The following is a 113065-nucleotide window of genomic DNA, read 5'->3' as shown; positions in this document are numbered from 1 at the left end:
TTCGGTCAGGTAATGAGGCAGCAGCAGCACACCTGCTGCGCCTTGACGCTCGGCTTCTTGAGCGTACGCAATGGCTTGGCGGGTTGAACCCCCGGTGCCGGCCAGAATCGGGACTTCGCCACGGCAGGTGTCGACCGCAACCTTGATGATTTCCGAATATTCACGTGCTTCGAGCGAGAAGAATTCACCCGTGCCACCCGCGGCGAACAGGGCACTGGCGCCATAGGGTGCGAGCCATTCAAGGCGTTTGGCATAGGTGTCTGCACGGAAGTCGCCGGCCGCGTCAAAGTCGGTCAACGGAAAAGACAAAAGGCCTTCAGAGAGGATCGACTTGAGTTCTTGAGGATTCATGTGATTCGCCTGCATCGCTGGTTTTTATTGAGATGTCATGGGGGAGGTGACTTGTTGATAGACATCATACAAGTGGTTTTTCGGGTTCGCAATGCTGCGCACAATGGTTTCTGTTCATAAGGAGGGCCGAATCGGCGCTAATATGGTTATTAAAAGCCTATTTATTGGGTGGGTTGTGCGGATTTCTTGTATTTACTGCCGTTTTAGGGTGTTGGGTGGTGAGGCCGAAATCATCTAAAATCATGAGAAAATCGTGTGTTGTCATACAAGATGAGCGGCTTAATGCGTTGGGATTCGCGCGTGCTTTTCGCCAGTCAATGTGCGGTGGGTGATAAGCTCTTGAAAGCGAAACTCCTGGACTCAAACTCATGCAAATTGATAGCGACGTACCCGTTCGAAGAAGATCCAACAATCTGGCCCAGGGGGTGGTTGAGGCGCTGACGCAGCGCATATTGCTGGGGCAACTCAAGCCGGGCGAAAAACTGCCTTCGGAATCCACCATCGTGCGTGAGCATGGCGTCAGTCGAACGGTCGTCAGGGAGGCTATCTCTAAGTTGCAGGCATCTGGGTTGGTGGAAACGCGCCACGGCATCGGGACGTTTGTGCTTGAGCGCCAGGCACCCCCTGGGCTTCGCCTTCACATGGACACCGTAACAAGTGTCAGAAACATGCTTGAGTTGCGTTTGGGCCTCGAAGTGCAAGCTGTTGCATTGGCCGCCGTTCGCAGGTCTGACGATCAACTGGCTCGCATGCGTCAGGTGCTAACCGACTATCAAGCGTCGCTGGCCAACAACGATAGTTGTGTCGATGAAGACAAGCGCTTCCATCAATTGATCGCTGAAGCTACCGGCAATACGTTTTTCACGGAGATCATGCAGCACTTGGGCAGTGCGATGATTCCGCGTACGCAAGTGAAGGTCGATGAGCGCGGCGGTGCCGATTTTTCTCAGCTTGGCCATTTGGCGAGTTTGGAGCATGAAGCGATTTTCAACGCGATCAACCGGCAAGACCCGGACGCTGCACGCGCAGCGATGGTGCTGCACTTGACCAACAGTCGAGACCGATTTTCGGGGAGTTGAGGGGCTGATCGTTCAGTCGTGAGGGCGGAGCCTCATCGCTTGCTTGCCTGAACTGATCTTTCTCTATTTGCAGTTAGCCTCAATCTTGTCTAAATGTGTTGGGGCTATGCACGTTATTGCGGCGTTGTCCCCTGCTTGTCGCGATGACGTTGCAGCGCCGAATGCCTGAAACTCAAGCGAGTTCATTCCAAGGAAGGATGAAGAGATGAAAGCGTTTTTTGCAGTGCTGATCGTAGGATTATTGGCTTGGAAACTTTCCCCTGATTTTCAGTCCTGGGTCGGCGCCACGTTGTCCCAGGCGAAGGCCTCCTTGCCAATCGGGGCCTCGCGAGCCGCTGCGCCGCCAGGCTTCAGGTGCGATGGGCGCAAGTACTGCTCGCAAATGACGTCCTGTGCCGAGGCCACGACCTTCCTGAACCATTGCCCGGGCATGCACATGGACGGAGACAATGATGGTGTGCCTTGCGAGCGGCAGTGGTGTGAATGACGGCCAGCGCGTAGCCCACGTCCATCCCTGAACGTGGGCCAGCCCGCCTTCGTTAGAAGTCGTACCGCGCCGTAAGCTTCATGTTGCGCGGATCGCCGTAGATGTCGTATGGGCGGTACGAGCCATCAGCGACGCTGGTGTAGTAGGTACGGTCGAACAGGTTGTTGACGTTCAACTGCAGGTCCAGGTGCTCGGTGGCTTTGTAGCCTGCCACCAGGCCGACCACGGTGTACGAGCCCTGCTGGTTCTTCCAGGCGGAGGTGCCGCTGCCGCCGGAGGTGCGGATGCGACTTTGCTGGTAGATGTCACCCCCTACGCGCCAGCGCTCGAAGCCGGGCAGGGTGTAGATAGTGGCCAGTTTGAACAGCTGGCGCGGTTTTTTGCGGTCAAAGTCCTCGCCCTCCAGGGAGGAATTGGCGTTTTTGACGTTTTTGGTCTGGGTGTAGGTGTAGCCGGCCGATAGTTGCAGGTTGTCGGTTACGGCGCCCTGGATTTCCAGGTCGATACCGCGGCTGCGCACCAGGCCAGAAGCTTCGTAGCAGTCACTGGCGGGGGTTGCCCCGCAACCTTTGTCATCCGTTATTTGGGCAAGGTTGGTCTGGTCGATCTGGAACACCGCCATGCTGGCGTTCAGCGCACCGTCGAAGTATTCGCCTTTGATACCTACTTCGTAGTTCTCACCGACGACAGGCTCGACCACTTTACCGCCCAGGCCTTTTTCACTCTGCGGCTTGAAGATGTCGGTGTAGCTGACGTAGACCGAGTGGTTGGCATCGAGGTCGTAGATCAGGCCGGCATAGCGGGTCAGGTTGCGGGTAACCTTGTAGCTGTTTTCGGTGTTTTCGCGGGACTCGTATTCGTACCAGTCCAGGCGTCCACCCAGGATCAGCGAGAGGGGCTCGGTCAGGCGCAGGCGGGTACTGGTATAGAAGCTGTCCTGCGTCGTGGTCTCTGGCAGGCCATTCGGACCCCGGGTGTAATTTGGCTTGTCATGATCGCGCGGGTCCCACTCGAACGGGTTGCTGCTCGGGCTCATAGGGCCTTCCCACAGTTTGCCGCTACGGTAATCCAGGTCGCGCCGGCTGACGCCCACGGTCAGGTCATGTTCCTGGCCGAGCAACTTGAAGGGGCCGCTGAGCGCCAGGTCGTAGCCCTTTTCCTTCTGCTCCGAGGCTTGCGTCCAGAGAGAGTTGCGGTCGTAGGCCCACACGGAAGAGGCCAGCACGTCGGTGGTGGTTTTCGCCTGCATGGCGGCCAGGCGCAGTGTCCAGTCGTTGGCCAGGCCCTGTTCAAGGGTGGCGAAATAGCCGGTGGTGCGGTTGTCCGAATATTCCCAGTCATGCCCCAGGTAGGTATCGCGTGGCAGCCCCAGGTGGCCGCCGCCGCGGGCCATCGGCAGGCCGCCCCAAATGTAGTTGGTGTAGCTCTTTTGGCGGTAGGCGCCGACGGTCAGGGTGGTGCTGTCGGTCAGGTCGGCGTCGACGACACCGTAGAACAGGTCGGCGTCGCTTTTGACCGAGTCGCGGAAGCTTTTGGAGTCCTGCTTCGAGATCACGGTGCGGGCGCGCAGGGTGCCGTTGTCGTTGAGCGGGCCGCCGACGTCGAGCGTGCTGCTGTAATCGTCCCAACTGCCGGCGCTGCCGGTGATCGACGCCTGGAACTTCTGGGTCGGGCGCTTGCGAATCAGGTTGATGGCGCCACCCGGGTTGCCGGCACCCTGGGCCAGCCCGGTGGCACCGCGAACGATCTCGACCCGGTCATACATGGCCAGGTTGGCTTCGCCGGTGGGTATGTAGCTCTGGAAACTGGTGGGGAAGCCATCGTACATGATGTTGTCGATGTCGAAGCCGCGTGCGCTGAACGTCGGACGCCCGGCACCGCCGGCGTTGTTCAGGAAAATGCCGGGGGTATTTTTGGCGACATCGCTGATGGTGGTCATGGCCTTGTCATCCATGCGCTTGCGCGTGACCACGCTTACCGACTGCGGCGTTTCACGCAGCGTCAGGGGCAACTTGGTGGCGGTCTGCATGGCGCCGGTGGTGTAGGAGCCGGTGTTCTCGGTGGTTTGCGTGAGGTTCTGGCCGGTAATGCTCGTAGCGCCGAGTTCCAGGCTAGTGCCTGCGGTTTGCCGCGTCAGCAAGTACAGGCCATTACCTTGCGGCGCCGCCTGCAGGCCGGTGCCTTGCAACAGTTGCTGCAGGCCGCCCTCTACACTGGTCGCCGCATTCAGGCCGGGGCTGCGCAGGCCTTCGACCAGGGCCGGTTCGATGGGCAGGGTGATGTCCGCTTGGCTGGCGAATTCGGAAAGGGAGTTGCTCAGGCTGCCGGCGGGCACATGGTAGGTGCGGTTTTGCTGCGCGCCGGCTTCGGCGGCCTGTAGTGATAGGGCCGTGAGGCTGCCGCCCGCGATGATCAGACCCAGAGCGGCCGCGTGTATTGCCCGCGCCAAAGGTTGCATGCCCAACTTCGTTGCCATGTGTACGTCCCTGCCCTGTGAAAATGATGTTGTTACAGGAGGGACACGCAACCCCGGGAAAACACGACAATGATTCTTATTAAGAGTTCGCGAGGGTCGTGACAGTCACCCAGTAGGGCGTACGGTAGTGAACGCTCACCGGCAGCGTCTGGCTGACAGCCCGCAGAATCTGGTCGGTATCGCGCAACTGAAAGGCACCGGAGATCAACAGCCCGGCCACGGCGGGATCGCAACGCAACAGGCCCGTTCGATAGCGCCCCAGCTCTGCGACGAAGTCATCGAGTCGCATCTTCTCCACGCGCAGCACGCCGCTGAGCCAGTCGAGACGGTTGCGCGCCAGTGCCATGGCCGGCTCCGCCGCCTCAGACGTGACCCGGGTCTGCTGGCCGGCCGCCAGCCGCAACAGGCCGTCATCACCGCGAGACAGGCGCGGGCGCACTTCGGCAATGCCATCCAGGGCGGCAAGGTAAGTGCTGTGGGGGTATTGCCGCACCATGAAGCGGCTGCCGAGCAGGGTGATCCGGGCCTCGGCGGTATCGACGATAAACGGTCGCCGGGTTCTCTCGCGAGGCACCTCGACGAACATCTCGCCAGCGATCAGGCGGACGCGCCGCACGTTGTCATCGTAGGCGATATCGATGGCGCTGCCGGTGTTCAGGCGAATCTGGCCGCCGTCGGGCAGTTGCAGCGTCCGTTGCTCGCCCAGGGCGGTGCGTTGATCGGCCTGCCACTCGCGCCATGGCAAGCCCCGGTAGGCGGCGACGCCCAAGGGCGCGGCGACGATCAGCAGGGCAAGGGTCTTGAGGGTCTGGCGTCGGTCCAGGCTGCGCGGGCGATCGAGCGCTGCTCTGCCGGCACCGCCGCCAAGCTGCTGGGTGCGATTGCTGAAGCGCTCGGCCAGTTGCCATGCGCGTTCGTGATCGGCGTGGCGTGCGCGCCATTCGGCGCCGGCAGCGTGTTCGGCGGCGCCGGCACTGCTGTTTTGCAAACGCACGAACCAGCCGGCGGCTTCCCGGGCGATGCGCCGGTCGATGGGGGCTTCAGTCATGCAGTGCGCCCTGGCACGCGAGCATGATGCATTCTTCGAACGCGCGCGCCAGGTAGCGTTGCACTGAACGCACGCTGATATTGAGGCGGCTGGCGATCTCTTCCTGGGTGTAACCCTCCAGCTGCGCCATCAGGAACGCTTGCCGGTTTTTGTCCGGCAACAGCGCCAATACCTGGTCGATTTCGTCGAGGGCCTCGAGCACCAGTGCCTGGTGTTCCAGCGACGGTGCCAACGCTTCCGGCGTTTGCGCCAGCGCCTCCAGGTAGGCCTGCTCCAGCGAGCGGCGGCGATAAAGGTTGATGCTCAAGCGGTTGGCGATAGTGGCCAGGTAGGCGCGTGGCGAAGTGAAGTCCAGCGGTTCTCCTGGCGCGGTGCTGAGCAGCCGCACGAACGTGTCCTGGGCCAGGTCCGCCGCATCGGCGGCATTGCCCAGGCGTTTGCGCAGCCAGCCCTGCAGCCAGCCGTGGTGATGGCCGTAGAGCTGATCGATGGACTGATGGCGGTTTGCCGATGGGGTAGGCTGCACAGGAGTTCGTAGATATGAATGAGAATTCGTCGCATTCTATCAGTGTGGATTCAGGTTAGTACACGTAAAAGGTGTGCGTCTCGCTGAATAGTCTCGGGTTACTGGCGTTTTGATGTCGTGCTTGAGTGCAACTGCCAGCTCGTGGGGATGCGGAGCCAGGGCAAAAAGAAGCGGCCGCTCCAAACGGCGCTGTTTCAAGACGCTGCAGGCAATACCTCCCGTCGCCGCATAAGCAGCTGAATGTGAAAGCCGTGACTCATCGATCAGCAGAAAAGCTGAGCCACCGAAAGCAGGCAAATAAACTGGACCACTATTTGCGCTCGAATCGGATGTTTCATTGCCGTCATCCTCGTTGCAGCGGGCAGAAAGAGTGCCGTTAGCGACTTCAAGCGTCGCAATCCCCCGCAACACACGCCGCTGCTCACATCAGTATAGGCACTGGAACGATTTCTTCACGGCGCCCCCTGTTCAAGGGGACCAAAGGCGTGTTTTGCAATAATCTGCCCAGCTCCGTTGCACTTTTTCTGATTTACCCTATCTATCACTGTCGCAGCCACGCCGATTCCACGCGTGGGCAGAACAACCAGATCGGGTGCCGATGGACCGCACGTTACCGCTATTCAACACGCGACAGATGCCCTGGCCATGGCTGCTAGGGGCGATGTTCATGCTCTGTGCCAGTGGCTGCACACAGCAGCAGGGCCGGGACATTGCCAAGCAGTTCAGCAACGGCAAACCCGATGAATTCTTTCAGACCAGCGTGGATCGCATGGCCACGCTGGGCATGCAGGACAACCTGCAAAGCCTGTACCTGCTGATGAACAAACTCTATCTGCGCAACCCCAGCCAGTGGCGCCAGTCGGGGGCGCCCGACGCGGTCACCGCCGCGCGGCAGATCCGCCAGGCCATCGAGCAGCGCCAGGCACTGCCTGCCCTCGGCGAGCGGCGCGACCTGGCGGCGCTGAGTTATTCCTTGAGCCCGGAGTTTCAGGGGGACCGAGTGGGGGCGTTCATCTACGCCATCGGCAGTATGCTGGTGACCGCCCACGGTGGGCGTACCCAGTTCTACATGACTGACGCGATCAACCCGCAGTTCGTCAGCAATGCCGCGCGTAACATCGAGAAAGCCACCTGGTTGCTCAGCAAGCGCCAGGATGCCAATGGCGTACTGCTGTTGTTTTCCAACGAGATTTCGGAGGAGGGCAGCAACCTCAGTTTTGCGGTGGAGTTCGGCAAGATCGTGGCGCGTCTCGACCTGCTGACCCAGATGCTCGATGAACGCTATCGCCGTATCGGCCTCAATTACGCGCAAAGCCTGTTGCTGATGAATTTCCTGCCGGTGCAATAAACACGGCGATCATCACCATACGATTGCCCGTGTCGTCACCCTGTAGGCAAGGCCGCACACGCCCATTTCGGGGGTTTCGGTGCGCAATTTCGGTTTTCTTTGTAGGACGCGGCCGATCTTGCGCTCCTATGCTTGAAACGTCCTCTGACCGGCAATAGCCTCGGATTTTTCCGAAATGACGAGGCCTTCACCTTGGGTATGCGAAAAACGGTTTGGCCCACTGATCGCGAAATACGCCTGCGCTTTATTCTTTTTGCCGTGATCGACGCTGCGAGTGTGCAAGGCGTTGCGGCCGACCTGTTGCTGGCGGCACACAAACTGCTGCGAGACTCACCGACAGAATCGCAACTGCTCGCTGCGCTCGGCGACATTCTTGCCACTCAAGAGATGTCTGGGTTCCGGCTGTCGCCAGGGTCGGAAGCCGATGACCTGATGCGCACATTGGACCTGCCTTGCGCCTAGATTCATCCTTCCTTTCAATCTGTCTCGCGCCTCCTGCGTGAGGTTGCCACTTAGCCGTCCGCCGTGCAGTCGATCCACGGCGGCTGGTCTTGCCATCATTTCCTGCAACCAAGCATCCCAAAAACGACGCGATACGTTTCTATAACCGACGTGTCGTTTTTACATCGCTGCGATACAAGCCAATGATTTCAAAAGAAAAAATATTATATCAATTGTGTTTTTTAAGAATTCTATATGTATACAGAGAAAATACATCCTATTGACCGGCACTTTTGACCATGCGAGTCTGGATTCGACTTCCCGCTGGCCAGGCCGGATTTTTTCACGCTGTACCCCTTGTTGTCGCTTTGCACCAGCCTCTGCAGTGGGAGGCTCGAAATATAACTACAACGTAGATCGAGGCACGCCATGAAGACATTTTGGAAGACCGTTTGTGCGGTTGCGTTAGTGGGTATGGTGATTCTCCCGGTCCAGGCCGAAGAAAAAACCATCACCGTCGGCACCATGTCCTGGGAAGACTTGACCCCCATCACCGGCATTACCAGGAAAGTGTTGGAGAACGCCGGTTACACCGTAAAAGTGGTGGAATTCTCTGAAATCGGTATTGCGTATGCCGCGTTGACCAAAGGCGATGTGCAAGTGCTGGCGTCGCAGACCGATTACGCCACTCAGGATTACTGGAACAAGAACAAGAACCGCCTGGAGAAACTGTCCCCGGTGTCCTATGGCTTGTACCAGGCCATTGCCGTTCCCAAATACGTCGATATTGATTCGCTGGAACAACTCAACGACAACGCCGACAAGTTTGGCGGCAAGATCATCGGCATCGAGCCCGGCTCAGGCCTGATGAGCGACGCCAACAAAGCCGTGAAGGATTACGGGTTCAAGCTGCAATTGCTTGAAGGCAGTACCGCTGCCATGACCGCCGCGCTCAAGTCCGCCGTCGACCGCAAAGAGTGGGTGGCCGTGACGATCTGGGAACCGTCGTGGATGGCCCAGAAATTCGATCTCAAATTCCTCAAGGACCCAAAAGGCTCCTTCGCCCCGCCGCAAGCCTACTACTGGATCGGCCATAAAGGCTTCACCGCCGACTACCCTCACGCCCGCGAAGTCATCGCCAGCGTCTATGTGCCATTGGCCGATATCACCGCCATCAACGGTGTGGTCAAGGACGGCAAGACCATGGACCAGGCCGTTGCCGACTGGACGGCCAACCACGCTGACCTGATGAAGCGCTGGGCCAATATCAAACAATAAACATCGCTCTTTCATTGCCACTGCCGGGTACAGACAACGCGTTCTGATCAATTAGAAAAACCAGTCGAACTGGTTCATAGGCTCAAACATGACAACGGTCAAAATAGACACTAACGAAGTGCTGGTAGATTGCCAGTCAGTCTGGAAAATCTTCGGTCAGAATGCCAAGGCGGCGATGGAAGCGGTGGTCCGGCAGGGTCTTGGCAAAACCCAGGTCCTGCAGGATTACAGCTGCGTGGTCGGGGTGTCGGATGTGAGCCTGCAGGTTCGCCGCGGTGAAATCTTTTGCATCATGGGTTTGTCCGGCAGTGGCAAATCAACCTTGATCAGGCTGCTCAACAAATTGATCACCCCCAGCGCCGGCAAGGTGCTGGTCAAGGGCAAGGACTTGTCTACCCTGTCGCCCGCGCAACTACGGGACGTGCGGGCCAAACACATCGGCATGGTGTTTCAGAGCGTGGCGTTGTTACCCAACCGCACCGTGCTGGAAAACACGGCCTTCGGCCTGGAAGTGCAGGGCGTCGGCAAGGCCGAGCGCTATAAAGTGGCGGAGCGTGCATTGGCCAAGGTCGGCCTGACCGACTGGGCCGCGCGCTATCCCGGCGAGCTGTCTGGCGGCATGCAACAGCGCGTGGGGCTGGCACGGGCACTCACGGCCGACCCTGAAATTATCCTGATGGACGAACCGTTCAGCGCGCTCGACCCGCTGATCCGTCGTCAATTGCAGGACGAATTTCGCCAGCTCACCAAAGAGCTGGGCAAGTCCGCCGTGTTCATCACCCACGACCTGGAAGAAGCGATCCGCATCGGTGATCGCATCGCCATCATGAAGGATGGCGTGATTATCCAGGTCGGCACCGCGGAAGACATCGTGTTGAATCCGGCTGATGACTATGTGGCCGAATTCGTCGCGGGTATCTCGCGCTTGCATCTGGTCAAGGCCCACTCGGTCATGACTCCGGTCGCGGTCTATGCCCAGGCCTTCCCGCTGTGTGATTTCACCCGTCTCACCCAAACGTCCCCCGACACGGACATCGACGCCCTGATCGGCCTGACCATGGGCAACGACCTTGAACCGCTGGCGGTGGTTGAACACGGCGCAGTCGTCGGCATCATCACGCCCAAGGACCTGCTGCGCGGCGTGCAAGGCATCCCCAACGCGGCCCACGCCGTGGCGCCGGTGCTGGAGACCTCGCCATGAGCACTCCGGACTTCTCGGTACAGTTCGACGCTGCCGTGGATTCTGGCCTGATGTGGCTGCAGGACAACGGCGAGTTCTTCTTCGACGCGGCCAACACCGGGTTGACGTCAGTGTTCAAGGGCGTGCAGTGGTGCATTGCATCACCGCCGTTCTACGTGATTGCCATCCTTATCGGCCTGTTGGGCTGGCGCATGGTGGGCGCGCGCTTCGCCGTGCTGTCGGCGTTGGCCTTGCTGATGTGCCACTTCATCGGCCTGTGGCCGGAGACCGTCAGCACCCTGGCGCTGGTGCTCACCGCCACGTTGCTGGCCCTGCTGGTGGCGGTGCCGTTGGGCGTGTTGGCGGGTCTCACGCCAGCGCTCGACCGCGTGGTTGAGCCATGCCTGGACCTGGTGCAAACCCTGCCGCCCTACATTTACCTGCTGCCGGCGATTGCCTTGCTGGGCTACGGCCCGGCCACCGCGCTGCTGGCCACTTTCATTGTGGCCGTGCCGCCGGCGCTGCGCCTCACGTCCCTGGGCATCCGCATGACGCCCAAGGAATTCGTCGAGCTTGGGGATGCCAGCGGCGTCACCGGCTTGCAGATGTTCTTCAAGATCCGTCTGCCATTCGCCATGCCAAGCATCATGGCGGGAGTGAACCAGAGCCTGATGATGGCCTTCGGCATGGTGGTCATCGCCGGCATCGTCGGCTCCGGCGGCCTGGGCGAATCGATCTACGGTGCAGTGCGCACGCTGGATATCGCCAAGTCGATCAACGCGGCACTGGCCATCGTCATCCTCACCATGATCCTCGACCGCCTCGCGCAAACCGCCGCGCAGTCGCGCAAGGGAGCAAGCTAATGAACCTGACCGACTTCCGTTTTTCCCCAGGCGCGTTCCTGGCGCCAGCGATCGACTGGCTCAACGCCAACTTCCACGGCCTGTTCGTGGTGATCAGCAAGGTCATCGGGGCTGTCCTCGGTGCCATCGAAACCGCGTTGCTCGCGCCGCACGCCTACGTATTGATCGCCGTCGTGGTGCTGCTGGCCTGGGTCCTGGCCACCTGGCGCGTGGCGTTGTTTGCCGGCCTGATGTTGGCGTTCTGCCTGTTCGCCGGGCTGTGGGTGGCGTCGATGCAAACCATCGCGCTGGTCTCGGTGGCGGTGCTGATCTCGGTCAGCGTGGCATTCCCGCTGGGGATCCTGGCGGCACGGGTCAAGCGGGTGGACGCGGCGTTGCTGCCGATCCTCAACATCATGCAGACCGTGCCACCGTGGGTATACCTGATTCCGGCGGTGATGCTGTTCAGCCTGGGTCGCGTGCCAGCGATCATTGCCACCATCGTATACGGCATCCCGCCGATGCTGCGTCTCACCACGCTGGCGTTCAAGCAACTGCCCAAGGACTTGCTGGAACTGGGCCAGGCCATGGGGGCTTCGCCACGTCACATCCTGTTCAAGATCGAGTTGCCGACCGCCGCGCCGACGCTGCTGGTGGGGCTGAACCAATGCATCCTGTTGTCCCTGGCCATGGTGGTGCTCGCCGGGCTGGTAGGGGCTGGGGGCCTGGGTGCGGAAGTCACGCGCGGGCTGACCCGCATGGAAATGGGCCTCGGCCTGCGCGCCGGCCTGGCGATCGTGGCGGTTGCGCTGTTGCTCGATCGATTGTCACGCGGCGCCTTGCAGCGCCAGGCACGGCGCATTTGACGTGGTAGAACGACGTCAATTCAGCGGTGCGATGCAAGGCAAGAACCTGCGCTACCTCAATGATCACCATGGCCAGGAGGTGCGCAGGGCGCGGGCGGGGTTTGTGCTGCTGGAGCATTTTTCGCTGCCGGCCTTCACCCAGGCACTCGACACCATTGTCACCGCCAACCTGCTGCGTGCGGACCTGTTCGCCACCCGGACCTTTGGCCTGGCCACGGATGAGATCACCAGTGACCTTGGCCTGGTGATCCGCCCGGACGAACGCCTGTCCCTTGAGGCCGTGTGCGCGCTGGACCTGCTGGTGATCTGCGGCGGCTACCGCACGCCGCTGCGCTACAACGACGAACTGGCGCTGCTGCTCAGTGCGGCGGCGGAGCAGGGCGTGGCGCTGGCGGGGGTGTGGAACGGTGCCTGGTTCCTGGGGCGCTCGGGGTTGCTGGACGGTTATCGCTGTGCGATTCACCCGGAACACCGGCCCGCGCTGGCCGAGATTGCGCGGCTCAGCCATGTCACCAGCGAGGCCTACGTGGTGGACCGTAATCGTCTGACGGCGTCGAGTCCTACCGGCACCTTCTACATGGCACTGGAGTGGATCCGCAGCCTGCACGGTAAGAGCCTGACCGATGGCATTGAAGACATCCTCGCGTTCGAGGCGTCGCGCTTTCGACGGGTCAAGCCAATGCTGAACGTGTCGGTCAGCGGGCCGTTGCGCGAGGTCATCAACCTGATGGACGTCAACCTTGAAGAACCGCTGCAAATGCACGACCTGTGCCTGTACGCCGGGCGTTCGAGGCGACAGATCGAGCGGCTGTTCAAGGAGCAACTCGGCACCTCGCCGCAACGCTACTACATGGACCTGCGCATCACCGAAGCGCGGCGGTTGTTGCAACACACCTCACTGACCATCGTCGAGGTGTCAGTGGCCTGCGGCTTCGTCTCGCCGAGTCATTTCAGCAAGTGCTACAGCGCCTATTTCGGGCACCGTCCGTCCAAGGAAATCCGCTTGGTCAAATAGCTGCAACGCCCGTGGGCATAGGGCTATCACTGATGTTTTTGCTCTGTATATTAATTGTAGACAATAAGAATATTGTTGTTTTATAGTGCGAATACAGGTAGTAGACCGTGTTCACTTACTACTAGGAAGGTTTCACGATGGCTACCAAAGAACTCAATTCCCAGGCGCCTGCCGAGCCCACGCTCGATCGCAAGGCTGTATTGGGTGAGGCGCTGCGGCGTCGCATCCTCAGCATGGAGCTGGCCCCGGGCGCTGTGGTGGATGAGTTGGCATTGTGTGATGAGTTCGGTTTGTCGCGCCCACCTGTGCGCGAACTGATGCGGCAGATGGCGGCGGAAGGGTACATCGACCTCGAAGCCAACCGCGCTGCTCGGGTCTCGGCCATGAGTTACCAGTCGCTGCGCAGTTTTTTCCTGGCGGCGCCGTTGATTTACATCGCTACGACGCAGTTGGCCTGCTCACACGCAACGCCTGCAGAGATCGTGGAGTTGAAGCGGATCCAGGTGCTGTTCCGCAGTGCAATCGTCGAAAAGGATGTCGAGAAGCGGGTGTTGTACAACGACGAGTTTCACCTGCAGATCGGCAAGATGGCGCACAACGCCTACCTGATGCCGAGCTTGCAGCGCTTGCTGATCGACCATGCCCGTCTGGGCAAGATCTTCTACCGCCATCCGACCACGGTCGATATGCAGGAAGACCTGGAAGTGGCCGCCCAGCAGCATGACGACATGATCAGCGCAATTGAACACCACGATCCGGTCTTGGCCGGGGAAATCGTGAGGGCCCATCTCGAACTGTCCCGTCGGCGGATGTCCGAGTACGCGGCGCCCGAAGGCCTGGAAGTGGCACTGACCTACTGATCCGTTACTGACGGCCAGTGTGAGAGGTGCTGCGAAAGGGCTGCTTTTAGAACTAACAACTATAAAAGAACCCAGGTCGCGAACATGGCACTAATCAGAAACACACCGGCAGATGATTCCACCTGTGGCTGGTTTCATCTCAGCCCTGCGCGTGTGGCGCGAGCGCCTCATAGCGGTACCCGCACGGCACGCTGGGCAGTCGTGGGGGCAGGGTTTACCGGCCTCGCGGCGGCACGCCAGTTGGCGCTGAATTTTCCGGATGACGAGATTGTGCTGATCGAAGCGCAGGAAGTGGGCTACGGCGCTTCCGGACGCAACGCCGGCTTCGCCATCGACCTGCCGCACGACATTGGCGCCGAGGACTACATCGGCGACATCGCCACTGCCAGGATCAGCATGGAGCTCAACCTCGCCGGGCAATCCATGCTCCGCGCCCTGGTCGAGCAACACGGCATCGACTGCCAGTGGCGCGATTGCGGCAAGTACCAGGCCGCCATCGAAACCCGTGGCATTGCGGTACTCGACGCCTATCGCCGCGGCCTCGACAAGCTCGGCCAGGCCTACCAGGTGATCGAGGCCAACGAGCTGCCAAACCACATCGGCACCGACTTCTACCGCAAGGCACTGTTCACCCCCGGCACCGCGCTGGTGCAACCGGCGGCGCTGGTCAAGGGCCTGGCAGACACGCTGCCGTCCAATGTGACCCTGTACGAAAACACCCCGATTACCGAAGTGGAGTACGGCGACAAAACCGTGCTGATCCACAAGGGCGGGCGCATCATCGCCGACAAACTGGTGCTGACCAACAACGCGTTCGCCATGAGCTTTGGCTTCCTCAAGAGCCGCATGTTGCCGATCTTCACCTACGCCAGCCTGACCCGGCCGCTGACCGAAGAAGAACAGGCACGCCTGGGCGGTAATCCGTATTGGGGCGTGATCCCCGCCGACCCGTTCGGCACCACCTTGCGGCGCACCGTCGACAACCGCCTGCTGGTGCGCAACAGCTTCAGCTACAACGCTGACGGGCGCAGCAACCCCAAATACCTGCAGCGCTTCGTGAAGCGCCACAAAGAGTCTTTCGACCGGCGCTTTCCGCTGCACCGCGAGGTCAATTTCGACTACACCTGGGGCGGCTCCCTCAGCCTGTCGCGCAACCACATGGCGCACTTCGGCGAGCTGGCCAAAAACGTCTACGGCGCCCTGTGCTGCAACGGCCTGGGCGTTACCCGCGGCACCGTCACGGGGACCTTGCTGGCCGAGTGGCTGGCGGGCAAAAGCAATCACCTGGTGGACTTCCTGCTGACGTCCCCGGGCCCGAGCAGAAACCCACCGGAGCCGCTGTTGTCAGCGGGTGTAAACATGAACTTGCTATGGGGACAAAGTCGCGCCGGCCAGGAAAGCTGATTCGCACCACCTTCAATAAGTAATACCGAACTTAATCTATCGATTGGCAAACAGCAGGCGTATTCGCGACTGCGGTTTCTGATTGAGACGGCTTTCATTCGCCCGGATTTCAAGTGTGCGTTGTACCCGGCGAATGAACGAAGCGAAGTAGGAGATAATAATGACAAGTCCGAATGCCTCAGTTGAGGATGTACCGCTCAATAACTTTCACCGCTTGCTCACGGCCCGTTCGGGCGGTGGTTCATTCGTCGATGGTTATGTATTGAGCATTATTGGCATCGCGATGATGCAAGTGACTGGCGCACTTGAACTGACTGAGTTCTGGCAGGGCCTTATTGCAGCCTCTGCCTTGATCGGCGTGTTCTTCGGCGGTTTTATCGGCGGTTGGTTGACCGATAAGCTGGGGCGCAAGAAAGTCTATTTCATTGGCCCTTCGTTATTCATTGTGTGTTCCCTCGCGCAGTTCTGGGTGGAGTCCGCCTGGGCGTTGTTCCTGTTCCGTTTCATCATTGGCCTGGCCGTGGGGATTGAATACCCGGTGGCCACGTCGTTGTTGGTGGAGTTCTTGCCGAAGAAACAACGTGGCCCACGCCTTGCGGCGCTGACCATCCTGTGGTTCGCCGGCGCAGCGTTCGCCTACGTGGTCGGCAACGCCATCATCAACACCGGTGCCGATGACGCCTGGCGCTATGCCCTGGCCAGTGCCGCGGTGATTGGGCTGGTGCTGTTCGTGCTGCGCATGGGCACCCCGGAGTCCGCACGCTGGTTGCTGAGCAAAGGCCGTGACGCTGAAGCCGACGCGGTGATCAAGGGTGTGTACGGGCCGCACTACTCGCTGCGCGACCTGCCGGAGCAACCGGACGAACGCAAGATGACCTTCCGCGACCTGCTGCGTTCGGGCTACGGCAAGCGCCTGTTCTTTGTCTCGGTGTTCTGGTCCTGCTCGATCATCCCGGTGTTCGCCGTGTACGCCTTCGCCCCCAAGGTGCTGCAAGCCCTTAACCTGAAAGGCGAGTGGGCCTCCTACGGCTCGATGTTCATCACCTTGCTGTTCGTGGTCGGCTGCGTCCTCGCCACCCGCCTGATCAACACCATCGGCCGGCGCAGCATGCTGATCCACAGCTTCCTGTGGTCGGGCCTGGCATTGCTGCTACTGGCGGCCTTCTCCAACAGCCACGAACTGCTGGTGCTGTGCCTGTTTGGTGCCTACGCCGTGTTCATCGGTGGCGCCCAGGTGTTGCAACTGGTGTACCCGAACGAACTGTTCCCCACTGAAATCCGTGCCTTCGCCGTCGGCATCGGCACCTCGCTGTCGCGCGTCGGCGCCGCCGTGGGCACGTACCTGGTGCCGCTGTCGCTGACCTCCATCGGCATCGGCAACACCATGTACGTCGCGGCCGGCGTGACCTTCATCGGCCTGGCGGCCGCCTGGGCCATGGCCCCGGAAACACGATCACTGAACTTGCGGGACGCAGCGGCGCTGAGCAGCTGAGCGGAATAACCATAACCTTTACTGTTGGAGAGACACTCATGAAGTTCGAAGGCATCTACACCCCGGCAATCACCCCGTTGACCGCTACCGGCCAGATCGACAACGCAGCCTTCGCAGAAGTGCTGGAATACCTGATCGAGTCCAAGGTACACGGCATCATCATCGGCGGTTCCACCGGCGAGTACTACGCCCATACCGCCCAGGAGCGCATTGAGCTGGCCGCCCACGCCAAGGAAGTCATCGGCAACCGTGTGGCCCTGATCGTCGGCACCGGTGCCATCCGCACCGAAGACTCGGTGGAATACGCCAAGGCCGCGCGTGCCATCAAGGCCGACGCGATCCTGGTCGGTTCGCCGCCGTACGCGCTGCCGACCGAAGAAGAAAACGCCATCCACGCCCTGACCGTGGACAAGGCCGCCGACCTGCCGATCATGCTCTACAACTACCCGGGCCGCATGAGCGTGAGCATGGGCGACGACTACTTCAAGGCCGTCTCCGCCTCCAGGAACGTCGTGGCCATCAAGGAAAGCTCGGGGGACATGGGCCAGGTGCATCGCCTGGCGACCCAATTCCCGAACATCGCGCTGTCCTGCGGCTGGGACGACCAGGCCCTGGAATTCTTCGCCTGGGGCGCCCGCAGCTGGGTGTGTGCCGGTTCCAACTTCGTACCGCGTGAACACGTAGCCTTGTACGAAGCCTGCGTGATCGAAAAAGACTTCGACAAGGGCCGCAAGATCATGAGCGCGTTCATGCCGCTCATGGACTTCCTCGAAGGCGGCAAGTTCGTGCAAGCGATCAAGGCCGGCTGCGCCTTCAACGGCCTGCGCACCGGTGGCGTGCGTGCACCGCTGCAAGCGCTGACCGAGAGCGAAAACCAGGCCCTGCAAACGGTGATCACCGACCTCAAACGTGACGTTGCGCACATCGTCGGAGGTGCATGATGACTCACCTTCTGAGTGCTGCCGAATACGCCGCGATTGCCAAGGACATCCAGTTTCCGACCCAGTCCTTCATCAATGGTGCGTTGCACACCTCGGCGTCGGGCCAGACCTTCGCCACCACCAACCCGGCCACCGGCGAGCTGCTGGCGCACATCACCGCATGCAACAGCGTCGATGTGGACTATGCCGTGGCGTCGGCCAAGCAGGCGTTCGATGACGGCCGCTGGCACAAACTGAGCCCTGGAACCCGCAAGAAAGTGCTGCTGCGCTTCGCCGACCTGCTGGAACAACACTCCCACGAACTGTCCGTGCTCGAAAGCCTGGACAGCGGCAAGCCGGTGCGTGAGTGCCAACTGACCGACGTGCCGGAAACCATCCACATGATCCGCTGGCACGCCGAGCTGATCGACAAGATCTACGACAACACCGCGCCAGTGGGCCACGACGCCCTGACCCTGGTGGTGCGCGAAGCCATCGGCGTGGTCGGCCTGGTGCTGCCGTGGAACTTCCCGCTGCTGATGCTGGCGTGGAAAATTGCGCCGTCCCTGGCGGCCGGTTGCTCCATCGTCGTCAAGCCGGCCAAGGAAACCACCCTGACCGCGCTGCGCGTGGCTGAGCTGGCGTCCCAGGCCGGGATTCCGGACGGGGTGTTCAACGTGGTCTCCGGTGGCGGGCGTGAAGTCGGCGAGCCGCTGGGCCGCCACATGGACGTCACCATGGTCAGCTTCACCGGCTCGACCGACACCGGCCGCTTGTTCCTGCAATACGCGGCGGAGTCCAACCTCAAGCGCATCGTGCTGGAGCTGGGCGGCAAAAACCCGGCGGTGGTGATGAACGATGTCGCCGACCTCGACCTGGTGGCCGGGCATATCGTCAACGGTTCGTTCTGGAACATGGGCGAGAACTGCTCGGCCTCGTCGCGCCTGATCGTGCACGCCGACATCAAGGATGAACTGCTCAAGCGCATCGGCGTGCAGCTGCAGGACTGGAAGATGGGCAGCCCGCTGGACCCGGACAACCGCCTGGGTTCGATGGTCAGCAAGGCGCACTTCGACAAGGTCAGCTCGTACCTGGTGAACGCCGACGAAGGCAACCAACGCGTGGTGTTCGGTGGCAAGACTGAAGACGGCATCTACGTGCAGCCGACCGTGGTCGACGGCGTGACGGCCGACAGCCTGCTGTTCAAGGAAGAAATCTTCGGCCCGGTGCTGACCGTGACCACGTTCACCACCCTGGAACAAGCCGTCAGCCTGGCCAACGACACCATCTACGGCCTGGCCGCTTCGGTGTACACCGACAACCTGCGCAACGCCATCAAGCTGTCCCGCGAGATCCGTGCCGGTATCGTCACCGTCAACTGCTTCGGCGAGGGCGATGCGTCCACGCCATTCGGCGGCTACAAGCAGTCCGGTTTCGGTGGGCGTGACAAGTCCATCTGGGCCCACGACCAGTACACCGAGATCAAGACCATCTGGATCGACACCTCAGAAGGTTAAAAAACCAGGCGCTCCTCTACAAGGCTCCACGCAAGCGGCGAGGGGAGCGCCTTCCTTTCAACCGGGTCAACAATAAGAAAGCCACGGCCCAGCTCGTCCTCTCGAAGTCCTTTCATGACTGCTTATCGAACTGCCCTTACCTCTGCCCATGTCACCGCAATACTGTTTGGCCTCACCGGAATTTTTGGTGCGCTGATTCACGCCAGCGCCAGTGTGATCACCTTCGGCCGTGCGGCGTTTGCCATGCTGGCCTTGGCAGTGTTCGCGCTTCTACAGGGGCGCGCGTTGCTGCGCGGCCTGAACCGCAAGAAACTCTGTGTCTACATCCTCTCGGGGCTGATGCTGGCCGCGCACTGGGTCACGTTTTTCATTGCGATCAAAGTCGGTGGAGTCGCCGTCGCCACCCTCGGCTTTGCCAGTTTCCCCGCCTTCATCACCTTGCTCGACATGGCGGTATTCCGCGACCGGCCGCACCTGGCCGAATCGCTGTTGCTGTCGTTGATCACCCTGGGTCTGGTATTGGTGACGCCGTCGTTCGAGCTGGCCAACCAGGGCACCGTCGGGCTGCTCTGGGGGATTGCCTCGGGGTTGTCGTTTGCCTTGCTGGCGATGACCAACCGCCGCGCCACCGATGGCCGCAACGGCGTGCAGGTGGTGTTCTGGCAAAACGCGACCGTGGCGGTGGTAATGGCACCTTTCGCGGTGTTTGACCTGGTGGAACTGGGGGCGGTGGACTGGCTCAACCTGGCAATCCTCGGTGTGCTCTGCACGGCGGTGTCCCAGGCGCTGTTCGTCAAGAGTCTCAAGGGCCTGAATGCGCGCAGTGCGGGCATGATCATTTCCCTGGAACCGGTGTATGCGATCGCGTGTGCCTGGTGGCTGTTCCATGAGGCGCCGTCCTACCGGATGTTGGCGGGCGCGGCGCTGATCGTGCTGGCCATCCTGCTCTCGGCCCAGGGCAAGGGCCATGGTCCGCAACCCGCTTCGGGCTGACGCGGTTTTTTTGGCGGCTGGTTAGATCGATTATTTCCTTCTGATTGGTCGCCAGGCCCCATTCGAATATCCATGGCGCCGGTTTCCTTCTTGAAATGGACGGGAAGGGCGCTATCGCGACGAAAGGCCTGTTATCGCATCCAAGCCTGCTGTTTTGATCGACCAAGCGTGCTCCCGAGCATCCAGGGCGGCTGCTTTGTCGTCGTCTTGCGTCACTGCCGGGCGTCTCTAGAATCGGCGCCAGAACTAAGCCATTTCCTGTCGATTACGGAGTTTCGAACATGATGAATGCAATGCAGATGCCGATGAACACCGCCATGCCAATGATGCCGATGATGGGCATGCCGATGATGATGGCCACCATGACGTGCAACATGGCCGGCGACGGCATGATGTGCACCCTGAAGCCAGCTGCTGGCATGGACATGGCTCAGTTCAAGATGAGCGCCGACATGATGGCGATGATGCTCAAGTGCGGCATGCCGATGATGATGCAGTGCGCGAACCTGTCGATGATGGGCATGTCGGCCGAAGCCATGAAAATGATGACCGACATGAACATGCCGAAGATGGCCATGGGCATGCCGATGATGTGCATGATGGAATGCACGATGATGGGCGATAGCATGATGTGCAAAATCATGCCGGCGGCAGGCATGAGCATGTCCATGATGGACAACTGCTGTGCGCTGATGAACAAGATGATGAGCGACTGCGCCATGCCGATGATGATGAGCTGCAACGGCATGCCGATGATGTGCTGCACCTGCTGACAGGCCGCACACCCAACAAACCGCGGCGAGGGAGCAAGCTCCCTCGCCGCGGCGTTTATACAGAAAATTAATCCAGCCGTTCGGGATAGGTGATCACCAAAAACGCCACCGCCTCGCTGTCCGCCGGGTTGCGGTAGCGATGGGGCTGGTCGGCGTAGAACAGGATCGAATCACCGGTAGAGAGCAAATAGCGCTCATCGTTGACACTCACCTCCAGCACACCCTGGGCCACCACCAGGTTTTCCTGGATCCCGGGGCCGTGGCCTTCGGAGACTTCCTCGCCCAGCGCCCGCAGGCGAATCTCATAGAACTCCGACTGGCGCGCCGTATCGTAAGGGAACAGCGCACGGCTGATAAACGCACCATCGGCACTCACCAGGCGCTTACTCTGTTGCGCTGGCAACACCTCCACGCCTTCAAACGCGCGATCCTCCAGGAACGCCGCTACCGACACCTTCAACCCCTTGGCAATCTTGCACAGCACCCGGATCGACGGCACGCTGCGCCCGGACTCGATCTGCGCGAGCATCGCCCGGCTCACGCCGCAGGCGCGCGCCAGGCCGTCCAGCGACAAGTGCCGCTTGCTGCGCAGGCGCTGCAGGTTATGGGCAACGCACAGGCTGATTGCATTGTCGTCGGGCGTGGGTTTGGGCAGGGGATCGGGAGGTTCAGGCAGCACGTGCAGAAAATTCATCGGCCTTACGCCCGTCGCGTATCGCTGGACGGTGTGGCCTGTGCAGTGAATACCGCCAACCCTGCGCGCGCAGCGTACATGGCCCACATCAGTTCGGCCGCTGCACGCGCCTGACGGCGTTTACGGTGGAGGGCGAAGTCGATGACGCTGGCGGATGTGTGCATGGGTGCGGTCTCTTGGGACGTGGCTGACTCAGTGGCTCCACCATAATCCGTGGACGTTATTTCTTAAAATACTGAGTTTGCATGTGGTCATTCGATTTTGGACTTAGCAGACAGGTCGCCTCCGATGCTGTTGTGGGAAGGGTCTGGTCCGTTAAAAAGGCGTGACTTGGCGTCTGCCACCGCCATCCCATCCCATGCCCCCCGAATCCCAAGGACCTGCCCGATGCTGCTGCGCCAACCTCCACTGCTGTTTGCAGCCCTGACCCTGAGTTCACTGGTGCATGCCGAATCGCTGCAACTGGCTCCGGTGCAAGTCACCAGTGGCGAAGCCAGCGCCGCGGAACTGGCCCAGGCCGAACTCAAGAGCGTGCCCGGCGGCACCAATTACATCGACATGGACAGCGTGCAGCAGGGGCGGGTGAGCACCAACGAAGACGTGTTCAAGTACCAGGCCGGGGTGTACGCCAAGGCGGCGAACAACGAAGGCGTCAAACTCTCCATTCGCGGCTCGGGCCTCAACCGCAGCCCTGGCGCCCACGGTTCGGGCCTGTACGAAATGTTCGACGGCCTGCCACTCACCGGCCCCGGCGGCACACCCTACGAACTCAAGAACCCGTTGTGGCAGAGCCGCGTCGAAGTGCTGCGCGGCGCCAACGGTTTTGACCAGGGCGCGCTGGCCCTGGGGGGCGCGGTCAACTACGTGACACGCACCGGCTACGACGCCCCCAGGTTGCAACTGCGCTATGAAGTGGGCAGTAAAGGCTACCGCCAGCGCGAAATCAGCTCGGGCAACGTGGTGGGGGATGCCGACTATTACATCAGCCTCACCGACAACGATGCCGACGGCTACCAGCACCAGAGCGCCGCCACCGGCAAGGGCTTTGCAGCCAACTTCGGCTATCGCTTCAGCCCGGAGCTGGAAACCCGCTTCTACTTCCGCTACCGCGAAACCACCAACGACACCCCCGGCAAGCTGACCCGCGCGCAGATCAGCCACGACCCGCGTGCCGCCAACAGCCTCAACGCCGCCCGCGACTCCAAGCGCCTGCAGCCGGGCTCCACCTGGATCGCCAACAAGACCACCCTGCAACTGGACGACCATTCCCGCCTGGAATTCGGCCTGGCCTACCACGATTATCCGATGGACCTGCGCGAAGGCTCCATCCGCCTGAAGGTTGCCTACACCGATATCAGCAGTACCCTCAACTACATCCGCCAGGACACGCTGTTCGGCCACGACAGCAAGACCACCCTGGGCCTGCGCACCACCCAGGCGATGCCGAACAACGGCGGTTCCGAATCCGTGCGCGTGTACACCGGCAACGCGGCACCCGGCACCAAGACCCGCAACTACAGCTACCTGGGCTCGGACACGGTGCTGCACATCGGCAATGACCTGGAACTGGTCCCCGACCTGTGGTTGACCACCGGCCTCGCGGCGATCTACACCCGCCGCGAAACCGACGTGAGCTACCCGGGCGACTACAAGCCGCTGAGCCAACACGATTGGGACTACGCGCCACGCATCGGCCTGCGGTATGACTTCAATCCGCAAGTGCAGGTGTACGGCAACCTCAGCCGCTCGGTAGAGCCGCCGCACGCGTGGTCGATGATCTGGGGTTCGAACAAATACTTCACCAGCGGTCCGGCCAAAGGCATGGCCCGCGAAGGCGTCAGCCTGAAAAACCAGACCGCCACCACCCTGGAAGTCGGCGGGCGTGGCGAATACTGGTTCGGCCAGTGGGACCTGGCGCTGTACCGTTCCGAAGTGCGCCACGAACTGCTCACCGTCGAAACCCAGGCCCAGACCGCCACCACCAACGCCGTCGTCGCCGAAAACAACGCCAGCCCCACCGTGCACCAGGGCGTGGAACTGGGCCTGCTCAGTCCATTGTGGGACGGTGACGGCAACGGCAAGCTTGACCTGCGCCAGGCCTACACCTTCAGCGACTTCTACTACCGCGACGACGACCGCTTCGGCGACAACAGCTTGCCGGGCATTCCCAAGCATTATTACCAGGCCCAGGTACGTTACAGCCACCCAACCGGTTTCTACACCAGCCTCAACACCGAACACGCGTCCAGGGTGGCGGTGGACTATGCCAACTCCTACTACGCCGCGCCCTACACCCTCCTGGGCGCCACCTTCGGCTACGACGCGCCCAAGCAGGACTGGCAGGCATGGGTTGACCTGCGCAACCTGACCAACAAGCGATACGCCAGCACCGTCACCCCCGGGTATGACGACAAAGGTCTCGATGTTGCCCGCTCGACCCCGGGCGATGGCCGTGGCATCTACACCGGCGTGTCCTGGAGCTGGCGTTAAGCTGCTCTCGTTGAGGTGAGCGGGGCAAGCCCGCTCACCCTATGAAATAAACCCTGTCAGATGGGGCGCTGTCGTAGAAAGGAACGGCCCTTGCTCCGCCCGCGTTTTACTGGCATTGTCTGCGCAATTGGTAATATTTCCCATTTGAGATAATTTTGCGCATGCATGACATTCCGGCCGCGCTGGGCGATTCCGTCCGTCAGCAGACCCTTACGGCGATGTACAGCGAGCACCACGGCTGGTTGCACGGCTGGCTGCGCAAAAAACTCGGCTGTTCCCAGCATGCCGCCGACCTGGCCCATGACGCATTCATCCGCGTGCTCATGCTCGCCGAGCCGCAAAGCATCAAGGAACCGCGGGCGTTCCTGGCGACCACGGCAGGGCGCCTGCTGATCGACGGCGCCCGTCGTCGTCGCATCGAAAAAGCCTACATGGAAGCCCTGGCGATCCAGTGCGAAGATGCCGGCATGCCCGATCCGGCCGCGATCCACGTGGCACTGCAGGCCCTCGAACGCATCGCTGAAATGCTCGCCGGGCTGCCGGCCAAGGCCCGTGAAGCGTTCCTGTTGAGCCGCCTCGACGGGCTCACCTACAGTGAAATCGCCACGCGCCTGGACGTCTCCGCCAGCACCGTCAAAAACTACATCTCCAGCGCCCTGGTGCATTGCTACCACAGCCTGCACCCGGCGGATTCGCTCTCGTGAGTCCGGATCAAATCATTCAGCAAGCGGCGAACTGGCTGACACGCCTGCACGATGAAGACGTCACCGACGCCGACCGTCACGCCTTCAACAAATGGTGTGCAGCCGACCCGCGCCACGCCGTCGCCGTCGAGCGCATGCGCGGCCTGTGGGGCAGCTTCGACACAGTGCCGGCCAAACCCGCGCGCGTGGCCCTCAACCGTGCCTTCGCCCCGCGACGCCCACGGGGCACCCAAGTGGCGGGACTGGTCGGCGTTTTGCTGTGCGGCTGGTTTGGCCTGGATCACCTGCCGGTGTGGATGGCCGACCAGCGCACCAGTGTGGGCGAGCGCCGGCAGATCGCCCTTGCAGACGGCAGCCAGTTACAGCTCAACAGCAACTCGGCGGTCGACGTGAAGTTCGACGGGCACCAGCGCGTGATCGAGTTGCTGCAAGGCGAGTTGTGGGTGGAGGTGGCCAAGGACGCGCAGCGGCCATTCGTGGTGCGCACCAACCAGGGCACGGCCACCGCCTTGGGCACACGCTACCTGGTCAAGCGCGCCGAGGATGGCACCACGGTGGTCACGGTGATCGAGTCAAGCGTGGCGGTCAAAGGCGATGCCAGTGACGGGGTCAAGGTCAGCGCCGGCCAGCGTTCGATTCTCGACCACGGCCGCGCCCAGCCCGCCCAGGCCATCGGCGCCAGCGACCCGGACGCCTGGACCCGCGGCCTGCTCAAGGTCAACGACCAGCCTCTGGCCGATGTGCTGCAAACCCTGGCCAGCTACCGCCACGGCATGCTGCGCTTCGACCCTCAGGCCCTGCAGAACCTGCGCGTGTCCGGGGTGTTCAAGCTCGATGACACGGCAGGGGCGCTGGCCTCGTTGGCGGACAACCTGCCGATCCAGGTGGAGTACTTCACCGACCTGCTGGTGGTGGTCAAGCCGCGTTAGCCCTGGCGCAACCGCTTGTACAACGTGTTGCGGCTCACCCCCAGCTCTCGTGCCAGGTGCGAGATATTGCCGCCGACCGCCTTCAGGCGCTGGTTCAGGTCAATGCTGTCGTCCAGGTATTCGCTGGCAGGCAGCGGCGCGGCGAGGTTCAGGTCGACGAAAAAATCATCCGGCAGGTGCTCCGGACGGATCGGCTGCTCCTCGGCCATCGCCAGCGCCACCTGCAACACGCTGCTGACCTGGCGCAGATTGCCCGGCCACGGATGCTGCTCGAACAAGGCCAGCACGTCGGCGCTGAGCCCGGCCCATTGGGTGGGGTCGCGGTGTTGCTGCCACAGTTGCTGGAACAGGGCCTGCTTGTCGGTACGCTCGCGCAAGGGCGGCAGCTCGAGGGTCAGGCCACCGATGCGGTAGTACAAGTCCTCACGAAAACGCCCGGCCTGCACCAGCTCCCGCAAGGCACGGTTGGTGGCCGAGATGATGCGCAAGTCCACCGCAAACAACTCGCTGCTGCCGACTGGCTGCACGCAACGTTCCTGCAGTACCCGCAGCAAGCGGGCCTGGGTCGGCAGCGGCATGTCGCCGATCTCATCCAGAAACAGCGTGCCCTTATCAGCCTTGCGGATCAGGCCAATGCTGCCTTTCTGGTTGGCACCGGTGAACGCACCTTTTTCGTAGCCAAACAGCTCGGATTCGACCAGTTCGGCCGGAATCGCCGCACAGTTCACCGCAATGAACGCCTTCTGGCTGCGAGAGCTGGCCTGGTGCAGGGCTTTGACAAACACCTCTTTGCCCACGCCGGTTTCGCCGTGGATCAGCAGCGGAATGTCCTTCTCCAGCAAGCGTTCGGCCTGGCGCACGGCTTTTTCCACGCGCACGTCGCCAAAATGCAGGGTCTTGAGCCCAATCGCCACCGGCTTCGACGGCTCACTGAACACCCGCGCCTGCACCGGCATCTGTTTGGGCCGCTTCAACACACACTGGAACCGATTGCGTCCCGCCGCCTGTAACGAAAACGGCAGTCCCTCCGGCTGGTTCAACAGCTCCAGCAACGACACCTTGAACAACCGGTCGATCATCACCCGCGACAGGCTGATACCCAGCAAATTGTCTGCACGACGGTTGGCCGACAGCACCTGGCCGCTCTCATCGAAGATCAACAGGCCGGCCCACTGGCTATCGAGGTTGCTCAGCCCGGTGTTGAAGGTCAGTTGGAAATGCTCACCGCCAAACAGGTTGAGGATCAGCCGGTTCTCCACGGTCTGGCTCATCATCTTGACCATGCCCAGGGTGTGGGAGGGCGGCAGGTAGCTGTCGCTGGACACATCGAGCACCGCGATGATCTCGCGCTGGGCATCGAAGATCGGCGCCGCGGAGCCCGTCATGAAGCGGTTGGCCTTGAGGAAGTGTTCATCGTGTTCGATATGCACCGCCTGCGCACAGGCCAGTGCAGTGCCGATGGCATTGGTGCCGCTGACGCGCTCCTGCCAACTGGCACCGGCGCTGAAGCCGCGCGCCAGTTTCGGCTCGATGAACCGCTGGGTGCCCCACGAGGTCAGCACCTGGCCCTGGTTGTCGGCGAGCATGATCAGGCAGTTGGAATTGCTCAGGATGTTTTCGTAATACGGCAGCACTTCCTGGTGCGTGGTCTGCACCAGGGCATGATGGCTCTCCAGCAACTGGCTGATGCCTTCGGCAGGCAGTTGATCGAAGCTGGGGGCACTCTGATGGTCCAGGCCGAAGGCGCGGCAGCGGCGCCAGGATTCCTGGATAAGGGTGTCGTGAGACAAGGGTTCGGCCATGGGGCGACCTGCATTTTTATTGTTATGGGGTCTTACACAATTTACGGCTGGAAAGCATTTCAATGTGGGAGGCCACATTTACCCTACGTTGTCAGGTAAATCGGGTTCAGAGAGTGTTGTTCAGAACTGTTCATTGTCAACCTCCCAACTGTTCAGTTGTTCACCCGGATTGTTCACTCCCGAACATCCCCTTCAGACCATTTCCTTGCACTTCAGACACTTGCAGTTTTGGCACGAAACTCGCTCTGACGAATGGCCAGATCCATTCCAATAATAAAAAAGGTCGTGTCATGTCATTGACCCTGGAACATGTCTCCCGCGTTGTCGAAGGGCAAACCTGGATCGACGACGCCACCCTGCGTTTCGAAGCCGGGTCCTTCAACGTCCTGCTCGGTCGCACACTCTCCGGCAAGACCAGTCTTATGCGCCTGATGGCCGGCCTGGACAAGCCCGACGGCGGTCGCATCCTGATGAATGGCGTGGATGTCACCCACAAACCGGTGCGCCTGCGCAACGTGTCGATGGTGTATCAGCAGTTCATCAACTACCCCACCATGACCGTGTTCGAAAACATCGCCTCGCCGTTGCGCCAGGCCGGTGTGTCCAATGAGGTGATCCAGGGCAAGGTGCTGGAAACCGCGAAAATGCTGCGCATCGAGAAATTCCTGCAGCGCTACCCGCTGGAGTTGTCCGGCGGCCAGCAACAGCGCACTGCGATGGCGCGCGCGCTGGTCAAAGACGCCGAGCTGATCCTGTTCGACGAGCCCCTGGTGAACCTGGACTACAAACTGCGCGAAGAGCTGCGTCAGGAAATGCGCGAGTTGTTCGCCGCACGCCATACCATCGCCATCTACGCCACCACCGAACCCAATGAGGCCCTGGCCCTGGGTGGCACCACCACCATTCTTCACGAGGGCCGGGTGATCCAGAGCGGCAAGGCCGCCGAGGTGTATCACCAGCCGCAGACCGTACTGGCCGCCGAATTGTTTTCCGAGCCGCCGATCAACCTGATGCCGGGACGCATCAGCGGCAATGAAGTCAGTTTTGCCAATTTCGTGCATTTCCCCCTCAACGTGGATTTGCGCCCCATCGGCGAAGGCGAATTCCGCTTTGGCGTGCGCCCCAGTCATATCAGCCTGGTGCCCAGCAACGACGACGACCTGGAGCTGGCCGTGACGGTGGAGGTCGCCGAGATCAGCGGCTCGGAAACCTTCCTGCACGTGCGCAGCGAACACTTCCTGCTGGTGCTGCACCTGCCCGGTGTGCACGAGTACGACGTCGACGCACCGATTCGCGTGTACATCCCCACCCATAAACTGTTTGTGTTCGATGGCCAGGGCCGTTTGGTCCAGGCCCCCGGGCGCCGTGTCGCGAGGGTTGCCTGATGGCCGAGATCCATTTGCAGAACCTTGCCCACAGCTACAGTCCTACGCCGAGCGGTCCCGAGGACTACGCGATCCGCGCCATGAATCACGTGTGGGAGCAGGGCGGTGCCTACGCGTTGCTGGGGCCTTCGGGCTGCGGCAAGTCGACCTTGCTCAATATCATCTCCGGGCTGCTGAGCCCGTCCGAAGGCCAGGTGCTGTTCGATCACAAAGTGGTTAACGAACTGACCCCGGAAAAACGCAACATCGCCCAGGTGTTCCAGTTCCCGGTGGTGTACGACACCATGACGGTGTTCGATAACCTGGCATTCCCCCTGCGCAATCAGGGCATGGCCGAGGCGAAAATTCACAGCAAGGTGCAGGAAATTGCCGAAGTACTCGACCTGCAAAACCTGCTGAGCAAAAAAGCGCGCAACCTCACGGCCGACGAAAAACAGAAAGTCTCCATGGGCCGTGGCCTGGTGCGCGACGACGTGTCGGCGATCCTCTTCGATGAACCGCTGACAGTGATCGACCCGCACCTGAAATGGAAACTGCGGCGCAAGCTCAAGCAGATCCACGAGCAGTTCAACATCACCATGGTCTACGTCACCCACGACCAACTGGAAGCGTCGACGTTCGCTGACAAGATCGCGGTGATGTACGGCGGTCAAATCGTGCAGTTCGGTACGCCACGGGAACTGTTCGAACGGCCGAGCCACACCTTTGTCGGCTATTTCATCGGCAGCCCCGGGATGAATCTGATCGAGGTGCAGGCCGAGGCGGGCGGGGTGCGATTTGCCAATACCCATCTGCCGTTGTCCCAAGCCTTGCAGCACCGCATTGCCAACGCCAATTACCAGAAACTGCAGGTGGGCATTCGTCCGGAATTCATTCACGTGTGGGATGAGCACAACCCCGACGCGCTGCAGGCTGAAGTCACGCACCTGGAAGACCTTGGCACCTACAAGATCGTCACCCTCAACCTCGACGGTGCCACCTTGAAGGTGCGCCTGGCCGAAGACAAACCGGTGCCCGAAGGCACGGCCTGCATCAGCTTCCCCTCGCAATGGCTGATGCTCTACGCCGACGACTACCTGCTGGAGGTGCTGCCATGAACAAGGTGCAGAACAACAAGGCCTGGTGGTTGGTGTTGCCGGTGTTCCTGCTGGTGGCGTTCAGCGCGGTGATCCCGATGATGACCGTGGTCAACTACTCGGTGCAGGACATCTTTGACCAATCCAGCCGCTACTTCGTCGGCGCCGACTGGTACAAGCAGGTGCTGCTCGACCCACGCCTGCATGATTCGCTGCTGCGCCAGTTCATCTACTCGGCCTGTGTCTTGCTGATCGAAATCCCCCTGGGTATCGCGATCGCCCTGACCATGCCGACCAAGGGCCGCTGGTCGTCACTGGTGTTGATCATCCTCGCCATCCCGCTGCTGATCCCGTGGAACGTGGTGGGCACCATCTGGCAGATTTTCGGCCGCGCCGACATCGGCTTGCTGGGCTACAGCCTCAACGCCATGGGCATCAGCTACAACTATGCGGCCAACACCATGGACGCCTGGGTCACCGTGCTGGTGATGGACGTGTGGCACTGGACGTCCCTGGTGGCGCTGTTGTGTTATTCGGGGCTGCGGGCGATTCCGGATGTGTACTACCAAGCCGCGAGGATTGATCGGGCGTCGGCCTGGGCAGTCTTCCGACATATCCAGTTGCCGAAGATGAAGAGCGTGCTGCTGATCGCGGTGATGCTGCGCTTCATGGACAGTTTCATGATCTACACCGAGCCTTTCGTACTCACCGGCGGCGGGCCAGGGAATGCCACCACCTTCCTCAGTCAGACACTGACTCAGATGGCCGTAGGTCAATTCGACCTGGGCCCGGCGGCGGCCTTCTCCCTGGTGTATTTCCTGATCATCCTGTTGGTGTCCTGGCTGTTCTACACCGCCATGACCCACTCCGACGCCAACCGCTGAGGCCGCCAACATGAGCAAGCGCAAGCTGATCCCGTTGTTGATCTACATCCTGTTCCTGCTGGTACCGATCTACTGGCTGCTGAACATGTCCTTCAAGAGCAACACTGAAATCCTCGGCGGCCTGACCCTGTTTCCCCAGGAATTTACCCTGGCGAACTACAAGGTGATCTTCACCGACCCGAGTTGGTACACCGGCTACCTCAACTCGCTGTACTACGTGAGCCTGAACACAGTGATTTCCCTGACGGTGGCTTTACCGGCGGCCTACGCGTTTTCGCGCTACCGTTTCCTGGGTGACAAACACCTGTTCTTCTGGCTGCTGACCAACCGCATGGCGCCGCCGGCCGTGTTTTTGCTGCCGTTTTTCCAGCTGTACTCGTCGATTGGCCTGTTCGACACCCATATCGCTGTCGCCCTGGCCCATTGTCTGTTCAACGTACCGCTGGCGGTGTGGATTCTGGAAGGCTTCATGTCGGGCGTGCCCAAGGAGATCGACGAAACGGCCTACATCGATGGCTATAGTTTTCCGAAGTTCTTCGTCAAGATATTTATCCCGTTGATTGGCTCCGGCATCGGCGTCACGGCATTTTTCTGCTTCATGTTTTCCTGGGTCGAACTGTTGCTGGCGCGCACCCTGACCTCGGTCAACGCCAAGCCCATCGCGGCAGTGATGACGCGCACGGTTTCGGCATCGGGTATCGATTGGGGCGTGCTGGCAGCGGCGGGGGTGTTGACCATCCTGCCGGGCATGCTGGTGATCTGGTTTGTTCGCAACCACGTGGCCAAGGGCTTTGCCCTGGGCCGGGTCTGAGGATTCGATGATGGAATGGATGGCCTGGACCACCCCGACTGCGCTGTTCTTCGCAGGCATTGCCCTGATCCTGGCGGGCATGACCACTTGGGAACTGCGTTCGCCGAGCATTCCCCGGCGAGGATTTCTACCGATCAGCACCACCCGTGGTGATCGCCTGTTTATCGGTCTTCTCGGCAGCGCCTACCTGCATTTGCTGGTTATCGGCGTTACCGACTGGAGCATCTGGGTAGCGTCCGCGCTGTCCCTGGTATGGCTGTTGTGCGTGATGCGTTGGGGCTAGCGCTGTTCCCCTGTAGGAGCGAGCTTGCTCGCGAAAACCGCCAACGATAACGCGTGCACCCTGATTCAACGCGTTGTCCTTGCGTGCTTCGCGAGCAAGCTCGCTCCTACAGGGCTTGACGGCTGTGGCTCTTTTTGAAATTAACCAGGAGGTCTCTATGTTCGATAAAAACAATAAGCTGCGACATAGCATTTCATTGGCCGCCGTCTTGGCCCTCAGCGGTTTGAGTGCTTCGGCCTGGGCTGATGCGTATGAAGACGCGGCAAAAAAATGGATTGGCAGCGAGTTCAAGCCATCCACCCTGACCGCCGACCAACAGCTCGAAGAGTTGAAGTGGTTTATCAAGGCTGCCGAACCCTTCCGTGGGATGAAGATCAACGTGGTGTCGGAAACCCTCACCACCCACGAGTACGAGTCCAAGGTGCTGGCCAAGGCCTTCAGCGAAATCACCGGCATCAAGTTGACCCACGACCTGCTGCAGGAAGGCGACGTGGTGGAAAAACTGCAGACCCAGATGCAGTCCGACAAGAACATCTATGACGGCTGGGTCAACGATTCCGACTTGATCGGTACGCACTTTCGCTATGGCAAGACCGAATCCATCACCGACCTGATGGCCAACGAAGGCAAGGACTACACCTCGCCGACCCTGGACCTGAAAGACTTCATCGGCCTCTCGTTCACCACCGCGCCGGACGGCAAGATCTACCAATTGCCCGACCAGCAATTTGCCAACCTCTATTGGTTCCGCGCCGACTGGTTCGAGCGTGCGGACCTGAAGGCCAAGTTCAAGGAAAAATACGGCTACGACCTCGGCGTGCCGGTGAACTGGTCGGCCTATGAAGACATCGCCAAGTTCTTCAGCGAAGACGTCAAGGAAATCGACGGCAAGCGTGTGTATGGGCACATGGACTACGGCAAGAAGGACCCGTCCCTGGGCTGGCGCTTTACGGATGCCTGGTTCTCCATGGCTGGCGGTGGCGACAAAGGCTTGCCCAACGGATTGCCGGTGGACGAGTGGGGCATTCGCGTGGAGGACTGCCACCCGGTGGGCTCCAGCGTGACCCGTGGTGGCGACACCAACGGCCCGGCCGCGGTGTACGCCACGCAGAAATACGTCGACTGGATGAAAGCCTACGCGCCACCGGAAGCGGCGGGCATGACCTTCTCCGAATCCGGCCCGGTTCCGTCCCAGGGCAACATCGCCCAGCAGATCTTCTGGTACACCGCGTTTACCGCCGACATGGTCAAGCCAGGCCTGCCGGTGGTGAATGCCGACGGCACGCCGAAATGGCGGATGGCGCCGTCGCCGGTCGGACCTTACTGGGAAAAAGGCATGAAGAAGGGTTATCAGGACGTAGGCTCCTGGACCTTCATGAAGTCCACCCCGGAGAAGCAAAAACTCGCGGCCTGGCTCTACGCACAGTTCGTGACCTCGAAAACCGTGTCGCTGAAGAAAACCATCGTCGGCCTGACGCCGATTCGTGAGTCCGACATCAACTCCCAGGCCATGACCGACATGGCGCCGAAACTGGGTGGCCTGGTGGAGTTCTACCGCAGCCCGGCCCGTACCGAATGGTCGCCGACCGGCACCAACGTGCCGGACTATCCGCGCCTGGCGCAACTGTGGTGGAGCAACATCGCCGCCGCCGCCAGCGGCGAGAAAACCCCTCAGCAGGCGCTGGACAACCTGGCCAAGGAGCAGGACGCGATCATGACGCGCCTGGAACGCTCCAAGGTGCAACCGGTCTGCGGCCCGAAAATGAACCCCGAGCGTGACGCGCAATACTGGTTCGACCAGCCGGGCGCGCCGAAGCCGAAACTGGCCAACGAGAAACCGAAAGGCGAGACCGTGGCGTACGGTGACCTGCTCAAGCAGTGGGAGGCGGCGCGTAAGTAAACGCGGTGGATAAAAAAACGGCACTTCGGTGCCGTTTTTTTTCACGCGTTAAATGGACCGCATTTCATCTGTTGGTTGAGACAGTGCAGCGGGTTGAGGCCATCATTCAGGAAGCCGAACGCAAGCAAAGGGCCAAGGCTTGATGCTGGCGGTTGTTTGGCTTGATGAAGCCATCGCCGACCTGATTGATATCGTGACCTTCATCGCTGCCACCCAGGGCAAGTCGAATCGTCGTACCGCCCCTCCCACATGCAGACCTGTATTCGCCTGCTAGTCCTGCGGTTGAACCTGTAGTTCGCCATCCACATCCTTGACCAGCCCACTGGCCAGGAACAGTGGAGCCAACCGCTTGTGCAGTTGCGGCTCGACAAACTCCTTCACCGTCTCCAGTGCCAGCGCGCCGCTCAGCGGCAGTTCGGCCTTGGTGTACGACAGCCAGGCTTTCTTCAGCACTTGCAACACATCGCTGCCCGCGGTGGTGGCGAAGCGGCGGTGGGTGGGTTTGCCGTCGAAGGTGAAGCTGTGCTGGAACGCGTAGCCGGTCTCATCACCGTTGCCGGCGATGCAGCGGATGCAGGTGCACGGGCCGTCGCCAAAGGCGGCGCGCAGGTAGGCGTTGAAGTCCACCACGGGTTTGAGTGACAGGCGCTTGTCGACTTCGAACAGGTCTCCGGTCATTTTTTCGTCAGTGTTCAACGTGCATTTCCTCGCAGGCTCGGCGGTTTTTCAAAGCGCGGCACAATACCAGCCACGCGCGGGTTTGTGGGTTATTTGCATAACAATAGATCCCGGTATTCTTTTCCTGTCTCAAAAATCGTGGCTACCCTCGCTCACCTTCTCAAAAGTGCGGCAGATTCCCATGACCTACAAGGCGTTCTATGACGCGCTGGCCGAGGCCGAGCAGATCATCAAGGCCGATAAGCCCGCAGCGCACCTTTATCTATGCCGAGAAACTGCAGGAACTGGGCGTGCTGAAAAACAAGGCGGCGAGCTGGAAGGATTACTTCTTCGAGGAGGCCCATGGCGGTAACGGCAGCTGACTGGCCGAACGTTGGTCAATGTGCAAGGCTAGGTTGCGATCAAACTCCGCTTGATCCAGTCATACAAGTCATTCCCCTCGCTCGACAACTCACTGTTGGCCCGCCGGCACAGGTAGTACTGGCGGCCGTCATTGACCTGTAAATCAAACAACTTCACCAACTCGCCACTGGCCACGTGCGGCGCCACCAGCGGCTCGCGCAGCAGTGCGCAGCCCAGGCCGGTGAGGGTCGCGGTAAGCGCGAGTTGACCATCCTCCAGCAGCAACCCATTCAACGCAGTGGTGTCCACCTCGGCCGCCTCGAACCATTGCCCCCATGTGCCGCGCTCTTCATCGTGCAGCAACGGCAAATCGCTCAGCGCCTGGGGCGTGTCGATAGGCCCGTGCTGCGCCAGGAAGTCGCGGCTGCAATAGGGCGTCACTGCGCCGCAAATCAACGGCTCGCTGTGATACCCCGGCCAATGCCCGGTGCCGAAGCGGATCGACAAGTCTGCCGCGTCACTGGGATAGCTGCGGTGGTTGGCGTAGGTGACGTTGATGTCCAGCGCCGGGTGATCCTTCAGAAAGCTCGCCAGGCGCGGGATAAACAAATTGATGCCAAACAGCGGGATCAGGCTGATGGTCACTTGCCGCGTGGCGCTTTTCTCCCGGACGTGTTCGGTGGCGCTGCGCAGAACGGCGAAGGCCGAGCGGATCGCGCGGTAGTACTCGCGGCCTTCATCGGTGAGCACCAGGTTGCGGCCCTGGCGCAGGGTCAGTGGCTGTTGCAGGAAATCTTCGAGCAAATGCAGTTGATGGCTGATCGCGGAGGCGGAAACGTCCAGCTCGCGCGCAGCGGCATTTACCCCGCCATGGCGCGCAAAGGCTTCGAACGTACGCACGGCACGCAGGGGAGGGTCGTTGTCTAACCGTTCTGATTTATTCATGTGTTGAATTAAATACCAACTTCAAGTTTGAATAAAGAGCCATAAATGCCGTATTTACGGCATAAATAGCGTGTTATGGCTTTGGTATAACCATATGACTTTCTGATATTTGATAAAAACAGAATAGATGATTAGTGTGCCGCCCTTGTACGCACTGAGGTCAAGGGTTTTCATGGATGGGTTTATCCAACAACTGCTCAACGGTTTGATGACGGGCAGTCTCTACGCGCTGGTGGCCCTGGGTTACACCATGGTCTATGGCATCCTGCGCATCATTAACTTCGCCCACGGCGACGTGTTGATGGTGGGCGCGCTGGTGGGCCTGTCGGTGATCCGTCTGATGCAAGCCACCTGGCCGGCGCTGCCGCCAGTGCTGGTGTTGCTGTGCGCCACGCTTGTCGCCATGGCGTTCTGCGCGGTGCTGGCGGTGGTGATTGAACGTGTCGCCTACCGACGCCTGCGCAATGCGCCGCGCCTGGCACCGTTGATCAGCGGCATCGGTGTATCGCTGCTGCTGCAAACCCTTGCGATGTTGGTGTGGACCCGCAACCCGCAGATGTTCCCGCAACTACTGCCCCTGGAGCCGATTGAAGTGCTGGCCGGGGCTTGCGCGCACCCGGCGATTACCAACGCAACGGCCTTGACCACCATCGCCATCGCACTGTCGGTAATGGTTGGACTGCTTGTACTGGTAGAGCGCACGCGCTTCGGCCGGGCCATGCGCGCCGTGGCGGAGAACCCGCAAGTCGCCAGCCTGATGGGCATCAGCCCCAACCGCGTCATTGTCATCACCTTCGCCATCGGTGGCGCGCTGGCGGCACTGGCCGGGATCATGATGGCCAGCAACTACGGCAGTGCGCATTTCTACATGGGCTTCTTGCCGGGTATCAAAGCCTTTACCGCCGCTGTGCTGGGTGGCATTGGCAACCTCAAGGGCGCCATGCTCGGCGGCCTCTTGCTGGGGCTGATCGAAGCCCTCGGCACCGGCTATCTGGGCGCGGCGACCCACGGTGTGTTCGGCAGTAATTATCAGGATGTGTTCGCCTTTATCGTATTGATCGCGGTGCTGGTGTTCAGGCCTTCGGGGTTGTTGGGCGAACGTTTGGCGACCCGCGCATGATCAAGTCTCTGACCCCCAATACACGGGCCAGCCTCGGCCTGTTGCTGCTGGCCGTGGCGCTGGTGCTGGCGCCGTGGATCGTTGGCCATGCGGGCGGCAACACCTGGGTGCGCACCCTGGATTTTGCCCTCCTGTACATCATGCTCGCCCTCGGGTTGAACATCGTGGTTGGCTACGCCGGGCTGCTGGACATGGGCTTCATCGCGTTCTACGCGGTGGGCGCTTATCTCGCTGCGTTGCTCTCGTCGCCGCATTTGCTGCAACAGTTCCCGGCGCTGGCGGCGATGCTGCCGGCGGGCATGCACACCTCGATCTGGTTGATCCTGCCGTTGGGGGCCTTGCTCGCGGCCGGTTGCGGCGTGGTGCTGGGCGCGCCGACGCTGCGCCTGCGCGGTGACTACCTGGCCATCGTCACCCTGGGCTTTGGCGAGATCATCCGTATCCTGCTGCGCAACCTCGATCGGCCGGTGAATATCACCAATGGCCCCAAAGGCATTTCCCAAGTCGACCCGATCAGCCTGTTTGGCATAAACCTGGGGCGCACCCAGGAACTGTTCGGCCTGCGTCTGCCCTCGGTGTACCTCTATTACTACCTGTTCGCGGCGCTGGTGGTGCTGATTCTGTTGGCGTGCATTCGCCTGCAACGCTCGCGCATCGGCCGCGCCTGGGTGGCCATCCGTGAAGACGAAGACGCCGCCCAGGCCATGGGCATCAACACCGTGCGCCTCAAGTTGCTGGCGTTTGCGATTGGCGCGGCGTTCGGTGGGGTGAGCGGGGTGTTGTTCGCGTCGTTCCAGGGGTTTGTCTCGCCAGAGTCCTTCACCCTCAATGAATCCATCGCGGTGTTGGCGATGGTGGTGTTGGGCGGCATGGGCCATATCCCCGGCGTGATCCTCGGTTGCCTATTGCTCGCGGCGTTGCCCGAAGCCTTGCGCGCCAGCATGGGGCCGTTGCAACAGGCGCTGTTTGGCCAGGTGCTGGTGGACCCGGAAATCATCCGCCAACTGTTCTACGGGCTGGCACTGATCCTGGCAATGCTCTACCGACCCGCCGGATTGTGGCCCAAAGGAGTGGCACGATGAACGCACCGTTGTTGCAGATCGACAAGGTCAATAAACACTTCGGCGGCGTTGCGGCGCTGACGGACGTGAGCCTGAGTATTCAGCCCGGCGAGATCTACGGCTTGATCGGCCCCAATGGCGCGGGCAAGACCACGTTCTTCAATGTGATGACCGGTCTCTATACGCCGGACTCCGGCCGCTTTCAGCTCGATGGCCGCGATTACCAGCCCACCAGCGTGCATCAGGTGGCCGAGGCTGGCATCGCGCGTACCTTCCAGAACATCCGCCTGTTCAATGCCATGAGTGCCCTGGAAAACGTCATGGTTGGGCGCCATGTGCGCACCCGCAACGGCCTGTGGGCGGCCTTGAGTCAGCATCGGCGCGCGCGTGAGGAAGAGGCGCAAACCCGCGCCCATGCCCATCGACTCTTGGCCTATGTCGGCCTGGCCGGTTACGCCAATTACCGCGCCGACAGCCTCAGTTACGGCCACCAGCGTCGCCTGGAAATCGCCCGCGCCCTGGCCACCGAACCCCGCCTGCTGGCGTTGGACGAACCCGCTGCCGGCATGAACGCCAGCGAGAAAGTGCAACTGCGCGGCCTGCTGGAAAAAATCCGCGACGACGGCCACACCCTGTTGTTGATCGAGCACGACGTAAAACTGGTGATGGGCGTGTGCGACCGCATCAGCGTGCTCGACTACGGCCACGTCATTGCCGTGGGCCCGCCAGCCGAAGTGCGTCAGCACCCGGCGGTGATCCAGGCTTATCTGGGAGCCAGTGCGCATGTCTGAAGCCCTGTTGAAAGTCGAGGGCTTGCAGGTGCGCTACGGCGCCATCGAAGCCGTCAAATCCCTCGACCTGTATATCGACGAAGGCGAGCGCGTCACGTTGATCGGCGCCAACGGCGCCGGCAAGTCTTCCAGCCTCAAGGCCCTGACCGGCTTGCTGCCGGCGGCCAAGGGTGAGATCCGGTTTGCCGGGCAATCGATACTCGGCCAGGCGCCGGAAAAACTGCTGCGTCAAGGCATCGCCATGGTCCCTGAAGGCCGAGGGATTTTCGCGCGCATGAGCGTGCTGGAAAACCTCCATGCAGGTGCCTTTCTGCGCCGCGACAACGAGCAAGTGCAGCGCGAAATGCGCCAATTGTTCGAACACTTCCCGCGCCTGGAGGAACGCCTGCACCAATCCGCCGGCCTGCTCTCCGGCGGCGAGCAACAAATGCTCGCCCTGGCCCGTGCGCTGTTGTCGCGCCCACGCTTGCTGATCCTCGATGAACCGTCCATGGGCCTGGCGCCGATCATGGTCGAGAAGATCTTCCAGGTGATCGACGACGTCTGTCGCCAGGGCATGACCCTGTTGCTGGTGGAACAAAACGCACGGCTCGCGCTGCACGTCACCGACCGTGCCTACGTGATGGACACCGGCCGCATCAGCCTCACCGGCCCGTCCCAGGATTTGCTCGAACACCCCGAAGTGCGCAGCGCGTACCTCGGCGAATGACTCACCCCCATGACGCTACCGGACGCCCGGCGTGTTCCGACCCGCCCGAAAAGAAGCAGGAACTGTAGATGAATACGTTGAAGAAAACCGCACTGCTCGGCCTGGCCCTCAGCAGCCTTGCCAGCGCCTTGGCCCAGGCCGACCAGACTGTACTGATCGGCCTCGCTGGCCCGCTGACCGGTCCCTCCGCACGGATCGGCAAAGACCTGGAAAACGGCGCCCAACTGGCCATCGACCAGGCCAACGCCAAGCACCCGAAGATCAACGGGGAAGCCGTGACCTTCAAGCTGGTCTCCGAAGACGATCAATCTGACCCACGCACCGCCGTGACCGTGGCCCAGCGCCTGGTGGACGAAGGCGTAGTGGGCGTGGTCGGCCACTGGAACACCGGCACCAGCATTCCGGCGGCGCGAGTTTACCACGATGCCGGGATTGCCCAGGTCGCACCGGTTGCGACCGGGCATGCGTACACGCAGCAGGGGTTCGATACCAGTTTCCGCATCATGGGCCATGATGACGATGGTGGTCAGGTCGCCGGCGACTATGCACTCAAGACCCTCAAGGCCCAGCGCATCGCCGTGATCGACGACCGCACCGCCTTTGGCCAGGGCCTGGCCGACCAGTTCGTCAAGTCCATCGAGGCCGGGGGTGCCAAGGTGGTATCCCGTGAATACGTGGACGACAAGACCATCGATTTCAGCGCCGTGCTCACCAACATCCGCAGCCAGAACCCGGACCTGATCTTCTTCGGCGGCGTCGACGCCCAGGCTGCACCGCTGGCCCGTCGCATCAAGCAACTGGGGATCAAGGCCCCGCTGATGGGCGCCGGCGGGTTTGTCAGCCAGACCTTCCTGCAACTGGCGCAGAACGAAGGCGAGGGCGTGATTGCCCTGGAACCCGGCCTGGCCATTGCGCAGATGCCCGGCGGCAAGGCGTTCGAGCAGGCTTATAAGGAACGCTACAAGGCCAATATCGAACTGCATGCACCGTTCGCCTACGACGGCGTCGGCGTGTTGGTGGCGGCCATCGAGAAAGCCGACTCGGTCGACCCGCAGAAATACCTGCCGGTCTTGCGCGCCATCAGCTATCCGGGCGTGACCGGCACCATCGCCTTCGATGCCGAGGGTAACTTGAAGAAACCGTCGTTCACCGTTTACCAGGTCAAGGCCAACCAATGGCAGCCGGTGAGCGTCGCGGGCGGCAAGTAATCGTTTTTGTCGGGTGCCCATAAGGGCGCCCGATGCTGTGGAGCTGATGGAGGCACACAATGAGCAAACTGGAAGGTGAACTGGGCATTCTTGCCCGGCGGCGGATCGAGGCGGAAATCATCAAGCCGATCTACGAGATCCTCAAGCGCGAGCAGGGCAAGGATTTTGCCGCTGCGGTGATCGGCGAAGCCGTGGGCAATGCCGCGATCCAGGCCGGCAAGCATTTTGCCGCACTGGAAGAAACCGCCGACCTCAAGAGCTTCGTCGAGCTGCAAGTGCTGTGGGAAAAAGACGATGCGCTGAAAGTCGAGATCATCGCCAGCGACGCCGAACACTATGACTACGACGTCAAGCGCTGCCGCTACGCCGAGATGTACAACGAGATGGGTCTCGGCGAGATCGGCCACCTGTTGTCGTGCAACCGTGATGAGCTGTTTATCGTCGGCTACAACCCGGACATCGAACTGACCCGTACCCAGACCATCATGGGCGGTGATCACCGCTGCGACTTCCGCTATCGAGCCAAGCCCCATGAATAAAAGCCCCACGAGTCATTTGGCACGGGTCAACGGCGAACGGTTGTGGCAATCGCTGATGGACATGGCGTGCATCGGCGCCACCGAAAAAGGCGGGGTCTCGCGCCTGGCCCTCACCGATGAAGACCGCCGTGGCCGCGACCTGTTTGTGCAGTGGTGCGAGGCGGCCGGGTGCAGCATCCGTGTCGACGCCATGGGCAATATCTTCGCCCGTCGTGCGGGCCGTGACGACCATCTGGCCCCGGTGCTGACAGGCTCCCACGGCGACTCCCAACCGTTTGGCGGCAAGTACGACGGTATCTACGGCGTGCTGGCCGGTGTCGAAGTGCTGCGTACCTTGAACGATCTGGGCATCGAAACCGACCGGCCGATCGAAGTGGTCAACTGGACCAACGAAGAAGGCTCGCGCTTTGCCCCCGCGATGATTTCGTCGGGCGTCTACGCCGGCGTGTTTGATTTGGAATACGGCCTGTCCCGTGAAGACAAAAACGGCGTGACCATCGGCCAGGCGCTGCACGAGATCGGCTACGCCGGCCCTCATCCCGTCGGCGGCCAGGCAATTCACGCCGCCTTCGAACTGCATATCGAACAAGGCCCGATCCTTGAGGCGCAGGACAAGACCATCGGCGTCGTCACCGGTGCCCAGGGCCAGCGTTGGTACGAAGTCGAACTGAGCGGCCGCAGTGCGCATGCCGGCACCACCCCGATGGACCACCGCCTGGATGCCTTGCTGGGCTTTGCCCGGGTGGTCGAGGCTGTCAACGGTCTGGGGCTGGAGCAGGGCGCCGAAGGACGGGCGACGGTGGGCATGGCGACTATCTTCCCCAACTCGCGCAATGTGGTGCCGGGCAGGGTGTTTTTCAGTGTCGAGTTCCGGCATTCGGATGAAGCGGTGCTGGCGCGTCAGGATCAGCAACTGCGCGACGCGGTGGCGCAGATTGCTGATGGGATTGGCTTGCAGCACAGCGTTAAGCAAATCTTCCAGTACGCGCCGATTGCCTTTGACAGTGACTGTGTGGAAGTGGTGCGCGCGTCTGCCGAGGCGTTGGGCTACAGCCACCGCCCGATGATTTCCGGCGCCGGGCACGATGCCTGTTATCTGAATAAAGTAGCGCCAACGGCGATGATCTTCGTGCCCTGCGTGGATGGCCTCAGCCACAACGAAGCGGAAGAGATCTCCCAAGAGTGGTCGACAGCAGGGGCGGACGTGCTGCTCCAGGCAGTTCTGGCCAAGTCCCACCGCTAACGATGTGTACGACTATCCAAATGTGGGAGGGGGCTTGCCCCCGATTGCGGTGTGTCAGCCAAAAAAGTCCCAGCTGACACTCCCTCATCGGGGGCAAGCCCCCTCCCACATGGGATCGCCTACATCTGATACATCAGCGAAAGAACTCCCCGGGCGTTGCCTCAAACTGCTGGCGAAACGCGTTGATGAACGCCGACGTGGATTCATACCCGCACCCCAGCGCCACATCCGTCACCCGTTCGCCTTTTTCCAGGGCGGGCAGGGCGGTCAGCAATCGCAACCGCTGGCGCCAGGCGCGAAAGGTCAGCCCGGTATCACTCAGGAACAAGCGGCTCAAGGTCTTCTCGCTCACGCCCAGCTTCTGGCTCCACTGTGCCAAGGTCGTCTGTTGCTCCGGATGCGCGTTCAAACTGCGATAGATCTGTCGCAAGCGCGGGTCCAGCGGCAAGGGCAGCATCAGGTCCACCTGTGGCGCCGCCGCCAACTGGTCGAGCACCACCTGGGCCAGGCGTCCATCCGGGCCGTCTTCGGCATATTCCACCGGCAACTCGCTGAAACTGCGGATCAACTCGCGCAATAAACTGCTTACTTCCAGCACATGGCAGCGGGCGTCGGCCCAGGTGGTCACGCTGCAATCCAGGTAAAGGCTGCGCATTTCCGTGCGCGGCGAGCTGAACACGCGGTGTGGCATGCCCGCTGGAATCCACACCGCCCGCTGGGGTGGCGCGACGAAACGGCCGACGCTGGTCTGGATCTCCAGCACCCCCGCAATCGCGTAGGACAATTGCACCCACGGGTGACTGTGCCGACGGGTCAGCGCGCGGTTGGGCAGCGATTCGGTGCGCCCGTACACGGGGCGTGGCAGGCTGGAAAGCCCGGGTACCGTGCGGCGGACGGTCTGATCATGTCCTTTAGGCGGCATTTGTTGGCTCATTGGCGTTAGTCGGTAACAAGCCGTTACGTTAGAGTCGCCCACACGTTCTTGGCAACCCCCGGAAGAAGCCCTCATGACTCGGCCCCGTTTTCTGCCCGACAACTTCACCCTCGCCCTGATCGCCACGGTGATCGTCGCCTCCCTGCTGCCCGCCAGCGGCCAGACCGCCGTGGCCTTTGGCTGGGTGACCAACCTGGCCATCGCGCTGCTGTTCTTCCTGCACGGCGCCAAGCTGTCCAACCAGGCGATCATCGCCGGTGCCGGGCATTGGCGCCTGCACCTGCTGGTGTTCAGCCTGACCTTTGTGCTGTTCCCGCTGCTGGGCCTGGCGCTCAAGCCGTTGCTGTCGCCGATGATCGGCAGCGACCTGTACATGGGCATGCTTTATCTGTGCGCATTGCCGGCCACCGTGCAGTCGGCGATCGCCTTTACTTCCCTGGCGCGGGGCAATATCCCGGCGGCCATTTGCAGCGCGGCGGCGTCCAGCCTGTTCGGGATCTTCCTCACGCCCTTGTTGGTGACGTTGTTGCTCAACGTACACGGCGAGGGTGGCTCCACCGTCGACGCCATCGTGAAAATCAGCGTGCAACTGCTGCTGCCGTTCATTGCCGGGCAGATAGCGCGGCGCTGGATCGGCGCGTGGGTAGGGCGCAATAAAGCCTGGCTCAAATTCGTCGACCAAGGCTCGATCCTGCTGGTGGTCTACGGCGCGTTCAGCGAGGCGGTCAACGAAGGTATCTGGCACCAGATCCCGCTGTGGGAACTGGGCGGCCTGGTGGTGGCCTGCTGTGTATTGCTGGCGCTCGTATTGGTGGCGTCGACGGTACTGGCCAAGGCGTTTGGCTTCAACCAGGAAGACCGTATCACCATCTTGTTCTGCGGCTCGAAAAAGAGCCTTGCCACCGGCGTACCCATGGCCCAGGTGCTGTTTGCCGGGTCGACCATGGGCGTGTTGATCCTGCCGCTGATGCTGTTCCATCAGATTCAGTTGATGGTCTGCGCAGCGCTGGCGCAGCGTTACGCCAATCGCCCGGAATCTGTTCCGGAGTTGATGGAGCAGGTGGACCCCTGATGTTCCGTGGGAAATTTCCTACAAGTTAGAAGGATGCTTCCCACGTCACACTTGCAGGCTCCCCACCACTATCTGCCCTTCGCCCCCCGCCAAGTGGTTGATATGCATGGACTCTGCCCCTCTCAAATCGTTGCCCAGTGAGTTGCAAATCCAGCGCGGCCTGGCACTGGGCGAGTTCCGTGCCTGGTTTCAGCCCAAGTTCAGGCTGCGCACCGGGCAACTCGCTGGAGTGGAAGCGCTGGTGCGGTGGGAACACCCGGGGCGAGGCGTGTTGCCGCCCGCCGACTTCCTCGCCGCCGTGCTTGCCTACGACCTCATCGACGAGATGTTCAAGCAACTGTTGGAGCAGGGGCTCAACCTGCTCGGCGTGTTGCGCCGTCAGCGGGTGCAAGTGGAGATGGCGTTCAACCTGCATGCCTCGCAGTTGCTCGGCACGGGCCTGGTGACGCATGTTCAGGGTGCGTTGGAGCGCCATGATTTGGCCGGTTCTACGCTGCTGTTCGAATTTGCCGAACATGGCCTGCTCGACACCGCGCTGCCCGTGCAGGAAAACCTGCAGCGACTGCGCAGGCTTGGCTGTGGCCTGGCCATCGATGACTTCGGCGTCGGGTTTTCCTCGCTCCAACTGCTGTGTGAGTTGCCCTTCAGCCAACTCAAAATCAACGGCGAGTTCGTCCATCACAGCCCGGCCATGATCAGCAGCACCCTGGCGCTGGCGACATCCCTGGACATGAGCGTGGTGGTCGAAGGGATTGGCAACCCGCTTATCCATGATCGGGTGCTGGCCCTCGGTTGCGAGCTGGGCCAGGGTTTCTATCTGGCGCGTCCCATGCCTGCCCACCGTTTGCTGCCTTGGCTTGAGACATACGTGATCAGGGGTTCACAGTTTTAAGAAATTTCCTACACTCAGGGCGCGCTCGTGTATTTTGGGGCGGGCAGTCTCACAGGGGTTGGTATGTTTAAAGCGTTAGTCGTGGATGATCATCCGTTTATTCGCTCCTCAGTGAAGATGCTCTTGAAGCAACAAGGCTTCGAGGTGGTCGCCGAGGCCGACAATGGTGCCGACGCGGTGCAACTGGCCCGCGAGCATGAGCCCGAGCTGATCGTGCTGGATATCGCCATGCCCAAGCTCGATGGCCTCGAAGTGATTGCGCGCATCTGCGCCCTGGGCCTGCCGTGCAAGATTTTGGTGCTGACCTCGCAGTCGCCGTTGTTCTACTCGATGCGCTGCATGAAGGCCGGCGCGGCGGGATACATCTCCAAGACCAATGACCTGGATGAGCTGGTAAAGGCGATCGAGGCTGTCATGAGTGGCTATACGTTTTTCCCCAGCCTCGCCCACAGCTCGGTGCGCCGAAGTGACGCCGAGACCACCGACCTGGAGTTGATCCAGACGTTGTCCGATCGCGAGCTGACCATCCTGCAGCAGTTGTCCCAAGGCCTGAGCAACAAGGAGATCGGTGATGCGATGCTGCTCAGCAACAAGACCATCAGCACTTACAAGACCCGCTTGATCGAGAAGCTCAAAGTCAAGTCGGTGGTGTACCTGGCTGACTTCGCCAAACGGAACAACCTGCTCTGAATGAAGACTTTCCTGCGCAAATGGCTGTTGGGTGTGCTGCTGGCCGGCAGTGTCAATGCGGTGCTGGCGGCAGCGCCGTCGGAGACCTACCAGTTACTGGGCCGCTCCCAGGTCTCGGAATACGCGGCTTCCCTGTCGGAGCAGGACTGGAGCTGGCTGCGCAGCAAAGGTGGGTTGGTACTGGGGGCTTCAGCACCGGATTACTCGCCTTTCGGCATGACCATCAATGGCCGTGATTACGAGGGCCTCACGGCAGACTACGCCAGTTTGCTCAGCGAACTGTTGCGCACCCCGGTGCAAGTGCGCCGCTTTGCCTCGCGCGCAGACGTGATCGAAGCCCTCAAGCGTGGTGAGGTGGATCTGCTTGGCACCGCCAATGGCTACGAGCAGGCCGACCACGACTTGCTGATGTCGACGTCTTATGCCGACGACCAGCCGACGTTGGTGACCCAGGTTGCCAACAGCCAGGCACTGCCCCAGGACCTGGCGGGCAAGAAGATCGCCATGCTCTATCACTACCTGCCGCCACAGGCAGTGCAGGCGTTTTACCCCAAGGCGACCTTGCAGCTCTATCCCTCGACCCTCAGCGCCATAGGTGCGGTGGCCTTCGGCAATGCCGATGTGTACCTGGGCGACTCCATCAGCGCCCAGTACTTGATCAACAAGAATTACCTGAACAACGTGCAACTGGCAGACTTTTCCCGGATGGAAGTGAGCGACTTCGCGTTTGCCATGGACCGTGACAACCGCCGTCTGCTGCGCATCATCAATGCCGCGCTGGCGGTGATCCCCCAGGGCGAGCGCATGAACATCCTGCGCCGCTGGAGCGCGGGCGGTGGCAGCATGCCGGGGCGCACTGCGCTGAATTTCAGCGCCAGCGAGCTACGCTGGATGGCCGCGCACCCGCGCCTGAAAGTGGCGATCGACGACAGCTTTGTGCCGTTTTCGTTTTTCAACGAAGAGGGCGAATTTCGTGGAATCAGCGCGGATGTGCTGGCCAAGGTCGCGTTGCGTACCGGCTTGAAGTTCGACGTACAGCGCACCCATTCCGTGGCCGGGTTGGTGGAGCAGGTCCGCAAGGAGCAAGCCGATCTGTTGATCACCCTGACGCCCAGCCAGTCCCGCGAAAACCAGCTACGGTTCACCCGGCCTTACCTCAGCACCCCGTATGTATTGATCAGCCGAATCAGCGCCGACGGCCCGCAAACCCTGGACGACATGGCTGGCAAGCGCCTCGCCGTGATCAACGGCAACCCGGTGCGCGAACAACTGCTGGAGCAATTTCCGCGCATTACCCTGGTGGAGGCCGATAACGCCCAGCAGGTCATGGCCCTGGTTGCCAACGGCCAGGCTGACGCTGCCGTCAATTCGTTGATCACGGCGCGCTACATGATCTCGCGTCAGTACCGCGACCGGTTGCGCATCACCAGCACCGTCGGCACTCAGTCGGCGCGGGTGGCGTTTGCTACCTCGCGCGGCGCCCTGGAGTTGTATTCGATCCTGGAAAAAGCCCTGCTGAGCATCCCGCCGGAAGAGATGGACGAGGTGACCAATCGCTGGCGCAGTGAAATCGTGGTGGATGACAGCTACTGGATGCGTCACCGTACCCTGATCCTGCAAGGGTTTGCGGTGGCCGGGCTGTTGCTGTTGGCGGCACTGGGCTGGATCGCCTACCTGCGCAGGCTGATGCGCCAGCGCAAACAGGCGCAGGTCGCCTTGAACGACCAGATGGAGTTCATGCGCGTGTTGATCGACGGCACGCCTCATCCCATCTACGTGCGCGACCGCGAGGGTCGGTTGCGCATCTGCAACAGCGGCTACCTCAACGTCTTCGGTGTCGAGCGTGACGCGGTGCTGGGCAAGACGGTGGTCGAAGGTGTGCTCAAAAGTGTCGATGAGGCCGCGGCCTACCATGCCGATTACCTGCAGGTGATGGAGGAGGGTGTGCCCAGGGTTCAGGACCGCAGCCTGACCATGGGCCCGGACAATGTCCTGACCATTTACCACTGGATGCTGCCCTACCGGGACAGCGACGGTGAAGTCAGCGGCATGATCGGCGGCTGGATCGATATCAGCGAACGTCAGCACTTGCTGGTGGCGCTGCGCGACGCCAAAGAGGGCGCCGACGCGGCCAACCGCGCCAAAACCACGTTCCTGGCGACCATGAGCCATGAAATCCGCACGCCGATGAATGCCATTATCGGCATGCTCGAACTGGCCATGAAAAAGGCCGAACAGGGGGTTACCGATCGATTTTCCATCGAGGTGGCGTCCGGCGCGGCGCGTGGCCTGCTGGAGCTGATCGGGGATATTCTCGACATCGCCCGGATCGAATCCGGGCGCCTGTCCTTGGCGCCGACGCGCGCCAATCTGCGCGAGCTGGTGGAGTCGGTCGCGCGGATTTTCGAAGGGTTGGCGCGGCAGAAACAGTTGCAGCTGATCCTCGACCTCGACGCAGCGGTAGGCCGCGAGGTGCTGGTGGACCCGTTGCGCTTCAAACAGATCGTGTCGAACCTGCTGAGCAACGCGATCAAGTTCACCCACACCGGGCAGGTGCGCCTGCACGTGAGTGCGCAGCCGAGCCGCGATGATGAACGCCTGGCCCTGTGCCTGCGGGTGGAAGACACCGGCAGCGGTATATCCCCTGCGGACCAGCAGCGCTTGTTCAGCCCGTTTGCCCAGGCCAGCAACCACGGGCAGTCGGCACGCGGTGGGTCCGGGTTGGGGCTGATGATCAGCCGCACGCTGTGCGAGATGATGGGGGGCAGCCTGGTACTCGACAGCGTGTTAGGGCAGGGCACCCAGGTTGAAATGCGAGTCAGCCTGCCGACGCTCGTCACCCTCGACAGCGTACCCACCCTGGCGCCGGTGCAGCAGCCCGCCTCCCAGGCCCTCAGCGTGCTGGTGATCGACGACTACCCGGCCAATCGGCTGTTGCTGACCCAGCAACTGCATTATCTCGGCCACCACGTGGTGGATGCCGAAGACGGCGCCCACGGCTTGCGCGCCTGGCGGGCGCAGCCATTCGATGTGGTGATCACCGATTGCAACATGCCGTTGATGAACGGCTATGAACTGACACGCGCGATCCGTGACGAAGAGCGCAGCCGGCGCTTGCCTGCCGGGCTGATTCTGGGCCTTACCGCCAATGCCCAGCCGGATGAAAAGGACCGCTGCCTTGACGCCGGCATGGACGACTGCCTGTTCAAGCCCATCAGCCTGCAGGACCTCAGTGCCTGCCTGGCCTCCAGAGTGCCGGACTCGGCAGCACCGCCCCCCCGGCACACCCTGGCGGGCGACATCGACCTGACCAGCCTGGAGCAACTCAGCCGGGGCGATACGGCATCGCTGCAGAGCCTGCTGCAGGACCTGGCCGCCAGCAACGAACAGGACATGGCGCGCCTGATGCAGCTGTTTACCCAGCACGACGTAACCGGCTTGGCCGACCTGGCGCACCGGGTGAAAGGCGGTGCGCGGATTATCAAGGCGCAGCGCTTGATCCAGGCGTGTGAAGCCCTGGAAAGCGCCTGCGCAGGATTGAATTCGGCAGTCCTCACCGAAGCGGTAGATGGCCTGCAACAAGCCATGGAGCAGCTTGAGCAACAGCTGGCCGTTAATCTGATCTAAACGTCGTGGGAAATTTCCTACAAGTCGACGGGATGGAGCCTACGCGTCCATTCCTGTTCCATCCCTACATTGACCTCCAGAGAAGAGCCAAGGATCGCTCGCCCAATTACCCTTCTGGAGGTAGCTATGAACAAGTCCCTGTTGGCGATCAGCATTGCGTTTTCCGTGACGGCCCTGGCCCAGAGCCCTGCGTTTGCGGCCCATTCCGATATCCGTGACCAAATCATCGAGACCCTCGGCGATGAGGCCCCCGTCGTGGCGGCCAAGGACGGCGATACCCTCACCGTGACCAATGTCGACCTGATCAGCTCGGGCCTGCATTCAGTGGGCGTGCTGGCAGACGGTGCCGGCAGCCTGGTGACCTATCAGGGCGGCACGATCAACACCAGTGGCCGCACCTCCCATGCGCTGTCGGCCCACGACGGCGCGCAAATCCAGGCCGACAACCTGACAATCCACACCACCGGAACCCTGGCGCGTGGCATTCAGGCCGAGACCGGCAGCCGGGTTGAAGTGTCCAACTCCAGCATTCAGGTGGACGGCGGCGTGGGCGGCAACACCACGGCGGGCGCCGCCGCGACCGGTGGTTCGGTAATCATCCTGAACGACACTTCCGTGCTGGCGACCGGGCAGGGTAGCGTGGGGATCATGACCACCGACGCCAGCTCGGCTGTGATGAATGGCGGCAGCGTCACCACGACCAATACGGTCAGTGATGCGGTGTTGGTCTTGGCCGGTGGCGGGAACATCCTGCTCAACGACGTGGCGGTCAGCACGGCTGGCAGCTACAGCCGCGGTGTGCTGGCCGGGGGGGCGGACTCGGTCATTGCGGTGAACGGTGGTTCGATCACCACGCGCGGGATCAACGCGGAAGGCGCGCGTGCCGGAACCGGCGGCAGGGTGTCCCTGACGGGCACCCAGGTGCAGACCCTCGGCGCGCAGTCCGTCGGCTTGCAGGCGCTTTTTGCCGGCTTGATCGATGCGGTCGGTGTCAATATCACCACGGCTGGTGACCGTTCTGCCGGCGTATCCGCAGAGAGTGTTGGCAGCCTCGTCAAGTTCGAAGACGGTGCGATCACGACCGCCGGAATGCTTGCCGAGGGCGCCAAGTCACTGGGGGGCGGCACCGTGCAATTGGCCAATGTGGCCGTCAGCACCAGCGGGGCGTTTTCCCGGGCATTGGTGGCCGAAGGCAACGGTTCGACGGTAGTTGCTGATCGCGTGGTCATCGACACCCGCGGCGGGCAGTCCTATGGTTTGCTGGCCTTTGGCTCTGGCAGCCAGGTGACGTTCACCCGGGGCAAGATCACGACCCACGGCGCTGCCTCCCATGGTGTGTCGGTTTACGGCGGCGGTGAGATGTCGATCGCCAGCTCCGAGATCGATGCGTCGGGCCACGGCGCGACGATGAGCGACGGTGGCCTTCTGCGGATCGACGGCAGCCGCGTGACCGCGAACGGCAGTGGCAACAATGGCCTGATGTCTTGGGCCACTACTGGCACCGACAACCGCTTCGAGGTCAACGGCAGCGAGTTGATCAGCAACGCCGGCGCGGCCATCAGCGCTCGCGGCGATGGCAGCCACACATTCGTGATCAACAACTCGGTCATTGACGGTCAAGGCGGCGTGCTGTTTGACCTGACACGGGCCACCCCAGCCGTGCCCAATACAGGCAACAGCAGCGTTATTGCCAGCGGCTCGGTGCTCAAGGGCGACATCGATGTCACCACCGACCCCGATTTCGTCGCCGATTTCAGCCTGCAGAATGCCACCCACTGGACCGGCGCCGGGCAGGGTATCAACCAGTTGGCGCTTGGCGGCGCGAGTGTGTGGCAGATGACCGGCAACTCGTCGATCCAATCGCTTGACCTGCAGGATGGCCGCGTCAATTTCGACCACGCCGACGGCCAGTTCAAGACCCTGACCACCGACAAGTTGGCGGGCACCGGCAGCTTTCAGATGAACACTAACCTGGCGACCCTCGAAGGCGACTTGTTGGTGGTAAGCGCTGCGAACGGCGCGACCGGCAACCACACGCTGTTTATCGAAGACTCGGGCGTGTCGCCGAAGAATGCCAGCGATGTACTGCGCGTCGTCGACACCCACGGCGGTGACGCCCAATTCGGCCTGTACGGCGGCCACGTGGATGCCGGCGCGTTCCGCTACACCCTGGGCAAGGACGGCGACGACTGGTTCCTGAGCAACGCCGGCGGCGCCAATCCGGGACCGCAGGATCTTTCCAAGGGCGCCAACGCGGCCATTGCCGCACACACCGCCGGAGCGGCGATGTGGACCTCGCAAATGGACGCACTGGTCAAACGCCTGGGCGAACTGCGCATGGGCAAGGACGAGGGCGGGGTGTGGACCCGGGCCATCGGCAAGCAATTTGACGTCAGCGAAAAATCCAGTCGCGCCTACCAGCAGAACATCAGCGGCGTGGAGATTGGCGCGGACACCGCCATCGCGCTCAACCGCGGCAAGGTCTACGTAGGCGGGATGGTCGGTACGGCCAAGTCGGACCTGAATTTCGGTGAGGGCGCCTCCGGCGAGATCGACAGCAAGATGCTCGGCGCCTATGCCACCTACCTGGATGACAGCGGCGTTTATGTGGACAGCGTGTTCAAGTACAACCGCTTGAACAACCAGATCAAGACCCCGACCAACCTGGGCAACCCGGTCAAGGCGTCCTATGACACCAACGGCATCGGTGCCAGTGTCGAAGTGGGCAAGCACATTGCTCTGGAGAGTGGCTGGTTCGTGGAACCGCAAGTGGCGCTCACGGCGTCCCGCACCCAAGGCGCCCGCTACACCGCCAGCAATGGCTTGAAGGTCAAGACCGACGACCTGGACTCGCTGCAAAGTCGTGTCGGTTCGTTGTTCGGCCGCAACATCCAGCTGGACAACGGCATGCAGGCGCAGCCCTACGTGAAAGCGTCGCTGATCACCGAACATGCGGGTAACAGCAAGGTCAACGTCAATGGCTCGCGCCTGGACGCCGAGCTGCAGGGCAATCGCGTCGAGCTGGGGTTTGGCGGCGTTGTCAGGGTCAGCGCCAACAGCAAGGTCTCGCTGGATGCTGAATATGCCAAAGGCAGCGCCATCGAACAGCCATGGGGCGTGACCCTTGGCTACCGCTACAGCTGGTGAGTGCCTCGCTGATGTGCTTGCGACAAGCGTTGGCCGAGCAACAGATCCAGGCGTTCTACCAACCCAAGTTCAACCTGCAGACCGGACAGGTGTTGGGTGTTGAAGTGCTGGCGCGCTGGTTGCACCCCACCGAAGGCTTGCTGTCGCCTGCTGCCTTCCTGCCCGACCTGGAGCGGGAAGGGCTGCTGGACGAACTGCTGCAGGTGCTGATGAGCCAGGCACTCGCCTTGCAGGGCCAGGCGCACCGCCACGGGACGGCGCTGAATCTGGCGTTCAACCTGCAAGCCGTGCAGGTGGCGAATGCGGGGTTGGTCGCGCAGATCAGGCGTGCGTTGGTCGAGCATCGAGTCCTGGGTGCCAGCCTGACGTTTGAACTCACCGAGAGCGGCCAGCTGGAGGTGCCCTCGGTGGCCCTGGAAAACCTGAGGTATCTGCGCTTGATGGGCTGCCACGTGTCCCTCGACGATTTCGGCGCCGGGTTCTCTTCGTTGCAGCGCCTGTGCCAGTTGCCGTTCACCGAAATCAAACTCGACGCCGAGTTCGTGCGCGGCCTTGCCCAGGGACCCCGTTGCCGCGCCGTCATCAGCAGCACCCTGGCCCTGGGCGAAAGCCTGGGCCTGTCAGTGGTGGTGGAGGGCATCGAAACCTTCGAGCAGTACCAGCAGTTGCTCGCGCTGGGCTGCACTCAGGGTCAGGGCTACTGGCATGCGCGACCCATGGACGGGGCGCACCTGTTGCGCTGGTTGCAACGCTCACCGCACACCCATCGCCGGAGCCTGCCATGATCAAGAAGAACCTGCGCATCATGATCGTCGACCCCCGGCACCATGAGCGCCTGCGTCTGGAGCGGGATTTCAATCGCCAGGGTTACTACGCCATCGCGCCAGTCTCGAGCCTGGACGAGATGCGCGCGCTGCTGGACTACGGCAACCTGCGTTTCGACCTGGTGGTGATCAACCCAGACCTTGCCGCGACTATGCGTTAACGCGCGCGCAGGGCCTAAAGTCTGTGCCCAACGTGTCGATGACCTTCATAACGACCCCAGCAAGAAGGAGCAGCGACATGAACGTCAAACGTTGGTCATGGGTTACCGGCTTTCTTGCGGTATGGACGGGAGGCTGCCTGGCGGCGTCCGGAGGTGTCATTCAGTTTCGCGGCAGTATTGTCGAACCGGGCTGTGAGGCGGCGGTGTCCGGTGTTTCAGCGATTGAGTTGAAGGGCTGCCCCCAGGCATTTCGCGGCAACCAGTTCGATGTACGCACTGTTCACAGTGTGCAAGCGTTGGGCAAGGCACCGGTCAACGTCAAATTGATCGCCGACAGTGGTACCGGCCGATATTACGACCAGCGGTATGTGCTGGTGGATTCCGTCGGAAAACCCATTCAGTCGGGGGCCTACGTGGTCACCCTGATCGCGCCTTGATCGGCGTGCGCTGATGTAACGCAGGATGAGCGTCAACAGACCGTCGAGAAACCTATAGAATGCTCGGCGGCGGCGCTTGTCCTGGGTGGCCGTTTGATCATCGTCCGAGTACCGCGCCCTTCAATGAGCATTTCAGCCGCAACGCCCCAAGCCAACTGGCAACCGGTCATCGCACTCGCGTTGGCCGCCTTTGTATTCAACACCACCGAATTCGTCCCTGTCGGGCTGCTCAGCGCCATTGGGGCCAGCTTCGAGATGCCCGTTTCCAGCGTCGGCCTGATGCTCACTATCTATGCGTGGATCGTGTCCCTGACTTCGCTGCCGGTGATGCTGCTGACCCGTAATATCGAGCGGCGCAAATTGCTGATCGTGCTGTTCTGCATGTTCATCGCCAGCCATGTGCTCTCCAGCGTGGCCAACAGTTTTGGCTTGCTGATGGTCAGTCGGGTCGGCATCGCGCTGTCCCATGCGCTGTTCTGGTCGATCACCGCGTCCCTGGCCGTGCGCCTGGCGCCGGAAGGCAAGCAGGTCCAGGCCCTGGGCCTGCTGGCCACCGGCACCTCACTGGCGATGGTCTTGGGCATTCCGCTGGGCCGCCTGCTCGGTGAAGCCATGGGCTGGCGCACCACCTTCCTGGTGATTGGCGCGTTCGCGGCGGCGCTGGTGTTCTGGCTGGCGCGCACCTTGCCGCTGCTGCCGAGCCAGAACTCCGGCTCCCTGCGCAGCCTGCCGCTGCTGTTCAAGCGCCCGGCGCTGGTGGCGCTGTACGTGCTGACGGCCATGACCGTCACCGCCCAATTCACCGCCTACAGCTACATCGAACCCTTTGTCGAGGGCGTGGCCGGCATGGACGGCAGTGCCGTGACCCTGATCCTGCTGGTGTTCGGCGGCGCGGGCATCATCGGCTCGCTGCTGTTCAGCCTGGTGCACCGCTTCAACCCGCACGTGTTCGTGGTCGGCGCGGTCTTCATCCTGGCCGGATGTCTGGCGCTGATGCTGCCGTTGAGCGGCGCCGAATCCTACCTGGTGGGGCTGAGTGTGTTCTGGGGCATGGCGATCATGGGCTTCGGCCTGGCCATGCAGTCCAAGGTACTGGTGCTGGCGCCAGACGCCACCGACGTGGCCATGGCGATGTTCTCCGGCATCTACAACATCGGCATCGGCGGCGGTGCATTGATGGGCAGTTGGGTCGGCAGCCATTTCGGCTTCGCCTGGATCGGCGCGGCGGGCGGCTTGCTGGCGGCGCTGGCGTTGATCGGGTATTGCCTGGCGATTCGGCGGTTTGGGCAGGGTGTGCCAACTTGAGTGCCAAAGGGGCTGCTTCGCACCGCCTGCGTACTGCAAGAAGCCTGTCGACACACGAAGTCCATTCACCGCAGCAAGTCTCTTCCCACATTTGGCCAAACTCACAGCAAAAAAAACGCCCGCCGAAATAACATTGGCGGGCGCTCGGGAGTGACCGGGGCAAGCAAGGAGCAAGCTGCCCGGTTAGGGATGGGGTGAATCAGGCCACGGGGATCAACGGGTCTGCCGCTGCCAGCGCGGCGGTGCGGTCGGCTGCCGGTGGGTAGATCCACACGGTGTTGATCTGGTGCTTGAGTTCCTTGGCTTCCTGGCCAACCAGCTTGAGCTGGCGGTCCCAACCTTCGGTAAACACGGCGCCCCAGGCACCGAGGTCCAGGCAGGTGACGTACTTGGGCTGGCTGTAGGTCATCGGTGCCACGCCGATCAGGTCGGCGGCGACGTTGTTGCCGGCGTAGCGGCCCAGGGCAATGGCGTGCTGGCAGGACATGCCGGCGAAGTTGCCCAGTTCATCGGTGGCGGCGTAGGCCACGTCGCCCGCGGCGAACACGTCGGCCTGGCCTTTCACTTTGAGAGTACCGTCCACGTGCAGGCGGCCTTGGGGATCGCGGGTGCCGCTGACCTGCTCGGTGAGCGGGTTGGCGCGGAAACCGATGGTCCAGATCACCGTGCTCGATTCAATCCGCTGCCCGTCCGCCAGGGTCACGCCACCGGCATCCACCGACGCCACCGAGGTGTTCAGCACCCATTCCAGGCCCAGTTCATTGCTGGCCTCGATGATCGAGGGACGAATGCCATCGCCCATGGACGCGGCAATCTGCGGGCCACGGTCCACCACGATCACGCGGACGTTGGCGTTGTTGCCCAACGCTTCACGCAACCGTGCCGGCATTTCGGTGGCGGTCTCGATCCCGGTAAAACCACCGCCGGCCACTACCACGGTATTGCGCGCGGCGCTGTCAGGCTGGTGTTTCAACGCCTTGATGTGGGATTCAAGGCGCGAGGCATCTTCAATCTGGTCCACATTGAAGACATGTTCGATGCCTGGCATCTGTGGGCGATTCAGGCGACTGCCGGCGGCCAGCACCAGGCGGTCGTAGGTGATCGTGGTGGAGGTGCCGGCTGCATCGCGATAGGTCACCTGCTTGCCGTTTTCGTCGATGCTGTCTGCCGCGCCTTCCACAAAGTTCACGCCCACCGCGTCGAACAATGGACCGAGCGGCGCCATCATGGTGTGCACGTCGGCCTCGTAGAACCGTGGGCGGATACGCAGCTCCGGTTGTGGGGCCAACAGGCTGATCTGTACGTCGTTGCGGTCATGTTTGTCCAGCAGGCGGGCCGCGCTCAATGCGCTCCAGACACCACCGAACCCTGCGCCAATGATAAGAATGTGCTGTTTCATGGTTTGCTCCTGGAGCGTCATGTTTGCGTGAGTGAGACCGTGTGAAACAAGACTAACCAGGCCGTGATCCTCGAACACTTCTACCAAGGGTCATTGCGGGCATGCCTAGGTGTGAGGCCGCTATACCAAGGTATTAACGGCCCAGCACCTCTTCGAGGCAGGCCATCAATTGCCCGCAGGGAAACGGTTTGGGAAAGAACGCCACGGGCGACGGCAGGGCCGGGTCGATGGTCGGCGGCGGGCCAGGGTAGCCAGTGATGAAGATCACCGGCAGGCGAATGCCCCGGTCGTGCAGGGTTTCATACAATTGAATGCCGCTCAGGCCGGGCATCTGGATATCGCTGATCAGGCAGGCCGTGACGCCTGGGCCATCGGAGCCGAGGTAGGCCTCGGCGTTGGCGTAGAGCCGGACGGTGTAGCCGTTGGAACGCAGCAACCCATCCAATGCCATGCGCACCGATTCATCATCATCGACGATGGCAATTATCTTCGTGTCGGACATTTCAATACCTGGAGGCTATCGGGCTGCACATGGAAGCAACCCGCCATTACCTCAAGATACGCCGTCCCCACCGGCAAAATACTATACGTGGGTATACCCGTCTCACGGCTTAACCGCGATACCCAGGGCCTGCGCCATGCGTACCAGGTCGGCGAACGAACGCGCAACCATCTTGCGCATGGCCTGGCCGCGATGAATCTTCACGGTGATCTCGCTCAGGCCGATCTCGCCGGCAATCTGCTTGTTCATCAGGCCGGAGGCCGCCAGGGCCATCACCGTCTGCTCGCGGGGCGTGAGGGTGGCGTAGCGGCTGCGCAGGGCGTCGCTGCCACGTTCGGCTTCGCGTCGGGCCTTGTCCCGGGTGTGGGCGGCGCACACGGCGTCGATCAGGTCCTGCTCACGAAACGGCTTGGCCAGGAAGTCCACTGCGCCGGCCTTCATCGCGCGCACGGTCATGGCGATGTCGCCGTGGCCGGTCATGAACACAATCGGCAGGTTGATCTGCGCCGCCACCAATTCGTTCTGGAAATCCAGGCCGCTGGTGCCTTGCAGGCGCACGTCCAGCACCAGGCAACTGGGCAGGTCCGGGCGTGGAAAACCCATGAACTCGGCCGCCGAGGCAAAGAGCTGCACCTGCAAGCCTACCGAGCGCAACAGGCTGCCGAGGGATTCGCGCAAGGGTCGGTCGTCATCGACGATGTACACCCACGGCTCGTGGCTGATGACCCGGTTCATCGGGTGAAGATCGTTCATGGGGCCTCCTCGGCCAGCAGGGGCAGGGCGCAGGTGAACGAAGTGCCCGGGCCCGGCGCACTGGTCGCCCACAGGCGGCCACCGTGGAAGTCGATGATCGAACGGCAGATCGACAGGCCCATGCCCAGTCCCTCGGGTTTGGTGGTGTAGAAAGGTTGGAACAGGGTGGGCATCGAGGCGGCGTCGATGCCGATCCCCTGGTCGGTGACTTCCAGCAGCACCTCATGCCCTTCCACCCAGGTGCGCACTTGCAGCAAGCGCTGGCGCGGCGTGATGGTGTCCATGGCGTGGCAGGCGTTGATCACCAGGTTGATGATCACCTGTTGCAGTTGCACCCGGTCAGCATTGATCCGGGCGTCGAGGGTGGTCAGCTCCACGCGGCTGCGCACTTTGTGGCGGGACAGTTCGTGGTGCACCAGGCCCAGGGTTTCGTTGACGATGGCGTCGAGGGATTCGGGCTTGCGCAGCGGGTCGCATTTGCGCGACAGCGCGCGGATGCGGCTGATCACCTCGCTGGCGCGGGTGGCGCTGGAGACGATGCGGTCCAGGGACTGGCGCGCTTCGTTGAGGTCCGGCACGGCACGGTCCAGCCAGCGTCGGCACGCTTCGCCGCTGCTGGTGATGGCGGTCAGCGGCTGATTGACCTCGTGGGCAATCGAGGCCGCGAGTTCGCCCAGCGAGGTGATGCGGGTGACGTGGGCCAACTGGCTCTGGGCATGGAACAAGGCTTCTTCGGCGAGCTTGTCGGCGGTGATGTCCTTGACCGCGCCCAGGTATTCGAAATGGCCGCGAGTCTCCACCGGGCTGGCGATCATGTGAATGTGTTTGACCCGCCCGTCCGGCATCAACAAGCGGTGCTTGACCTCGATCAAGGGGACTTGCTTGAGCGCCTGTGCAAACACGGCGTGGGCCAGGTGCAGGTCGTCGGGGTGCGTGCGCGCCAGCACCATCGCAGCGGTAGGTGCCTGCGAATAGGGGTACTCGAAGATCCGCGCCAGCTCCTCGGACCAGGACATCACGTCATTGTCGCCACGAAAACTCACGCTGCCGGTCTGGCTCAAGCGCTGTGCGCCGATCAGGTAGGCCTCGTTGTGGCGCAGGCTGTCTGCGGCGTACTTGCTGCGCAGCGCCAGGAAGGTGATGGCCGACAGCGCGGTGAGGCAGCGGAAGAAACCGGTGACCGCGTCCCAGCGCTCATAGTTGCCGTTGTACAGGAACAGCGCCGTGAGCAGCCCGATGGAAAACAGCGCGACGCCGATCACCACATTGATCGAAAACAGGTTGGCCGCCATCAGCAGCAACGTGATGTAGAGCAGGGTCGGCGCCCAGTCGGTGTGGGTCTCGGAGTTGATCACGAAGATCCCGCAGGCCACCACCAACCCCACGACCCAGCCGAGGGCGTTGACCAACGGCGTCGGGCTGATGCCGAACGCCCCACGGGAACGGGCCTGGCGCGGCGTGAACAGCAACCGGTCCCAGAGGCCGGTCAACCATGACTGTTCGCGACGCGCACTCGCGGGAACGGTGATTTTCATGGCGTTCAGGCACTCCATTGTTGTTATCGAGGGTGGAGCAGGGGTCAGTTACTTTAAAAGCATCCTTTCTCAACGAGTAGGACACAAAACCCTGAAATCCTGCCACGCCCTGTCTGGATGTGGGCTGCCTATACCCAGGTATGACCACGCTGACCCCAGGTACGAGAGACGCACGCCCGGCCCTAACCTGAGGCCTCTTATTTCTCTCCAAGGCCCTGGGCCGGGTGGCTGACATGATGAACAGAAATGACCTGCGTCGTGCTGACATCAACTTGTTGGTGGTGTTCGAGTCGATGATGCATGAGCGCAATGTCAGCCGCGTTGGCGAGAAGCTGTTCCTCGGCCAGCCGACCATCAGCAGTGCCCTGGGCCGCCTGCGGCTGATGTTCGATGACCCGCTCTTCATCCGAGCCGGCCGGCTGATGCAGCCGACGTCCCGTGCCGAAGAAATCTTCAGCAACCTCGGGCCGGCGCTCGACAGCATCGCGGCAGCGCTGAGTCGCTGCCAGGCGTTCAACCCGGCGACCAGCGAGGCGACCTTCCATATCGGCCTGTCGGATGATGTGGAATATGCGCTGCTGCCCAGCCTGCTGCGGCGCCTGCGCATCGAGGCGCCGAACATGACCCTGGTGGTGCGCCGCGCCGATCATTGGCAGATGTCCCAACTGCTGACCAGTGGCGAGATCTCCCTGGGCATCAGCCACACCCAGGAATTGCCGGCGAACGCACGGCGCAAAAGCCTGCGGCCGATGCGCCCGATGTTGCTGCGCGCGGATACGCGGCCGGGGGAACTGGGCCTGGAGGAATTCTGCCAGCGGCCCCATGCGGTGGTGTCGTCCATGGGCAATGTGATCGACGACGCTGACCGTGCGCTGTGCCTGATGGGCCGCCAGCGCAAAGTGGTGCTCACGGTGCCGCAGTTCAGTGCCTTGCCGGTATTGCTGGCCGACAGCGACCTGCTCGCCGTCGTGCCCGATTACGTCGCCCGTGCCATGGCGGGCGTCGGAGGGCTACGCGCGCAGCCGGTGCCGCTGGCACTGCCTGAGCAGGAACTGGCGCTGGTCTGGCGCGGCACCACTCATAACGATCCTGCAGAGCGCTGGTTGCGGGCGCGATGCAGTGTGGTTCTGGGGGAGGCGGTGGTGAGCACACTGTCTGTGGTGGGTGTTCCCTCCCTGGCGAGCAAGCTCTCTCACCACACCCCAACCGTTGAGGAACATTCGCCATGTACACCCACCCTCTATTGCTCGCCGGCGTCCTGATCCTGCTCGACCTGATCCTCTGGCAATGCCTCGGCCCCCTCCGACGCAGCCTGCGCACGGTGTTGCGAGTGCTGGTGTTCAGTCTGTTCTGCTGGGTGATGCTGACCGCCGGGCTTAGCCCGTTGCAGCCGCCGCCGTGGCCAGACGAAGCGGTGCTCAACCTGCTGGCGACCGTACTCGGCATCGCCTGGTGGTTGTTTGCCGCGCGCACCGTCACGGTGATCCTCGGCCATGGCCTCAGCGCCCGCGTCGGCCAGAGTGCGCGCCTGTTGCATGACGTGCTGGGCGCGGTGATTTTCCTGGTGGCCATCGTCGGTGCAGCAGCTTATGTGTTGCAACTGCCAGTCAAGGGCCTGCTGGCGACGTCGGGCGCGATGGCGATCGTTTTCGGCCTGGCGGTGCAAAGCACGCTGAGCGATGTGTTCAGCGGGATCGTGATCAACACCACCAAACCCTATCAACTCGACGACTGGATCAGTATCGATGGCGTGGAGGGCAAGGTGCTGGAGATCGATTGGCGCTCCACCCATTTGCAGACCGAGTCGGGCAGCGTTGCCGTGGTGCCGAATGCCCTGGCGGCCAAGGCCAGGATCCTCAATCACAGCCGCGCCGGCGGAGTGCACGGGGTGAGCGTCAGCCTCGCGGTGCCCAGCGCAGTGGCGCCACGCATGGTGCTGGACGCGTTGGAGAAAGCGTTGCAGGGCACCCAGGCGTTGTTGCCGGGGCATGCGCCCAAGGTCTGCGTGAAGAGTTCGCAACTGGAATTCAACGAGTATGAACTCAAAGGGTTTGTCGCCTCACGTTCGGCGCGCAGCAGCGTGCGCAACCTGATGTTCGACCTCGCCCATCGACACCTGGAGGCCGCCGGCGTCACCTGGGGAGTTGCCCCGCACGCCTGGAGCCGTCAACGTCAGTTGCTGGAGGAAGCGCGGGTGATGCGCAGCCTCAGCGTCGAAGAGCGCGATCGCCTGGCCGAGGCCATGACCGCGGTGGATTTTCAGGCTAACCAGGTACTGTTGGCGTTCGATGAAATTGCCGATGGTTTGCTGATCATTGCGACCGGCGTCGTTTCCGTGGCCATTCATGATGGCGAGCGGGTCGTGGAAGCCGGACGCATGGGCCCCGGTGAAGTGATGGGCGAGGAGGGTATCCTCGCCGAAGGTCGCTCCCGTGGGCAGTTCCGCAGCCTCACCAGCGGGCGCTTGTTTCGCATCGAGAAATCGTTGTTGGGCGCGCAGTTGCAGCACAGCAGTGATTTGTTGCTGGCCCTGGACAAGCTGCAGCATCAGCGTGAAGGCATTCGGGAGGCCGTGGTACTCAAGAAACCGCAGCCCATCAAGAAAACCGGGCTTCTGCGCTGGCTCCAAAACAAATAACTTCATGGATGCTGGAATGCAGTCAGTGTGGGAGGGGGCTTTATCGTTCGTGCGCGTCCGGTCAGCGGGAAAACCGCTCGCGGTATTCTCTGGGCGAGATGGTCAGGTGTCGGTGGAAGGTATAGCGCATGCGTTCTTCATCGCCGAAACCGCATAGGCGGGCTATCTGGTCGATGTTGCGTTGCGAATCTTCCAGCAGTCGCCGTGCGGCTTCCAGGCGGAACAGTTCCACCGCTTTGGCCGGGGTGCGGCCGGTGCGTTGCTTGTAGACCCGGGCGAAATTGCGCGGGCTCATCTGTGCCTGCTGCGCCAGGCGATCCACCGACAGGTCGGGTTCCTGCAGGTGATCGGCGATCCACAGGTGCAGGCTGTCGAAGCCGGCGCTGTGTTCCGTCTGCGCCTGCAACAACTGGCTGAATTGCGCTTGCCCACCCGGTCGCTTGAGGAACACCACCAGCTCGCGCGCGACTTGCAGCGCAACGTCGCGGCCGCAGTCGAGTTCCACCAGCGCCAACGCCAGGTCGATACCGGCGGTCACCCCTGCGGAGGTCCACACATTGCCTTGCTGGATAAAGATCGCGTCCATGTCCACCACGATCGCCGGGAACCCTTGCCTGAGCATGTCGCACATCGCCCAGTGAGTGGCGGCGCGGCGCCCATCGAGCAGGCCGGCCATGGCCAGCAGGAAGGTACCGCTGCACACCGAGGCGGTGCGCCCGGCGGTGGTGGAGGCGATGCGCAGCCAATCCACCAGCGCGGTGTTGGCGGCCATGGCCTGTTGGATGGCGGGCGCGCCGGGCACGATCAAGGTGTCGATGGCGCGGTCGGCCAGTGAGCCCAGCGCCGTAGTATCGACGCTCAGCCCCTCGGCCGTTGGCATCAAGCCACCGGCCAGGCTCGCCGTGTGTATCACGTAGCCGGGCAGGCCACGCTCGGCCATGGCTTTGGTGGCGGCCCAGAACACCGTCTGGGCGCCAGTCAGGTCCAGCAGACCCATCTGCGGGTAGGCCAGGAACACCAAGGTGCGTGGCTGACCCAACGCCGCCACCGGGGTCATGCGTTGCCCAGCAGCTGTTCCAGTTTTTCCTGGTCGCGGGCGAACTGGCGAATGCCTTCGGCGAGTTTCTCGGTGGCCATCGCATCTTCGTTGGAGGCCCAGCGGAACTGCGCTTCGGTCAACGACTGGCGTGCTTCGCCCGCCGTGCCGGGTACCAGCTTGCGTTCCAGCGGGCCATTGTCGTCGGCGAGCTTTTGCAGCAGGTCCGGGCTGATGGTCAGGCGGTCGCAGCCGGCCAGTTGTTCGATCTGGCTGAGGGTGCGGAAACTGGCGCCCATCACCACGGTCGGGATGTCATTGGCCTTGTAGTAATTGTAGATACGCGTCACCGACTGCACGCCCGGGTCTTCGGCGCCGGTGTAGTCCTGCCCGGTGCTCTTGCGGTACCAGTCGTAGATACGGCCCACGAATGGCGAGATCAGGAACACCCCGGCGTCGGCGCAGGCCACGGCCTGGGCGAAGGAGAACAGCAGGGTGAGGTTGGTCTGGATGCCAGCCTTTTCCAGGCGCTCGGCAGTGCGAATGCCTTCCCAGGTCGAGGCCAGCTTGATCAGCACGCGGTCGCGGCTCACGCCGGCCTGGTCATACAGGGCGATCAACTGGTTGGCCTTGGCCCACAGTGCTTCTTCATCGAAGGACAGGCGCGCGTCGACTTCGGTGGAAATACGCCCCGGAATCACCTTCAGAATTCCCGTCCCCACCGACACCGCAAAGTGATCGCAGGCCAGGTCCACATCGCCCTTGGCATGGGCCACGGCGCTGCGCAGCAGGTCGGCATATTCGGGGATGGCGGCGGCCTTGAGCAGCAGCGACGGGTTGGTGGTGGCGTCCACCGGGCGCAGGCGGCTGATGGCTTCGAGGTCGCCGGTGTCGCAGACCACGGTGGTGAATTGCTTGAGTTGTTCGAGCTTGGACGTCATGAGCGGCAGTCTCCAGAAAGGGTTAGTGGTTCAAGGCCTGTGCGGTGTCCAGGTCGGTGATCAGGATGTCCAGGTAGCCGCCCTTGAGCGCGCCACGAATCGCCTGGACCTTGTTCAGCCCGCCGGCCAGGCCGAGCACACGGTGGATGGCGCGCAGCTTGGGCAGCGACACCGACACCACGAATTCTTCATCTTCTTCCAATACCGGCTTGCCGTCGGCATCGAAGTAGCGCAGGCAGATATCGCCCACCGCGCCCCGCTCGGCGAGCAGGCGCAGCATGTCCTCGGTGTAATAGTTGCCGCTGTTGCGCAGCAGTTGCGATGGCTCCAGTTCGCCGATACCGACAATCGCCAGGGTGATGCTGTCAAAGCGTTGCAGCACTTCCTTGACCTCTTCCATCTGCACGATGCGCTGTTTGCTTTGCACCGATTGCTCGATGCTTTGCGATGGCAGCAGATACGCCGGGCAGTTGAGCAGTGTAGCCAGGCGCTGGGTGAGCAGGGTGGCTTCGAACGCGCCCTTGTTGCCGACGCCGCCCAGCAGTTGTACCACTTCTTGCGCGCCTTGTTTGCCTGGCTGCGCGTGCAAATGGCCGACCATGGCGCGAATGGTGCTGCTCCACGACGAAATGCCGATGTGGTCCTGCAGCGACAGGCTGGTTTCGAGGTAATGGGCTGCCGCCGAACCGATCGCCTGCTTGATGCTTTCATCGTTGCCGGGCTCGGTGGCTTCCACCACGATCACCCGGCGCACGCCGTAGCGGCGCTGCAATTGGCTTTCCAGCTCCAGGTGCAGGCCTTGCAGGCGCATCACGCTGATCTTGACCACGCCGTCCTGCAGCGCCCGGCGAAGGGCGCGGCTGATAAAGGACTGGGACAGGTCCAGCTGCGTGGAAATCTCGGACTGCTTGAGCCCTTCTTCGTAATAGAGGCTCGCGATCTTGGTGATCAGGCGCTGTTCTTCGATCTGGCTCATGAAAGCCTCAATAATTGTTTCAAGTCGCTGAGGATACCAAACCCTTACGACATGATCAGGCCGCCATCGATATTGATCGCTTGCCCGGTGAGGTACGCCGCATCGTCCGAGGCCAGGAAGGCCACCAGGCCTGCCACATCCGAGGGTTTGCCGGCGCGGCGAAGGGGGATGTTCTTGACCCATTCGGCCATCAGCTCGCCCTTGCCGTAGCGTTTCTCGTCGGTGCTGAGGATCTCGCCCCAGACGCGGTCGTTGTAGTCCCACATCTCGCTTTCGATGATGCCGGGGCAGAACGCGTTGACCGTGATGTTATGCCGCGCCAGTTCCAGTGCCAGGCTCTGGGTAATGCCGATCACGCCCATCTTGCTCGCAGCGTAGTGGGGCGTGTAGATAAAGCCTTGGCGGCCCTGGCCCGAGGAGGTGTTGATCAACCGCCCGCTGCCTTGCTTGACCATGTACTTGGCCGCTTCCCGGCAGCCCAGCCACACGCCGGTGGTGTTGACGTGCAGCACCTTGTCGAAGTCGGCGCGGGGCATTTTGTCGTAGTGGTCGATGGTGATGATGCCGGCGTTTTGCACCGACACGTCAATGCTGCCAAAGCGCGCATGGCCTTCACGGTAGAGCTTTTCGATGTCGTCTTCGTTGGTGACGTCGATGCCCAGGGCCAGGGCGTCGACGCCGTATTCCTGGGCGAGCTGGTCAGCCGTGAAGGTCACGCGCTCCAGGTCGTTGGAGGCCAATACCAGGTTGGCGCCTTCCTGGGCGAAGCGCTCGGCAATGCCGGCGCCGATGCCACGGCAGGCGCCGGTGATCACTACGGTTTTACCGCTGAAACGTTGCGACATGACAGGAAACTCCAAGGCTTACCAGCAGACAAAACCGCCATCGACCAACAGGTCGACACCCGTGCAGAACGACGAGGCCTGGCTTGCCAGGAAGATCGCCGGGCCGACCATCTCTTCCACGCTGGCCATACGGCCCATGGGCGTGGTCTGTTCAAAAATCTTCACCTGGTCGGCCACTTCCGGACGCGAGTTCATCGGTGTGGCGGTATAGCCAGGGCTGATGCAATTGACCCGCAGGCCCTTGTCGGCCCATTCCATCGCCAGGCTCTTGCTCAGGTGGATGACCCCGGCCTTGGACGTGTTGTAGTGGGCTTGCAGCAAGCCACGGTTGACGATGCTGCCGGACATGGACGCGATATTGACGATGGCGCCCTTGCCACGCGGGAGCATCACGGCGGCCTGCGCCTGGCAGCTCAGGAAAATACCGGTGAGGTTGATGTCCAGGGTGGTTTGCCAGCGCTGCAGCTCGAGGTCTTCGGCGGCCTGGGCATTGGCAATGCCGGCGCAGTTGACGGCGACGCTGAGTTCACCCAGGTCGTGTTCGGTGCGAGCGACGGCAGCGTCCAGCGCGGCGCGTTCGGTGACCGTGCCGCTGAGGGCGAGGGCGCGACGGCCGAGGGCCTGGATGCGTTCGACGGTGCTGGCGATACCGGGGCTGTTGGGCAGGTCGAAGCACGCCACGTCTGCTCCCGCTTCAGCGAGGCCCACGGCGATGGCTTGGCCAATACCACTGCCGGCACCGGTGACGAAGGCGACTTGGCCCTGAAGACTAAAAAGTTGCATGGATAACTCCAATGTTGAATTCACAGTAGAACCCCTGTGGGAGAGGGCAAGCCCCCGCCCACAGGGAACAGCGGTGGTCTTGAGTTATGCGGTCGCCATTTCCATCACCGATACCGGCGTGGCATCCCCCCGCTCCAGAATCCCCATCTGCCGCCCCCGGCTCATGACCATGACGCGGTGCGACAGGCCCAGCACTTCATCCAGGTCCGAACTCACCACAATCACTGCCATGCCCTTGGCGGCAAGATCGGCGATCACTTCATAGATGGCGGCCCGTGCGCCCACGTCGATGCCGCGCGTGGGCTCGTCGAGGATGAACACCTTGGGGTTGCGCGCGAGCCACTTGGCGATGATCACTTTCTGCTGGTTGCCGCCAGACAAACTGGAGATCCGCGACTGCGGCGCGCCTTTCACACCAAGCCGAGCGACCGCCGTGCGCGCGAACTCATGCAGGGCGGCAGGCAGCACCCAGCCACTTTTATTCAGCAGGTCGGTGTTGCCGTAAACCAGGTTGTCTTCGATACGATGCTCTACCACCACGCCTTGCTGCTTGCGGTCTTCAGGCACCAGCACCACGCCGGCCTGGATCGCCTCGAACGGCGAGCGCAACTGGCGCACTTCGCCGTCCAGCAGCATGTGCCCCTGGATGTCCTGGGCCGCGCCGGCAATGGTGCGTACCAGTTCGGTCCGTCCGGCGCCGACCACGCCGGCGATGCCGAACACTTCGCCGGCGCGCACGCTGAAATCGATGCCATGCAAGGCGAATTCGCGGCAGCTCAAGTCCTTGACCTGCAACATCACGTGGTCGCCGGGCGCCTGCAGTGTGGGGAAAATCCGCTCCAGGCTGCGCCCGACCATCTGCTCCACCAGCTCGCGCACCGGCACCTGGGCCGTGGCGTGCAAGGCCACTTGTTGACCGTCGCGCAGTACCAGCACACGGTCGGCGATGCGCGCGATTTCTTCCAGGCGATGGCTGATGTAGATGAACGACACGCCCTCGGCCTTGAGCCGTTCAACCTGCTTGAACAGCAGCTCGGTTTCTTCGCCACCCAATGCCGCGGTGGGCTCATCGAGAATCAGCAGGCTGGCCTTGAGGGTCAGGGCCTTGGCGATTTCCACCAGTTGCTGGGCCGCCACGCTCAGGCCTTCGACCTTGCGCGAGGCGGGCACCTTGAGCCCCAGGCGTTCCAGCTGGATTTGCGCCTGGGCCTCCATGTAGTCGCGGTCCACCTTCCCGTGACGCATGGGCAGGCGACCGACGAAGATGTTCTCGGCGATCGACAATTGCGGCAGCAGCCGGATTTCCTGGTGGATCAGGCCGATGCCCGCACTCAGCGCCGCCCCCGGTGAACCGGGTGCGTAAGGCTGGCCGAGCCAGGTCATGCTGCCCCCGGCTTCCGGTTGCACCAGCCCTGCGATGATCGACGACAGGGTGGATTTACCCGCGCCATTCTCGCCGAGCAGGGCCAGTACTTCGCCGGGGCGAATATCCACGTTCACCTGGGACAGTACCTGCACCGGCCCGTAGGCCTTGCTGATATTGCGCAGGCACAGCACCGCATCGGCGGTGGTCTCCAGAGCAGCTGCTTGCATGACGACCTCCAAGGTTTACGGGTGCTGTTGCAGGAACGGCGCGACGTTTTCTTTGGTGGTCAGCACGGTGGGCAGCAGTTGTTCCTTGGGTACGGCTTTACCGGCCTTGAGGTCGATGGCCGACGCCACGGCCAGGCGGCCCATTTGCTGGGTCTGCTGGGTCATGGTGGCGTTGAGCACGCCGCTTTGTACTGCCTTGAGCCCGGCGACGTCACCGTCGAAACCGACCACCACGACCTTGTGATCGAGGTTGCCGACCTTCACCGCCTGAGCGGCGCCGAGGGCCATCGCGTCGGCTCGGCCGAAGAACACGGTGATGTTCGGGTCACGCTGGAGCAGGTCCTGGGCCACGGCGAAGCCTTTGTCCTGGGCCCATTCGGCGGGTTGCTGGGCGACGACCTTGAGGTCCGGGAAGGCTTTGAGGCCCTCTTCAAAACCCTTGGCACGGTCGTTTTCCGGGGTGGTGCCGAGCTGGCCTTGCAGGATCGCGATGCGGCCCTTGCCTTCGGTGACCTTGCCCACGTATTCGGCCAAGGTCTTGGCGCCGGCCACGCTGTCACTGGCGATGAAGGTATCGCCGGGTGCGTCAGGTGCGTTGCGGTCCACGGCGATCACCGGGATACCGGCGGCCTTGGCGGCTTTGACCGGTACGCCGGCGGCCGTGGCACCGGCCGGGATGTAGATGAGCACGTCGATCTGGCGGGTGATCAGGTCTTCAATCTGACTGACCTGGGTGGACGAGTTGCCCTGGGCGTCCACGGTGATCACCTTGATCCCCTTGGCCTTGCCTTCGGCTTCCACCGATTGCTTGATCTGGTTGAAGAAGTCGGCCTGCAGGTTGGCCACGGCCAGGCCGATGGTCAGATCCTTGGCCCAGGTGGTGCCGGCCGTGGTGAGGGTGGCAGCCGCGAGGGCGGTGGCCAACAGCAGTTTCTTGGGGCTGAACATGTCGGGTGACTCCTGATTTTATTGTTGGAGGGTGTCAACGGTCGAACAGGTTTAACGGGCAGTACTGGAACGGCGACGCAGGGTGTCGATGGTCACCGCGAGGGCGATGACCACGCCGATCACCACTTGTTGGATAAAGGGCGAGACGCCCAGCAGGTTGAGGCCATTGCGCAACACGCCAATGATCAGCACACCCACCAGGGTGCCGCCAATGCTGCCGACGCCACCGTTGAGGCTGGCGCCGCCAATCACCACGGCGGCGATGGCGTCCAGCTCCAGGCTCAGGCCGGCACTGGGTTGAGAGGAGTCGAGGCGGGCGGCCAGGGTCACGGCGGCGATGCCGGCCAAGGCGCCGCTGATGGCGTAGACCCACAGCGTGATCGCGCGGACCTTGATGCCTGACAGGCGCGCCACTTCCGGGCTACCGCCCATGGCGTAGAGGTTGCGGCCACCGGCACGGAAGCGCAGGAACACCCAGGCCACCAGCAGCATCACCAAAAACAGCCCGACGGTGGCCGAGAGGAAACCGAAATGCCGCACCGTCGCCAGGCTGGTGAACCACTCCGGGTAGCCGACGATCTGCCGGCCTTCGGTGAGGATGTTCGCCAGGCCACGGGCCACCGACATCATGGTCAGCGTGGCAATGAAGGGCGGCAATTTTGCGTAGGTGATCAGCGCGCCGGACACCAGCCCGGCGAGCATGCCGGTGCCGATCGAGATCGGAATCGCCAGGCCCAGTGGCACGGCCTGGTCCTGATACAGCCAGCCGAGCATCATCATCGAGAAGGCCAGCACCGAGCCGACCGACAAGTCGATGCCGCCGATCACGATCACGGCGGTCATGCCGATCGCCAGGATGCCCAGCACCGTGACCTGATCAAGAATGTTCAGGCCATTGCGCAGGGAAAAGAAGAATTCGGAACTGAAGGAGAAGACCAGTACCAGCAGCACGAGGCCGATCAGTGGGCCGCCAATGTTGCTGGGCAGCAGTTTCACCAGCCGGGGGCGGTGGGGCGGTTTGATGTCCGCCGGGTGATGGACAGAAGCTTTGGCGTCCACAGTGTTCTCCTGAGTTATTTTTTTTGGAGTGCTTTCAGGTCGCTTGAATATTTATGCGTGCCTGACTGTTAATTCAGATTCCAGTGCCACCGTGGCAATGTCAAGTGCTTAATTTTTTAGGTAGGCCTCTAAACCGCTGCTTTCATACCACGCAAAGCCACGGGATAGATAAGGGCGCTTGGGATTCTCGCCGTTTGTCCGAGGGATATTTTTGATTTTTCTGCCGTTCGCTCACTTGACCTGCTGAGCGTTCGGCGTCTAAATAGAAATATATTGTCACTGCTGAATAAATATTCAAAACAGCTTTTGGCACTTTCACCCCCGCGTGGTCAGCCTCATAGGAGCCGCTGCATGAATGCCTTCCAGTACGACGCCCACCAGATCAAAGAACAGGCCCGCCTGATCCGGCGCCATGTGATCCGCCTGAATGCCGACTCGCCGGCTGGCGGTCACACTGGGGCGGACCTGTCCGAAACCGACATCCTCGCCACCCTGTATTTCCGCATCCTCAATACCGGGCCTGAACGCACCCAGGACCCTGAGCGCGACATCTACATTCAGAGCAAGGGCCACGGTGTCGGCGGTTTGTACTGCTGCCTGGCGCAGGCGGGCTACATTCCGGTCGACTGGTTGCCCACTTACCAGCATTTCAACTCCCACTTGCCCGGTCATCCGGTGCGCCAGAAAACGCCCGGCATCGAACTCAACACCGGCGCCCTTGGCCATGGTTTGCCAGTGGCGGTGGGGCTGGCCTTGGCGGCGAAGCTGTCCGGCAGCAAGAAGCGCATCTATGTGCTGACCGGCGACGGCGAGCTGGCCGAGGGCTCCAACTGGGAAGCGGCGATGGCCGCGGCCAAGTACGGTCTGGATAACCTGTTCGTGATCGTCGACAAGAACAAGCTGCAGCTGGCCGGCCTGACGGCCGAGATCATGCCGCTGGACCCCCTGGACGTGAAATGGGCGGCCTTCGGCTTCACCGTCAGCGAGTGCGACGGCAACGACGTGGGCCAGTTGATCCAGAGCCTGGAAACCATGCAGACCCAAACGGGCGCGCCCCAGGTGCTGATCGCCCACACCATCAAAGGCAAGGGCGTGTCGTTTATCGAAGCCCGTCCCGAATGGCACCACCGCGTGCCCAAGGGTGACGAAATCAACGCGGCACTGGAGGAGTTGAGTCATGGCGAGTGAACATTTGGCGAGCGTGATGGTGGAAGGCTTCATCGCCGCTGTCGATGCCGGCCTGGACGTGATTCCGGTGGTCAGCGACTCCACTTCCACGGCCAAGATCGGCCCGTTCGCCCAGCGCTTTCCGGAGCGCCTGATCAACGTGGGGATTGCCGAGCAGTCCCTGGTCAGCGTCGCGGCAGGCCTGGCGTTGGGCGGCAAGATTTCGGTGACCTGCAACGCGGCGCCGTTCCTGATCTCGCGCGCCAACGAACAGATCAAGGTGGACGTCTGCTACAACCAGGCCAACGTGAAGATGTTCGGCCTGAATGCCGGTGCCAGCTACGGTCCGCTGGCCAGCACCCACCACAGCCTTGACGATATTTCGGTAATGCGTGGTTTTGGCAACGTGCAGATCTTTGCCCCGGCAGACGCTATTGAATGTCGGCAGATCGTCGATTACGCACTGCGCTACGAAGGCCCGGTGTACATCCGTCTCGATGGCAAAGCCCTGCCGGACGTACACAACGGCGACTATCAGTTCAAGCCCGGCCAGGTGGATGTGCTGCGCCAGGGTGCAGACGTGAGCATCGTCGCCCTCGGCTCGGTGGTGCATGAAGCGGTGGACGCGGCAGCGTTGCTGGCGGAGCAGGGCATCGAGGCGCAGGTGATCAACCTGTCGTCGATCCGGCCCTTGCAGCGCGACGTATTGCTCAGCGCCTTGAGCGGCACGCGCGCGGTCATCACCGTTGAAGAACACAACATCAATGGCGGCGTCGGCAGCCTGGTCGCCGAAGTGCTGGCCGAGGCCGGCCTGGGCATTACCCTGACGCGCCTGGGCATTGCCGACGGTGAATACGCCGCCGCCGGCGCCCGCGAACCGACCCGCGCCTTGCATAACATCGACGCGGCTGGGATCGTGGCGGCTGCCACTCGGTTGCGGTGAATTCAATGACTAACAACACTCCGCTGATCCTGGCGATAGATGAGGGCACCAGCAACGCCAAGGCGGTGCTGGTCAATGAGCTCGGGCAAGTGATTGCCCGGGGTTCGCGACCCTTGAGCATCAGCCACCCCCAGGCCGGCTTTTCCGAGCAGGACCCGCTGCTGATCTGGCAGAACACCCTCGCGGCCATTGAAGAATGCCTGGCGCAAGTAGACCGGCCGATCACCGCCTTGGCCATCAGCAACCAGCGTGAATCGGTGGTGGCCTGGGACCGGCGCAGCGGCGAGCCGTTGTCGCCGTGCATCAGTTGGCAATGCCGACGCTCCACCGCGTTGTGCACGCAGTTGCATGAGCAGGGCCATGAAGCGCTGGTCCTGGAAAAAACCGGGCTGGCCCTGGACCCGATGTTTTCCGCCGGCAAGTTCCGCTGGATTCTCGATCACCTGGAAAACGGCCACGCCCGCGCCGCTGCTGGCGAAATCTGCCTGGGCACCGTCGACAGCTGGCTGCTGTGGAAGCTCAGCGGCGGCCAGGTATTTGCTACCGACTATTCCAACGCGGCACGCACCCAACTGTTCAATCTGCACACCTGTGCCTGGGACCCGCAACTGCTGGAGCTGTTCGCGATTCCGCTCGCGGCGTTGGCGCCGATCCAGCCGAGCGCAGGGTTCTTCGCTGAAACCGTGGCGGCCGGTCGCTTGCCGGCTGGCATCCCGGTGATGTCGATGATTGGTGATTCCCACGCGGCGCTGTACGGCCAGGGTGGGTTTGCCCCGGGATTGGTCAAGGCCACCCTCGGCACCGGTTCATCGTTGATGACGCCCATGGGCGGGCCGATAGCGTCCACCCACGGGCTGTCCACCACCTTGGCGTGGCACGAGGGCGGGCGGCCGACGTTTGGCATGGAAGGCAATATCGTCCATACCGGCGCGGCCGTGCAGTGGGCCGCACGCTTGGGCGCGGGGGAATCCCTGGACGAGCTGACCGAACAGGCGGCGCAATTGCCGGACAATGGCGGCGTGTACTTTGTGCCGGCGCTGTCCGGGCTCGGTGCGCCGCACTGGAAGGCCGACGCGCGCGGCCTGATTTGCGGGCTCACCGAAGCCACCTCTGGCGCGCACATCCTGCGGGCATCGCTGGAGTCAATCGGCTATCAGATTCGCGATGTGTTCGACGCGATGCAGCAAGACATCGGCAGCCCGTTGAAGGAGTTGTGGGTGGACGGCGGCGCAACGCGCAACCGCTGGTTGATGCAGTTTCTGGCCGACCTGCTGCAACGCCCGGTCGTGCGCAGCCTGTCGCCGGAAGTCTCGGCGCTGGGTGCGGCGCACCTGGCGGGGCGGGCATTGGGCGTGTGGGCCAGTGATGCAGCGCTGGGGGCGCTGGAGCGTCAGCGCGAACGGTTTGAACCGCAAGATGATCCGGCGATGACCAGCCGTTACGCCGAGTGGAAAAAGGCCCTGGCCCGCACGCTGCTCTAGCGTCGTGCGCAGACCAAACTGTGGGAGCTGGCAGGCCAGCTCTCACACAAGCCCACTCCAGCATTCAACCCGTGTGTGGTCTCAAGGTTTCCAGGTCTGCACATCCTTGGCATCCACCGACTTGGGCAATAACCCCGCCTTGAAAAACGCATCGGCAATCTTCTGCTGTTCACCCAACTGATCGATCGTCACCGGCTGCACCCGGTAGCTGCGGTGCGCATTCGCCGCCTCCACCGTGGCCACATCCAGGTTGCCCCATAACGGTCCCAGCACCTTCGCCGCGTCCTGCGGGTGGGCTTTGATCCATTGGCCGGCCTTGTCCAACTGCTCATACACTACGTTCAGCACCTGCGGGTGCGCCTTGGCGTAGGGCGTGCCGGTCAGGTAGTAACGCTTGTAGCTCGCCAGCCCCGTACCATCCGCCAGCGTGCGGGTGGGCAGTTGACGCTGTACGCCGGTGAGGAAGGGTTCCCAGGTCACCCAGGCATCTACCTTGTTGTTCTCGAACGCCGCGCGACCATCGGCAGGTGACAGGTACGCCGGTTCGATATCCGAGAAGGCCAGGCCAGCCTTGGCCAGTGCGGCAATCAGCAGATAGTGCGTGCCGGCGGCCTTGGTCACGGCAATCTTCTTGCCCTTCAAATCGGCCAGTTGCTGGATCGGTGAGTCCTTGCGCACCACGATGGCCTGGGCCGACGGCGACGGCGCTTCCTGGGCGAAATAGGTGAGCTTGGCCTGGGCCGCCTGGGCGAAGATTGGAACGGTGTCGGCCACGTCGGCGCTGATGTCGACATTGCCCACATTCAGCGCCTCCAACAGCGGCAGCCCGCTGGGGAACTCGTGCCAACTCACGGCGATATTGTCAGCCTTGAGGGCTTTTTCCAGGGTGCCCTGGGTTTTCAGCAGGGTAATCAGGGTGGAGGATTTCTGGTAGCCGATGCGCACGGTTTCCTGGGCGCCGGCGCTTACCGCGACGGAAAAGGCCAACAATCCGAGTACCGCAGCAAGGGGACGACGTAGAGGCATGACAGGCTCGATCTTCAACGAAATGGCCTTGAGCATAAAGTTCTAAAAACCATTCGTTAAATACTCTTTAGATCTTAGCTTAAAGCGCTTTTTCCACTTACCGAGCATTCGGGCATAACCATAGAATTATAGGGTCCTTTCATAAAAGTGCTTGGTTAATATAATCAAAAGTGCATTTTTACCCGAAGGTTCCCCATGACCCAGTCCCGCCAGATTCATCTTTCGGCCTTTTTATTAAGCGGGCCGGTGGTGCACAGCCATGCGGTGTGGCGCCACCCGGACACCGTCGGCAACTACCTCGACCCTGCGTATTACGCCGGTGTTGCCAAGGTGGTGGAAGAGGGGCTGTTCGACTTCCTGTTCTTTGCCGACCGCCTCGCCGTGGGCGACCAGATGGGCGGCTCCCGCGAATTTGCCCTGCGCTACGGTGCCCAGGACGCCACGCGGCTGGACCCGCTGCCGATTCTCTCGTACCTGGTCGGCCAGACCCGCAAGCTGGGACTGGGCGCCACCCGTTCCACCACCTATTACGAGCCGGCGCATATTGCCCGCGAATTCGCCACCCTGGACCACCTGTCCAAGGGCCGCGCGGCCTGGAACATCGTCACCTCGATGAACGACAGCGAAGGGCGCCTGTTCGGCAAGGACAAGCACCTGGAACACGATCTGCGCTACGACCGCGCCGATGAATTCGTCGAAGTCGCGTTGAAGCTGTGGAACAGCTGGGCGCCGGGCGCGCTCAAGCTCGACCGGGAAAGCGGCGTGCTCGCCGACCCCTCGCTGATTACGTCGGTGCAGCATCAGGGCGAGTGGTTCAAGGTCGAGGGGCCGCTGAACATTCCGCGCACGCCCCAGGGTCGACCGGTGCTGATCCAGGCCGGTTCCTCCGGGCGCGGCCGGCGGTTTGGCGCGCGCTGGGCCGAGGCGATTTTTACCATTCACCCGCACCTGGCGGCGATGCGCGCGTTTCGTGAGGACGTGCGCGCGCAGGTGGTGCAGCAGGGCCGCACGGCGGAGAGCTGCAAGGTGCTGACGGCAGTGATGCCGTTCATTGGCGGCAGCGAAGCCGAAGCGCGTGCCAAGCGCGACAAACACAACGCGTTGGCGCGGCCCGAGTTGGGGCTGGTGACCTTGGCGTCGCAGTTGAATGTCGACCTGTCGCCGTTCCCACTGACGGCCACCTTGGCCGACGTCGCGCAGTCGCCACTGGTGCACGCTGCCGCAGCGGAAAAGCTGTTGATGCAGGGCCCGGAGCTGACCCTGGAACAGCTCGGCCGCATCTTCGCCAGCAGCGTGCGTGTGCCGCAGTTGGTGGGCACTGGCGCGCAGGTCGCCGACCAGTTGGCCGAGCTGTTCGAGCAGGGTGGGTGCGACGGTTTTGTGATCTCACCGGGGTATCTGCCGGGGTCGTTCACGGAGTTCGTCGACAGCGTGATTCCGCATTTGCAACGCAAGGGCCTGTTCCGCACCGCCTACGAAGGCTCGACGCTGCGCGAGCACCTGGGTCTTTCCGAGCTATAGGCCCTCACAAGCACAACCGTTGCCGATTTTGTTATTGAATTCATACAAGGGACACTGTGCATGGCTGCTTTTGATCGTTGGACCCGTCGCCACCTGCTCGGCATGGCCGGCGTGACGCTGGCCGGCGTGCCTCAGTCCACGCACATCGCCCGGCCCAGCTGGCCTTTCTCCACCGTCGCCGAGCAGCCAAAGCGACCGTTGTCTGCCTGGCACGCGCCCGTCACCGGGCCATTGCCGGACTGGGTGGTGACACTGGTCCGGCACTCGCCCTCACACTGGCTCGAATCGGTACACGCCTTGCCGGCATCCTTGTAAGGCGTGATGCACTTCCAGCTCTGCAACTTGCCGACCTGCTTCAGGGTGCCGCCACCGGCCAGGCATTCGGACGCAGTGGCGTCCTGCGCGGGCGGGGACGTGTGGGAGGCAGTGGAGCAGGCGGATACCAGCAGCAGGGCGGCCAGGCCGATCATCAATTTCATGCAAGAGTCCTCGTGGATTAAGTGCAGCGGTGCAGTGTACGGCCATTTGGACTACTTTGATTGACGAGCGATCCCTACCGGTACCGAGCCATGCACACCTTATGGAAGCGCTACAGGGCGCTGCTGGAAAACGACCTGAGCACGCAGATTTTCGACAACGTGAAAAACCTGCTGGTGTGTGCACTGCTGTTTGCGGCAGGCACCAATACCTTGCTGGGGCAGCGTGAACTGTTCATCGGGGTATTTGCGTCCAGCGTCGCGGGGTGGGGGCTGATCGTCCTGTCCACCGTCTTGATGCTGTTGAATATCAGCGATGGTATCCGCAGGCTGGCCAAGCTGCGGTACCACTTGGCCTTGCAGATATTTCTGGTCGTTATCTACCTAGTGATTGCGGAACGGGTGGTAGAGATTGTGTGGGGCTTCCGCGCACATTGAAGTATCCTCCGCGGCCCGCTTTCCACCGATTCAAAGACAGATGACAGGACAAGACATGCAGGCGCTGCTGGACGCGATCCTGGACGAAGTGCGTCCACTGATCGGCCAGGGCAACGTCGCCGACTACATCCCCGCGCTGGCCGATGTACCGGCCAACCAACTGGGCATCGCCGTGTATGGCAACGACGGCTCGGCGTATTGCGCCGGTGACGCCAACACGCTGTTTTCGGTGCAGAGCATTTCCAAGGTGTTCAGCCTGGTGCAGGCGATTGAACACGGTGGCGAAAGCATCTGGGAGCGCCTGGGCCACGAACCTTCCGGGCAGCCGTTCAACTCGTTGGTGCAGCTGGAATTCGAACGCGGTCGCCCGCGTAACCCGTTCATCAATGCCGGCGCGCTGGTGATCTGCGATATCAATCAGTCGCGTTTCGCGGTGCCGATCCTGTCCATGCGCGACTTCGTCCGGCGCCTGTCGGGCAACCCGCAGATCCTGGTGGACAGCGTGGTCGCCGACTCCGAAGCCCAGCACGGCGCGCGCAATGCCGCGATGGCCTACCTGATGAAATCCTTCGGCAATTTCCATAACGACGTGCACGCCGTGCTGCACAGCTACTTCAACTACTGCGCACTGCAAATGAGCTGCCTGGACCTGGCCCGCGCGTTCAGTTTCCTGGCCAACGAAGGCGTCAGCGCCCACAGCGGCGAACAGGTACTGACTGCGCGCCAGACCAAGCAAGTCAACTCGATCATGGCCACCAGCGGGCTGTACGACGAGGCGGGCAACTTTGCCTACCGCGTGGGCTTGCCGGGCAAGAGCGGAGTCGGCGGCGGCATCGTCGCGGTGGTGCCAGGACAGTTCACCGTGTGCGTGTGGTCGCCAGAGTTGAATGCGGCGGGGAACTCGCTGGCGGGGATGAAGGCGCTGGAGTTGTTGAGCGAGCGGATCGGGTGGTCGGTGTTTTGAGTGGGCACGGGGTCTTGCAGCATCACTGATTTAGCTGGGGCAGGGGGCAAGCCCCCTCCCACCGTTGGATCTTCATTGGTTTTGGGCTCTATTCACGCCCCACACAAAAAATGCGCCCCTGAGGGCGCATTTTTTTGTTCGGTCCGCTATCGCCTATCAGGCAATCGCATCCCAGGCCCGATCGCCGTTCTCGTCTTTGATACGAGTCGGCAGGCCCATCACGTCCAGCGCCTTCAGGAACGGCTCAGCCGGCAGTTCCTCGACGTTGGCCATGCGTTGCACGTCCCACTCGCCACGGGCAACCAGCAGCGCAGCGGCGACGGGTGGCACGCCTGCGGTGTAGGAGATGCCCTGGCTGTCGGTCTCGGCGTAGGCTTCTTCGTGGTCAGCTACGTTGTAGATGAACACCTCACGCGCCTTGCCGTCCTTGGTGCCTTTGACCAGGTCGCCGATGCAGGTCTTGCCGGTGTAGCCAGGGGCCAGGGAAGACGGATCGGGCAGCACGGCCTTGACCAGTTTCAATGGCACCACTTCCAGGCCTTCGGCGGTCGTCACTGGCTTCTCGGACAGCAGCCCGAGCTTGTTCAGGACGGTGAACACATTGATGTAGTGTTCGCCGAAGCTCATCCAGAAACGCACGTTGGGCACGTCGAGGTTTTTCGACAGGGAGTGCACTTCGTCGTGGCCGGTGAGGTAGAGGTTCTGCGAACCGACGACCGGGAGGTCGTCGGTGCGTTTGACTTCGAACATGGTGTTGCTGGTCCACTGGCTGTTCTGCCAGCTCCACACCTGTCCGGTGAACTCGCGGAAGTTGATTTCCGGGTCGAAATTGGTGGCGAAGTATTTGCCATGGGAGCCGGCATTGACGTCGAGAATGTCGATCGAATCAATGCGGTCGAAATGCTGTTGCTGCGCCAGCGCGGCATACGCGTTGACGACACCTGGGTCGAAGCCCACGCCAAGGATGGCCGTGATGTTCTTCTGCTTGCACTCTTCCAGGTGGTTCCACTCGTAGTTGCCGTACCACGGCGGGGTCTCGCAGACCTTGCCCGGCTCTTCGTGGATGGCGGTGTCGAGGTACGCCACGCCCGTGTCGATGCAGGCACGCAGGACCGACATGTTCAGGAACGAGGAACCGACGTTGATGACGATCTGCGATTCGGTCTCGCGGATCAGAGCCTTGGTCGCTTCCACGTCCAGGGCGTTCAGCGCGAAGGCTTGGATGTCCGCAGGCACCTTGAGGCTACCCTTGGCCTTGACGCTGTCGATGATGGCCTGGCATTTGGAGATGTTGCGCGACGCGATAGCAATACGACCAAGTTCGTCGTTGTGCTGCGCGCACTTGTGGGCCACCACCTTGGCGACACCTCCTGCACCAATGATAAGAACGTTCTTTTTCAATTGCTTTATCTCTCCTTTATCCGCCAGCTTACGAAAGGCTGGACAGGTAGTCGTCGTAACCAAATTCACGAACCACCTCGACTGTACCGTCGAGTTGTTTCACTACGATGGACGGCATTTTCAGGCCGTTGAACCAGTTTTTCTTGACCATGGTGTAGCCCGCGGTGTCGATGAACGACAGCCGATCGCCGATGGCCAGCGGACGATCAAATTGATACTCACCGAAGATGTCCCCGGCCAGGCAGGATTTGCCGCACACCATGTAGGTATGTTCGCCATCGCTCGGCGCCAGCTTGGCGTTGAGGCGATAGATCAGCAGGTCCAGCAGGTGGGCTTCGATGGAGCTGTCTACCACGGCCAGGTTCTTGCCGTTGTAGAGGGTGTCGAGCACGGTAACTTCCAGCGACGCGCTGTTGGTAATCGCCGCTTCGCCGGGCTCCAGGTAGACCTGGACGCCGTATTTTTCGGCGAAGCCTTTGAGGCGCGCGCAGAAGGCGTCCACTGCGTAGTCTTCGCCGGTGAAGTGGATGCCACCGCCGAGGCTGACCCACTCGACCTTGTGCAGCAGGTCGCCGAAGCGTTCTTCGATGACGCCGAGCATCTTGTCGAACAGGCTGAAGTCGCCGTTTTCGCAGTTGTTATGGAACATGAAACCGGAGATCTGATCAATCACGCCTTCGATCTTCACCGGGTCCCACTCGCCCAGGCGGCTGAACGGGCGCGCCGGGTCGGCCAGCAGGTAATCGGAGCTGCTTACCTGAGGGTTGACGCGCAGGCCGCGGGTCTTGCCTTCGGAACGCTCGGCAAACCGCTGCAGTTGGCTGATGGAGTTGAAGATGATCTTGTCGCAGTTATCCAGCATCTCTTCGATTTCATCGTCGGCCCAGGCCACGCTGTAGGCGTGGGCTTCACCTTCGAACTTCTGGCGGCCGAGCTTCAACTCGTACAGCGACGACGACGTGGTGCCGTCCATGTATTGCTGCATCAGGTCGAAGACCGACCAGGTGGCAAAGCACTTGAGCGCCAGCAACGCCTTGGCGCCGGACTGCTCGCGCACGTAAGCAATCTTCTGCATGTTGACCAGAAGCTTCTGTTTATCGATGAGGTAGTACGGCGTTTTGATCATTTTTGAGAGCCTGCGGCGGTGCCTGCCAAAAAAGGACACGCATTGTGCCCGCACTTGAATCGAATCGAAAGGTTAGCGGGCGGAATTTGCTGCGCCCGATTGTCGATGTTACTGACTGAGTATGACTATCTATGGATGTACACCCGCCAAATGTGGGAGGGGGCAAGCCCACTCCCCCATTGAGGTTGCGCCCGGCTCATGACCACAAACGTACAAGAATCCGCTCAACCCGCCTGCGTAGACTGGCCGCACCCCCTCTACTGCAGGTCTTCAATGGACATTTTTCTCTACGCCTTCAGCGTCATGTACAGCCCCGGACCGGTGAACTTCATCGGACTCAATGCCGGGTTGACCGGGCAGTTCCGCCGTTCCACGGGGTTCTTCATCGGCGTGGGCTGCGCGATGCTGTTGCTATTCGTGCTGTTCGGCTACACCGGCGAGGCGATCATTTCCCAGGCGGCGCTGCCGTATATCTCGCTGATCGGCGGGGTGTACACCCTGTACCTGGCCTGGCAGGTATTCCATGCACGCACGGTGGTTGATGAATCCTCAAGCGTCCCGGCCAGGACGCTCACGTTCTGGAACGGCCTGGTGATCCAATTGCTCAACCCCAAGGGCATCATGGCGGTATTGCCGATCACCAGTGTGATGTTGCCGGCGGCGCATATCACCGGGGTGTCCATCGCGGTGGTCTCGGCGCTGCTGGCCTTGGGGGCGTTTGGTGCACCGTGGATCTACGCGCTGCTGGGCGCGGTGCTGGGACGACGCATCAGCGGGGCGGCGGCGTTCACGCTGTTCAATCGCTGCATGGGGATCGCATTGGCGGTGTGCGCGTATTTCATGTTCCACGCGTTTTACCTGCACCTGATCTCAACATGAGTAGATCTTGTGATCATCTAGAATAATATGAGTTTGCCTCACCATCGCGTGCTGTCGACAATGGCTGTCATACATTACGACATTGGAGTTGCACGTCATGGCAGTCGCTCATTCCCTGGGATTTCCGCGCATTGGACGCGATCGTGAACTGAAAAAAGCGCAGGAAGCGTTCTGGAAGGGCGAACTCGACGAAGCCGGCCTGCGCGCCGTTGGCCGTGACCTGCGCCAGGCCCATTGGGCGCTGCAAAAGCAGGCCGGCATCGAGCTGCTGCCCGCCGGCGATTTTGCCTGGTACGACCAGGTATTGACCCACTCGCTGATGTTCGGCGTGATCCCCGAGCGATTCCGCCCGGCCGATGGCCAGGCCACCCTGCACACCCTGTTCAGCATGGCCCGTGGTGTCAGCGACCCTTGCTGCGGCGGTGCCCACGCCCAGGAAATGACCAAGTGGTTCGACACCAACTACCACTACCTCGTGCCGGAGTTCAGCGCCGACCAGCAATTCCACCTGGGTTGGGATCAGCTCTTTGACGAGGTGCAGGAAGCCCGCGAGCTGGGCCACACCGTCAAGCCTGTGATCATCGGCCCGCTGACCTACCTGTGGCTGGGCAAGGCCAAGGGCGGCGAGTTCGACAAGCTCGATCTGCTGGACCGCCTGCTGCCGTTGTACGGCCAGATCTTCCAGCGCCTGGCGGAGCAGGGGGTGGAATGGGTGCAGATCGACGAGCCGATCCTGGTGCTGGACCTGCCGCAGGAATGGAAAAACGCTTTTGAGCGAGCCTACAACCTGATCCAGCGCGACCCGCTGAAAAAACTCGTGGCGACCTACTTCGGTGGCCTGGAGGAAAACCTTGGCCTGGCCGCCAACCTGCCGGTGGATGGCCTGCACATCGACCTGGTGCGCGCACCGGAACAGTACCCGACTATCCTTGACCGCCTGCCGGCCTACAAAGTGTTGTCACTGGGCGTGGTCAACGGCCGTAACGTATGGCGTTGCGATCTGGAGCAAGCCCTGGCGACCCTGCAGCACGCTCATGAAAAACTCGGTGACCGCCTGTGGGTCGCGCCGTCCTGCTCGCTGCTGCACAGCCCGGTGGACCTGAGCCGCGAAGACCAACTGGATGCCGAGCTGAAGAGCTGGCTGGCGTTTGCCGTGCAGAAGTGCGCCGAAGTGGCGGTGCTGGCCCAGGCGGTCAACCAGCCTGAAGCGCCGAACGTACTGGCAGCCCTGGCGCAAAGCCGCGCCGTGCAGGCTGCCCGCGCTGCTTCGCCACGTATCCACAAACCTGCTGTACAGGCCCGTGTGGCGGCGATCACCGCCAAGGACAGCCAGCGCCAGTCGCCGTTTGCCCAGCGTATCGAAAAACAGCGCGCCGGCCTGAACCTGCCGCTGTTTCCGACCACCACCATCGGCTCGTTCCCGCAGACGGCCTCTATCCGCCTGGCGCGCCAGTCCTACAAGGCTGGCAAGTTGAGCGAGGCCGAGTACGTCGAAGCCATGCACAGCGAGATCAAGCACGCCGTCGAGGTGCAGGAAAACCTCGGCCTCGACGTATTGGTGCACGGTGAAGCCGAGCGTAACGACATGGTCGAATACTTCGCCGAGCAACTGGACGGCTATGCATTCTCCCGCTTTGGCTGGGTGCAGAGCTACGGTTCGCGCTGCGTGAAGCCGGCGGTGATCTTCGGCGACCTGAGCCGCCCCAATGCGATGACGGTGGAGTGGATCCGCTATGCCCAGGGCCTTACGCGCAAGGTGATGAAAGGCATGCTGACCGGTCCGGTGACGATGCTGATGTGGTCGTTCCCGCGTGAAGACGTGAGCCGCGAAGTGCAGGCGCGGCAACTGGCGCTGGCGATCCGCGATGAAGTCGTGGACCTGGAGACCGCCGGCATCAAGATCGTGCAGATCGACGAAGCGGCGTTCCGTGAAGGCTTGCCGTTGCGCCAGGCACAGTGGCAGCACTACCTGGATTGGGCCACCGATGTGTTCCGCCTGTGTGCCTCGGGCGTGCGCGATGAAACCCAGATCCATACCCACATGTGCTACAGCGAATTCAATGATGTGATCGAGAGCATTGCGGCGATGGATGCGGACGTCATCACCATCGAGACCTCACGCTCGGACATGGAGTTGCTGGAGGCGTTTGAAGCCTTCGCCTACCCGAACGAAATCGGCCCGGGGGTGTACGACATTCACTCGCCACGGGTGCCGGATGCGTCGGAAATGGCCAACCTGCTGCGCAAAGCAGCCAAGCGGATTCCGGCGCAGCGCTTGTGGGTGAATCCGGATTGCGGCTTGAAAACCCGCGGCTGGCCGGAGACAGAAGCAGCGTTGATTCACATGGTTGCCGCCGCACGCCAGCTTCGCGCTGAACTGGCCTGACTCCAAGGTCTTGCACGGTTCAAATGTGGGAGGGGGCTTGCGCCCTCCCACATTTGAACCGTGTCGGGTCAGAGGTATTTGAGCCAGGCCAGGTCGCGGCGGCGGGCTTTCAGGCCGGCAAACCAGCGCACGGGCACATACAGTGCAATCGGCAATGCCAACGCCACCAGCCACACCGGGCCAATCCCGTCGAAGCCGAAATAGGCACCGTGATTAAGGCCGAACAGTGCCACGCACATCACATACAGCACCTTGAGCACATACAGGTGCAGCAAGTAGAAGAACATCGGCGCCGCACCAAACGTGGCGAGCAGGCCAATCCAACGCTTGTGCCCCGCACGTTCAAATGCCAGCAACAGCAGCAAGCCAATGCCCAGGGTCAGCGCCAGGAACAGCAGCGAAGGCGGGTACTTGGTCACGTTGAAAAAACTCATCAATGTCTGCACGCCGCTCTCATAGGCCTGCCAAGGCTTTTCGCCGTAGCCATTGAGCGCGCGCAACCCCACGAAACCTGCCAGCGCACCCACGCCCGCCAGCCACAGATAACGCTGACGCAACGCCGGCTGCATACCATTGGCAAACCACGGGCCCAGGCCGTAACCCAGGGCAATCACGCCGATCCATGGCAGCACCGGGTAGGTGATGCGCAGGCGCAGGGAGTCGCCCGCCTCGATCCAGCTGCGCTCATGCAGGATCGCCCACAGGTTTTGCAGCGCCGAGCCCGGGGCAAAATGCACGCCGTCCAGCAGGTTGTGCCCGCCGATGATCACCAGCGCCAGCACGATCAGCAGCGGGCGAGGCAACCACACCAGGGCGGCGAGGGCGAGCATGCTCACGCCAATGGCCCAGATCACCTGCATGTAGATCACGCTGGGCGGGAACTGGAACGTCCAGGCAAAGTTGACCAGGGTGAACTCCAGCACCACCAGGAACAGCCCGCGCTTGAACAGGAACGCCGACACATCACCACGCCCCTGGTACTTCTGGCCGTACAGCCACGCCGAGAGGCCGGTCAGCAGGACGAACACCGGCGCGCACAAGTGGGCGAGGGTGCGGCTGATAAACAGCGCAGGCTCAGTGCTGTCGATGGTCATGGGATCGCTGACCTGACGGTGCAGCAGGAAGGTTTCGCGCACGTGGTCCAGCAACATGAACAGGATCACCAGACCGCGCAGGGCGTCGATGGAAAGCAGGCGTTGGCGTAAGGGAACAGCGTCAGTCATGGGCGAGGTTCGCAAGGCAGGGTCAAAATTGGACGTTATCCTATAACATTAATTAACGCATTGCCGCGATTCATTGTGCCGATTAGAATGCGATCAATTCGTAATTACTGCATTGCGCCGGGTACCCAGCATGTCGTCTTCGCTCAATCCGCCCGTCCTGGCGCTGTACTCTGAGCACCACGGATGGTTGTACCGCTGGCTCGACCGCAAGCTCGGCAATGCCAGCGATGCGGCAGACCTGGCCCATGACACCTTCCTGCGCCTGCTGGCCCGCCCCAACAGTGCCGGGTTCGGCAGCGAACCACGCGCCTTGCTCACCCATATCGCCAAGGGCCTGATGATCGACAGTTGGCGTCGTCAGGAAGTCGAGCGCGCCTACCTGGAGACCATCGCCCATCTTCCAGAGCCGCAAGTGCCGTCTCCGGAGACCCGCTGGTTGATTCTTGAAGCGCTCCACCGCATCGAAGCGATGTTGCGAGACTTGCCCGACAAGACCCGCCAGGCATTCCTGATGTCGCAGATCGACGGCCTGACATACGCGCAGATCGCCGAGGAATTGAACGTGTCGCTGGCCTCGGTCAAGCGCTACATGCGCGATGCGTTCCTCGCCTGCCTGAGCGTTGCATGAACCCGTCCATCGACCCGCAGATCCTCGGCGAAGCCGCCGACTGGATGGTGCAGTTGCAGTCCGGCAGCGCCACCGACGAAGACCACCGCGCCATCGCCCAGTGGCAGGGCCGCAGCGCCCAGCACGCCCAGGCATGGCAGCGCGCGGAGGCGATCCTGGGGGACTTTGACACGGTGCCGGGCGCGATTGCCGGTGAGACCCTCAAGCGCATCGGCCGCAAAAAATCCCTCGGCCGACGTCAGGCACTTGGCTTGCTGCTGCTGGCCGGCCCGGCAACCTGGCTGGCTTACCGGCACAAGCCCTGGCAGGCATGGACCGCCGACCAGCACACCGCTATTGGCGAGCAACGCACCCTCAGCTTGCCCGATGGCACGCGCGTGCTGATCAACACCGGCAGCTCGCTGAATATCGCGTTTACCGAGCAGGTGCGGCGCATTGAGCTGCTCCAAGGCGAGGTCATGATCACCACCGCCAAGGACCCTGCTCCCTACCATCGCCCGTTCATCGTGCAGACCCGACACGGCAATGCCCGTGCACTGGGGACGCATTTCAGCGTCAGGGTAGGGGAGCAAAACAGCCGCGTGGCGGTGCTCGAAGGCGCCGTCGAAATGATGCCGGAGCACGCCCGTGAGGGGTTGATCGTCAAGGCCGGCGAGCAAAGTGCATTTGACGCTGACCGCGTCGCGCGGATAGCGCCGCTGGATGCCAATGCGTTCTCTTGGGAAAACGGCATGTTGCTGGCCCAGCAGATGCGCCTGGCGGACTTGCTCGAGGAACTGGGGCGCTATCGCCATGGCGTGTTGCGCTGCCATGAACGCGTGGCCGGGCTCAAGGTCTCCGGGGCATTTCCCCTGGGCGACAGCGATGCCAGCTTGCGCTTGTTGCAGGAAACCCTGCCGGTGAAAGTCAGTAGCCTGACCGGTTATTGGGTCACCTTCGAGCCGCGCTGACATTATTTTCGACGTTCGCTGACACTTTTTTCGTTGTCGGCCGGTGTAGGGGGAGAACCCTCAACGTTGCACCGCGCCGACAGGAACCCCCATGACCGCCACCCCGTTCGCCCTTCGTCCCTTCAAGGCCTTGAGTCTGGCTGTTGCTCTGGCGGCCATCACGCCGATGCACAGCGCGGTGGCTGCCGACGTGGCTTCTGCAAGCACGACGCGCAGCTACAGCATTGGGCCGGGGCCGTTGGGCAACGTGCTGGCGCAATTTGCGGCGATGTCCGGGGTGCCGTTGTCGTTTGATTCTGCACTGCTCAATGACCAGCAGAGCCCGGGCTTGCAGGGCAACTACAGTGTCCAGACGGGTTTCTTGCAATTGTTGCAAGGCAGCGGCTACACCCTGCAAAGCACCGGCAGCAGCGGTTATACCCTGGTCCCGGACGCCAGTGGCGATGTGCTGCAACTGGGTGCCACCACCATCAGCGGCGAGGCGGGCGGGGCGCAAGCGGACACCTATGGTGGTGGCCAGGTGGCGCGTTCGGCGCGCCTTGGGGTGTTGGGCGACCGGACAATCAGTGAGGTGCCGTTCAGCGTGGTCAGCTACACCGCCAAAACCATCGCCGACCAGCAGGCGCGCACCGTGGGGGATGTGCTGCTCAACGATGCCTCGGTGCGCCAATCCAATGGCTTCGGCAATTTTTCCCAGGTGTTTACCATTCGCGGGTTGCCGTTGAACACCGACGACATCGCGTTCAACGGCCTCTATGGCGTGCTGCCCAGGCAGATCATTACCACCGAGGCGCTGGAGCGGGTGGAGTTGTTCAAGGGCCCCAATGCCTTCGTCAACGGCGTGTCGCCAGCGGGCAGCGGTATTGGCGGTAGCGTCAACCTGGTGCCCAAGCGCGCGCAAGACTTACCCACCCGCAGCGCCACGCTCGACTACAGCGGTGACAGCCAGGCAGGCGGGCACCTTGACCTTGGCCAGCGCTTCGGTGAAGACAATCGCTTCGGCGCGCGAGTCAACCTGGCCCGGCATGGCGGCGATACGGCCATTGACAACGAATTCAAAAGCTCCCAGCTGATCGCCGTGGCCGTGGACTACCGGGGTGATCGCCTGCGCCTGTCTACGGACTTCGGCTACCAGAAACAGCGCATCAACAACGGCCGCTCCGTGGTCTATCCCAATGGCACCCAAGTGCCGAAGGCGCCGTCGGCCACGCACAATTATTCCCAGGACTGGAGCTGGTCGGAGCTGGAGGACACCTATGGCATGTTCAATGCTGAATACGACCTCACCGACAGCTGGACCGCCTACGTGGGCGGCGGGGCCAAGCACACGCGGGAGAACGGCGAATATTCGTCGCTGTACGTAGGCAACAGTGGGGCGGGACAGATCGGTTTTCTGTATTCGCCCCATGATGAAGACAACAAGAGCGCCATCGCCGGACTCAACGGGCATTTCGACACGGGGCCTGTGACCCACCAGATGAACCTCGGCTTGTCGGGCATCTGGGGCGAGCAACGCTCGGCGTTCGAGGCGATCCTGCAGGCCAACCGCCGGCCGGGCAATCTGTACAACCCAATCCAGATTGCGCGCCCCAGCGTGACGTACTTCGGCAGCGACCTGCATGACCCGCGTGTCGTCGGCAAGAACCGCATCAAGAGCGCGGCGGTGTCCGATACCCTGGGCTTTGTCGACGACCGCGTGCTGTTGACCCTGGGCGTGCGTCGCCAAACCATCGAAGTGGACGCCTGGAACACCACCACGGGCCTGCGCAATGCCAACTATGCCGAGTCGATCACCACGCCTGTCTACGGGCTGGTGGTCAAGCCGTGGGAACATGTGTCGTTCTATGCCAACCGCATCGAGGGCCTGGCCCAGGGCCCGACGGCACCCTCCAACGTCACCAACCGCAACGAAGTATTTGCGCCCAACCGCAGCAAACAGACCGAAGCCGGGGTCAAGCTTGATTGGGACAGCGTTGGCGCCACGCTGGGGGTGTACCGCATCGAGCAGCCCAACAGCTCCACCTCGCGCATTCCCGGCAATACCCTGGACACCTTCAGCGTCGACGGCGTGCAAATCAACAAGGGCGTGGAACTGAACGTATTCGGCGAACCCGTTGACGGCCTGCGCGTGTTGGCCGGCGCGACCTGGATGAACACTGAGCTGAAGAACACCTCCAACGGCCTGAGCGACGGTAACCGTGCAGCCGGCGTGCCGCGCTACCAGTTCAACCTTGGCGCCGACTGGGACATTCCGGGGATCCAGGGCGCCGCCGTCAATGCACGCCTGCTGCGCACCGGTGCGCAATATGTCAACGCCACCAACACCCTCGAAATCCCGGCCTGGACGCGTGTCGACCTCGGCGCCCGTTACGGCTTCAAGGCTGACGACAAATACATCACCCTGCGCGCCAACGTCGAGAACGTGGCGAACAAGGCGTACTGGGCATCGGCATCCACGGCCAATAATTACCTGACCCAGGGCGAACCCCGCACGGTCAAGTTCTCTGCAACGGTGGACTTCTAAGTTCCTTCAGGCGCTGGACGGATTCAGCGACGGGGGCTATTCCACCCAGGAATGCCCCCATGAAAACCGTGCATTGTCTTTCTGCGCGCAGTTCTCGTAGCGTGAGCATTCACTCAAGGAGATCCGCCATGCCCCACGCCTCGTTGCGCCTTTATGTCGATGCCCTGTTCACCAGCCCCTACGCGATGTCGGTGTTTGTGACCCTGCGGGAGAAGGGCCTGGATTTCGAACTGCTCACCCTGGACCTGGACGCCGCGCAGCACCACACGCCGGACTTTGCCCAACTGTCATTGACCCAGCGCGTGCCAACCCTGGTAGACGGTGATTTCGCCCTGTCGGAGTCCTCGGCGATTACCGAGTACCTGGAGCAGGCCTATCCCGCGACGCCGGTGTATCCCGCAGGGCTCGAGCCTCGGGCACGGGCGCGTCAGGTGCAGGCATGGTTGCGCAGCGATTTGCTGCCGATTCGCGAAGAGCGCTCGACCCAGGTGGTGTTCTACGCAAAGCACATGCCGCCACTTTCTCCGGCAGGCCAGGCCGCTGCCGCCCGGTTGATCGGTGCCGCGCAGGCATTGTTGACCGACAACGGTCCCAACCTGTTCGGTGAGTGGTCGATTGCCGACCTCGACCTGGCCGTGATGCTCAACCGCCTGATCCTCAACGGGGACGAGGTACCTGCCAGGCTGGTCGCTTACGCGCAGCACCAGTGGCAGCGGCCGTCGGTGCAGGAGTGGGTCAACTTGCAGCGGCCTGCGCTCTGACGGATCAGAGCCATTCCTGGGCGACGCGGCGGTCGAGGTCCTCCCAATCGGCCATGCCCAGCACCCGCGTGGTGTTCAAGCCACGCAGGTAGCCGCGCAGTTGTTGAGCGTTGGCCGTGACCTGGCCGGGGTCCGCCGCGTCATCCTGCAGCACGTTTTCATAATCGACCAGGTAATCGGCGACGCGCTCGCGAAACTCCGGCAGGACCGCGTCACGGATGCGGTCGAAGGTTTTCTGGTGGGGCTTCATGGCGAGGTCCTTATTGATTTTATGTCAGCACTATCGGTTCAGATAATAGTCACCATCACGTAACGCAAGTTCTGTTTTTTCAGGATAAGCGCAAAATTGCCCCATCGAGACACTGCTCAAGGAAATGCGCGATGAGGACGTTTATTCAGTTGGTTTCAATGGTGTTGATGCTGGGCGCTGTGGTGGTCAACAACGCGGCCGTCGCTGGCGATTTGCGTGATAGCCATTTGCTACCAATCGGCGCTAGCGTAGACTCCCTGCACACTGTGCAGTCGGTGGGCGTGTTGCTCAGCGACAATACTCGCGACAATCTGAGCTATCTGGAACGCTACCACGACATGGCCCTGCACGGCGCCAAGGATGCCCTCGACGGACGTATCCGCCAGGCATTCGTCAACAGCTCCGACCCGGAGTTGGCCATTGATTGGTTGATGAGTTCGCTGCAAGGCACCTTTTCGTCGGTGACGGTCTACGACAGCCTGGATGCGCTGGTGCAGGCGCGCCCCGACGTGGTGGTCATGCTCGACACCCATAACCAGTTGCTGACACAGCGTAATGACGTGGTCGAGGCACGCTTCATCGCGCGGTTCTACGACGCGAACCTGCAATACATCGCCAGGGCCGAAGGCTCGGTGCACAAGCAGGTGCCATCGGTGTGGGTCCGCGACAAGGCGGCACCGGAAATCGCCGCGCAGATCGAACAACAGCGCGATGTGCAACTCGACGCCTTGAAGCAGTTCGATGTGTCGCTCAAGGCGTTGGTCCGTGCGGGTTGATGTGAACTTTTATCTTTTTCTTCAGGATTTTTTCATGCGTTCTTTTTGTCTACCGGCCCTGGCCTTAGCCTCTGTGTTCCTCGCCGGCTGCGTCTCTGCCCCCAATGCCCCGACCCTGACCCTGCAGACCAAGAAGGCGCCTGAAGACTACATCCAGTGCGTGGTGCCGCTGTTGGAAAAACACGGCATAGCCTCGACCGTGACGCAGAACTCCCGTCACGCGCGGTTGGTGCTGGCCAGCAAGATCGCCGCCGATGACGTGCTGGAAGCCTACAAGTCCCAGGATGGCGGCAAGGTGTTTCTGTACGAGCGCAAGCCGCTGGCCTCGACCATCACCCCGTCGCACCTGGAACTTGCCGCCAAAACCTGCAAGTAATCCCTGCAATGCACTGAGGGTCGCTCAGGGTTTGGTTTCGTTGCTGAAGGCATCGACCGTCTTGATCAGGCCCTGCGCCGCAAGCTTCACCAGCGCCCCACCTTTCTGCGCCGTCGCCAACGCCGGGTCCGAGCCCATGCGGCCATCCGGGAAACGCGCGCGGAAGTCCAGCGCTTCGCGGATCGGCCCGGTGTTGGCAATCTGGGGGGAATAGTCGGCGGTCTTGATCGAGTCCGGATAGGCCCACTGGGTTACCGCAATTTCCGACGGCGTGGCATGGCTGCCATGGCCCACGGGGAATTGCTGGTGAGCCAGGTCGGTGACGCCTTCCAGGTCCCACCAGTTCACCAGTTTCAACGCGAACCCGGCGGGGCGGCGGGCGAAGCTGGCTTCGGCGTACAGCTCGGAAAACGCCGCCTCAATGGTGGCGATGTTGCCGCCGTGGCCGTTGAGAAACAGGATCTTGTCGAAACCATGCCCGGCCAGCGAGCGCACCCAGTCGCCAATCGCGGCGATGAAGGTAGACGGGCGCAGGGAAATGGTGCCGGGGAAGCCCAGGTGGTGCTGGGCCATGCCGATATTGAACGTGGGGCCGATCAGGATGTCGGCGTTCTTCTGCGCCTCATGGGCGATGATTTCCGGGCACATCCAGTCGGTGCCGAGCAGGCCGGTGGGGCCGTGCTGTTCATTGGAGCCGATGGGAATCACCACGGTGCGGCTGCGTTGCAGAAACTGCCCGATCTCGATCCAGGTGGAGGTGTGTAGAAGCATGCGACGCTCTCTTTTATCTGTGGGGACAGGCTATCCGCCACGGATTGTACGACTACTCGCCACCTGTTGGGGTTTGCAATTGAGATAGGTCGAGGACTTCAGCCAGCGCTGGTCGGGGTACCACGAGAACATGAATTGCCCATCCTTGAGCTTGTCCACCACCTGGCGCGCGACTTGCGGGCGCACGGCCGGGCAACCCTGGCTGCGGCCGATGCGGCCTTCGCGCTTGCTCCACAGGGGGCTGACGTAGTCGGCGGCGTGAATCACGATGGCGCGGTCTCGGGCCTGGTCGTTGAAGCCCGGCTCGAGGCCGTCCATGCGCAAGGAGTAACCGTGGGTGCCCAGATAGCTTTCCTGGGTGCGGAACAGGCCCAGGCTGGACTGATGGCTGCCTTCACGGTTGGAGAACTGGGTGGCGAAGTTTTCCCCGGACTTGGCGCCATGGGCCACCAGGTCACGCAGCACCAGGGTCTTCTTGCGCAAATCGAAGATCCACAGCCGACGGGCGGTCGAAGGCTGTGAATAGTCGATCACGGCCAGGCGTTCTGAGCGTTCCTCGCCATTGCTGACGGCGCACTGCATCGCACTCAGGGCGCTTTTGAGGACAGTGGGATTGAGTTCTGGAGCCGAGCGCGCCAGGCTGCTATACAAGGTAGGTGGGTTGCCATTGGCAGCGAAGGCGAAATTGCCGAACGCAGCCAGGCTCACAGTGATGAAACCGGGCCGGCGCAAAAAAGTCAGCATCTACAGTACATCCCCCCGCTGTGGATTGGAGCCAAGCCATTGTTCAAAAAACACGCATGTTACTTGAGCATTTGCCTGCTCGTTGCACCATTGGTCGCGACAGCCGACACGCCGTCGGATGCGCCGTTGCCCGTTGCACCGCCGATTCTGGTGAACACCGCGCCGGTGCAACAGGCGCTGTCGCAGCTCCCCAGCGTCTGTCCCGCGCTTGCGCGGCAGATCGACGCGGCCACGCAATCACGCCTGCAAGCCTTCTACCAACAGCAGGGCGATGTGCCGTTGTGGTCGACCGATGAACGCCGGCAAGCCCTGCACGCACAGTTGGCGATGCTCGCCGATGATGGCCTGGACCCTTCCCACTATAGCCTGCCTGCGCCAGACGCCACGGCCAACGTGCTGTGCAGCGATATCAGCAGCAGCCGCCAGTACCTCCAGGCCCTGCAGGATCTGCATTACGGGCGTTTGCAGCAGTCGCGCTTCGAACCGTTGTGGCATTCCCAGCCACCCACCCGCGACCCCGACACCGACGTGCTGGCCTTCGCTGCCGCCGGCCTGCAGGACATGGCCCAGGGGTTCGACCAGGCCCGCCCCAGCGCCGATCTCTATCGCAGCCTGCGCAATGCCTACGCCAGTGTGCGCCAGCAGCCGTTGCCGCATTGGGACCCGGTCGCCAGCGGCCCGCTGCTGCGTCCAGGCATGGACGACCCGCGCGTCCCCGAACTGGGCCGCCGGCTGGTGAGTGGCGGTTACCTGGCCCAGGCGCCGAGCGGCAAGCAATACCGCGATGAGTTGGTCAAGGCGGTCAAGGCGTTCCAGCTCAGCCACTCGTTGCAGGCCGACGGCGTGATCGGCGCCGGCACCGTGGCCGAATTGAACATCAGCCCGCTGGTGCGCCGCGAGCAACTGCGCATCAACCTCGAACGCTTCCGCTGGCTGGCCCAGGACCTGGAACCGGAGGGGGTGCTGGTCAACGTCGCCGCCGCGCAACTGAGCGTGTACCAGAGCGGTATTCCGGTGTGGCAGACCCGCCTGCAGGTGGGGCGCGCCGAACGCCAGACGCCGTTGCTCAAGTCGCGCATCACCCGCCTGACGCTCAACCCGACATGGACCATCCCGCCCACCATCATGCGCGAGGACAAACTCCCGGCCATCCGTCTGAACCCCGAATACCTGCGCCAGCAGAACCTGCAAGTGCTGGACGCCGAAGGCCACCCACTGACCCCCGAACAAGTCGACTGGGCGCGCCCCGGCAATATCCTGCTGCGCCAGGAGGCCGGCCCGCGCAATCCGTTGGGCAAGATCGTGATGCGCTTTCCCAACCCGTACTCGGTGTACCTGCACGACACCCCCAGCCAGCCACTGTTTACCAAGGGGCCACGGGCCTTCAGTTCGGGGTGTGTGAGGGTCGAGCAACCGCTGTTGCTGCGCGACATGCTGGTGAGCCCGGCCGAGCGGGCGCGTACCGATGAGCTGCTGGCCACCGGCGTGACCCATGAATTCAGGCTTGCCACGCCGGTGCCGGTGCTGCTGGGCTACTGGACGGTCGAGGTCGACCGCCAGGGTGGGTTGGTGTATGCGCCGGACATTTATGCGCGTGACCTGGTGCTCATCAAAGCGATGGGGAGTGTGCTGTAACCGTTCGCTCGAACGCGGTCACCTTCGGACTGTGTGGTGCGGGAGACCAAGTACGGTCAAACAGCGTTGCCAGGCTCGCCTGATGGCTGATGCCGATCACCGTGCAGTTCGGCAACTCTGCGCGCAACAACACCAGCAACGCCTGGGCGCTGGCCTCATCCAACTGGTTGGTCGCCTCATCCAGGTACAAGGTATCCGGCGCATACAACAATGCCCGCGCCAGGCCGATGCGCTGTTGTTCACCGCCGGACAATTCCCGCGCCCATTCGCGCTGCTCGTCCAGACGCTGGGCCAGGTCCGGCAAACCCACCTGCTGCAATACCGCCGCCAAGCGCACCGCGCTCGGCACGTCCAGCGCCGGGTACGCCAACAGGTTACGCAACGGCAGGTTCGGCAGGTAAGGCTTTTGCGGCAGCAATAAACTGCGCCCCGGTGGCAATTGCCAGCCGCCCCGGCAGTATGGCCACAGGCCCTGCAAGGTGCGCAGCAAGGTCGACTTGCCGATGCCGCTGCGCCCGGCGATCAGCAGCCATTCGCCCTGGGCGACCCGTACCGACACATCCCCCAGCAACACGCCGGCGTCCGGGCGCAGGACGTCCAGGCCCTGGATGCACAGGCAATCGCCGATTACCGGCGCCTTGGCCTGGCAACGGCTGGCGGCGATGGCTTGCTCGAACTGCCCCAGTCGTTCCACCGCCGAACTCCAGCGCATCAGCTTCGGGTACAACTTGATGAACCAGCTCAACGAGGCCTGCACCGCACCGAATGCGCTGCGGATCTGCATCAGGCCGCCCAGGGTGATGGTCTTGGCCAGGAAGGCGGGCAGGGCGGCGAACACTGGAATGATCAGGCTCACGCGCTCGTAGCTGACGACGAACAGGCTCAGGTTGCGCTCGCGGCCCATCAATTGCCGCCAATTGCGCGCAATCGCCTGGAAGCGCTCGGCCAAGTGCTCGCGCTCCACCGCTTCGCCGCGGTACAGGGCGATCTGTTCGGCATGCTCGCGCTTGCGCATCAGGCTGGCGCGAAAGTCGGCCTCGTAGTGCTGTCGATCCACGTTCAACCGGTGCAAGGGGCGACCGACCCAATGGGTGATCAGGGTGCCAGCCAGCGTATAGAACACCACGATCCACACCAGGTAACCCGACACCGTCAGGCTGTAGCCGCCGAGGCTGAAGGTCTGCACCCCGGACAGTTGCCACAGGATGCTCATGAACGCGCCCACCTGGGCCATGTTGATGATGAACGACGCCACCAGCTCGACGCTCAGGTCGGTGACGATGTCCACGTCTTCGGCAATGCGCTGGTCGGGGTTGTCCGGTTCGCCGTTCAGGCCCAGGCGATAGAACGCCTGGTCTGCCAGCCACGCGGTGGTGAACCGCTCGGTCATGGACTGGCGCCAGCGCAGCACCAGGGCTTTGCGCACCCAGTCCAGCGCGACCACGATCAGCACGTAGGCGCCGAGGTACAGCACATAGCGGCCCATCAGCGCGTACAGGGCCTGGGTGTCGAACTCACCGAGGGTGTCGTAGAAGCTCTTGCTCCAGGCGTTGATCAACACGTTGATCTGCACGATCAGCAAACCCATGCCGATGATGCTGCCCAGCATCAGCCAACCGAGCCACTGCGAGCCGGTGCGCCAGAACGGCGCGGCCAGGCGGTAGAACGTACGCAGGCTCTTCACAGCGCGTCCGCCTTGGGCAATACGCGCAGCAGCACTTGGTTATTCGCGGGGAACAGTTGGCTGGCCAGGGGGTTGAGCGATTCGACGCGCAAGCCATCCGGCAAGCGCGTTTGGCTGCTCAGGTAGCGCGGGTCCTGCCACTGGCGCTCACTGAGCAACAGGCGGCGCCATTGGGTGGTGGGGTCGGTGAGGCGTTTCTTCTCCTGGCGGCGCAGTTCGTTGCGCGCGCTGGCAACCCACTGGGCGTCCACCGACCGGTTCAATTGGGCCAGGGTCTGCTGGGCCAGGGCCCAGAGTTCATCGGCGCGCTGCGGGTCGCAGGTAAAGCTCAATTGACTCTCGATGCGCTGGGTGTCGCGATTCAGTTCGCTGTCAAACCGCAGGCGGTAGACACCGGAGGCTTCACCGCGCAGGCGTTGCTTGAGTTGGGTGTTGGCCAGTTCGCGCAGGGCGGCGACCCGGGCGGCGGCGTCGGGTGTCCAGGTCATCGGGCTGAAGCTGCTGGCTTCCAGCACCACGCGCGGCTCCAGGGCGACGGCGATGTCCTGGCGACGTTGACCCGGCAGTTGCAGCGCCGGGCGCACCGGTTGGGCGACGCCGCGCGGGATGTTCGCCAGTTGTTCGCGGAGGGCGACTTCCAGGGCGGCGGGCTCCAGGTCCGCCATCAGGAAGTAGGTCACCGGGGCCTGGGTGAGTTGGTGCCAGTCCTGGGTCAGGGTCGAGGCTTCGAGGGTTTGCAGATCCGGCGCCTGCCAGCTGTCTGCGCCGTAACGTGCGTCGCGCCGGGCGCTGGCGATGGGGTCGGGACGGTTGTTCACCCGTGACAGCAGGTCATCCCGCGCGGCGCTGAACAGGTCGTCGTCGATCACTGCGCCCACCTGGCTCTGGCGGTAGCTTTGCAGCAAGGTGGTCAGGGCGTCGATCGATGGCTGGCTGGTGCCGCTCAGTTGCAGACGCGTGGCGCTGTGTTCCAGGCTCAAGGTGGCCTGGTGCTGCTTGCGCCAGGCCTCGAGCCCGGCGCCGCCGCTGTCGCTGCCCAGTTGCGCGGCCATTTGCAGGCGCCATCCAGGTACGTCGGTACGGTTGAAACCGGCGGCGGATTCCGCCTGCAGGCGCCATTGGCCGTTCTCGGCATTGCGGCGCAGCCACACCAGGCGATCGCCGTTGCTCAAGCGCCAATGCTCGACGTGTTCAGCCGCGAAGGTGCGCTTGCCCAGCACCGCCCCCGGGGTGCTCGGGGCCGGCGGGGTGAACACAGCACGCGGTGCTTCCACCGGCGCATCGGCAGCCGGCGCGACCAGCGAGGCAGCGGCGAGGGCTGCGCGCATTTGCTGCACGTCGTCCACCGTGGGCAGGCGCACCACGCTGTTGCCCGGCGCGGTGAGTTGCAGCACCTGGTCGGGGCTGTCGAGCCAGCGGTGCAAGCGGCTGTTGATCGCGGCGAGGTCGATGCTGCCCAGCGCCTGCAGGGTCAGCTCGGCAATCTGGTGAGGCGCTACCACGGTGCGGTTCTGCACGGCGGAATCGTTGAGGCTGGTGACCCATTGCTCGAAGGTTCGCGACTCATCCTTGGCCAACATGCCGTCAGCCAACTGGCGCAGTTTCTCGTGTTCGCGGTGCAGGTCTTCGGTGGTGAAGCCGTGTTGGCGCAGGCGCTCCAACTCGGTCAGCAGTTGCGTCAGCGCGGCGTCGTGATGCGCGCCCTCCACACCGGCGGCAACGCCCAGCACGCTGGACCGGGCACCGATCAAGGTTTTTTGCGCGGTCAGGCTGCGCACCCCCGGTTGCAACGGTTGACGACGCAATTGGGTCAACAGCGCCGACAGGGTCATGCGGTCGATCAAGCGCTCACGGGTGGCATCCGCCGTCACCCCACGGCTGTCGGGTTCGTGCAGGCGAAACAGCAGGGACACCTGGTTGCTGCCGGTCTGCGGGTCTTGCAGACGGAAGACTTTCAGCGTGCCATCGAGGGGCAGTTCACGGTGATCGCGGTCAGGCAAAGGCTTGGCGACCGGCGCGCCAAATGCCTGCTCGATCTGTCGCGCCAACTGTTGAGGTTCGAAGTCACCGACCACCGACAGGATCATGTTGTTGGGCACATACCAGCGTTGTTGAAAGCGCTGCAGGGCGCCCAGCGAGGCGTCGCGAATCGCGCCTTCGTTGCCGATGGTGCGGTGCAGCGGATACCGCGAGCCGACCCGCTGGGTGGCCGCACGCTGGTCGTTCATGCGCTGTGCCACACCGAGGCCGCCGCGCCATTCTTCGATGACGATGGGGCGCTCGCGCTCAAGGTCGGCGGCGTTGTAGTCGGCGGCGAACACCAGTTGCGCGAGTTTCTCCAGGGCCACCGGCGCCTGGGTGCTACCGGCCATGGGGCTGAGCAGGTACTGGGTGCGGTCGTAGCTGGTGACGGCGTTGAAGTTGCGCCCCTGCACCCAGCCGAGCGCGGTCATCTGCGCACGCAAGTCGGTGGCCTGGCCGGCGCGGCTGCGGAAGGTCAGGTGTTCGAGCATATGGGCCACGCCGACCTGGTCGTCATCTTCGTCGACGGAGCCGGCGCGCACGGTCAGGCGCAGGTCCAGGCGTCCGGCCTGGCTGCTGTCGCGCACCATCCGGTATTCCAGGCCATTGGCCAATTGGCCTCGTATCACCTGCGGTGCCCAGGGCAACGGCGCCTGGGTGACAGGCGATGCACAGGCGCACAGCAGCAGCGGGCCGAGCAGGCCTGCAAAAAACTTGTTCATGGGGGTATCCAGGCTAATCAGGTCACGGGGTTAGAAGCGGTAGCCGACTTCGAGCCAGTATTGGCGGCCGACTTCAAAGGTCACGTTGCCGCTGGTGCTGCTGGCAATTTCATTGACCTGGTCAGTTACGTTGGTGATATCGACGGCGGCGAACAACGCCTGGTCCTTGCCGGTGGGGATTTCCCAATCGATGCGCATGTCCCAGGTGGGCGCCGCCTTGACCTTGGCGGTCTCGTAGACTGCCAGGTCCTCGCCGCCGACGGTGACGATGTCATCGGTGCTGACGATCTGCTTGTAGGCGCCGCGATAACGCAGGAAGTTGCTGAGCGTGAGATTCCACTGCGGGATCTCGGTAATGGCGGTCAAGCGTGCGGTCCAGGGGCGGTTGAAGTCCGTCGCTGGCAAATCGTTGTAGGCGATGCGCTTGCCGTCGTACATCACGTCTTCGTTGGTGAACTGGTCCGCGGTGATGCCCGACTCGTAGGTGCCGTAGGCATCCTGGGTGCGTGACCAGTCGAACGCCGCCTGCAGGCTGGTGCGCGTGCCCTGCCAGCGGTATTCGTGCCGGGGTGTGATGCTCAGCGTGACGTTGTCGCTCTGGCTGGAAGCCTGGTTGGTGTAGGTGTAATAGATGCGGTCATAGCCAGCTTCGGGGCCGAGCCCGAGCACACGGGATGAGGCCCTGCCGATTTTGTCCTTGCCTTCGCGGCGCACGTATTTCAGGCGGAAGTCGGTGTCGAGCCAGACCTGGTCGAGGCCCAGGGTCAGTTCGTCATCGTAGGGCACCTTGAGGTCGGAGAATTTGTTCAGGTTCTCGGTCTTGGTCGCCGTCCAGGCACCGTCCTGGGTGGTGCGGGTGTAGCGGGTGTTGAAGCCCTGGCGACCGTCGGCCAGGCGATATTTGAACAGGTTACGCCCGTAGTAGCGGTTGAGGCCGAACACCATCACCGTGCTGCGGTCGCCGAAGAAGTCGTAGTCGCCAGAGAAGCGCGGTGCGAGGTTCTGCTGCTTCATGTAGTCGTCGCCTTCCAGGCGCAAGCCGGGACGCAGGCCGAGTTTGCCGATCTGTATCGTGTCCTGGAGATAGAACGCGTACTTGTTTTCCACCAGGTCCAGCTTGCCAGCCCCGTAGACGTTACGGGCGTTCGCCCACTGACGGGTGTTGCCGTTGATCAACAGGCCCACGGAGCACAGCGGATCGCCGTTGGCGCAGGTCGCGATATTGTCACGCCGGGTGATGTTGGCCGACGTCGCTTCGGTGGCGCGCTCCCAGGTGGCCTGGTTGCGCGTCAACTCCATGCCGCTGACCAGCGCGTGCTCGACACCGCCCCAGCGGAACTCCTGCCAGTTGGTCTTGAGCTTGTAGTTGATACCGCGCTGGGTCTGGTCGAGGTCACCGTAGGAGCCTTCGCCGCTGCGCGACGTTGCGCTGGTGGGACGGCCCCAGTTCTTCACGCTGGAGTAATACCAGGCGATAGCATCGTCGGACTCGGCCTCGCGGGAGCTGTTGAGGTCGGTGAGTGCCAGGGTGTGGGTCCAGCGCGCCGAGTCGCCTTCCCACACGGCATTGAGCGAACCCTGCCAGCCGCCATTGATGTTGGTGAAGTTGGAGTTCTTGTAGTTTTCGCGAAAGTAAGTGTTTTCCTGGGGCGCCTTGATGAAGGACGCGTCGAGGCTCAGACGGTCGCTGACGTTCCAGTAGGTCTTGAGCATGTAGTTGTCGAGTTGGCGCGTCTGGTCCTCACGGCTGTCGGCGTTCGGGCTGCTGTAGCCGTCCTCGTACTTGTTCAACGGGATCACCGAACGCTTCTGCGAGAAGCTCAGGATCGCGCCGAAGTCGTCGGTCAAGTGGCCTTCCAACCGGCCGCGCAAGGTGGTTTTTTCGAACTCCGGCTGGTACTGCTCGTTGGAGGCGTTGTCGAAGTTGGCCTGGTCCTTTTCGGTGATGTGGTACTTGGTCCACGCCGAACGGCTCATCGAATAGGACAGCTTGCCGTGCAGGTCCTGGGACGGGCGGCGGGTGATGGCGTCGACCACGCCGCCGTTGAAGCCGCCGTACTCGGCCGGCACGTTGCTGTCGTAGACCTTCACTTCTTCCAGCAGGTCCGCATCCAGCGCAATACCGTGGGAGCGGCTGGGGGCGGCGTCGAACTGGCGGGTCTCGCCGTAGCCGTGTGCGCCGGGGTCGAGGTCGTTGTTGATCGAGATGCCGTCGATCATGAAGTTGTTCTGGTAGAACTTGGCGCCGTTGATGCTGATGTCCGCCGGGTCGATTTCACCGGGGGCGTTGGAGTTCTGCTGGGCGCCGCTGAACTGCACGCTGGGGTGCATTTGCAGCAGGGTGGTGATGTCGCCGTTGGCGCCGGGGAAAGCCTGGATCGCCTTGTGATCGATCACCGTCGCGCCCTGGAACGAGTTTTCCGGGGTGAAGCCCAGCACCACGGTGCTGTCGAGCATCACCGGTTGACCGGCCTCGGCAGCCGGCAGGCGATGGAACACCAGTGCGCCGTTTTCATAATCCCAGCCAATACCGGTGCCTTGAAGCAGGTAGGCGAGGGCCGCGTCGTTGCCCATCTCGCCGTTCACACCCGGCGAGTTCACGCCCTTGAGCAGCTGCGGGTCGACGGTGACTTGCTGGCCGCTTTGCTGGCCAAAGGCGATCAGCGCGCCGGCCAGTGACTGGGCCGGGATGTTGAAGCCACGGGTCGATGCCGCATCGCTGGCTGGCGCAGCCGAAACAGTCGGGGGCACAGCGCCCATTGCGCAGCAAAGGCCCAGCAAACTGGCGCCCGCGCTTTTTTTCAGGCGCAACGGCCAAGGGCCGCGCTGCCCAGGCAAGCGGTGAAGGGTGTGAGTCATGAAGATCCCCGCGCCGGCTAAAACCGGCCAGTCAAAGAATACGAATACATCTCAATTGCTGCGCGCGGGGAAGAAGACGGGACAGCGCGTGGGATTTTCAGAAAAAACTTCAATTATTTTTCAACGGCGTGAAATGAAGCGCGTGCCGGGGGCCTGGAACGTCATTTCCATGCAGGGTACGGGAACGATGATCAGCGGCTCAGCACCAGCAGCCATGGGCTGTAGGCGGTGACTTTGGCGCCGTAGGGTTGCAGTACGGCTTGCAGCGCTGCCTGGGGTTTGCGCAGGTCGTAGACGCCGGTGACCCGCTGCGCGCCCAACTGTTGATCGCGCAGCACGATGAGGCCTGGGGCGTAGCGGCGAACCTGGCTGAGCACTTCGCTGATCGGCAGGTCATCGGCAATCAACTGGCCCTGTCGCCAGGCCGCGGTCTGGCTCGGGGCGAAGGTGGTGAGTTCGGTGCGGCCGGCGTGGACCTGCAGGCGTTGCCCCGGTACCAGGCTGGCGAGCAGGCGGTTGGCCTTGCGCTCGGCGACGTTGACCGAGCCTTCTTGCACGGCGACGCTGGGATCATCCTGGGTGGCGTCGACGTTGAACGCGGTGCCGGTGACCGTCACTCGCAACGTCTGGGTCCACACGTGAAAGGGTTTGCGTTTATCCGGCATCACTTTGAAAAACGCCTGGCCGGCCAGCAACCGCACATCGCGGTGGTTGGCGGCGATGTCCACGGCGATGGCCGAACCGCTGTCCAACTGCACCACGCTGCTGTCGCTCAGGGTGATGTCGCGGGTTTCCCCGACGCCGGTTCGGTAGTCGGCCTGCCAGCGCAACAACAGGCCTGGCGCCAGGGCCACCACCAGGCAGGCGGCAATCGCGGCGGCAGCCCAGCGCCGCACTCTGCGTGGCCGTGCGGCGGGGCGCGCGGGCGGGGTGGCCAGTGTCGTCGGTGGCGCGGCGGTGGTGGGCGCCAGTTGCCCGGTCAGTTGCCACACCCGTTCGGCCTTGCGGTAGGCCTTCGCGTTGGCTTCGTCGGCGGCGCACCAGTGGGTCAGTTGGGCACGCAGGTCCGCATCCAGCGGGGCTTGTTGCACACGCAGCAGCCAGTCCAGGGCCTGGTCGCGACGGGCGTTGGCACAATCCTTGGTGGGCATGACTGGAGCATCTCCGCTGGCAAAAATCGGCGGGCAGGATCCCATGGAATCGCCCTTCACGGCAAAAGACGCGCTGGCCGCGGATTTTTTCAGAAAATCAGTCATCGTCCGGCCCCAGGCAATCCATGCAGTGGCGCAGTGCGTCATGCACCAGTTGGTGCACCAGCGCGGTAGAAACACCCAGGTCGGCGGCCACTTGCTGCAGGGTCAAGCCGCCAAGGCGATGCATTTCAAACGCAAGGCGGGTACGTTCCGGCAATTGGGCCAGGGCGCGGGCGATCGCTTGCAGTTCATGCTGGCCGCTGACTTCACGTTCTGGCGAAGCGCTGCTGGAGGGCAACTCGGCGAGCAGTTCGTCACCGCCAGGCTGCACCCGCTCGGTGGCGGTGCGGCGCGTGAGGTCCAGCGCGAGGTTGCGCACAATGCGGTAGAGGTAGCTGGCCGGGTGACGGATATCGGCCTGGGCGTCCTGACCGCTGAAACGCAGCCAGGCCTCCTGCACCACGTCCTCGGCGCGCGCGCGGCAGCCCACGATGGGCGCGGCATAGTCCAGCAGCGCGGCCCGGTGGGTCAGGTAAAGCTGGAGTTTTTCATCCGCCAAGAGAGTCAGTTGCCTGCGCGCGACTGTGCGCGGGGGCACAGACTGGAAAATGGGAGCGCGCGGAGTTTAGCTGTGGTTGATAATGGTTATCAACAACTAATGCGTTTTCAACCTTCCTGCGCCCACCGGTTGTAGGCGCGAGCAAGGTGCAGTTGGGTTACCAGCGGTAGGTGACCGAGCCCAGCAGGCTGCGTTCGTCGCCGTAACGGCAGGTGGTGTTGCAATACAGGTATTGCTTGTCGAACAGGTTCTGGGCCTTGGCCTGGAGCTGCCAATGCGTATCCACGTCGTAGCTCACCAATGCGTCCACCAGGGTGTAGGCCGGTACTTTGCCGGCGTATACGCTCGGGGTGGTGCGGGTGGTGCCGGTGTAGCGGGCGCCGCCGCCGATCCGCAGTTTTTCCATGCCCAGGCTGGCGAGCCGGTAGCTGGCCCACACGCTGGCGCTGTGGTACGGAATGCCCTCGATACGCTTGCCGATGTTGCTCGCGGTTTGGTCTTCCAACACATGGGTGTCGGTGTAGGCGTAACCGGCGTTCAGTTGCAGGTTGTCGGTCAGGTTGCTCTTGGCTTCAAACTCCACGCCCTTGGTGCGGGTCTTGCCGTATTGCACGTAGGTATTGGTGAGGCTGTCCAGGCTCAACGAGTTGTCCTGGTCCAGGCGATAGACGGCGGCGCTGAGCAGGGTGTCGCTGCCGGGCGGCTGGTAGCGCAGGCCGATTTCATACTGTTCGCCTTCCAGCGGCGCAAACGCGTTGCCGAACGCCGGGTTGCTCACGCTGGCTGGCTGGAACGACTGGCTGTAACTCACGTAGGGGGCCAGGCCGTTGTCGGCCAGGTACACCAGCCCCACCCGGCCAGTGGCTTTCTTGTCGCCACGGGTGGCGCGGGCGTCGGTGGCGAAGGTGGTGGTGACGCTGTCGGCCCAGTCCTGACGGCCGCCGAGCAGCAGTACCCAGCGGTCGTCGTAGGTGATCTGGTCTTGCAGGTAGACGCCGGCCTGGGTGCTGTGCAGATCCGAACCGCTGTCGGCAGCGGTGTTGGCGCGCACGCCGGTGTATTGCAGGGAGGCCAGGTTCAGCGGTGGCGCCAGCTGGGCGGCGGTGGCGCTGATGTAACGGTGTGAATCATAGGTTTTGTGGTAGTAGTCCACGCCCATCAGCAATTCATGCCGCCATGCGCCGCTGTCGAGGGTGTAGCTGATGTTGTTGTCGCTGGTCCAGCCGGTGGAGCGCTCCTGGCGATCACTGTAGCGGCGGCTCAACTGCGTGCCGGAAATCGCCACCGGAATCAGGTAGCTCCAGTCGGTATTGGCCTGGAAATAGCGCAGGCTGTGGTTGACCTTCAACTGGTCGTTGAACTGGTGCTCGAACAGGTATCCCAGAGTGTCCATGCGGTTGTTGAAATGGTCATAGCCCGGCTCGCCGACAAACTGGTTTCGCTCGATCTTGTAGCCCGGCGTGGCGCTGTAGCTGCTCATGCGATAGCTCATGGGCGGCGAGAACCCGGTGTAGGTTTCCTGATGGCTGGCCAGTACGGTCAGCGAGGTGTCGTCGTCGGGCTTCCAGGTGAGGGCGGGGGCGATGTAGCGGCGGTCGTCGTCGACGTGATCGACCTGGCTGGCGCTGTCACGCCACAGACCGGTGAGCCGATAGCTGAATTGGCCCTGATCATCCAGCGGGCCGCCCAGGTCGAGGGTGTATTGGCGGCGGTCATAGTTGCCCAGCTCCACACCGATTTCGTGCAGCGGTGTCGCCGTGGGACGCTTGCTGACCGTGTTGATCATGCCGCCTGGCGACAACTGGCCATAGAGCACCGAGGACGCGCCCTTGAGCACTTCGACACGCTCCAGGCCATAGGCTTCGACGCTGCCGTCGTAGGGGTTGGACTGCAACTTCATGCCATCCCGCAAGATCCCGCCGGTGCCGGCGCCCACGTTGAAACCGCGCAAGGTGTAGTCATCGGCAGTGCGGCTGAAACTGCTCGGCTGGCTGCTGAAACCGGGGGTGTATTTGAGCGCGTCCGACAGGTTGTCGCCTTTGCGTTGGTTCAGTTCGGCGCGGGTCACTACCGAGACCGACTGCGGGATCTTCACCAGTTCGGTGCGAGTCTTGGTACCGGCGCTGGAGCGTTGGGCCACGTAGTTCTGGTTGTCATCGTTGCCCTGAGCACTTGCCGCGCCGTCGATGTTGATGGCGTCCAGCGTCACGCCCTCGCCGTTGGCTGGTTGCACGCTCAGGGCGCCACTGGCGGTGATGCGCACGCGCAGGCCGGTGTCTTGCAATGCGTTGCTCACCGCCTGGACGGCACTTAAATGGCCGCGCACCGCACGGGCCTCGCGGCCGTCGACATCGGCCGGAATGAACAGCACCTGGCGCCCGCTGGCCTGACCGATCTGGATCAAGGTGCTGGCCAGCGGTGCGGCGGGCAAGTCGAAATCCTGCGCGGTTTCGGCCGCCACGACGGCGCAGCTCAGCAGGCAGCCGCCCATCAGCAGCGGGAAGAGGGTAGTGGGGTGCATGGTGTGTACTCGATTGGCTCTGGACAGGGCGCGTTTCGCGCGTTTCTGTCTGGTCTGTGACCCGAGCGCACGGTTTTTTAAGGGCTGCGCGAAAATAAATTCACGCGAGGTCGACGCGTGTCCACACCCCCAGGTACGAGACCACCTGCAACGGCAGCACATCCTTGAGGGCGGCAAGGGCCTGGTGGCTGTTGTCCAGGCTGAATACCCCGGAGATACGCAGCGCGGCAGCCCGCGCCGACACGTGTAACAACCCGGGATGATAGGGGCGCAGGTGCTCGATCACCTGGCCCAGGGCCTGGTCGTGCACTTCCAACAGGCCGCGGGCCCAGGCGCGTTCGTCGATATAGCCACGGGCGATCGGTTGCCAGGCTTGCCCGTCGAACGCCAGGCCCTGGCCACTCGCTAACCGCTGGCGGGTGCCGGGAGTGCGCAATTCCAACGCGCCGTCGAGCGCCCACAACTGGGCCGTGCCCGCTTGCACGCTGAGCAGGCAGCGGCCGCCTTCGAGCCAGGCTTCGCCAAAGGCACATTGCAGCACAAAGGGGCGCGCCGGATCGCTGTGCACCTCGGCCAGCACTGCGCCCTGCAAGAGTTGCACGCTGCGCTGGCTGGCGCTGAAAAGCAGGTCCACGGCGCTTCGGGCGTTGAGCAGCAGGGACGAGCCGTCTTCCAGGCTGAAGCGCCGGCGCTCGGCGCGGGTGGTGCGCAGGTCCGCGCCCCAACGCTCGTGCAGCGGGCCGCCGCGCAAGGTCAGCAATGGCGTGCCCAGGCCGATTGCGCCCACGGCCAGGGCGCCGCGCAACATACGCCGGCGGCTGTGATCAACGCTGTTGAGCGCCTGACGCGAACCCTGTTGGCCTGCCAAGGGCACGAGGGTGCGCTCCAGTTGGTGGCTGAGGCTGCGCCAGGCGTCCTGATGGCTGGGGTCGGCGCGCAGCCATTGCTCGAATCGCGATTGTGCTGGCGCGTCGAAGGCGCCGGAACTGCGTCGCGCATACCATTCGATGGCCTGTGCCACCGCCGGAGGCAGGCCGCTCATGGTTTGGCCAGGTAGCAGGCCGTGAGGCCCTGTACCACGTATTGATGCACCCGCGTCACCGATACGCCCAGTTCGCGGGCGATGCAGGCGTAGGTACGGCCGTCGAGCTGGCTATACAGGAAGGCCGCGCGCGCCTTGGACGACAGGCTGTCGAGCAGGCGGTCGATTTCCATCAGCGCTTCGATGACCAGCCAGTGCTCCTGGGGCGAGGGGGCCACGGCTTCAGGCAGGGTGGCCAGCACGTCGAGGTAGGCGCGCTCCACATCGTTGCGCCGCCAACGCGCGAAAATCAGGCGTTTGCCGATGGTGGTCAACAAGGCGCGGGGTTCGCGAATGCTGTGGGGGTCGGGCATTGCTACCACGTGGGCGAAGGTTTCCGCTGCCAGGTCGGCGGCATCTTCACGGCACCCCAGGCGCAGCCGCAAGCGCTCCAGCAACCACGGGTGGTGCTCACCGAACAGGCGGTGCAGCGCAGCATTGCGTGATGGCGAATCGGGGGAGGGACTGAGCAACACGGATGACGCCACCTTGTGAATGACAACTATTCTCAATGGTGGCGTTATTGATAATTTATTGCAAGATCTTACTCAGGCCGCAAACGCACGCAGAAGGTCGTGCCGTCCCGTTCAGTCGACGTCACCGTTACATCACCGCCATGCACCCGCGCCAATTCCCGCACGATGTACAGGCCCAAGCCCACGCTGCGCACATTCAGACCTTGGTCGGTGCCGCGGGTCATGGGCTCGAACAGCCCGGCCAGCAAGGTTTCCGGAATCGCCGCGCCGTGGTTGTGCACAGACACGTCGCAACCGCTGTCGCCCTGGCGCGAGGTAATGGTGATCGGCCGATTCAAGTCGCCGTAGGCCACGCTGTTGGCCACCAGGTTGCCAATCACCTGTTGCACGCGGTCGGCATCGATCACCGCGTCGCCGGCGCCGTGGGTATGGTGCTCCAGGCTGGCCTTGGGGAACGCCATGCGCAATTCATCCACGGCCTGGTGCGTCACGGCGTGCAGGTCGCGGGCGGTGGTCTTGATGATGATGCCGTGGCCGACCCGCGCCTGGGTGAAGTCCAACAGGTCGGCGATCATGCGATGGGCCCGTTCGGACGACTGGCCGATATGTCCGAGCAGCTGGCGCTCCTTGGCGGTGCGCTCGCCATGGGAAAGAAAGTCCGAAGCCATGCGGATCGCGGTCATCGGGTTTTTCAAGTCATGGCTGACGATGGCCACCATCTGCTCGGCAAACAACGCGCGGCGTTGGGCGATGGCATAGGCTTCGCTCAGCTCGGCCTGGGCTTGCTTGAGGGCCAGCTCGGTGGCGGTTTTATCCAGCAGCAGCGCTTCGGCGAAGTTGCGCGCATTGAGCAACTCGCGCTCGTATTTGTCGCGGTCGGTGGTGCCGAACAGCGCCAGGTCGTACACCGGGCCGTCGGCGTGGTCACGCTTGGCGCCATTGAGCAGCACCGTCACCTTGTGACCGTCGCGGTGCAGCATGTCCAGCTTCACTTCGGTGATGCTGCCCTGCATGCGCAGCATGGGCGCGAGATGGGTCTGGTGGAACATCCGGCCGCCCATGCTCAGCAGGTCCTGGAAGCGCCGCCCACACAGCTCGGCATGACTGAACCCCAGCCACTCGCTGAAGCGTGCGTTGGTTTGCAGGAGCGTACCGTCCTCACCGATGACGGCCAGGGCGCAGGCGGCGTGTTCAAACAATTCAGCTGGCATGAGCGACCCTCCATGGCGCCAGGAAGGCTTGCATCGCCTTGGCACAGGCTTGCGGCGCGCTCATGTGCGGGCAATGGCCGACGTTGTCCACCAGGCAATACGTGCTGTTGGGCAATACGCGGTGCAGGTATTCACCCACCGCCACGGGCGCGATCAGGTCGTCACTCGATTGCAGGATCAGCACCGGGGTAAGCAGGCCTGCGACGTCGTGCCGGTTGTCCGACATGAATGTCACCCGCGCGAATTGCTTGGCGATCTCCGGCTCGGTACGGCAGAAACTGTCGGTCAGCTCTTCGCTCAGCGCCGGTTGCCCGGGTGCGCCCATGATTGCCGGGGCCATGGCGCTGGACCAGCCGAGGTAATTGCTGTCGAGGGTATCCAGCAGGTCCTGGACATCGGCGAGTTTGAACCCTCCGACATAACCTTCTGCATCGACGTAGCGCGGCGAGGGGCCGATCATTACATGCGCAGCGATCCGCCCGGGGGCCTGGCGGTCGGCGAGGGCGGCAATCATGGCACTCACTGAGTGGCTCACAAGAATCACCGGGCCGATGGCGAATTCGTCGATCAATTCGTTCAGGTCACGGGCATAACCGTCCAGCGAGCTGTATTTGGCTGTGTCGAAGGCACTGAGGTCCGACAGGCCGGCGCCCACCAGGTCGTATATCACCACGCGAAAATGCTCGCAAAAGCTTGGCGCCAGGTAATTCCACATGGCCTGGTTGCAGCCGAAACCGTGGGAGAACACCAGGGTCGAGGTGCCGTTGCCCATCACACTGACGTTGTTGCGGTGCTGAAGGTTCATGGCTTCTCGTTTATGGCGTAGTGCTATACGTGTGGCGAGTTTAGATAGACAACTGCCTGGGGTCACGCGTTATAGCGCTGATCGGGTAAAGTCTGCGGTTTCAGGATGAAACTTCAGGTAACAAACATGATGCGTTGGGTGCGGCAATCCGTTTTGAGCCTGCTGGTGTGGACAGTGGCCGGTGTGTTGATCACGGCGCAGGCCGACAGTTCACCGATTGGCGTCGCCCTCGATCAGCGTGTGATCGACCTCACCCATACGTTGGATGCTGACACCACCGTCCGCCTGAAAGCGCAACTCGCCGCGCTTGAGCAACGCAAAGGCGCTCAGGTCGCCGTATTGCTGGTGCCCGGCACCGGTGGCGTGAGCATCGAGGACTACGCCAATCAACTGTTCCGTGCCTGGCAGCTGGGGCGCAAGGACATCAACGACGGCGTGCTGCTGGTGGTGGCCAAGGACGATCGCAAGGTCCGCATCGAAGTGGGTTACGGGCTGGAAGGAACGGTCACGGACCTGCTGGCCCATCGCATCATCGAAGAACACATCACCCCGGCATTTCGCCAGGGCGACTACGTGCAGGGTGTTGTCGCGGGCGTGAATGACCTGGTGGTGCTGGTGGACGGCGGCGACCTGCCCGAGGTTGCCGAACCGGGCTTCCCAACAGGCGCCATCGCGGTGCTGCTGGCGTTTGTACTGGGCGGCCTCGGTGGCGTGTTGATGGCGACCGGTGCACTGCGCTGGCGCCGCGCGCTGATCGCGACGGTCGCGCTGACTGTGCTGCTGGCCATCTTTGGCGGTGGGCGTGAGTGGCCGGTGTACCTGTTTGTGGTGCCGCTTACCGTATTGATTGGCGGCGCGACCTTCGGCGCGTTGTGGATGGCGCGTAGGGTGTTCTATTGCGTGATCGGCCTGCTGGTGTACATCGCCGGTCTGCTGGTGGCGAACCGTTCGGTAGAGGTCAATTTCCTGCACTGGCTGGCGTTTCCACTGGGCGCGCTGGTGGTGCTCGGCTTGTACCTGATCCTGTTCGTGATCATGCGCGACGCCTGGCGCAAAAGCCGCACGGGTTTCGTCGCACGGCTGTTGGCGGCGGTGGCCGTGTATGGGGTGGCGGGGCTGGTGGCCGACGCAGGCCGGGATGGCTGGCTGCTGGCGGTGCCGATTGCCTCGTTCGTGGCGCTGATCATCTTTGGCAAAGTGGGCAGCGGTTCGGGCTCGCATTCGGGCGGTAGTTCGGGGTCCGGTTCCAGCCGCTTCAGCAGCAGTTCGTCGGGTGGCGGCGGCTCCAGCGGGGGAGGTGGCGCGTCGGGGAGCTGGTAGGGCGTTACAACACCTTGGACAGAAACACCCGGCTGCTGCCGTCCGGCTCGCAGGGGATCTCGCCAAAGCGTACCCAACCGTGTTTCTCGTAAAACCCCGGCGCCTGGAAACTGAGGGTGTACAGCACGGCGTTGCGACACCCCCGGCGCCGGGCCTCGTCTTCAAATGCCTGCAGCAACTGACGGCCAAGGCCCGTACCGCGCAAGCGTTCGGGCAAGTGGAAGAGATCGAGGAAAGCCATGCCCAATGAGGTCTTGCCGGTGATGCCGCCCAGGATGTGCTGGGTGTCGGGATCTTTGACCAGCACCATCAGCGGTTGGCGGTCGTTGTAGCCGGTGGCGGCTTCATTGAACGCCGACAGGCCGCTGCCGAGAACACGCTCGGCCTCGGGGTTGGGTTGGTCACTGACTTCAATGGGCAGGGTGGTCATCTCTGGTAGCGTCATCCGTGGCATGTCCTACAGCGCCATCACCATCTCATGCCACGCCATCCCGCCATGATCCGACGCCGAGGGTTGCACATACCGATAGCCCATGCGCTGGTACATCGGCACATGCTGGTCCTTGCACATGAGGTGGAGGGTCTGCTTGCCCAGGTCGCGCATGCGTTGCACAAACTCGGTCATCAGTGTGGTGGCGTAACCCTTGCCCTGATGCGCCGGGTCGACCACCACCGACATGATCACCACATTGGGCGCGTCGGCCGAATGCCCCACCAACTCCTTGAACGCCTCATCCGACATCACCACCTCATGGGCACACCCGCCGTTGATAAAACCCACGACCTGGCCATCGGCTTCCAGGATCAGAAAGCCCTCGGGGTACAGCGCAATGCGCGTGGCGATCTTCGCCAAGGTCGCGGCTTCGTCGCCTTCGTAGGCGCTGATTTCGATCTCGAAGCAACGTTCGGCATCGGCAGGGCGGGCGTTGCGCAGGATTAGGGCGGGCATGGACGGTTCCTGGGGCATTGAGCGAAAGGGCATATGATAGCGGTGCGCCCTCACCTGTGGGAGGGGGCTTGTTTCCGAAGGCGGCCTCGCGACAGGGCGCCAAGCATCGCGTGCGATGGCCGGACGGTGGTTGCTCCAACGCTTCGCAATCAGCATCATCAAGGCTCGACAAGGAGAAGTCCCCAATGCCCAACCCCGCGCTTCATCTCACGTCAGGCAAAATCGCCTCCGGCAAATCAACCCTGGCCAAAAGCCTGGCAGCCGAACACTCGGCCATTCTGCTGAGCGAGGATCAGTGGCTCTCACGGCTGTACCCTGACCAGATCAAGTCAATCGCCGACTACGTGCGCCTCGCACACCAGATCCGCGAGGTGCTAGGCCCGCTCGTCAGCGATCTGCTGAGGGCTGGCGTGACCGTGGTCCTGGACTTTCCTGCCAATACGCCACAAGACCGACGGTGGTTACGCGGCCTGGCTGACGCTGCCGAGGTTGCGCATTGTGTCCACTACATCGAGGTGGACGATGACACCTGTCGAGGCAGATTGCATCGTCGCAATCAACGCGGGGAACATGAGTTCGCCGCGACTGATGCGGAGTTTGAGCTGATTAACAGCTACTTTTGTGCGCCGG

103 protein-coding genes and 2 pseudogenes (1 of these 105 cut by a window edge) are annotated in these 113065 nt (G+C 62.4%); 63 read left to right on the top strand and 42 right to left on the bottom strand.

The window, feature by feature from the left end; all coding sequences use genetic code 11:
* Nucleotides 1-351, bottom strand: the beginning of a protein-coding gene (gene kdgD, locus CQ041_RS10310; RefSeq protein ID WP_105522828.1) for a 5-dehydro-4-deoxyglucarate dehydratase. 561 nt of this gene lie to the left of the window's left edge; 351 of the gene's 912 nt are visible here — the first part of the coding sequence; the start codon lies at nt 349-351; its stop codon lies off the left edge, out of view.
* Between the two features lie 368 nt (nt 352-719).
* Between kdgD and CQ041_RS10305 the strand changes: the two genes are divergently transcribed.
* Entirely contained in the window at nt 720-1430 is a 711-nt protein-coding gene (locus CQ041_RS10305) for a FadR/GntR family transcriptional regulator (protein WP_105522829.1), read from the top strand.
* A 205-nt stretch (nt 1431-1635) separates the two neighbouring features.
* Nucleotides 1636-1917 carry an excalibur calcium-binding domain-containing protein gene (locus CQ041_RS10300; protein ID WP_105522830.1) on the top strand — a complete coding sequence of 94 codons (282 nt, stop codon included), beginning with the start codon at nt 1636-1638 and terminating at the stop codon, nt 1915-1917.
* Nucleotides 1918-1969: 52 nt separating this feature from the next.
* On the opposite strand, the gene CQ041_RS10295 is transcribed toward CQ041_RS10300, so the two are convergent.
* The 3 genes from CQ041_RS10295 to CQ041_RS10285 all read right to left on the bottom strand — a co-directional run bounded on the left by CQ041_RS10295 (nt 1970) and on the right by CQ041_RS10285 (nt 5967).
* Nucleotides 1970-4393, bottom strand: coding sequence for a TonB-dependent siderophore receptor (locus CQ041_RS10295; RefSeq protein WP_177429380.1), 2424 nt, complete (start codon nt 4391-4393; stop codon nt 1970-1972).
* Nucleotides 4394-4472: 79 nt separating this feature from the next.
* The gene (locus CQ041_RS10290) at nt 4473-5441 is read right to left on the bottom strand and encodes a FecR domain-containing protein (RefSeq protein ID WP_105522832.1); all 969 of its coding nucleotides are present in this window, start codon (nt 5439-5441) and stop codon (nt 4473-4475) included.
* Entirely contained in the window at nt 5434-5967 is a 534-nt protein-coding gene (locus CQ041_RS10285; protein ID WP_105522833.1) for a sigma-70 family RNA polymerase sigma factor, read from the bottom strand. Before CQ041_RS10285 ends, CQ041_RS10290 begins: the two co-directional genes overlap by 8 nt.
* A 598-nt stretch (nt 5968-6565) precedes the next feature.
* Here CQ041_RS10285 and CQ041_RS10280 point away from each other — a divergent pair.
* The 14 genes from CQ041_RS10280 to CQ041_RS10215 all read left to right on the top strand — a co-directional run bounded on the left by CQ041_RS10280 (nt 6566) and on the right by CQ041_RS10215 (nt 20896).
* On the top strand, nt 6566-7315 hold the full coding sequence (locus tag CQ041_RS10280) for a hypothetical protein (protein ID WP_105522834.1): 750 nt from the start codon (nt 6566-6568) through the stop codon (nt 7313-7315).
* 192 nt (nt 7316-7507) lie between these two features.
* Nucleotides 7508-7777 (top strand): hypothetical protein, encoded by a 270-nt coding sequence (locus CQ041_RS10275; RefSeq protein ID WP_105522932.1) that lies wholly within the window; start codon nt 7508-7510, stop codon nt 7775-7777.
* 408 nt (nt 7778-8185) lie between these two features.
* Nucleotides 8186-9034 (top strand): glycine betaine ABC transporter substrate-binding protein, encoded by an 849-nt coding sequence (locus tag CQ041_RS10270; RefSeq protein ID WP_105522835.1) that lies wholly within the window; start codon nt 8186-8188, stop codon nt 9032-9034.
* Nucleotides 9035-9122: 88 nt separating this feature from the next.
* Nucleotides 9123-10235: a glycine betaine/L-proline ABC transporter ATP-binding protein gene (locus CQ041_RS10265; RefSeq protein ID WP_105522836.1), complete on the top strand. Its 1113-nt coding sequence runs from the start codon at nt 9123-9125 to the stop codon at nt 10233-10235.
* Complete coding sequence (locus tag CQ041_RS10260) at nt 10232-11077, top strand: proline/glycine betaine ABC transporter permease (RefSeq protein WP_105522837.1); 846 nt, start codon at nt 10232-10234, stop codon at nt 11075-11077. The genes CQ041_RS10265 and CQ041_RS10260 overlap by 4 nt, the downstream gene beginning before the upstream one ends.
* On the top strand, nt 11077-11922 hold the full coding sequence (locus tag CQ041_RS10255; protein ID WP_105522838.1) for a proline/glycine betaine ABC transporter permease: 846 nt from the start codon (nt 11077-11079) through the stop codon (nt 11920-11922). Before CQ041_RS10260 ends, CQ041_RS10255 begins: the two co-directional genes overlap by 1 nt.
* A gap of 1 nt (nt 11923) precedes the next feature.
* Nucleotides 11924-12937 (top strand): GlxA family transcriptional regulator, encoded by a 1014-nt coding sequence (locus tag CQ041_RS10250; protein WP_177429379.1) that lies wholly within the window; start codon nt 11924-11926, stop codon nt 12935-12937.
* A gap of 137 nt (nt 12938-13074) precedes the next feature.
* Nucleotides 13075-13797 carry a GntR family transcriptional regulator gene (locus CQ041_RS10245; protein WP_105522839.1) on the top strand — a complete coding sequence of 241 codons (723 nt, stop codon included), beginning with the start codon at nt 13075-13077 and terminating at the stop codon, nt 13795-13797.
* 84 nt (nt 13798-13881) lie between these two features.
* A complete protein-coding gene (locus tag CQ041_RS10240) occupies nt 13882-15201 on the top strand; it encodes an FAD-binding oxidoreductase (RefSeq protein ID WP_105522840.1) in 1320 nt (439 codons plus the stop codon).
* A gap of 160 nt (nt 15202-15361) precedes the next feature.
* The gene (locus CQ041_RS10235) at nt 15362-16693 is read left to right on the top strand and encodes an MFS transporter (RefSeq protein WP_105522841.1); all 1332 of its coding nucleotides are present in this window, start codon (nt 15362-15364) and stop codon (nt 16691-16693) included.
* A gap of 38 nt (nt 16694-16731) precedes the next feature.
* On the top strand, nt 16732-17634 hold the full coding sequence (locus tag CQ041_RS10230; protein WP_105522842.1) for a dihydrodipicolinate synthase family protein: 903 nt from the start codon (nt 16732-16734) through the stop codon (nt 17632-17634).
* Nucleotides 17634-19130: an aldehyde dehydrogenase gene (locus CQ041_RS10225; RefSeq protein ID WP_105522843.1), complete on the top strand. Its 1497-nt coding sequence runs from the start codon at nt 17634-17636 to the stop codon at nt 19128-19130. Before CQ041_RS10230 ends, CQ041_RS10225 begins: the two co-directional genes overlap by 1 nt.
* A 114-nt stretch (nt 19131-19244) precedes the next feature.
* Complete coding sequence (locus CQ041_RS10220) at nt 19245-20123, top strand: DMT family transporter (RefSeq protein ID WP_105522844.1); 879 nt, start codon at nt 19245-19247, stop codon at nt 20121-20123.
* Between the two features lie 281 nt (nt 20124-20404).
* Nucleotides 20405-20896 (top strand): hypothetical protein, encoded by a 492-nt coding sequence (locus CQ041_RS10215; protein WP_163001880.1) that lies wholly within the window; start codon nt 20405-20407, stop codon nt 20894-20896.
* Nucleotides 20897-20963: 67 nt separating this feature from the next.
* On the opposite strand, the gene CQ041_RS10210 is transcribed toward CQ041_RS10215, so the two are convergent.
* Together CQ041_RS10210 and CQ041_RS26385 are read right to left on the bottom strand one after the other, a co-directional pair.
* A complete protein-coding gene (locus tag CQ041_RS10210; protein ID WP_105522845.1) occupies nt 20964-21590 on the bottom strand; it encodes a helix-turn-helix domain-containing protein in 627 nt (208 codons plus the stop codon).
* 5 nt (nt 21591-21595) lie between these two features.
* Nucleotides 21596-21754: a hypothetical protein gene (locus CQ041_RS26385; protein ID WP_163001881.1), complete on the bottom strand. Its 159-nt coding sequence runs from the start codon at nt 21752-21754 to the stop codon at nt 21596-21598.
* 223 nt (nt 21755-21977) lie between these two features.
* Between CQ041_RS26385 and CQ041_RS10205 the strand changes: the two genes are divergently transcribed.
* The 3 genes from CQ041_RS10205 to CQ041_RS10195 all read left to right on the top strand — a co-directional run bounded on the left by CQ041_RS10205 (nt 21978) and on the right by CQ041_RS10195 (nt 25713).
* A complete protein-coding gene (locus tag CQ041_RS10205; RefSeq protein ID WP_105522846.1) occupies nt 21978-24080 on the top strand; it encodes a TonB-dependent receptor domain-containing protein in 2103 nt (700 codons plus the stop codon).
* A gap of 161 nt (nt 24081-24241) precedes the next feature.
* Nucleotides 24242-24784 carry a sigma-70 family RNA polymerase sigma factor gene (locus CQ041_RS10200; RefSeq protein WP_105522847.1) on the top strand — a complete coding sequence of 181 codons (543 nt, stop codon included), beginning with the start codon at nt 24242-24244 and terminating at the stop codon, nt 24782-24784.
* Entirely contained in the window at nt 24781-25713 is a 933-nt protein-coding gene (locus tag CQ041_RS10195; RefSeq protein ID WP_105522848.1) for a FecR family protein, read from the top strand. Before CQ041_RS10200 ends, CQ041_RS10195 begins: the two co-directional genes overlap by 4 nt.
* Here the strand turns inward: CQ041_RS10195 and CQ041_RS10190 are convergent.
* The gene (locus CQ041_RS10190) at nt 25710-27515 is read right to left on the bottom strand and encodes a sigma-54-dependent Fis family transcriptional regulator (protein WP_105522849.1); all 1806 of its coding nucleotides are present in this window, start codon (nt 27513-27515) and stop codon (nt 25710-25712) included. The two genes, CQ041_RS10195 and CQ041_RS10190, sit on opposite strands and share 4 nt — an antisense overlap.
* A gap of 290 nt (nt 27516-27805) precedes the next feature.
* On the opposite strand from CQ041_RS10190, the gene CQ041_RS10185 reads away from it, so the two are divergent.
* The 6 genes from CQ041_RS10185 to CQ041_RS10160 all read left to right on the top strand — a co-directional run bounded on the left by CQ041_RS10185 (nt 27806) and on the right by CQ041_RS10160 (nt 33854).
* Nucleotides 27806-28900, top strand: coding sequence for an ABC transporter ATP-binding protein (locus CQ041_RS10185; RefSeq protein WP_105522850.1), 1095 nt, complete (start codon nt 27806-27808; stop codon nt 28898-28900).
* A complete protein-coding gene (locus CQ041_RS10180) occupies nt 28900-29997 on the top strand; it encodes an ABC transporter ATP-binding protein (RefSeq protein ID WP_105522851.1) in 1098 nt (365 codons plus the stop codon). Before CQ041_RS10185 ends, CQ041_RS10180 begins: the two co-directional genes overlap by 1 nt.
* Nucleotides 29994-30860 carry a carbohydrate ABC transporter permease gene (locus CQ041_RS10175; protein WP_105522852.1) on the top strand — a complete coding sequence of 289 codons (867 nt, stop codon included), beginning with the start codon at nt 29994-29996 and terminating at the stop codon, nt 30858-30860. The genes CQ041_RS10180 and CQ041_RS10175 overlap by 4 nt, the downstream gene beginning before the upstream one ends.
* Before the next feature lie 10 nt (nt 30861-30870).
* Nucleotides 30871-31671, top strand: a complete 801-nt coding sequence (locus CQ041_RS10170; protein ID WP_105522853.1) for a carbohydrate ABC transporter permease — start codon at nt 30871-30873, stop codon at nt 31669-31671.
* A 10-nt stretch (nt 31672-31681) separates the two neighbouring features.
* Nucleotides 31682-31954 carry a DUF2160 domain-containing protein gene (locus tag CQ041_RS10165; protein WP_105522854.1) on the top strand — a complete coding sequence of 91 codons (273 nt, stop codon included), beginning with the start codon at nt 31682-31684 and terminating at the stop codon, nt 31952-31954.
* Between the two features lie 157 nt (nt 31955-32111).
* Nucleotides 32112-33854 carry an ABC transporter substrate-binding protein gene (locus tag CQ041_RS10160; RefSeq protein ID WP_105522855.1) on the top strand — a complete coding sequence of 581 codons (1743 nt, stop codon included), beginning with the start codon at nt 32112-32114 and terminating at the stop codon, nt 33852-33854.
* Between the two features lie 270 nt (nt 33855-34124).
* On the opposite strand, the gene CQ041_RS10155 is transcribed toward CQ041_RS10160, so the two are convergent.
* Nucleotides 34125-34550, bottom strand: a complete 426-nt coding sequence (locus CQ041_RS10155) for a hypothetical protein (protein ID WP_105522856.1) — start codon at nt 34548-34550, stop codon at nt 34125-34127.
* A gap of 160 nt (nt 34551-34710) precedes the next feature.
* On the opposite strand from CQ041_RS10155, the pseudogene CQ041_RS10150 reads away from it, so the two are divergent.
* A pseudogene (locus CQ041_RS10150) lies at nt 34711-34894 on the top strand (sulfonate ABC transporter substrate-binding protein); the annotation flags it as partial.
* A 28-nt stretch (nt 34895-34922) separates the two neighbouring features.
* On the opposite strand, the gene CQ041_RS10145 reads toward CQ041_RS10150, so the two are convergent.
* Nucleotides 34923-35819 carry a LysR substrate-binding domain-containing protein gene (locus tag CQ041_RS10145; RefSeq protein WP_105522857.1) on the bottom strand — a complete coding sequence of 299 codons (897 nt, stop codon included), beginning with the start codon at nt 35817-35819 and terminating at the stop codon, nt 34923-34925.
* A 172-nt stretch (nt 35820-35991) separates the two neighbouring features.
* Between CQ041_RS10145 and CQ041_RS10140 the strand changes: the two genes are divergently transcribed.
* From CQ041_RS10140 to CQ041_RS10110, 7 genes are all read left to right on the top strand, one after another.
* A complete protein-coding gene (locus CQ041_RS10140) occupies nt 35992-36939 on the top strand; it encodes a branched-chain amino acid ABC transporter permease (protein WP_105522858.1) in 948 nt (315 codons plus the stop codon).
* Entirely contained in the window at nt 36936-38021 is a 1086-nt protein-coding gene (locus CQ041_RS10135; protein ID WP_105522859.1) for an ABC transporter ATP-binding protein, read from the top strand. Before CQ041_RS10140 ends, CQ041_RS10135 begins: the two co-directional genes overlap by 4 nt.
* The gene (locus CQ041_RS10130) at nt 38018-38791 is read left to right on the top strand and encodes an ABC transporter ATP-binding protein (RefSeq protein ID WP_105522860.1); all 774 of its coding nucleotides are present in this window, start codon (nt 38018-38020) and stop codon (nt 38789-38791) included. Before CQ041_RS10135 ends, CQ041_RS10130 begins: the two co-directional genes overlap by 4 nt.
* Nucleotides 38784-39500: an ABC transporter ATP-binding protein gene (locus tag CQ041_RS10125; protein WP_105522861.1), complete on the top strand. Its 717-nt coding sequence runs from the start codon at nt 38784-38786 to the stop codon at nt 39498-39500. Before CQ041_RS10130 ends, CQ041_RS10125 begins: the two co-directional genes overlap by 8 nt.
* A 68-nt stretch (nt 39501-39568) precedes the next feature.
* On the top strand, nt 39569-40708 hold the full coding sequence (locus CQ041_RS10120; protein WP_105522862.1) for a branched-chain amino acid ABC transporter substrate-binding protein: 1140 nt from the start codon (nt 39569-39571) through the stop codon (nt 40706-40708).
* A 59-nt stretch (nt 40709-40767) separates the two neighbouring features.
* Nucleotides 40768-41247 carry an L-2-amino-thiazoline-4-carboxylic acid hydrolase gene (locus CQ041_RS10115; protein ID WP_105522863.1) on the top strand — a complete coding sequence of 160 codons (480 nt, stop codon included), beginning with the start codon at nt 40768-40770 and terminating at the stop codon, nt 41245-41247.
* Nucleotides 41240-42490: a Zn-dependent hydrolase gene (locus tag CQ041_RS10110; RefSeq protein WP_105522864.1), complete on the top strand. Its 1251-nt coding sequence runs from the start codon at nt 41240-41242 to the stop codon at nt 42488-42490. Before CQ041_RS10115 ends, CQ041_RS10110 begins: the two co-directional genes overlap by 8 nt.
* 133 nt (nt 42491-42623) lie before the next feature.
* On the opposite strand, the gene CQ041_RS10105 is transcribed toward CQ041_RS10110, so the two are convergent.
* Nucleotides 42624-43412: a helix-turn-helix domain-containing protein gene (locus tag CQ041_RS10105; RefSeq protein ID WP_105522865.1), complete on the bottom strand. Its 789-nt coding sequence runs from the start codon at nt 43410-43412 to the stop codon at nt 42624-42626.
* An 85-nt stretch (nt 43413-43497) separates the two neighbouring features.
* Here CQ041_RS10105 and CQ041_RS10100 point away from each other — a divergent pair, with 85 nt between their 5' ends.
* From CQ041_RS10100 to CQ041_RS10060, 10 genes and pseudogenes are all read left to right on the top strand, one after another.
* Nucleotides 43498-44496 carry a bile acid:sodium symporter family protein gene (locus CQ041_RS10100; RefSeq protein WP_105522866.1) on the top strand — a complete coding sequence of 333 codons (999 nt, stop codon included), beginning with the start codon at nt 43498-43500 and terminating at the stop codon, nt 44494-44496.
* A 106-nt stretch (nt 44497-44602) separates the two neighbouring features.
* Complete coding sequence (locus CQ041_RS10095) at nt 44603-45388, top strand: EAL domain-containing protein (protein ID WP_105522867.1); 786 nt, start codon at nt 44603-44605, stop codon at nt 45386-45388.
* 63 nt (nt 45389-45451) lie between these two features.
* Nucleotides 45452-46078 carry a response regulator transcription factor gene (locus CQ041_RS10090; RefSeq protein WP_105522868.1) on the top strand — a complete coding sequence of 209 codons (627 nt, stop codon included), beginning with the start codon at nt 45452-45454 and terminating at the stop codon, nt 46076-46078.
* A pseudogene (locus tag CQ041_RS10085) lies at nt 46079-49303 on the top strand (transporter substrate-binding domain-containing protein); the annotation flags it as partial.
* A gap of 63 nt (nt 49304-49366) precedes the next feature.
* The gene (locus tag CQ041_RS26800) at nt 49367-49705 is read left to right on the top strand and encodes an Hpt domain-containing protein (RefSeq protein ID WP_371923011.1); all 339 of its coding nucleotides are present in this window, start codon (nt 49367-49369) and stop codon (nt 49703-49705) included.
* A gap of 126 nt (nt 49706-49831) precedes the next feature.
* On the top strand, nt 49832-52852 hold the full coding sequence (locus tag CQ041_RS10080) for an autotransporter outer membrane beta-barrel domain-containing protein (protein WP_105522870.1): 3021 nt from the start codon (nt 49832-49834) through the stop codon (nt 52850-52852).
* Nucleotides 52816-53637 carry an EAL domain-containing protein gene (locus tag CQ041_RS10075; RefSeq protein ID WP_105522935.1) on the top strand — a complete coding sequence of 274 codons (822 nt, stop codon included), beginning with the start codon at nt 52816-52818 and terminating at the stop codon, nt 53635-53637. Before CQ041_RS10080 ends, CQ041_RS10075 begins: the two co-directional genes overlap by 37 nt.
* The gene (locus CQ041_RS10070) at nt 53634-53837 is read left to right on the top strand and encodes a hypothetical protein (protein WP_105522871.1); all 204 of its coding nucleotides are present in this window, start codon (nt 53634-53636) and stop codon (nt 53835-53837) included. Before CQ041_RS10075 ends, CQ041_RS10070 begins: the two co-directional genes overlap by 4 nt.
* A gap of 77 nt (nt 53838-53914) precedes the next feature.
* Entirely contained in the window at nt 53915-54274 is a 360-nt protein-coding gene (locus tag CQ041_RS10065; RefSeq protein WP_105522872.1) for a type 1 fimbrial protein, read from the top strand.
* A 123-nt stretch (nt 54275-54397) separates the two neighbouring features.
* On the top strand, nt 54398-55579 hold the full coding sequence (locus CQ041_RS10060; protein WP_105522873.1) for a sugar transporter: 1182 nt from the start codon (nt 54398-54400) through the stop codon (nt 55577-55579).
* A 199-nt stretch (nt 55580-55778) separates the two neighbouring features.
* Here CQ041_RS10060 and CQ041_RS10055 read toward each other — a convergent pair whose 3' ends face one another.
* The 4 genes from CQ041_RS10055 to CQ041_RS10040 form a co-directional block, all read right to left on the bottom strand.
* Complete coding sequence (locus CQ041_RS10055; RefSeq protein WP_105522874.1) at nt 55779-56978, bottom strand: NAD(P)/FAD-dependent oxidoreductase; 1200 nt, start codon at nt 56976-56978, stop codon at nt 55779-55781.
* Between the two features lie 133 nt (nt 56979-57111).
* Entirely contained in the window at nt 57112-57480 is a 369-nt protein-coding gene (locus CQ041_RS10050) for a response regulator transcription factor (protein ID WP_105522875.1), read from the bottom strand.
* 102 nt (nt 57481-57582) lie between these two features.
* Complete coding sequence (locus tag CQ041_RS10045; RefSeq protein ID WP_105522876.1) at nt 57583-58233, bottom strand: response regulator transcription factor; 651 nt, start codon at nt 58231-58233, stop codon at nt 57583-57585.
* Nucleotides 58230-59768 (bottom strand): sensor histidine kinase, encoded by a 1539-nt coding sequence (locus CQ041_RS10040; RefSeq protein ID WP_105522877.1) that lies wholly within the window; start codon nt 59766-59768, stop codon nt 58230-58232. Before CQ041_RS10040 ends, CQ041_RS10045 begins: the two co-directional genes overlap by 4 nt.
* A gap of 233 nt (nt 59769-60001) precedes the next feature.
* Between CQ041_RS10040 and CQ041_RS10035 the strand changes: the two genes are divergently transcribed.
* Nucleotides 60002-61030, top strand: coding sequence for a LysR family transcriptional regulator (locus tag CQ041_RS10035; protein ID WP_105522878.1), 1029 nt, complete (start codon nt 60002-60004; stop codon nt 61028-61030).
* Entirely contained in the window at nt 60994-62406 is a 1413-nt protein-coding gene (locus CQ041_RS10030; protein WP_105522879.1) for a mechanosensitive ion channel family protein, read from the top strand. The genes CQ041_RS10035 and CQ041_RS10030 overlap by 37 nt, the downstream gene beginning before the upstream one ends.
* A 61-nt stretch (nt 62407-62467) precedes the next feature.
* Here the strand turns inward: CQ041_RS10030 and CQ041_RS10025 are convergent, their stop codons facing one another.
* From CQ041_RS10025 to CQ041_RS09990, 8 genes are all read right to left on the bottom strand, one after another.
* Nucleotides 62468-63463 carry a GlxA family transcriptional regulator gene (locus CQ041_RS10025; RefSeq protein WP_105522880.1) on the bottom strand — a complete coding sequence of 332 codons (996 nt, stop codon included), beginning with the start codon at nt 63461-63463 and terminating at the stop codon, nt 62468-62470.
* Entirely contained in the window at nt 63460-64383 is a 924-nt protein-coding gene (gene tal / locus CQ041_RS10020) for a transaldolase (RefSeq protein ID WP_105522881.1), read from the bottom strand. Before tal ends, CQ041_RS10025 begins: the two co-directional genes overlap by 4 nt.
* 22 nt (nt 64384-64405) lie before the next feature.
* On the bottom strand, nt 64406-65359 hold the full coding sequence (locus CQ041_RS10015; RefSeq protein WP_105522882.1) for a sugar-binding transcriptional regulator: 954 nt from the start codon (nt 65357-65359) through the stop codon (nt 64406-64408).
* Between the two features lie 44 nt (nt 65360-65403).
* On the bottom strand, nt 65404-66204 hold the full coding sequence (locus CQ041_RS10010) for a glucose 1-dehydrogenase (RefSeq protein ID WP_105522883.1): 801 nt from the start codon (nt 66202-66204) through the stop codon (nt 65404-65406).
* 18 nt (nt 66205-66222) lie between these two features.
* Nucleotides 66223-66987: an SDR family oxidoreductase gene (locus CQ041_RS10005; protein ID WP_105522884.1), complete on the bottom strand. Its 765-nt coding sequence runs from the start codon at nt 66985-66987 to the stop codon at nt 66223-66225.
* An 84-nt stretch (nt 66988-67071) separates the two neighbouring features.
* Nucleotides 67072-68580, bottom strand: a complete 1509-nt coding sequence (locus CQ041_RS10000) for a sugar ABC transporter ATP-binding protein (RefSeq protein WP_105522885.1) — start codon at nt 68578-68580, stop codon at nt 67072-67074.
* Between the two features lie 15 nt (nt 68581-68595).
* Complete coding sequence (locus tag CQ041_RS09995) at nt 68596-69528, bottom strand: sugar ABC transporter substrate-binding protein (RefSeq protein WP_105522886.1); 933 nt, start codon at nt 69526-69528, stop codon at nt 68596-68598.
* 51 nt (nt 69529-69579) lie between these two features.
* Complete coding sequence (locus CQ041_RS09990) at nt 69580-70587, bottom strand: ABC transporter permease (RefSeq protein WP_105522887.1); 1008 nt, start codon at nt 70585-70587, stop codon at nt 69580-69582.
* 351 nt (nt 70588-70938) lie between these two features.
* On the opposite strand from CQ041_RS09990, the gene CQ041_RS09985 reads away from it, so the two are divergent.
* From CQ041_RS09985 to CQ041_RS09975, 3 genes are read left to right on the top strand one after another with little or no spacing between them, the layout of a single operon-like run.
* Nucleotides 70939-71775 (top strand): transketolase, encoded by an 837-nt coding sequence (locus CQ041_RS09985; RefSeq protein ID WP_105522888.1) that lies wholly within the window; start codon nt 70939-70941, stop codon nt 71773-71775.
* Nucleotides 71765-72697 carry a transketolase family protein gene (locus tag CQ041_RS09980; protein WP_105522889.1) on the top strand — a complete coding sequence of 311 codons (933 nt, stop codon included), beginning with the start codon at nt 71765-71767 and terminating at the stop codon, nt 72695-72697. The genes CQ041_RS09985 and CQ041_RS09980 overlap by 11 nt, the downstream gene beginning before the upstream one ends.
* Nucleotides 72698-72702: 5 nt before the next feature.
* Nucleotides 72703-74178, top strand: a complete 1476-nt coding sequence (locus CQ041_RS09975; protein WP_105522890.1) for a glycerol kinase GlpK — start codon at nt 72703-72705, stop codon at nt 74176-74178.
* An 81-nt stretch (nt 74179-74259) separates the two neighbouring features.
* On the opposite strand, the gene CQ041_RS09970 is transcribed toward CQ041_RS09975, so the two are convergent.
* On the bottom strand, nt 74260-75204 hold the full coding sequence (locus CQ041_RS09970) for an aliphatic sulfonate ABC transporter substrate-binding protein (protein WP_105522936.1): 945 nt from the start codon (nt 75202-75204) through the stop codon (nt 74260-74262).
* A gap of 195 nt (nt 75205-75399) precedes the next feature.
* On the opposite strand from CQ041_RS09970, the gene CQ041_RS09965 reads away from it, so the two are divergent.
* Entirely contained in the window at nt 75400-76725 is a 1326-nt protein-coding gene (locus CQ041_RS09965) for an LLM class flavin-dependent oxidoreductase (protein WP_105522891.1), read from the top strand.
* 131 nt (nt 76726-76856) lie between these two features.
* On the opposite strand, the gene CQ041_RS09960 is transcribed toward CQ041_RS09965, so the two are convergent.
* Nucleotides 76857-77204 carry a hypothetical protein gene (locus CQ041_RS09960; RefSeq protein WP_105522892.1) on the bottom strand — a complete coding sequence of 116 codons (348 nt, stop codon included), beginning with the start codon at nt 77202-77204 and terminating at the stop codon, nt 76857-76859.
* A 90-nt stretch (nt 77205-77294) separates the two neighbouring features.
* Here CQ041_RS09960 and CQ041_RS09955 point away from each other — a divergent pair, with 90 nt between their 5' ends.
* Together CQ041_RS09955 and glsB are read left to right on the top strand one after the other, a co-directional pair.
* Nucleotides 77295-77639, top strand: coding sequence for a hypothetical protein (locus CQ041_RS09955; RefSeq protein WP_105522893.1), 345 nt, complete (start codon nt 77295-77297; stop codon nt 77637-77639).
* Between the two features lie 55 nt (nt 77640-77694).
* A complete protein-coding gene (glsB, locus tag CQ041_RS09950) occupies nt 77695-78603 on the top strand; it encodes a glutaminase B (protein ID WP_105522894.1) in 909 nt (302 codons plus the stop codon).
* 156 nt (nt 78604-78759) lie between these two features.
* Here glsB and CQ041_RS09945 read toward each other — a convergent pair whose 3' ends face one another.
* Together CQ041_RS09945 and CQ041_RS09940 are read right to left on the bottom strand one after the other, a co-directional pair.
* Nucleotides 78760-80004 (bottom strand): saccharopine dehydrogenase family protein, encoded by a 1245-nt coding sequence (locus tag CQ041_RS09945; protein WP_105522895.1) that lies wholly within the window; start codon nt 80002-80004, stop codon nt 78760-78762.
* A gap of 28 nt (nt 80005-80032) precedes the next feature.
* A complete protein-coding gene (locus tag CQ041_RS09940) occupies nt 80033-81130 on the bottom strand; it encodes a carboxynorspermidine decarboxylase (RefSeq protein WP_105522896.1) in 1098 nt (365 codons plus the stop codon).
* 273 nt (nt 81131-81403) lie between these two features.
* Here CQ041_RS09940 and CQ041_RS09935 point away from each other — a divergent pair, with 273 nt between their 5' ends.
* Together CQ041_RS09935 and metE are read left to right on the top strand one after the other, a co-directional pair.
* Entirely contained in the window at nt 81404-82009 is a 606-nt protein-coding gene (locus CQ041_RS09935; RefSeq protein ID WP_105522897.1) for a LysE family translocator, read from the top strand.
* Nucleotides 82010-82106: 97 nt separating this feature from the next.
* Nucleotides 82107-84395, top strand: a complete 2289-nt coding sequence (gene metE, locus CQ041_RS09930; RefSeq protein WP_105522898.1) for a 5-methyltetrahydropteroyltriglutamate--homocysteine S-methyltransferase — start codon at nt 82107-82109, stop codon at nt 84393-84395.
* A gap of 68 nt (nt 84396-84463) precedes the next feature.
* Here metE and CQ041_RS09925 read toward each other — a convergent pair whose 3' ends face one another.
* The gene (locus CQ041_RS09925) at nt 84464-85618 is read right to left on the bottom strand and encodes a DUF1624 domain-containing protein (protein ID WP_105522899.1); all 1155 of its coding nucleotides are present in this window, start codon (nt 85616-85618) and stop codon (nt 84464-84466) included.
* 130 nt (nt 85619-85748) lie between these two features.
* On the opposite strand from CQ041_RS09925, the gene CQ041_RS09920 reads away from it, so the two are divergent.
* The 4 genes from CQ041_RS09920 (at nt 85749) to yfcF (ending at nt 90481) form a co-directional block, all read left to right on the top strand.
* Nucleotides 85749-86246, top strand: a complete 498-nt coding sequence (locus CQ041_RS09920; protein WP_105522900.1) for a sigma-70 family RNA polymerase sigma factor — start codon at nt 85749-85751, stop codon at nt 86244-86246.
* On the top strand, nt 86243-87196 hold the full coding sequence (locus CQ041_RS09915) for a FecR domain-containing protein (protein WP_105522901.1): 954 nt from the start codon (nt 86243-86245) through the stop codon (nt 87194-87196). The genes CQ041_RS09920 and CQ041_RS09915 overlap by 4 nt, the downstream gene beginning before the upstream one ends.
* 91 nt (nt 87197-87287) lie before the next feature.
* Nucleotides 87288-89720 (top strand): TonB-dependent receptor, encoded by a 2433-nt coding sequence (locus tag CQ041_RS09910; RefSeq protein WP_105522902.1) that lies wholly within the window; start codon nt 87288-87290, stop codon nt 89718-89720.
* A gap of 128 nt (nt 89721-89848) precedes the next feature.
* Complete coding sequence (gene yfcF, locus CQ041_RS09905) at nt 89849-90481, top strand: glutathione transferase (protein ID WP_105522903.1); 633 nt, start codon at nt 89849-89851, stop codon at nt 90479-90481.
* A gap of 4 nt (nt 90482-90485) precedes the next feature.
* On the opposite strand, the gene CQ041_RS09900 is transcribed toward yfcF, so the two are convergent.
* Nucleotides 90486-90731: a hypothetical protein gene (locus CQ041_RS09900; RefSeq protein ID WP_105522904.1), complete on the bottom strand. Its 246-nt coding sequence runs from the start codon at nt 90729-90731 to the stop codon at nt 90486-90488.
* A gap of 131 nt (nt 90732-90862) precedes the next feature.
* Between CQ041_RS09900 and CQ041_RS09895 the strand changes: the two genes are divergently transcribed.
* Nucleotides 90863-91507 carry an ATPase gene (locus tag CQ041_RS09895; RefSeq protein WP_105522905.1) on the top strand — a complete coding sequence of 215 codons (645 nt, stop codon included), beginning with the start codon at nt 90863-90865 and terminating at the stop codon, nt 91505-91507.
* A gap of 34 nt (nt 91508-91541) precedes the next feature.
* Complete coding sequence (locus CQ041_RS09890; RefSeq protein ID WP_105522906.1) at nt 91542-91883, top strand: hypothetical protein; 342 nt, start codon at nt 91542-91544, stop codon at nt 91881-91883.
* A 24-nt stretch (nt 91884-91907) separates the two neighbouring features.
* Here CQ041_RS09890 and CQ041_RS09885 read toward each other — a convergent pair whose 3' ends face one another.
* Complete coding sequence (locus CQ041_RS09885) at nt 91908-92654, bottom strand: creatininase family protein (RefSeq protein WP_105522907.1); 747 nt, start codon at nt 92652-92654, stop codon at nt 91908-91910.
* Nucleotides 92655-92684: 30 nt separating this feature from the next.
* Nucleotides 92685-93398: a murein L,D-transpeptidase catalytic domain family protein gene (locus CQ041_RS09880; RefSeq protein WP_105522908.1), complete on the bottom strand. Its 714-nt coding sequence runs from the start codon at nt 93396-93398 to the stop codon at nt 92685-92687.
* A 39-nt stretch (nt 93399-93437) separates the two neighbouring features.
* Here CQ041_RS09880 and CQ041_RS09875 point away from each other — a divergent pair, with 39 nt between their 5' ends.
* The gene (locus tag CQ041_RS09875; protein ID WP_105522909.1) at nt 93438-95033 is read left to right on the top strand and encodes a murein L,D-transpeptidase; all 1596 of its coding nucleotides are present in this window, start codon (nt 93438-93440) and stop codon (nt 95031-95033) included.
* On the opposite strand, the gene CQ041_RS09870 is transcribed toward CQ041_RS09875, so the two are convergent.
* From CQ041_RS09870 to CQ041_RS09860, 3 genes are read right to left on the bottom strand one after another with little or no spacing between them, the layout of a single operon-like run.
* A complete protein-coding gene (locus tag CQ041_RS09870) occupies nt 95008-96717 on the bottom strand; it encodes an ABC transporter ATP-binding protein/permease (protein ID WP_105522910.1) in 1710 nt (569 codons plus the stop codon). The genes CQ041_RS09875 and CQ041_RS09870 overlap by 26 nt on opposite strands.
* A complete protein-coding gene (locus CQ041_RS09865) occupies nt 96714-99461 on the bottom strand; it encodes a M16 family metallopeptidase (RefSeq protein WP_105522911.1) in 2748 nt (915 codons plus the stop codon). The genes CQ041_RS09870 and CQ041_RS09865 overlap by 4 nt, the downstream gene beginning before the upstream one ends.
* A gap of 30 nt (nt 99462-99491) precedes the next feature.
* Nucleotides 99492-102320 carry a TonB-dependent receptor plug domain-containing protein gene (locus CQ041_RS09860; RefSeq protein WP_105522912.1) on the bottom strand — a complete coding sequence of 943 codons (2829 nt, stop codon included), beginning with the start codon at nt 102318-102320 and terminating at the stop codon, nt 99492-99494.
* Between CQ041_RS09860 and CQ041_RS26180 the strand changes: the two genes are divergently transcribed.
* Nucleotides 102319-102552 carry a hypothetical protein gene (locus tag CQ041_RS26180; protein ID WP_146116060.1) on the top strand — a complete coding sequence of 78 codons (234 nt, stop codon included), beginning with the start codon at nt 102319-102321 and terminating at the stop codon, nt 102550-102552. The genes CQ041_RS09860 and CQ041_RS26180 overlap by 2 nt on opposite strands.
* Here the strand turns inward: CQ041_RS26180 and CQ041_RS09855 are convergent.
* From CQ041_RS09855 to CQ041_RS09825, 7 genes are all read right to left on the bottom strand, one after another.
* The gene (locus tag CQ041_RS09855) at nt 102512-103576 is read right to left on the bottom strand and encodes a FecR family protein (RefSeq protein ID WP_256586775.1); all 1065 of its coding nucleotides are present in this window, start codon (nt 103574-103576) and stop codon (nt 102512-102514) included. The genes CQ041_RS26180 and CQ041_RS09855 overlap by 41 nt on opposite strands.
* On the bottom strand, nt 103569-104072 hold the full coding sequence (locus CQ041_RS09850) for a sigma-70 family RNA polymerase sigma factor (protein WP_105522913.1): 504 nt from the start codon (nt 104070-104072) through the stop codon (nt 103569-103571). The genes CQ041_RS09855 and CQ041_RS09850 overlap by 8 nt, the downstream gene beginning before the upstream one ends.
* Before the next feature lie 157 nt (nt 104073-104229).
* Nucleotides 104230-106593, bottom strand: coding sequence for a TonB-dependent siderophore receptor (locus tag CQ041_RS09845; protein ID WP_105522914.1), 2364 nt, complete (start codon nt 106591-106593; stop codon nt 104230-104232).
* A gap of 100 nt (nt 106594-106693) precedes the next feature.
* Nucleotides 106694-107635 carry a FecR domain-containing protein gene (locus CQ041_RS09840; protein WP_256586774.1) on the bottom strand — a complete coding sequence of 314 codons (942 nt, stop codon included), beginning with the start codon at nt 107633-107635 and terminating at the stop codon, nt 106694-106696.
* Complete coding sequence (locus tag CQ041_RS09835; RefSeq protein ID WP_105522938.1) at nt 107632-108147, bottom strand: sigma-70 family RNA polymerase sigma factor; 516 nt, start codon at nt 108145-108147, stop codon at nt 107632-107634. The genes CQ041_RS09840 and CQ041_RS09835 overlap by 4 nt, the downstream gene beginning before the upstream one ends.
* 71 nt (nt 108148-108218) lie before the next feature.
* Complete coding sequence (locus CQ041_RS09830; RefSeq protein WP_105522916.1) at nt 108219-109361, bottom strand: PAS domain-containing sensor histidine kinase; 1143 nt, start codon at nt 109359-109361, stop codon at nt 108219-108221.
* The gene (locus CQ041_RS09825) at nt 109351-110166 is read right to left on the bottom strand and encodes an alpha/beta fold hydrolase (RefSeq protein WP_105522917.1); all 816 of its coding nucleotides are present in this window, start codon (nt 110164-110166) and stop codon (nt 109351-109353) included. Before CQ041_RS09825 ends, CQ041_RS09830 begins: the two co-directional genes overlap by 11 nt.
* Nucleotides 110167-110292: 126 nt before the next feature.
* Here CQ041_RS09825 and CQ041_RS09820 point away from each other — a divergent pair, with 126 nt between their 5' ends.
* A complete protein-coding gene (locus CQ041_RS09820) occupies nt 110293-111486 on the top strand; it encodes a YgcG family protein (RefSeq protein ID WP_105522918.1) in 1194 nt (397 codons plus the stop codon).
* Between the two features lie 4 nt (nt 111487-111490).
* Here the strand turns inward: CQ041_RS09820 and CQ041_RS09815 are convergent, their stop codons facing one another.
* Both CQ041_RS09815 and CQ041_RS09810 read right to left on the bottom strand, forming a co-directional pair.
* On the bottom strand, nt 111491-111916 hold the full coding sequence (locus tag CQ041_RS09815) for a GNAT family N-acetyltransferase (RefSeq protein ID WP_105522919.1): 426 nt from the start codon (nt 111914-111916) through the stop codon (nt 111491-111493).
* Nucleotides 111917-111943: 27 nt separating this feature from the next.
* Entirely contained in the window at nt 111944-112435 is a 492-nt protein-coding gene (locus tag CQ041_RS09810) for a GNAT family N-acetyltransferase (protein WP_105522920.1), read from the bottom strand.
* 185 nt (nt 112436-112620) lie between these two features.
* Between CQ041_RS09810 and CQ041_RS09805 the strand changes: the two genes are divergently transcribed.
* The coding region (locus CQ041_RS09805) for an ATP-binding protein (RefSeq protein WP_105649048.1) at nt 112621-113065 on the top strand (445 nt) is incomplete at its 3' end.

The sequence above is a fragment of the Pseudomonas sp. MYb60 genome, assembly GCF_002979555.1.
In the GTDB taxonomy this organism is placed as follows: domain Bacteria; phylum Pseudomonadota; class Gammaproteobacteria; order Pseudomonadales; family Pseudomonadaceae; genus Aquipseudomonas.
The sequence above is the reverse complement of the archived record's forward strand: the minus strand, read 5'-3'. Positions and strand labels throughout refer to the sequence as shown.

What these genes read in the sequence shown, in the direction of transcription:
- CQ041_RS10170 (WP_105522853.1), top strand. Translation starts at nt 30,871, where the DNA reads ATGAGCAAGCGCAAGCTGATCCCGTTGTTGATCTACATCCTGTTCCTG.
- CQ041_RS10115 (WP_105522863.1), top strand. Translation starts at nt 40,768, where the DNA reads ATGAGCAAACTGGAAGGTGAACTGGGCATTCTTGCCCGGCGGCGGATC.
- CQ041_RS09975 (WP_105522890.1), top strand. Translation starts at nt 72,703, where the DNA reads ATGACTAACAACACTCCGCTGATCCTGGCGATAGATGAGGGCACCAGC.
- CQ041_RS10040 (WP_105522877.1), bottom strand. Translation starts at nt 59,768, where the DNA reads ATGAAAATCACCGTTCCCGCGAGTGCGCGTCGCGAACAGTCATGGTTG.
- CQ041_RS10045 (WP_105522876.1), bottom strand. Translation starts at nt 58,233, where the DNA reads ATGAACGATCTTCACCCGATGAACCGGGTCATCAGCCACGAGCCGTGG.
- CQ041_RS10060 (WP_105522873.1), top strand. Translation starts at nt 54,398, where the DNA reads ATGAGCATTTCAGCCGCAACGCCCCAAGCCAACTGGCAACCGGTCATC.
- CQ041_RS10095 (WP_105522867.1), top strand. Translation starts at nt 44,603, where the DNA reads ATGGACTCTGCCCCTCTCAAATCGTTGCCCAGTGAGTTGCAAATCCAG.
- CQ041_RS10180 (WP_105522851.1), top strand. Translation starts at nt 28,900, where the DNA reads ATGGCCGAGATCCATTTGCAGAACCTTGCCCACAGCTACAGTCCTACG.
- CQ041_RS09985 (WP_105522888.1), top strand. Translation starts at nt 70,939, where the DNA reads ATGAATGCCTTCCAGTACGACGCCCACCAGATCAAAGAACAGGCCCGC.
- CQ041_RS10200 (WP_105522847.1), top strand. Translation starts at nt 24,242, where the DNA reads ATGCATGACATTCCGGCCGCGCTGGGCGATTCCGTCCGTCAGCAGACC.
- CQ041_RS26180 (WP_146116060.1), top strand. Translation starts at nt 102,319, where the DNA reads ATGAAGATCCCCGCGCCGGCTAAAACCGGCCAGTCAAAGAATACGAAT.
- CQ041_RS10005 (WP_105522884.1), bottom strand. Translation starts at nt 66,987, where the DNA reads ATGCAACTTTTTAGTCTTCAGGGCCAAGTCGCCTTCGTCACCGGTGCC.
- CQ041_RS09840 (WP_256586774.1), bottom strand. Translation starts at nt 107,635, where the DNA reads ATGAGCGGCCTGCCTCCGGCGGTGGCACAGGCCATCGAATGGTATGCG.
- CQ041_RS09910 (WP_105522902.1), top strand. Translation starts at nt 87,288, where the DNA reads ATGACCGCCACCCCGTTCGCCCTTCGTCCCTTCAAGGCCTTGAGTCTG.
- CQ041_RS10185 (WP_105522850.1), top strand. Translation starts at nt 27,806, where the DNA reads ATGTCATTGACCCTGGAACATGTCTCCCGCGTTGTCGAAGGGCAAACC.
- CQ041_RS09925 (WP_105522899.1), bottom strand. Translation starts at nt 85,618, where the DNA reads ATGACTGACGCTGTTCCCTTACGCCAACGCCTGCTTTCCATCGACGCC.
- CQ041_RS10105 (WP_105522865.1), bottom strand. Translation starts at nt 43,412, where the DNA reads ATGCCGCCTAAAGGACATGATCAGACCGTCCGCCGCACGGTACCCGGG.
- CQ041_RS10225 (WP_105522843.1), top strand. Translation starts at nt 17,634, where the DNA reads ATGACTCACCTTCTGAGTGCTGCCGAATACGCCGCGATTGCCAAGGAC.
- CQ041_RS10050 (WP_105522875.1), bottom strand. Translation starts at nt 57,480, where the DNA reads ATGTCCGACACGAAGATAATTGCCATCGTCGATGATGATGAATCGGTG.
- CQ041_RS10205 (WP_105522846.1), top strand. Translation starts at nt 21,978, where the DNA reads ATGCTGCTGCGCCAACCTCCACTGCTGTTTGCAGCCCTGACCCTGAGT.
- CQ041_RS10010 (WP_105522883.1), bottom strand. Translation starts at nt 66,204, where the DNA reads ATGTCGCAACGTTTCAGCGGTAAAACCGTAGTGATCACCGGCGCCTGC.
- CQ041_RS09815 (WP_105522919.1), bottom strand. Translation starts at nt 111,916, where the DNA reads ATGACCACCCTGCCCATTGAAGTCAGTGACCAACCCAACCCCGAGGCC.
- yfcF (WP_105522903.1), top strand. Translation starts at nt 89,849, where the DNA reads ATGCCCCACGCCTCGTTGCGCCTTTATGTCGATGCCCTGTTCACCAGC.
- CQ041_RS09820 (WP_105522918.1), top strand. Translation starts at nt 110,293, where the DNA reads ATGATGCGTTGGGTGCGGCAATCCGTTTTGAGCCTGCTGGTGTGGACA.
- CQ041_RS10295 (WP_177429380.1), bottom strand. Translation starts at nt 4,393, where the DNA reads ATGGCAACGAAGTTGGGCATGCAACCTTTGGCGCGGGCAATACACGCG.
- CQ041_RS10290 (WP_105522832.1), bottom strand. Translation starts at nt 5,441, where the DNA reads ATGACTGAAGCCCCCATCGACCGGCGCATCGCCCGGGAAGCCGCCGGC.
- CQ041_RS09940 (WP_105522896.1), bottom strand. Translation starts at nt 81,130, where the DNA reads ATGATCAAAACGCCGTACTACCTCATCGATAAACAGAAGCTTCTGGTC.
- CQ041_RS09995 (WP_105522886.1), bottom strand. Translation starts at nt 69,528, where the DNA reads ATGTTCAGCCCCAAGAAACTGCTGTTGGCCACCGCCCTCGCGGCTGCC.
- CQ041_RS10215 (WP_163001880.1), top strand. Translation starts at nt 20,405, where the DNA reads ATGATGAATGCAATGCAGATGCCGATGAACACCGCCATGCCAATGATG.
- CQ041_RS09890 (WP_105522906.1), top strand. Translation starts at nt 91,542, where the DNA reads ATGCGTTCTTTTTGTCTACCGGCCCTGGCCTTAGCCTCTGTGTTCCTC.
- CQ041_RS10280 (WP_105522834.1), top strand. Translation starts at nt 6,566, where the DNA reads ATGGACCGCACGTTACCGCTATTCAACACGCGACAGATGCCCTGGCCA.
- CQ041_RS10065 (WP_105522872.1), top strand. Translation starts at nt 53,915, where the DNA reads ATGAACGTCAAACGTTGGTCATGGGTTACCGGCTTTCTTGCGGTATGG.
- CQ041_RS10070 (WP_105522871.1), top strand. Translation starts at nt 53,634, where the DNA reads ATGATCAAGAAGAACCTGCGCATCATGATCGTCGACCCCCGGCACCAT.
- CQ041_RS09955 (WP_105522893.1), top strand. Translation starts at nt 77,295, where the DNA reads ATGCACACCTTATGGAAGCGCTACAGGGCGCTGCTGGAAAACGACCTG.
- CQ041_RS09970 (WP_105522936.1), bottom strand. Translation starts at nt 75,204, where the DNA reads ATGCCTCTACGTCGTCCCCTTGCTGCGGTACTCGGATTGTTGGCCTTT.
- CQ041_RS09830 (WP_105522916.1), bottom strand. Translation starts at nt 109,361, where the DNA reads ATGCCAGCTGAATTGTTTGAACACGCCGCCTGCGCCCTGGCCGTCATC.
- CQ041_RS10255 (WP_105522838.1), top strand. Translation starts at nt 11,077, where the DNA reads ATGAACCTGACCGACTTCCGTTTTTCCCCAGGCGCGTTCCTGGCGCCA.
- CQ041_RS09900 (WP_105522904.1), bottom strand. Translation starts at nt 90,731, where the DNA reads ATGAAGCCCCACCAGAAAACCTTCGACCGCATCCGTGACGCGGTCCTG.
- CQ041_RS10090 (WP_105522868.1), top strand. Translation starts at nt 45,452, where the DNA reads ATGTTTAAAGCGTTAGTCGTGGATGATCATCCGTTTATTCGCTCCTCA.
- CQ041_RS10120 (WP_105522862.1), top strand. Translation starts at nt 39,569, where the DNA reads ATGAATACGTTGAAGAAAACCGCACTGCTCGGCCTGGCCCTCAGCAGC.
- CQ041_RS09825 (WP_105522917.1), bottom strand. Translation starts at nt 110,166, where the DNA reads ATGAACCTTCAGCACCGCAACAACGTCAGTGTGATGGGCAACGGCACC.
- CQ041_RS10110 (WP_105522864.1), top strand. Translation starts at nt 41,240, where the DNA reads ATGAATAAAAGCCCCACGAGTCATTTGGCACGGGTCAACGGCGAACGG.
- CQ041_RS09965 (WP_105522891.1), top strand. Translation starts at nt 75,400, where the DNA reads ATGACCCAGTCCCGCCAGATTCATCTTTCGGCCTTTTTATTAAGCGGG.
- CQ041_RS10270 (WP_105522835.1), top strand. Translation starts at nt 8,186, where the DNA reads ATGAAGACATTTTGGAAGACCGTTTGTGCGGTTGCGTTAGTGGGTATG.
- CQ041_RS10245 (WP_105522839.1), top strand. Translation starts at nt 13,075, where the DNA reads ATGGCTACCAAAGAACTCAATTCCCAGGCGCCTGCCGAGCCCACGCTC.
- CQ041_RS10165 (WP_105522854.1), top strand. Translation starts at nt 31,682, where the DNA reads ATGGAATGGATGGCCTGGACCACCCCGACTGCGCTGTTCTTCGCAGGC.
- CQ041_RS09865 (WP_105522911.1), bottom strand. Translation starts at nt 99,461, where the DNA reads ATGAACAAGTTTTTTGCAGGCCTGCTCGGCCCGCTGCTGCTGTGCGCC.
- CQ041_RS09885 (WP_105522907.1), bottom strand. Translation starts at nt 92,654, where the DNA reads ATGCTTCTACACACCTCCACCTGGATCGAGATCGGGCAGTTTCTGCAA.
- CQ041_RS09810 (WP_105522920.1), bottom strand. Translation starts at nt 112,435, where the DNA reads ATGCCCGCCCTAATCCTGCGCAACGCCCGCCCTGCCGATGCCGAACGT.
- CQ041_RS10220 (WP_105522844.1), top strand. Translation starts at nt 19,245, where the DNA reads ATGACTGCTTATCGAACTGCCCTTACCTCTGCCCATGTCACCGCAATA.
- CQ041_RS10135 (WP_105522859.1), top strand. Translation starts at nt 36,936, where the DNA reads ATGATCAAGTCTCTGACCCCCAATACACGGGCCAGCCTCGGCCTGTTG.
- tal (WP_105522881.1), bottom strand. Translation starts at nt 64,383, where the DNA reads ATGACGTCCAAGCTCGAACAACTCAAGCAATTCACCACCGTGGTCTGC.
- CQ041_RS10190 (WP_105522849.1), bottom strand. Translation starts at nt 27,515, where the DNA reads ATGGCCGAACCCTTGTCTCACGACACCCTTATCCAGGAATCCTGGCGC.
- CQ041_RS10025 (WP_105522880.1), bottom strand. Translation starts at nt 63,463, where the DNA reads ATGACCCCGGTGGCGGCGTTGGGTCAGCCACGCACCTTGGTGTTCCTG.
- CQ041_RS10080 (WP_105522870.1), top strand. Translation starts at nt 49,832, where the DNA reads ATGAACAAGTCCCTGTTGGCGATCAGCATTGCGTTTTCCGTGACGGCC.
- CQ041_RS10140 (WP_105522858.1), top strand. Translation starts at nt 35,992, where the DNA reads ATGGATGGGTTTATCCAACAACTGCTCAACGGTTTGATGACGGGCAGT.
- CQ041_RS09960 (WP_105522892.1), bottom strand. Translation starts at nt 77,204, where the DNA reads ATGAAATTGATGATCGGCCTGGCCGCCCTGCTGCTGGTATCCGCCTGC.
- CQ041_RS10125 (WP_105522861.1), top strand. Translation starts at nt 38,784, where the DNA reads ATGTCTGAAGCCCTGTTGAAAGTCGAGGGCTTGCAGGTGCGCTACGGC.
- CQ041_RS09980 (WP_105522889.1), top strand. Translation starts at nt 71,765, where the DNA reads ATGGCGAGTGAACATTTGGCGAGCGTGATGGTGGAAGGCTTCATCGCC.
- CQ041_RS10055 (WP_105522874.1), bottom strand. Translation starts at nt 56,978, where the DNA reads ATGAAACAGCACATTCTTATCATTGGCGCAGGGTTCGGTGGTGTCTGG.
- CQ041_RS10235 (WP_105522841.1), top strand. Translation starts at nt 15,362, where the DNA reads ATGACAAGTCCGAATGCCTCAGTTGAGGATGTACCGCTCAATAACTTT.
- CQ041_RS10015 (WP_105522882.1), bottom strand. Translation starts at nt 65,359, where the DNA reads ATGAGCCAGATCGAAGAACAGCGCCTGATCACCAAGATCGCGAGCCTC.
- CQ041_RS10260 (WP_105522837.1), top strand. Translation starts at nt 10,232, where the DNA reads ATGAGCACTCCGGACTTCTCGGTACAGTTCGACGCTGCCGTGGATTCT.
- CQ041_RS09935 (WP_105522897.1), top strand. Translation starts at nt 81,404, where the DNA reads ATGGACATTTTTCTCTACGCCTTCAGCGTCATGTACAGCCCCGGACCG.
- CQ041_RS10030 (WP_105522879.1), top strand. Translation starts at nt 60,994, where the DNA reads ATGTACACCCACCCTCTATTGCTCGCCGGCGTCCTGATCCTGCTCGAC.
- CQ041_RS09880 (WP_105522908.1), bottom strand. Translation starts at nt 93,398, where the DNA reads ATGCTGACTTTTTTGCGCCGGCCCGGTTTCATCACTGTGAGCCTGGCT.
- glsB (WP_105522894.1), top strand. Translation starts at nt 77,695, where the DNA reads ATGCAGGCGCTGCTGGACGCGATCCTGGACGAAGTGCGTCCACTGATC.
- CQ041_RS10035 (WP_105522878.1), top strand. Translation starts at nt 60,002, where the DNA reads ATGATGAACAGAAATGACCTGCGTCGTGCTGACATCAACTTGTTGGTG.
- CQ041_RS10300 (WP_105522830.1), top strand. Translation starts at nt 1,636, where the DNA reads ATGAAAGCGTTTTTTGCAGTGCTGATCGTAGGATTATTGGCTTGGAAA.
- CQ041_RS26385 (WP_163001881.1), bottom strand. Translation starts at nt 21,754, where the DNA reads ATGCACACATCCGCCAGCGTCATCGACTTCGCCCTCCACCGTAAACGC.
- CQ041_RS10130 (WP_105522860.1), top strand. Translation starts at nt 38,018, where the DNA reads ATGAACGCACCGTTGTTGCAGATCGACAAGGTCAATAAACACTTCGGC.
- CQ041_RS10210 (WP_105522845.1), bottom strand. Translation starts at nt 21,590, where the DNA reads ATGAATTTTCTGCACGTGCTGCCTGAACCTCCCGATCCCCTGCCCAAA.
- CQ041_RS09860 (WP_105522912.1), bottom strand. Translation starts at nt 102,320, where the DNA reads ATGACTCACACCCTTCACCGCTTGCCTGGGCAGCGCGGCCCTTGGCCG.
- CQ041_RS09920 (WP_105522900.1), top strand. Translation starts at nt 85,749, where the DNA reads ATGTCGTCTTCGCTCAATCCGCCCGTCCTGGCGCTGTACTCTGAGCAC.
- CQ041_RS09895 (WP_105522905.1), top strand. Translation starts at nt 90,863, where the DNA reads ATGAGGACGTTTATTCAGTTGGTTTCAATGGTGTTGATGCTGGGCGCT.
- metE (WP_105522898.1), top strand. Translation starts at nt 82,107, where the DNA reads ATGGCAGTCGCTCATTCCCTGGGATTTCCGCGCATTGGACGCGATCGT.
- CQ041_RS10230 (WP_105522842.1), top strand. Translation starts at nt 16,732, where the DNA reads ATGAAGTTCGAAGGCATCTACACCCCGGCAATCACCCCGTTGACCGCT.
- CQ041_RS09855 (WP_256586775.1), bottom strand. Translation starts at nt 103,576, where the DNA reads ATGACTGATTTTCTGAAAAAATCCGCGGCCAGCGCGTCTTTTGCCGTG.
- CQ041_RS09915 (WP_105522901.1), top strand. Translation starts at nt 86,243, where the DNA reads ATGAACCCGTCCATCGACCCGCAGATCCTCGGCGAAGCCGCCGACTGG.
- CQ041_RS10000 (WP_105522885.1), bottom strand. Translation starts at nt 68,580, where the DNA reads ATGCAAGCAGCTGCTCTGGAGACCACCGCCGATGCGGTGCTGTGCCTG.
- CQ041_RS10265 (WP_105522836.1), top strand. Translation starts at nt 9,123, where the DNA reads ATGACAACGGTCAAAATAGACACTAACGAAGTGCTGGTAGATTGCCAG.
- CQ041_RS10240 (WP_105522840.1), top strand. Translation starts at nt 13,882, where the DNA reads ATGGCACTAATCAGAAACACACCGGCAGATGATTCCACCTGTGGCTGG.
- CQ041_RS09845 (WP_105522914.1), bottom strand. Translation starts at nt 106,593, where the DNA reads ATGCACCCCACTACCCTCTTCCCGCTGCTGATGGGCGGCTGCCTGCTG.
- CQ041_RS10160 (WP_105522855.1), top strand. Translation starts at nt 32,112, where the DNA reads ATGTTCGATAAAAACAATAAGCTGCGACATAGCATTTCATTGGCCGCC.
- CQ041_RS10145 (WP_105522857.1), bottom strand. Translation starts at nt 35,819, where the DNA reads ATGAATAAATCAGAACGGTTAGACAACGACCCTCCCCTGCGTGCCGTG.
- CQ041_RS10100 (WP_105522866.1), top strand. Translation starts at nt 43,498, where the DNA reads ATGACTCGGCCCCGTTTTCTGCCCGACAACTTCACCCTCGCCCTGATC.
- CQ041_RS10305 (WP_105522829.1), top strand. Translation starts at nt 720, where the DNA reads ATGCAAATTGATAGCGACGTACCCGTTCGAAGAAGATCCAACAATCTG.
- CQ041_RS10075 (WP_105522935.1), top strand. Translation starts at nt 52,816, where the DNA reads ATGGGGCGTGACCCTTGGCTACCGCTACAGCTGGTGAGTGCCTCGCTG.
- CQ041_RS10175 (WP_105522852.1), top strand. Translation starts at nt 29,994, where the DNA reads ATGAACAAGGTGCAGAACAACAAGGCCTGGTGGTTGGTGTTGCCGGTG.